Source organism: Streptomyces sp. NBC_00873 (assembly GCF_045207415.1).
GTDB lineage: Bacteria > Actinomycetota > Actinomycetes > Streptomycetales > Streptomycetaceae > Streptomyces.
In genome coordinates this window covers 5097017-5211528 of the sequence record NZ_CP108803.1, presented here as the reverse complement: position 1 = coordinate 5211528, position 114512 = coordinate 5097017, and the positions used below count along the sequence as shown (strand labels likewise).

Below are 114512 nucleotides of genomic sequence, written 5' to 3'. Positions count from 1 at the left end.
AGGAAGCGGATCCGGCGGAGTGGGCCGAGGCGGAGATCGAGTTCGGCAACATGGCGTACACGGTGTTCTCCGACCTCACGCACGAGCACCAGGTCCATCCGAGCGCCGAGGTCCTCGACATAACGCTCTCGGACGTCCACGGCGTCAGTCACCCGCGCAGCACGGCCCTGCTCCGGCGCCTGGTCCCGGGCTTCAAGCAGCGCTTCGACAACGAGATGGCCGAGAACCACATCGCGTAACCACCTCCGAGTCCGTCCGCCGCACGAGAACGGACCGGGACCGGCAGGACAAAGGGCCGTCACCCGCATCACCGGGTGACGGCCCTCCGTACGACCGACTCCTACGCGCCCAGCAGCTTCCGCACCCGGTCCGCGCCGACGGCCAGCAGCAGCGTGGGCAGCCGCGGACCGGTGTCACGGCCGACCAGGAGCTCGTACAGCAGCACGAAGAACGACCGCTGCGCGGCCTTCAGCTCGGGCGTCGGCTTGGCGTCCGGCTCCAGCCCCGCGAGGGCCTTCGGCACCCCGTAGACGAGCGTCGTGAGCCCGTCCAGCGACCAGTGCGTGTCCAGCCCGTCCAGGAGCAGCCGCAGCGACCGGCGCCCCTGGTCGTCCAGCGAGCCGAGCAGTTCCTTGTCCGGCTCGTTGCGGACGATGGTGCGGGCGTCGGCGGGGACCTGGTTGGTGATCCAGTTCTCCGCGCGGTCGAGGCGCGGCCGTGCCTCGTCGAGCGAGCCGATCGGGTTCTCCGGGTCCAGCTCGCTCAGGATGCGCAGCGTCTGCTCGTCGTGGCCGGCGGTGATGTCGACGACGGACGCGAGCGTGCGGTACGGCAGCGGGCGCGGCGTGCTCGGCAGCTCACCGGCGGCCGTGCCGATGGCACGCGCGTACGCGGCGGCGTCGGCGGGCAGCACGGAGCCGTCGGCGACCTTGCGCGCCAGCGAGTCCCACTCGTCGTACAGCCGCTGGATCTCCTGGTCGAAGGCGATCTTGAAGGACTGGTTGGGCTTGCGGCGCGCGTACAGCCAGCGCAGCAGCGGTGCCTCCATGATCTTCAGCGCGTCGGCCGGGGTCGGTACGCCACCCTTGCTGGAGGACATCTTCGCCATGCCGGAGATGCCGACGAAGGCGTACATCGGGCCGATCGGCTGCACACCGTCGAAGACCTCGCGGACGATCTGGCCGCCGACGACGAACGACGAACCGGGCGAGGAGTGGTCCACGCCGCTGGGCTCGAAGATCACTCCTTCGTATGCCCAGCGCATCGGCCAGTCGACCTTCCAGACCAGCTTGCCGCGGTTGAACTCGCTCAGCCGGACGGTCTCGGCGAAGCCGCAGGCGGTGCAGGTGTAGTTCATCTCGGTCGTGTCGTCGTCGTACGACGTGACCGTGGTCAGGTCCTTCTCGCAGTTGCCGCAGTAGGGCTTGTACGGGAAGTAGCCGGCCGAGCCGCCGCTGCCGTCGTCCTCGCTCGCCGCGCCGGAACCCGCCTCGGCCTCCAGCTCGGCCTCGTCGACCTTCTTCTGCTGCTGCGGCTTCTTGCCGCCCTTGGCGCCTGCCGCCGGGTCCTTCTTCGTGCGGTACCGGTCGAGGACCGCGTCGATGTCGGCGCGGTGCCTCATCGCGTGCAGGATCTGCGCGCGGTACGTCCCCGCCGTGTACTGCTCCGTCTGGCTGATGCCGTCGTACTCGACACCCAGCTCGTCCAGCGCAGCCGTCATCGCGGCCTTGAAGTGCTCCGCCCAGTTCGGGTACGCGGACCCGGCCGGTGCGGGCACGGACGTCAGCGGCTTGCCGATGTGCTCGGCCCACGACTCGTCCACGCCGGGGACGCCGGCCGGAACCTTCCGGTACCGGTCGTAGTCGTCCCACGAGATCAGGTGGCGGACCTCGTACCCGCGGCGGCGGATCTCGTCCGCGACCAGGTGCGGGGTCATGACCTCGCGGAGGTTGCCGAGGTGGATCGGGCCCGACGGGGAGAGGCCGGACGCGACGACGACCGGTTTGCCAGGCGCACGACGCTCCGACTCGGCGATGACATCGTCCGCGAAGCGGGAGACCCAGTCGGCCTCGGTGCTGCTCTGACTCTGAGCCACGGTCTGCACGTCCTTCTCTCTTGTAGGACTCGTAGGAACACCCTTGTGGGACTCGTAGGGGCACCGCCCATTCTCCCAGGTCCCACCGGCAGCGCGAAAACGGCTTTACTCGCCGTGGAATACTGGGTGTGATCCCTTGTACCCCTACGGAAACGGCAGCCATCCCATGGCCTCGGTCAATTCCCTCGCTTCCACGCTCCAGCAGCAGCTCGCGGACGCCCTGACGGCAGCACTGCCGGATGCCGGCACCGCGGACCCGCTGCTGCGTCGAAGCGACCGGGCCGACTTCCAGGCCAACGGGATCCTGGCCCTCGCCAAGAAGCTGAAGGGCAACCCGCGCGAGCTGGCGTCCCAGGTGACGGCCGCGATCCCGGCAGGCGACCTGATCAAGGAGATCGAGGTCTCCGGCCCCGGCTTCCTGAACATCACGCTCAGCGACAAGGCCATCATCGAGACCCTCGCCGAGCGCGCCGCGGACGACGAGGGCCGGCTCGGTGTGCCGTACGCGCAGAACGCCGGCACGACGGTCGTCGACTACGCGCAGCCGAACGTGGCGAAGGAGATGCACGTCGGGCACCTCCGCTCCGCGGTGATCGGTGACGCGATGGTGCAGATCCTGGAGTTCACGGGCGAGACCGTGGTCCGGCGGCACCACATCGGCGACTGGGGCACCCAGTTCGGCATGCTCATCCAGTACCTGATCGAGCACCCGGGCGAACTGAACCACGAGGGCGACGGCGGCGCGGCGGACGGCGAAGCCGCCATGTCCTCCCTGAACCGGCTCTACAAGGCCTCGCGGGCGCTCTTCGACTCCGACGAGGAGTTCAAGGCCCGCTCCCGGGACCGGGTCGTCGCGCTCCAGGCCGGTGACGAGGAGACGCTGGCCATGTGGCAGCGGTTCGTCGACGAGTCGAAGATCTACTTCTACTCGGTCTTCAACAAGCTCGACATGGAGATCCGCGACCCCGACATCGTCGGCGAGTCCGGCTACAACGACATGCTCGAGGAGACCTGCCGGATCCTGGAGGAGACGGGCGTCGCCGTCCGCTCCGAAGGTGCGCTGTGCGTCTTCTTCGACGACGTGAAGGGCCCGGACGGCAACCCGGTCCCGCTGATCGTCAAGAAGACGAACGGCGGCTACGGCTACGCGGCGACCGACCTCTCCGCGATCCGTGACCGGGTCCAGAACCTCAAGGCGAACACCCTGCTGTACGTGGTGGACGCGCGGCAGTCCCTGCACTTCAAGATGGTCTTCGAGACGGCCCGCCGCGCCGGCTGGCTGAACGAGGACGTCAAGGCCGTGCAGCTCGCCTTCGGCACGGTGCTCGGCAAGGACGGCAAGCCGTTCAAGACCCGTGAGGGCGAGACGGTCCGGCTGCAGGACCTGCTGGACGAGGCGATCGACCGGGCGTCCACCGTCGTGCGCGAAAAGGCGAAGGACCTCACCGACGAGGAGATCACCGAGCGCGCCACGCAGGTCGGTATCGGCGCGGTGAAGTACGCGGACCTGTCGACGTCGGCCGCCCGCGACTACAAGTTCGACCTGGACCAGATGGTGTCGCTGACCGGCGACACGAGCGTGTACATCCAGTACGCGCACGCCCGGTCCCGCTCCATCAAGCGCAAGGCGGGCGAGCTGAAGTCCCAGCCGCACCCGGAGCTGGAGCTGGCCCCGGCCGAGCGCGCGCTGGGCCTGCACCTGGACCTGTTCGGCGAGGTCGTGGCCGAGGTCGCCGCCGCGTACGAGCCGCACAAGCTGGCCTCGTACCTCTACCAGCTGTCGTCGCTCTTCACGACGTTCTACGACCAGTGCCCGGTGCTGAAGCCCGAGGTTCCGGGCGATGTGGCCGAGAACCGCCTCTTCCTCTCGGACCTCACCGCCCGCACCCTGCACCAGGGCATGGAGCTGCTCGGCATCAGGACCCCTGAGCGCCTCTGACCCCCGAGCTCCTCCGAGCCCCGTCCGCACGCGCAGGCACCGGCCCAGTGGCCGTGACCGTTACTCCTTGGTCACCCACTGGGCCGTGTCGTGCCGGTACAGGTACTGCGGCCGCGTCTTGATGCTGCTGGTACGAAACGGCTTCCCGCCGTCGTCGATGCGCAGCGTCCCCTCACGGCCGCCGCTGCTCCACTCCAGCTCCAGGTACCAGCTGACGTCGTGCCCGTCGACGTGTGCATTGAGGTCGAACACCTCCACATCGGTGGAGGACACCCGGAACGGGAAGTCCTTCGGCGGCACCCGCTTGTCCCCCTGCCGCCCCGCAACCGGGGTGAGGGTCGGCCGACTGTCGTCGAGGTCGATATCGAAGGACTGCGGTGTGATACCGCTCCCGCAGCCTTCCCCCATCGAGTACGCCGACCACGCCAGCGGTTCCTTGCGGGACAGCGTCCGCACATGCAACCCCTGGAGCACGACGGCCTGATCGGACTTTCCCTGCACGGTGAGTTCGAGCAGCAGGCTGCCGCCGTCCACCCCGCCGAGCGCCCTGGCCCAGCCACGGGTGTCCTGCGGCGCGGGCGGCGGGGGCACCTCGTTCGGTTTCTGGTCCAGCACGTAGTACTGGCCGCAGGGCGCATCCCAGTTGTAAGAGCTGATGGTGGCGTTCAGGGGTACGCCCCCGCCCGTCTGCGCACCCGGCCCTGCTCCCGCTCCCGCGCTGTGCCCGGTGGACGCGGAGGCGGAGGCGGCACCTGACCCCAGGGACGGGGCGGTCGCTGCACCGGACTTGCCGGGCTTGGCAGGCTTGTCCGACGGATCCGGCGTGCCGGGCGACGCGGGCGCGCTCTCGTCGTCGGGCAGTGCGGGTACGCCGTCCACGGCGGGAGCATCGCTGAGGCCGCCGCGGTCCGTGCCCGAGAGATTGCTGACGATGATCGTGGTGGGCACGGTGAGCGCGACGACGGCGACGGCCGCGAGCAGGACGCGCGCCCGCGGGAAGGACCAGAACCGCCGAGGCCGGCTCGCCCCGGCCGTCACGACCTCGGGCGCGAGCGCGTCGCCATCCTTGTCCTCGCCTCCGTCCCGGTCCTCGGGCGAAGCCACAGCCTCAGCCACAGCTCCCGGCTCGGGAACGGACTCGGAATCAGAAACGGGAGCAGGAGCCGGAACCGGAACGGAATCGGGAACGGCAACAGGGCGCCGTCTCGCCGCATCGGCCACGATCCACCGCCGGTGCAGCTCCACCAGCTCGTCGGGGCTCGCCCCGCACAGCCGCCCCAGCCGCTCCACCGGCGCGTACTCATTGGGCACGGCGTCACCGTTGCAGTACCGGTGGAGCGTCGACGTGCTGACGTGCAGTCTTCCGGCGAGAACCCCGTAGCTGTGCCCCGAACGGTTCTTCAGTTCCTTCAGCAGAGCCGCGAATTCCTCGGCCTCCGGCGTCGCCACTGCGGCGTTCCCCCTCCTGGTTCGTCCCGGAACACCGTTCCAGGGACGCGGAATCTGCCCAGGTCACAGTACGCGCAAGCATTCCAGCTTCCCCAATGGGCCATTCGGCGTTGCGGCCGGAATCCGCCGTCCCGCAGTCTGTGACCACACCGCAGAGACCACCGGGACGACGCAGTGCGAACCCATTTCCGCATCGAGCTGATCGATGCCGCGGCAATCGGCGTAGTGATCGTGTCGACCACGATCGTCATGGTCCTGATCTGCCATCACTGACTGAACGACCTCACCAACACATACGGGGAGTACCACCACCATGCGCAACAACCGCGTCCGCACCACCGCCCTCGCCGCGACCGCCCTCCTGGCCGCCCTTTCGCTCACCGCCTGCAGCGACAACGGCAGCGGTGACAACGGCAAGGCGGGAGCGGCGGCTCCGGCAGGGAGCACCGCCGACCAGCAGTCCCCGGCGGCCACCGCGCCGGACTCGGGCAAGGACGCCAAGGACACCGACAGCACGTCCAACGCCCCTGCAGAGAACACGGCGGCCCACTCCAAGGGCTCCACCTCCGGCGCGGGCGGCCAGAAGAGCAACACCGGCGCCACCGGCAACAAGGGCACCGGCAACAGCTCCCCCGTCACCTGCACCGGCGAGAACACCAAGGTCACCGTCAGCAAGGTGAGCCGCCCCATCAACCACCTGCTGCTCACCGCGACCAACACGGGCAACCGCCCCTGCTACGCGTACCACGCGCCGGCGCTCCGCTTCGACGACGCCCAGGCCGCCTTCCCGGTCCTCCGCGACAGCATCCCGCAGGCCGTGGTCACCCTTGAGCCGGGTCAGTCCGCCTACGCCTCCATCGGGCTGTTTGGTGAGTCCGACGGCAAGGACCTGAACAAGAGCACGCACCTGACGGTGTACTTCACCTCGAAGAGCAACTCGGGCTCCACGGGCTCCCCGGCAGAACTGACGCTCCCGGCCGACACGTACTGGGGCAGCAACGGCTTCGTCACCTACTGGCAGAGCGACATGGCCGACGCCCTCACCTACTGATTCCTCTCGCGCAGCAAGCGCCAACCCGCCTTCCCCCAAGGGCAGTAGATCGTAGGATCCCGGATCGAGGCCTGAAGGGGGAGGCGTGCGTACGAACAGAGGTGTCGGACCGACGCCAACGGCGATCCGGGCAGCAGCGGCCACCGCGGCTGCCGCGTCGCTGGCGCTGCCCCCGGATCAGTCCCGGTAGTCCGGCGCCACCCGGTCCAACAGGCGCAGCATCGCCGCCCAGGCCAGGTCGCACGCCCCGTCGTCCTGGAAGTCCGCGTCCGCCTCGCCCGCGAGCTGACGAGCGGTGTACTCGCAGGTCTCGGGGGAGGGGACGATCAGCGGTCCGCCGCCCGCCTGGGCGGTGACCTGGATCTCGCACGCCTTCTCCAGGTAGTACATGCGCAGGAATGCCTGGGTGGCGCTCTCTCCCACCGTCAGCAGACCGTGGTTGCGCAGGACCAGCGCCGGGTGGCTGCCGATGTCGTCGACCAGGCGCCTCTGCTCGTCGAGGTTGAGGGCGACGCCCTCGTAGTCGTGGTAGCCGACGCGGTTGTAGAACTCCATCGACATCTGGTTGAGCGGCAGCAGCCCGTCGCGCTGCGCGGCCACGGCGCAGCCGGCCTTGGTGTGGGTGTGCAGCACGCAGTGGGCGTCCTCGCGAGCGGCGTGGATCGCGCTGTGGATGACGAAGCCCGCGGGGTTTACCGGATACGGGGTGGGCTCGACCGGGTTGCCCGCCAGATCGATCTTGACCAGGTTGGAGGCGGTGATCTCCTCGAAGAGGAGACCGTAGGGGTTGATGAGGAAGTGGTGATCGGGCCCCGGAAGCCGCAGCGAGATGTGCGTGAAGATCAGGTCGGTCATCCGGAAGTGCGCCACGAGCCGGTATACGGCGGCGAGTTCGCGCCGCAGCCGCGTCTCCTCGTCGACGGATGCGTCGACGGATGCGTCGACGGTCTGCACGTCGGTCATGAGGGGGCTCCTTCGAGGGTCGGGTCGACCACGGGGGTGAGGGGTCGCCCGGTGCGGTGCCAGGCAATGACGTTCTCGGCGGGTGCGCACACGTACGCCCGCTGCGACGCGTCGGACAGATAGGCGCTGTGCGGGGACAGCTGGATGCGCGGGTGGCTGCGCAGCGGGTCGTCGAGCGGCGGGGGTTCGACCGGGAACACGTCCAGCGCCGCCGCCCCGAGCCGTCCGCTGTCCAGGGCGGCCAGCAGGGCCGCTGTGTCGACGAGTTCGCCGCGGGCGACGTTAACGAGAAAGGCCCCGGGCCGCATCCGGGCGAGCAGCGCCGCGTCGACCATGCCGCGGGTCTGCGGAGTCAGCGGTGTGTGCAGGGAGAGCACGTCGGAGGCGGCGACCAGTTCGTCCAGGCCGAGCCGTTCGACGCCGTCGGGCCACCCGGCTGCGTCGGCGTGCGGGTCGTACGCGGCGACCCGGCCGAAGACGGGGGCCGCGATCCGGGCCAGGACCCGCGCGATGCGTCCGAATCCCAGCAGTCCGAGCGTCAGCTCCCCCGCCCTGCGCGGCAGCGCGGCAAATTCGGTGTTCCAGCCGCCGCCGCGCACGGTGGCGTCGGCCTGGGGCAGCGCGCGCACCAGGCTGAGCGCGCTGGCGAGCGCGTGCACGGCGACGTCCTCGGTCGCGGCGTGCGGAAGGTTGCTCACCCACAGCCCGCGTCGCCGTGCCTGCGCCGTGTCGATCATGTCGTACCCGGCGGACATGGTGGCCAGCATCCCGACACCGGGGAGGCGGTCGAGCAGCGCGGCGTCCACGGGCGCGTAGCCGACGATCAGCGCGACGGCGTCACGCGCGGCGGCGGCGATCGCGTCCGGGTCGCGGCTGCCGACGACGCGCGTGTCGAATCCCGCGTCGGTCAGCAGTCGTGCGCCCGGACCGACATCGAGTTCCTCGGGGTCCGTGAACACCACCAGGGGCCGACTCATCCCATCCTCCTCAAGTTCCTCAGAGCGTCACGCAAAGATGATTCGTTCGCCACGCTCGCGCAGAACCTACGTTTCATCCGACAGAATTGTCCAGCGGTGGTGATGCGATCGTCAGCGATGCACGTCGGCCGGGTCCGGCCCTCGCACCCCGGTGGTCGAGAATGGACCCCGCCCCGGGCGCACCCGCCCCGGGCTCTCGAGCCGAGGGGAATCGCTCAGGTGGATCTGGACCACACCGATCTGGCCGTCGTCCGCGAACTGCAGACGGACGGCCGCCTGACGTACGAGACGCTGGCGCAGCGCGTCGGCCTCTCCCGGCCCGCCACCCGCGCCCGGGTGCAGCGGCTGCTCGCGGGTGGTGGTGTGCGGGTGGTGGCCGTCGTACATCCCGCCGTACGGGAGCTGACCGCGTCGGCCCACCTGTCGATCGGCGTGAGCGGCCCGGCCGAGCCGGTGGCCCGCGCGATCGCCGCCATGCCGCAGGCACCGTTCGTCACGCTCACCGCGGGCAGCCGCGCCATCATGGCGGAGCTGCGCACCAAGGGACTGGCCGAGCTGGACCGGGCCGTGGAGTCCATCCGCTCCCTGAAGGGTGTGGACGTGGTGGATCCACTGATCTCCCTGGAACATCTCAAGGATCCGTATCTGCTGGCAGGCCGGCCCGAGGTGCCGGAACTGGACGAGACGGACCGGCTGATCCTGGACGAGCTGGAGCGCGACGGGCGGCTGCCCTTCGCGGAACTCGCCGAGCGCGTGGGCCTCTCACCCGGCGCCGCCCGCGCCCGCACGCTGCGCCTCCTCGACGGCGGCGTCGCCAAAGTGCTCGCACTGGTGCGCCCGGAGCTGCTGGGGCTGGGCTTCCTGTGCGGGTTCGCCGTACGGCTGGACGGCGAGCGGGACCCGGTCGCCCGACACCTGGCGGCCTGGGACCGGGTCTCGTTCCTCTCCGCCTGCGTGGGGCGCGCGGAGCTCGTCGGAACGATCAGCGCGGAGTCGCTCGCGGCGGTGCGCGACACGCTGGAGGACATGCGGGCCTGTACGGGCGTACGGGCGGTGGAGAGCTGGATCCATCTGGAACTGATCAAGGAGCGCTACGACCTCACCACCCACCCGTCCTGACGAGAAGCCCCTCCCCCTACGGCCGCGCCGGACGATACGGAAGCCACATCCGCCATCACATTCCGAAAAGTTTGTGCGTGAAGGGTCTAGGCAAGGCATCGTTCGCTGCATATCGTCCATGCGAACGAATCAGCCGTTGCGGAATCCCCGCACGTACGGCTCCTCCTGGACGTCCCCCGGTCGAAAGCAGGCCCCCTCATGCACCACCCCCTCGACGACGCCGACCGCACGCTCCTGGTGACCGGCGCGGCCGTCGCCGCGCCCGGCACCTCCGTACGCGCCGAGGCGCTGGCCGTCCGCGGCGGCCGGGTCGTCCACGTCGGCACCGCCGAAGACGCCCGCACCGCGCTCGGCGGCCGCGCCGACGACGTCCTCGACCTCGACGGTGGTCTCGTCCACCCCGGATTCGTCGACGCCCACTGCCACCCGGTGATGTACGGGCAGGCACTCGCCTGGGTCGACTGCCGCCCCGAACGCGTACCCGACATCGAGACGCTCGTCGCCGTTCTCACCGACGCGGCCCGCGAACTGCCCGCCGGGGTCCCGGTGCGCGGCTTCGGCTACGAGCACCGCCGGCTCGCCGAACGCCGCCACCCCACCTGCCACGACCTGGACCGCGTCGCCACCGACCGCGAGGTCTACGTGATGAACGCCTCCGGCCACGGCGGCGTCGTCAACTCCCACACCCTGCGCACCTGCGGTGTCACCGCGGGCACCCCCGACCCCGAGGGCGGCAGCATCGGCCGCTTCACCTCCGGCGAGCCCGACGGCCAACTCTGGGACGCCGCCTGCGACCTGCTCACCGGCCCCGGCGGCGTGAAGATCGGCAACCACGGCCCGAACTTTCACCTCTCCGAGCCCGACGCCATCATGGCCGACCACCTCCAGCGCGCCCAGGATGTCTTCCTCGCCGCCGGAGTCACCACCGTCGGCGACGCCCAGGCGTCCCGCCGCGAGATGGAGACGTACCTGCGCGCCCGCGCCGACGGCTCCCTGCGCATGCGCGTCTCCGCCTACCTCACCTCCGCCCTGCTCGACACCGCGCTCGACCTGGGCGTGGTGAACGGCTTCGGCGACGACCTGTTCCGCGTCCAGGGCGTCAAGTTCTACGCCGACGGGACACTCGGCGGCTGGACCGCGTACTTCCCCGAGGGCTACGCCGCCGACTGCTGCCACCACGGGCAGCTGTACCACTCGGCGGAGGAGTACGCCGAGATCGTCGCCCGCGCCCACCGCGCCGGACTCCAGACCGCCACGCACGCCCAGTCCCCGTACGCCATCGGCATGGTCCTCGACGCCATCGAGAAGGCACAGGCCGGCCGGGAGCGCCCCAACATGCGCCACCGGATCGAGCACTCCGGCCTGCCCACCGACGAACAGATCGCCCGCATGGGCCGGTTGGGCGTCATCCCGGTCATGCAACCCCAGCACCACCTGCGCACCGGCGACGGCACCCTGACCGCCGTCGGCGACCTCGGCCACCGCTACAACCCGGCCCGCACCTGCCTCGCCGCCGGCGTCCCCGTCGTCTTCAGCTCGGACGCCCCCGTCGCCCCGCCCGCCCCGCTGGAGGCCGTCTCCGCCGCCGCGACCCGGCGAACCGTCCTCGGCACCGTCCTCGGCGACGCCTCGCTGCGGATGCCCGTGGCGGACGGGCTGCACGCGCACACCGCCTCGGCCGCCCACGCCCTGCACCGCGAGCATGCCGTCGGCGCCCTGGCCCCCGGCATGCTCGCCGACTTCGTCGTCCTGGCCGGCGACCCGCTCACCACCGACCCGGCCGAACTCGCCTCCATCGGCGTACGCGAGACCTGGATCGGCGGCACCCGCGCCTGGTCCGCCCCCAGCCGCTGACCCACCCCCACCCCCTCCCGCTCCCCTCTCTCCGCTCGCCCCACCCCTTCCCCGCCGCCCCTCCCGCCCCCGGAGGCCCCATGTCCCCGCAGCCCAGCACCGGAAAGAGCCCGTACAGAGCCGCCGTCGCGGCACTGGCCGGAACCTCCATCGAGTGGTACGACTTCTACGCGTTCGCCACCGCAGCGGCGATCGTCTTCAACGACGTGTTCTTCCCGCCGGACATGTCGCCCTACCTCAGGACCCTGTCCGCCTTCGCGACCTTCGCCATCGGCTTCCTGCTCCGCCCGCTCGGCGGCATCGTCTTCGGACACATCGGTGACCGCGTCGGACGCAAGAAGACCCTGGTCATCACGCTGGTGATGATGGGCGTCGCGTCCTTCGCCATCGGTCTGCTGCCCACGTACGCCCAGGTCGGCGCGCTCGCCCCGATCCTGCTGATCGTGCTGCGCCTGGTCCAGGGCATCGCGATCGGCGGGGAGTGGGGCGGCGCGGTACTGATCGCCGTGGAGAACGCCCCGCGCGGCAAGGCCGCCTTCTTCGGATCGTTCGCCCAACTCGGATCGTCCGTCGGCGCATTGCTCTCCACGGGCGCCTTCAGCCTGATGAACCTCTTCGGCGACGACGCGTTCATGAGCTGGGGCTGGCGCGTGCCCTTCCTGGCCTCCGCCGTGCTGGTGATCGTGGGCCTGATCGTCCGGGTCAAGCTGGAGGAGTCCCCGGTCATGGAGGAGGTGCGCAAGGAACAGGAGGCAAAGGAGGACGGGGCGGCCAAGCTCCCCGTCGTGGAGGTCTTCCAGAAGGCCTGGCGGACGGTCCTCATCGGCGTCTTCGCGCTGGCCACCGCGACCGGCGGCTACTACGTCGTCACCAGCTTCCTGCTCTCGTACGGCACCGGGGACCTCCACCTGTCGGAGTCCATGCTGCTGAACGGCCTCACCCTGGCCGCTTTCCTGGAACTCCTCGTCACGCCCTGGCTGTCCTGGCTCGCCGACCGGGTCGGACCGCACAAGGTCGTCATCGCCGGCCTCGCGGGCGTCATCGTCCTCTCCGTACCGCAGTTCATGGTGCTGGGCACCGGCAGCGTCTTCCTCATCTGGCTGATGATGCTGGCCATGCGCCTGGTGATGTCCGCGCTGTACGGGCCCATCGCCTCGATCCTCGTCGAGGGCTTCGCCCCGCACGTCCGCTACACCGGCATCTCCCTCTCCTACCAGATCTGCAACATGATCTTCGGCGGCCTCGCACCGCTGGCCGCGGTCTCCCTCGCGGCGGCCGCGGGCGGCCACTACTGGCCGCCCGCCGTCATGCTGATGGTGATCTCCGCGATCGGCATCGTCTGCACGGCACGCCTGCGCCAGCTCGGCACACCGTCGGCCGGCGAGCGGACGCCGGACCCGGCCCGGCAGGCGGTACAGGCCGCCTCGTAGGGGCCTGCGGCACGCCATGTCCTCAATCGCCGGACGGGCTTGAATTTCAAGCGCGTCCGGCGATTGAGGACACAACGGCAACCGGACGGACCCGGTCGAGCCCATGCGGCCACAGCACTAGCATCGGCCCCATGGCGATGTTCGTGCACCTGACACCCACAGCGAACGCGACCCGCATCCGCCGCTCCGGGATACGGGCCATCAGCCGAGGCCGTGACGGATCACGGGGCCTGTTCTGCTTCCCCGTTCTCACGTCGTACACCCTCACCCACCAGTGGCTGCGCGAACTCGCCCGGCACGGCGGCCCCCGCGGCCTCGTCGCCGTACACATACGCCTGCCGGACGACGAACCCGTCACGGTCGGCCGCTACAACGACCGCCCCGGGCAGGGCCCCACGGCAACCACAGCGAGCGAAGCCGTACACCGCATCGCCGCCCTGGACGACCCACGCGGCTGGGAGGTGTTCGTCCCCCGAGCGGTCACCAAGCGCGAAGTGCACCGGCTCCGCGCCGTCAAGCAGGTCACGGGCTGGCGCTACTTCCCCGACTCCAACGGCACGACACCCTGCACCTGCTTCGGTTGCCGAGTGCGTGGCGAGTACGGCTCACAACGCCTGCGCGAACGCCGACCGCACCCCCTGGACGGCCCCGCCCCCGCCACGCCGATCCTCCTGCGGCAGATTGTCGCAGCGGGCACCCCCGGTGACCCCACAAAGCTCTGCGAGACGCTGCACTGGTTCGGTCTGCGCCGACGAGGCCCGGTCGATCAACTGACACACCTCGCCGACCACCCGGACCCGCGGGTCCGCGTGGCGCTGGTCGAGGCCGTCGCCGGTTGGTCGACACCAGGCGTCAAGGAACTCCTCCAGCGCCTGTCGCAGGACCCGGACGCCGACGTCCGAGAGGCCGTCGAGTTCACCGAGCCGGAGTAGCGGCCCTAACCGAACTCGCACCACACAACCTTTCCGGGCTCCCGCTCCCCCACTCCCCACAGGTCCGCAAGCGCCTCCACGATCAGCAGCCCCCGCCCCGACTCCCCGTCCGGCTCCCGCACCCCCGGCTCACCGTCCCCGCTGTCGTGGACCTCGACTCGCAACCGCCCCTGCTCCCCGAGCCACAGCCGCACTCGGTACCCGCGCCCCGGCGGCACGCCGTGCAGCACGGCGTTGGTGGCCAGCTCGCTCACACAGAGCAGTACGTCATCGGTCCGCGCCTCGCCGAACCCCCAGTCGGCCAACGCAGCGCGTACGAACTCCCTGGCCGCACGGACCGACCGACGCTCACGCCGGTAGAACCGCTCGCGCAGCAACGGGAGTTCCATCGTCTCATTCATGAAGCGAGCGTCACACTCGGTGACTATGCTGATGCAGTACGTGAACCCGTACAGATTCTTTGTACGGGTCGTGCGCGCGTGAAGTACGGACGAGGGTGGGAGTCGAACCGCATGCACCCCAGGAAGCGACAGCGCAGGAACGCGTCGGCCATGAAACTCGTAGGCAAACTGGTCGGCGTGTTCCGCACAGCGGCCGACCTGACCCAGGCTCAACTGGCGGACCGGGTACGCCTCCAGGTGGAGACGATCGCCTCCATCGAACAGGGCAGACGCGCCCTGCTTCCCGATCTGGCACGGCAGTTGGACGAGCTGCTGGAGACGAAGGGGGCGCTGGAGACCGCGGTGGAGAACATGCCGGAGGTCGACCTGATCCCGGCGTGGGTCGAGCAGTACCTGGATCTGGAACGGGAGGCCCTCGCGCTGTCTTGGTACGACAACCAGGTCGTACCCGGGCTTCTCCAAACGGAGGCGTACGCCCAAGCAGTATTCCGTAACCGAGTCCCAGTCTTCAGCAAGGACAAGATCGCGATCCAGACCACTGCCCGTCTGGAGCGCCAGGAAGTTCTGCAGCGCCCGCAGCCCCCGACGATCAGCTTCGTCATCTGGGAACCGGTCCTGATGCTTCAACTCCTCGATGACGAAGGGCATGCAGAGCAACTGCGCCACCTGCGATCGTGCGCCGCACTCCCTGGCATCTGCCTACAGGTTCTCCCACTGGACCGCCGAACCCATGCCGGACTCAACGGCCCCTTCACCGTGCTGGAAACACCGGACTATCAACATGTCGCCTACTCCGAGACCCAACGAGGCAGCCTGCTTGTCTCCGACCCCGATGAGGTCAGCATCCTCGCCCAGAAATATGCGATGCTGCGAGCTCAGGCCTTCAGCCCCGAAGACACCGTGGGCCTGTTGGACCGGCTGCTGGGAGAGCAATGAGCACTGCACTTAAGTGGTTCAAGTCCAGCTACAGCGGCGACGAGGGCGGGCAATGCCTCGAAGTCGCCTACGACTGGCGCAAGTCGAGCTACAGCGGCAGCGACGGTGGGCAGTGCGTCGAGGTCGCCACCCACCCCACCGCCGTCCACGTCCGCGACTCCAAGAACCCCGACGGCCCCATCTTCACCATCGCCCCCGCCGCCTGGTCGGCCTTCACCGGCTTCGCCGCCGGCCGGCGACTCGTCTGAGCCCACGGGAGGGATACCACCGCCATGGCTTTCATCTACCACACCACGCTGACGCCCACCAAGCTGGAACTCCTCGCCGACTGGCTGCCCGCGCAGCCCTGGTACCGCGGCAAGGGACAACCCGAGCTGGTGAAGGCCGGCGGATTCCGACTGGACGACCCGAAGGGCGAGGTGGGGATCGAGTTCATGGCGGTCACCGACACGTCGGGGGACCAGCCGGTCACGTACCAGGTGCCGTTCAGCTATCGCGGCGCACCGATCGCGGGCGCCGACGCAGCGCTCATCGGCACCACCGAGCACGGGGTGCTGGGGCAGCGGTGGGTGTACGACGGAACGCGTGACCCGGTCCTCGTCGCCCAGCTGTTCGCGCTGATCGTCGGCGAGGCAGAGCCGCAGATGCAGAGTACGAGCGACACCCCCGACCCTTCCGTCAGCGGTTGGTTCGCGGAGTCCGGCGTCACGACGGCGATCGCCTCCACGACTGTGAGCGACGACCCGGACGGTACGGACCTCCTCGTGGAGACAGCATCCGACGGACGCCGCCTGACCATCCACATCAACCGCGTTCTCCAGCCCGGTCAGGACACCGAGGGGCAGATACTCGGCCACGTCACCGCGGACGCGCCGATGCCCGACGGCACCACGGCGCGCACCGCGTTCGCCGTCGTTCACGCACACCCGTAGTCCAAGGCCCGCGCCACCGGCCGCGCCCCACCGCTGTCAGTGGCCGCGTCTAGAGTCGCGGTCATGGCGACGCTCCCGAACCCGCTCCCGTCCCTGGCCACCTCCGGGCTCCAACTCCCGCCCGGCACACTGGTCGACGCGACGATCGACGGGCCGTGGCACGAGCCGCTGCTCTGGTACGCCGACGAGCCCGCGTCCCCCGGGACATGGGCCCGGCTGCGTGCGGCGGGGCGGACGGTCGGGCTGCTTCCCGTACTGATCGACGGCGGGAGACGCGACCAGTGGCCCGAGACCTGGGATCTCATCCCGGACGGTGCGTCGTACCCCGGTGATCACGACGCCGAGGAGGTGCTCGGCGAGTACTGGGCGGACTGCGCACCCGACGAGCTCGACGCCGCCGCCAACGAGTGGCCGGGGCTGGCGCCCTCCCCGGCCGCCGACGGGCCCGGCGACCCGGACGACCTGGCGGCCGAGATCGCGGACGAGTGCACCGGCCCGGACAGCTGGTTCCCCGGTACGCGGGCGGCGCTCGTCCCGGCCCGGCGCAGTGCGGACATCCCGGCGGCGATCGGCTGGTCGGGCCCGGTCAACTACGAGGACGACGTGGCCCGGCTCTGCGCAGTCCTCCGCTCCTGGGAGGACCGCTTCGGCATACGGGTCGTAGTGATCGGCTTCGACACCCTGACCGTGTCCGTGGGACGACCGCCCACCACCCTGGCGGAGGCGCGGGCGCTCGCCGCCGAGCACTTCGCGTTCTGCCCGGACAACATAAATCAGAACCCGCCGTACGACCTGGACGTCTACGCCGAGAAGATGCTGCTGAACCAGGAGACCTGGTCCTTCTGGTGGGACTAGCTTGAGATTTAAACCTCGCTGCTCGAACGCGACCGCAGGTCGGCTTCGCGGACTCGGCATGCGCACCGTCTATCCCGGTTCACCCTGATTCCCGACCGCGCAGCAGGGCCTGCTTGTGCGGCAGGAAGGACTGGTCGGAGGTGTTCGAATCCGGAGGTTAAATCTCAAGCTAGCCGGCTGGGCAGCTGTCCGGCGGATCACTGAGGTCTTCTCGGCAACGTGACGGGGTGTGGGTGCCCGCTCGTGGCCTAGTTCTGCGGTGCCAGGGTGCGTAGGACGTCGAACTCGTTGCCCTCGGGGTCTGCCATGACCACCCAGTTTCGGTCTGAGCCCTGGCCCACATCCGTCTTGGTGGCGCCGAGGCCGAGCAATCGGGTCACCTCGTCCTCGGTGCTGCCGTCGATCGGGCTGACATCGAGGTGAAGCCGGTTCTTCACGGTCTTGCCCTCGGGCACCTGGATGAACAGCAGGGTGGGCGACATCTGGCGGGCCCGAACATCCTCAACCGTCGGCACCCAGGAGCCGATCTCGACCTTGCCCTCGCTCCGGTCGATCACCTTGAAGTCCAGGACCTCGCACCAGAAGGCCGCGAGCCTCTCCGGATCGTGGCAGTCAACAGCCAACTCGGTGAACCTACTTGTCATGACTCTCCCAGATAGTGCGGACGGGACTCAGAGTCTCGGCCTGTGCCGCCCGTCCGACAGATCCGGGATCTTCCTGACTAGGGACGTGATTTTTTCCTGGCACCTTGTCCGCGCTTGTCCACTGCGCCTCCGGGAAGGACCGCACCGGTGTAACCGTCGCCATCCTTCAGACTCTTCTGAACGCCTCCGAAGCGGAGATCACGGAGGACTTCCTCCGTTCGAACACCGTCCTGGGCCTCACTGAGGCTTCGTCTGCGGCACGAACCGGACACGGCACCCGCCCCGTCACCGCGACTCACCTGCTCCACGCCGTGATCTGGATCCGCAGCCACTACGGGTCCGTGCCCGGCTACCTCCTGGCGCACGGCGCCGAGGATGCCGAGTTGCAGGCGTTGCACACCGCCTTGACCTGACGTGATCCGGCGAGACAGCCACTGGTCGGGGGCTCAATGGCGGAGCCGCAAGCGGAATGCCGCCGTAGTGACGGTATCGTGAAGGCGGAGCCCCGCCCGTCCCGCAGTAGCCGCTGCCGATGCGATGCGTGCCGTCGGGACACGCGGCGCAAGGCTGACCACCGTACGATGCGTCACGCCCCGCAGCCCGGCAGATGAGTACGACAACTCATGTGCCGTAATTCGAGAGCCCGATTGAATCGCACGCATGCCCGACAACGTCATGGACAGCCGCCCCCGGCGCACCTGGATCGCGTCACTGATCTCCACGATCGTGACGCTCCCACTCGCGTTTTTCGCCCTGGTCTTCGGCGGGCTCTCGCCGATGGCCTGCGACTCCTGCTCGGAACCCAATTCCAACCGGTTCGACGCAAGCTTCGGTTCCGCCTGGACGGTGCTCTGCTGCGGCCTGGTGCTGGCGCTGGGTGTGCTGGTCGCGAGCTGGATGTTCAGCAGGCGCAGGCCACCGGCCGGTCTCGCCCTCGCCGTACTCGCACCCGGCACGGTGTTCGTCGCATGGGTAACGTTCATGGCGCTGGTTGACTGGCCTTGAGCCTACAGAGGCGTGCCGCTGCCGCTCGGACAGCGGCGGCGTCAGGGGACCTTGAGTAGGTCGCGGAGTTCGCCCACGTAGGCACGGACATCACGTTCGATGGCGGGCTCGGTGACGGCATCCGGGGTGACGGCTGAGCCGTGGGCGGCCTGGCGGCAGGGGCGGCAGAGCCCGTCGGGAAGCGCGTCGGGGCGGCCGGGGGTGCCGCACTGGGTGCACTCGACCATGACGCGGTGGGCGGGGACGACGGGGGCTTCCGGGGAGGCGGGCAAGGCGGGTGGGATCTTGTCGTTGAGCCGGCGGCGCAGGAAACCGACGGGCGAGTCGACCTGGGCGGGAAGTCCTGCAGTGAGGGCCTGGGTGAGGTAGTCCGTGCTCACGCCGCGTGCAAGCCATTCGGTGGCGCGCCCCTCCAGTGCCTCGCAGTCGGCGGCGGAGAGGGCCACCCTGTGGTCCAGGCGCCCGAGTTGCGCCAAGGCCAGGTACGCGGGCGAGGGACGTCCCGAGTCCGGCTGTGGGAGTGCGGCAGGTTCGACGGGCGCGGGACCCGCTTCGGGCTGGGGCGCTGCGACCGGCACGGGGGCCGGAAGCGACTCGTCGGCAGCGGCCCCAGGTGCCGGAACCGGGGACTCCGTGGGGGCCCAGCGCGACGGGAATGTGGTCGTCAGCGGTTCACCCTCACCCTCAGCCCCGGCCCCGGCCCGGTTGTCCTCGGCGGCGAGGTAGTCGGCCCACCATTCGTTGTCGCGCGCGGTGCGGGACCAGAACGTGCGGAAGACCCACCGAACCTGGTCGCCCTCGCCCACCAGGCGACGCACACGACGCAGGTGACCGGCCACCGACAGGGCGGTCAGGGCACTGCTGACGGCTTGCTGCCCGTAGAGCGGCAACTGCTTGGCCAGGGCCTTCACATTCATCGCCGCGCCGTCAGGCAGGTGGTCGACGAACCCGGCGACATACCGCTCCCGCTCGGGCAACAGCGCGAAGTCGTCGGCGCGACGAAGATGTTGGTCCGGCGCGGACCGCTTGCCGTAACCGGGCTTGGCCATCGGGTACGAAGCCGAGGATGCGGGCGCGCACAGGGCAGGGCTAAAGTTCTGGGTAGCCACGAGATCGCTCTTTCCGATCTTGGGGTGAGACCCCGGCCCGGTGCTACAACACCGCGTCGGGGTCGTTTCGTTGTGCGCACCGTAAGCAGCCAGGACGCCGCGCCGCAAGCTGTCACGATTAGTCATACTTGCTGGCCGTGACGGGTCAGGGAAGCCGGGAGGTTGCCCCAACCACCCATTTCTACCTACCGGTTGAAGAAGGCGCTCGAATCCCGGGGACCGAATCCCGGGGACCGAATCCCGACGCCCGGGCCCCGAAGCTCAACGCTCAGCCGCCGCCCCAACTCGTCCCCCGCACGAGTGAATCAACGGGCCCGAAGCTCGACCCCCGAGCCCCGGGACCCGAGGTCCGGGCCCGACGTGCCCGAGCGGAACGTCGGCATGCCGCCGGCCCCGAGCCCAAACCATCCCCACCGGACCACCCCACCCCCCATCACCTCGTCGAGGAGTTCCGCGCCCCCAGGATCTCCGCTACTGGATCCTGAAACTGTCGACGATCATGTAGTCGCCCGTCTTCATCACGCCCTTGAGGGTGTGCGCACCGGGAGCGAGCCCGGCCGCGCTGAAGACGGTCTTCTGGTGCACGCGAGTGGCGTTGTAGTTGTCGATCGTGCCGACGGACCGGCCGTCGAGGAAGAGCTCGACCTCGCCCTCGTCGGTGTTGACCTGGGTGATGAGGTCGATCGCGGTGCCGTTGAAGGCGAGCTCGAAGGAGTCGCCCGGGGCCTGCGTGGCATGCACGTCGTCGGCCCATCCACCGGCCCCGCCCCGGGACCTGTTCTTCCAGTCCCATCCGGTGCCCGTGTACACAACCCCTGAGGTGTTGTTGATCTGCTCGCCGCCGACGGGCTTGCGCAGGGTCACGTCGACCGATGCCTGGTTGCGCCAGACCTTCAGTGGAACGTCGGTGTCGGGAGCCGCCTGGTTGTACACGAGCCAGAAGCTGTTGCGGTCGGTGACCGGCCGGCCGTCGATCTCCCGGATGACGTCATTGGCGCGCAGCCCCTGCCGGTACGCCTCCGAGGTGCTCGGCACGGAAGCGAGGTGTAGACCGTTGGTGTCGGTCAGTCCCGTGGCGGACTTGATCGTGTCGGAGTAGATCCGGGTGACCGGCACACCCAGCAGCGGTTCCGGAAGGGCGTCGAGGGTGTCGGTGTCAGGAGTCTCCGTGGGCCAGGTGAGCGGCGGCGGGGTGGGGGATCCGGCCTTGCCGAAGCCGTCCATCGCGATGTTACGGAAGCCGAGCGCCAGCGCGGGCGAATCGGACCCGACGGTGTAGTCGAGCTTCTTCGGGTCGTCGAAGGGGGAGGCACCCGTGAACTTCGGGTCGGCGATCACCGACCGGGTGTCCAGTCCCTGGGCGCGCCAGGCGTCGCCGAGCCCCTGGACGGTCTTCCCGTTGTTCCAGAACAGGTTGTCGTTGATGACGGGCTTGCTCCTGGCCATGTCGACCTGGATCAGGCTGTAGGGGGTGTCGGTGACGAAGACGTTCTTCTCGACGACATCGCCACTGTCCGCGAACCAGACATGGAAGTGCGCGCCGCCGTTGACGAACACGTTGTTGCGTACGGTCCGGTGGAAGCCTTCGCGCAGCTTGACCCCGCCGTTGAGCAGCAGATTGTCCTCGATGAGGTAGTTGGAGCTGCCGTCGTCGAGGTCGATGTCCCAGTGCGAGGAGTGCCGGATCCGGTTGTGGCGGATGACGGTGGTCTCCATGGCGTCCAGTCCTGCGTACGACTTCTTCGTCGCGTCGTCGGCGGTCAGCGGCCAGAAGCGGTCGCGGCCCCAGGAGTTGAACGGCCCGTGGTCGGACGTCTCCTTCACGCAGTTGAAGATGTCGTTGTTCTCGATGAGGTGCCCGCCCCACGTGCCGTCGTTGATGTCGACGCATGCACGGGGACCGTCGTGGATGGTGTTGCCGTCGACGGTGACGCGGCGGCTCATCGATATCTGCACGCCGGAGGTCTGCTTCTCGAACTGACCGTTGTCGTGCATGTAGTTGTCGCGGATGCTGATGTCGCGGGGGTAGTTCTCGGTCTTCGGTCCCGGCTGGGTGTCGCTGATGGTCCTGCGCATGCTGTCCCAGGTGGACGGCTCGCGGACCGCGTCAGGACTGCCGATGACAGCGACATCGGAGGCTCCGGAGTGGCTGAACTCATTGCCCGAGACGGCGTCACGGCTGTTGTACCCGTCGACGAGGACCGCGTTGCCGCCCACCTGGTCGAAGTGCGAGTCGCTCACCACGACGTTCTCGGTGTTCTTCAGATGGACCGCAGCCGCTCGCACGAATGCCCAGTCGCCGAGCTGGAGCTTCTCGTACGGCTGGTTGAACAGCGTGCGATGGGTCTGGGTGAAGGTGAAGCCGGAGAAGGTCAGATGGTGGACGGCATCGCCCGGACCGTTGCCCTCCACTCGGATCAACTCGTTCTGCTCTGCCGTCTCGACACGCGCCTTCGCGGGATCGACGCCCTCGGGGGGATAGAAGTAGAGCTTCCCGGCAGGCTTGTCGTAGAACCACTCGCCGGGCGCGTCGAGCTCCTCGAAGACGTTCTCGACCATGCGGTACGTATCGTGCAGACCGCTGCCCCGGTTGTTGTCACCGACCCAGGCAAGCTCCGGCGTGCCGTCCGCCTTCACGCCCGTGACCTTGAAGGAGTTCCCGCCCCACATGCCGTCGTGCAGACCACGCACGAGAGCCGTCGTCGGATTCTTCCAACGGGCCACGCGTTGCGCGGAGATGGCGTCGGATGCGTACCCACCGAGGATCGCCGTGTCCGGGTCGCGGTTCGGGTACCTGGCAAGCGTCTGCCGCTCCCCGTCGAGGAAGAGCCCGTCGAAGTCGAGGCCGGCTCCGATGTCGGCGACCTCGACGGCGCCCGAGTAGGAGCGCCACTGGGGTGCGAGAGAGCGGCCGCCGCTGATGACGACGCGCTCGCCGGGCGCCGCGACATAGCGGACCGGGGCTTTCGCGGTACCCGAGTCGGCAACGCCGAATCTCAGCGTGGACTGCACCCGGTACGTACCGCCGTGCACCACGACATCGACCGGTCTCCCCTGACGCACCGCCGTACGAAGCGATGCGCGGACGGCCTTCTGAACCCGCTCCAGCGTCTGGAACGGCTTGTCCGCCGACCCCTTGGCCTTGTCACTGCCGGTGGGTGAGACATGAAAGACGATCGGCGCCCCGCTCCGGGCGGCGGCCGGGGCGACGGGCAGTACAACCAGCCCGACGCCCATCGCAGCGACGGCCACGACGGAAGTCAGCACTGAGGCCGGGGTTCGGCGGCCGGGACACAGGCCTGGGGCGGTGCGCATGGGCACTCCTCATCGACGGTCACGTCGGGTCGGCTCTCCTTGGAAGTCAGGCATCCAATGTCTGCGCCCAACTTCTGCGAGTTGTACAGGGATTACCGCACCGAAGCTATAAATACATCGGATGACCGTCAAGAGGTTGGGACGCCCCGGATCGCGACAGAGCCTCCGGAAGAGCTCCGCCCGAACACACGAAGGCCCGGCCCACGGGGATTCCGTGGGCCGGGCCGCTTCGAGAACGCGTCCGCTCAACCTGGACGACCCCAAGGGGCTCGGCCACGGCCCGGTGGTCCTCCGCGTCCAGGTAGGCGTTCCACCATTCGTTGTCGCGCGCGGTACGGGACCAGAACGTGCGGAAGACCCGGCGGACCTGTGGCCTTCGCCGAGGAGCTGTGGCCTTCGCCTGGCAGGTGATTGACTACGCCGCATGGACCTCGCGCGAGCGTTCCCTGTGTGGACGGACGTGTTGACGAGCTGTTCCGGTCGGGATGCCGGCCGGTATTCCCTCGCCCGACGGGATGGCCTGTCATGAATGTCGGTGGCATGCCGTCGGAACCCGGCCCCGTCTCGATGACTTGGGATGCGCCCCCTTTCGACCCCGAACTGAGTGTGGCGCTGGCGGCTTTGGCGGACGAGACGAGGGAGCCGTTCACCCTGGAGAACCTTGCGGCCCGGCAGGATCGGGATGCTGCGGCCCGGCCCAGGCCGACGGTCCGGGATCTCCAGGCCGACGGCCGCTTCGAGGTAGATGAGCTGCGTGTGCCGGGAGCGTCGGGCGGGCAGGACGTCACGCTCGTGAGCGCACGGCCCGCCGGGATCGCCGGGCCGCTGCCGCTGCTGTACTACATGCACGGCGGCGGAATGATCATGGGCAATGCGTGGTCCGTACTTCCGCAGCTGCTTCGCGAATGGGCTCTCACGCTGGAGTTGGCCATCATCTCCGTCGAGTACCGGTTGGCACCGCAGGCGCAGTTCCCCGGACCGGTGGAGGACTGTTACGCCGGATTCGTCTGGGTGGCTGTGCACGCGGCCGGACTGGGCATCGACACGGACCGCATCATTGTCGGAGGAAAGAGTGCCGGCGGCGGACTCGCCGCGGCGCTCGCCCTGCTCGCCCGTGACCGAGGCGGGCCCACACCGATCGGGCAACTGCTCCTGTGCCCGATGCTCGACGACCGCAACAACACCTTCTCCAGCCACCAGATGGCCGGCATCGACACCTGGGACCGAACCTCCAACGCAACCGCGTGGCAGGCGCTGCTGGGCGACCAGTACGGCGCTGCGGACCTGTCGCCCTACGCAGCTCCCGCCCGTGCTACGGATCTGTCCAAGCTACCCCCGGCCTACATCGAGGTCGGGTCGGCCGAGACCTTCAGGGACGAGGATGTGGCCTATGCCAATGCGATCTGGCAGGCCGGTGGCCAAGCCGAACTGCACGTATGGCCCGGAGCCTTCCACGGCTTCGACACCTTCGCACCACGGGCAGCTCTCAGCCAGGACGCCCGCAGCGCCCGTTCCCGCTGGCTTCGGCGCATCCTCACACAGTCCGATGCGAGCAGCGGACCTGCCTGCTGAGCACGTACGGCGGCCGGGCGATCGAAGTCCACCGCTCTCCTTACCGGGCAATACGTGACCCCGTACTCCTGGCAAGTACCCCGGTGCTGTCACATGCGACCGCGATAACGGGGCGCCACAGAGACGCCCCGGCGGCAGGCCCTACGCGCGCCCCAGCCGCTGCGCGACCTCCGTCGCCCAGTACGTCAGGATCATCTGCGCACCGGCCCGCCGGATCCCGGTCAGGCTCTCCAGGATCGCCGCGTCGCGGTCGATCCAGCCCTTCTCGGCGGCGGCCTCGATCATCGCGTACTCGCCGCTGATCTGGTACGCGGCGACCGGCACGTCCACCGAGTCGGCGACCTTCGCCAGGATGTCCAGGTACGGTCCGGCCGGCTTGACCATGACCATGTCGGCGCCCTCTTCGAGGTCGAGCGCCAGCTCGCGCAGGGACTCACGGGTGTTCGCCGGGTCCTGCTGATACGTCTTGCGGTCGCCCTCGAGGGAGGAGCCGACCGCCTCGCGGAACGGCCCGTAGAACGCCGACGAGTACTTCGCCGTGTAGGCGAGGATCGATACGTCCTCGTGGCCCGTCTGGTCGAGCGCGTCACGGATGACACCGACCTGGCCGTCCATCATGCCGCTGGGGCCGACCACATGCGCGCCCGCGTCGGCCTGGACCTGGGCCATCTCGGCGTACCGCTCCAGCGTCGCGTCGTTGTCGACGCGGCCGTCGGCGGTCAGGACACCGCAGTGGCCGTGGTCGGTGTACTCGTCCAGGCACAGGTCCGACATGACGACGAGGTCGTCACCGACCTCCTCGCGCACCGCGCGCAGACCGACCTGGAGGATGCCGTCCGGATCGGTACCCGCCGTCCCCCGGGCGTCCTTCTTCTCGTCCGCGGGGACACCGAAGAGCATGATCCCGGAGACCCCGGCCGAGACCGCGTCGACCGCGGCCTTCCGGAGGGTGTCCAGGGTGTGCTGCTGGACACCGGGCATGGCCGAGATGGCGACGGGCGCCGTGATGCCCTCACGTACGAACGCGGGCAGGATCAGGTCCGCCGGGTCGAGCCGTGTCTCGGCGACCATCCGTCGCATCGCCGGGGTCGTCCGCAGCCGCCGGGGGCGGGAGCCGGGGAAGTTTCCGTACACAGTCATCCTTCGACGATAGACCCGTACACACCACCGTCTTACCGACACCCGTGCCGGAAAAACGGACCGGAGAACGGGCAGGGGCCCGGCTGCCGAAGCAACCGGACCCCTGAACACCCCCGACCCGGCCGGTCAGGTCGTCGTACGACGCCTGCGCGCACCCGGACGCCGCTCGCTCGGCCGCGTCACCGGGTCACCGGCCTCCTTCGCCGCCTCCCGGCGCTGCGCGCCGAACTCGGCCAGCGCCTCGGCCAGCTTGTGCACCGACGGCTCCGGGGAGAGCACGTCGACCCGCAGGCCGTGCTCCTCCGCGGTCTTCGCCGTGGCGGGGCCGATGCACGCGATGACGGTCACGTTGTGCGGCTTGCCCGCGATACCGACCAGGTTCCGGACGGTCGACGACGAGGTGAAGAGCACCGCGTCGAACCCGCCGCCCTTGATCGCCTCACGGGTGTCGGACGGCGGCGGCGAGGCGCGGACCGTGCGGTACGCGGTGACGTCGTCGACCTCCCAGCCCAGGTCGATGAGGCCGGCGACGAGCGTCTCCGTGGCGATGTCGGCGCGCGGCAGGAAGACGCGGTCGATCGGGTCGAAGACCGGGTCGTACGGCGGCCAGTCCTCCAGCAGACCGGCGGCGGACTGCTCACCGGACGGCACCAGGTCCGGCTTCACACCGAAATCGATCAGTGCGTCGGCGGTCTGTTCGCCGACCGCGGCAACCTTGATCCCGGCGAAGGCACGGGCGTCGAGCCCGTACTCCTCGAACTTCTCACGGACCGCCTTGACCGCGTTGACGCTGGTGAAGGCGATCCACTCGTAGCGGCCCGTGACGAGGCCCTTGACCGCGCGCTCCATCTGCTGGGGCGTACGCGGCGGCTCGACGGCGATCGTCGGGACCTCGTACGGCACGGCGCCGTACGAACGCAGCTGGTCGGAGAGCGACGCCGCCTGCTCCTTCGTCCGCGGCACGAGCACCTTCCAGCCGAAGAGCGGCTTGGACTCGAACCACGAGAGCTGGTTGCGCTGGGCAGCGGAGCTGCACTCACCGACCACGGCTATGACCGGCTGGTGCCCGTCCGGCGACGGCAGCACCTTCGCCTGCTTCAGGACCTGGGCGATCGTCCCGAGGGTCGCCGTCCAGGTGCGCTGGCGCGTCGTCGTGCCGGCGACCGTCACGGTCAGCGGGGTGTCGGGCTTGCGGCCCGCAGAGACCAGCTCGCCCGCGGCGGCCGCGACCGAGTCCAGCGTCGTCGAGACGACCGCCGTGGCATCGCTGGCGCCGACCTCGGTCCAGCAGCGGTCCGAGGCGGTCCGGGCATCGACGAACCGGACGTCGGCGCCCTGCGTATCACGCAGCGGCACACCGGCGTACGCGGGCACGCCCACGGCGTTCGCGACACCCGGCACGACCTCGAAGGGAATGCCGGCGGCGGCACAGGCGAGCATCTCCGCGCCTGTGTTCCCGTCCAGGCCCGGGTCCCCTGAGACGGCACGGACGACCCGCCTGCCGCCCTTCGCGGCCTCCATGACAAGATTGGCCGCGTCCCTGAGAACGGGCACCCCGGCGGCTGTTGACGTCACGTCAACAACCGCCAGCTCAGGTGTGCTTACGCCTGCCCGCGCATGGCCGCGGACGACGCCGAGAACGTCCGGCTCGGCGACAAGGACGTCCGCGCTCGCGAGCGCCTCGACAGCGCGCAGAGTCAGCAGTCCCGGATCGCCGGGACCGGCGCCGAGGAAGGTGACGTGCCCTGCGGACAGGACCGGAAAGTCGGATGCGGCGGGGCCGGTGGGGCTCAAAGTGCTCGCTCCCCCATAAGACCGGCCGCACCCTTGGCGAGCATCTCGGTCGCGAGCTCGCGACCGAGGGCCGCCGCGTCGTCGGGCGACGTGGGGACGGGACCGGTGGTGGACATCTGTACCAGCGAGGAACCGTCGGTGGAACCGACGACACCGCGCAGGCGCAGTTCGTTGACAACCTGTCCGTCGACCAGGAAGTCGGCCAGCGCACCCACAGGTGCGGAGCAGCCGGCCTCCAGGGCGGCGAGCAGGGCGCGCTCGGCGGTCACGGCGGCCCGGGTGTACGGGTCGTCGAGCTCGGCGAGTGCTGCGGCGAGGTCCGCGCTGGTTGCAGCGCATTCGATCGCCAGTGCTCCCTGGCCGGGAGCGGGCAGAACGGTGTCGACCGACAGGAAGTCGGTCACCTCACCGGTCCGGCCGAGGCGGCTGAGCCCGGCTGCGGCGAGAACCACCGCGTCCAGTTCACCGCTTCGTACAAATCCGATACGCGTATCGACGTTGCCGCGGACCGGCACGGTCTCGATGTCGAGGCCGTGACTCCGGGCGTACGCGTTGAGCTGCGCCATGCGGCGCGGCGAACCGGTGCCGATGCGGGCACCGGACGGCAGCTGCTCGAAGGTCAGCCCGTCCCTCGCCACCAGCACGTCGCGCGGGTCCTCGCGCACCGGCACGGCGGCGAGGACGAGGCCCTCGGGCTGTGCGGTCGGCAGGTCCTTCAGCGAGTGCACGGCGAAGTCCACCTCGCCGCGCAGCAGCGCCTCGCGCAGCGCCGCGACGAACACACCGGTGCCGCCGATCTGCGCGAGGTGCTCGCGGGAGACATCTCCGTACGTGGTGATCTCGACGAGCTCGACGGCGCGCCCGGTCACCTCGCTGACCGCGTCGGCGACGAGGCCGGACTGCGCCATGGCAAGTTTGCTGCGCCGGGTGCCCAGCCGGAGCGGCGCGCCGGTCTGCTCGCGCTGGGATGAGTTGTCGGTCATGACCGCCCTCTATTCGGGTCGTTCAGGTCTGCCCGGGAGACGGCGGCGACCGTCTGCGGGTCGAGGTCGAAGAGTTCCCGCAGCGCATCGGCGTACCCGGCGCCGCCGGGCTCGCTGGCGAGCTGCTTGACCCGCACGGTGGGCGCGTGCAGGAGCTTGTCGACGACGCGGCGCACGGTCTGCGTGATCTCGGCGCGCTGCTTCTCGTCCAGGTCGGGGAGGCGTCCGTCGAGCCGTGCGATCTCGCCGGCCACCACATCGGCGGCCATCGTGCGCAGGGCGACGACGGTCGGTGTGATGTGGGCGGCGCGCTGGGCTGCACCGAACGCGGCGACCTCGTCGGCGACGATGGTGCGCACCTGGTCCACATCGGCGGCCATCGGGGCGTCCGCGGATGCCTCGGCGAGTGACTCGATGTCGACGAGGCGCACACCGTCGAGGCGCGTCGAGGCGCCGTCGATGTCGCGCGGCATCGCGAGGTCGAGCAGGGCGAGCCTGACCGGTCCGGCGGACTGGGACTGCGCGGGCACGGTGACCCGGCGGACGGCCCGTACCTGCGCGGTCGTGGTGGCGGAGCCGTTCTCCACCCATGCGGCGTGCTGGTCCAGGTCGGCGGCGGGCGCGGCGGGCGCCGGGGGCGCGGTGACGGCCGCGTCGAAGGGCAGCCCGAGCGCTCCGGCGACGGCTTCGGCGGTCAGCACGAGACCGGTCGCACCGGTGCAGGAGACGACGACATCGGCACGTGTCAGTTCGTCGGACACCGCGGCCATCTCCACGGCGCGGGCAGTCACTCCCGTTCCGCCAGGCTGATGGAGGATCTCGACGAGCCGGTCGGCGCGGGCCCGGGTCCGGTTGGCGACGACGATCTCGGCGACACCGGTACGGGCCAGCGTGGCGGCAGCCAGCGAGGACATCGAACCGGCGCCGATCACCAGGGCGCGCTTGCCCTTCGCCCAGACGGCGACATCGGCGCCGTCGGCGAGCTGCTGCAGACCGAAGGTGACGAGCGACTGCCCGGCCCGGTCGATCCCGGTCTCGCTGTGGGCACGCTTACCGACCCGCAGGGCCTGCTGGAACAGGTCGTTCAGCAGCCGGCCGGCGGTGTGAAGCTCCTGCCCCAGTGCCAGCGCGTCCTTGATCTGGCCGAGGATCTGGCCCTCGCCGACGACCATCGAGTCCAGCCCGCACGCCACCGAGAAGAGGTGGTGGACGGCCCGGTCCTCGTAGTGCACATAGAGATACGGAGTGAGCTCGTCCAGCCCGACCCCGCTGTGCTGGGCGAGGAGCGTGGACAGCTCGGCGACACCGGCGTGGAACTTGTCCACGTCGGCGTACAGCTCGATGCGGTTGCAGGTGGCCAGGACGGCGGCCTCGGCCGCGGGCTCCGCGGCAAGGACGTCCTGCAGCAGTTTGGCCTGCGTCCCGGCAGCCAGCGAGGCCCGCTCCAGTACGGAGACGGGGGCGCTGCGGTGGCTCAGCCCGACGACAAGAAGACTCATGCCGGCATCACGGCGGGAACGTCCCCGTCGGGTCCCTTCCGGCTGCTGTCCGTGGCGGCACGCACGGGCGGCGCGGCCGGGTCGACGCTGTTCCCGCCGGGGACTTCCTCGCCCGCCTTCCGCTGCTCGTGGAAGGCAAGGATCTGGAGCTCGATCGAGAGGTCGACCTTGCGGACGTCGACGCCGTCGGGCACGGAGAGCACCGTCGGTGCGAAGTTCAGGATGGAGGTCACGCCCGCGGCGACGAGCCGGTCGCAGACCTGCTGTGCGGCACCGGCGGGGGTCGAGATGACACCGATCGACACGCCGTTGTCCCTGACGATCTTCTCCAGCTCGTCGGCGTGCTGGACGGGGATCCCGGCGACGGGCGTACCGGCCATCGCCGGGTCGGCATCGATCAGCGCGGCGACCCGGAAGCCACGGGAGGCGAAGCCGCCGTAGTTGGCGAGCGCGGCGCCGAGGTTACCGATACCGACGATGACGACCGGCCAGTCCTGGGTGAGCCCGAGTTCGCGGGAGATCTGGTAGACGAGATACTCGACGTCGTAGCCGACCCCGCGCGTCCCGTACGAACCGAGGTAGCTGAAGTCCTTGCGCAGCTTGGCGGAGTTGACCCCCGCCGCCGCGGCGAGTTCCTCGGACGAGACCGTGGGGACCGAGCGCTCGGAGAGCGCGGTCAGTGCGCGGAGATACAGCGGAAGCCGGGCGACGGTGGCCTCGGGAATTCCTCGGCTACGGGTCGCCGGTCGGTGAGTTCGGCCAGTTGCCACGGTGCTCCTGCGGGATGAGCGGGGCTGCAGGCGGCCGCATGTTCCAAGACCGCCCCGTCGAATGCAGGCTATGTCTTTGTGAACGTGTGCACAAAGATGGTGTCCGTTTTGTCCGGTCAAAGTGACCGGGGTCACGCACATCCGTCGCGCGATCCCGGAACCATGGATCGCATCAGCCCGTTGCAGGCCCGAAGGGGGCAAGGCGGTACACACTCCTCACGACTACACCCCCGAGACCACTCAAAACGCCCATGATGGTAACCGGGTTTCACTCAGGAAAGCAGCGCGCTGCGCAGCCTCGCCGGGTCCACCCGCCAGAACGTGTGCTGTTCGTTATCAATGAGGACGACCGGAATCTGCTCCCAGTACTCCCGGTGCAGCTCCTCGTCCTGGGTGATGTCCTTCTCCTCCCAGGACGCGCCGGTCTCCTCGCAGACCTCCCTCACCACCAGCCGCGCGTCGTCACAGAGGTGACAGCCAGGCTTCCCGACCAGGGTCACGACACGGTCCGCGGGCTTCTTCTTCGTACGACGCAGCAAGGCACTCATGCCTATATTCTGCGCGCCCGCCTGCCGTTTCCGGAGCCCGTCCGGCGCTGATCCGTTACGCCCGGAATCGCCCGCTTAACAATTCGGTCCCCGAGAGTTCACGCCACCACATCCCCGCACGTCGGGAAAGGCCGAACGGACTGGCTATGCTCACGATATGGCCGCTCTTGGATGGCTCACACCCCGTAGGCATTCCGCGACAGCACGGAGCGTGCTGGCAGGCGAGGCAGCAGCCGAGGCAGCGCGGAAGTCGTCACTCCGCGCCGAACAGCCCGCCGGACGATCCACCGGCACGGCCCCCGCCACGACCGAGGAGCCGGAACCGGCCTTCCCGGTCGTCGGCGACGAACGGGCCGCCGCCTTCTTCGACCTGGACAACACCGTCATGCAGGGCGCGGCGATCTTCCACTTCGGCCGCGGCCTGTACAAACGCAAGTTCTTCCAGCGCCGCGAGCTGACCCGGTTCGCCTGGCAGCAGGCCTGGTTCAGACTGGCCGGCGTCGAGGACCCGGAACACATGCAGGACGCCCGCGACAGCGCCCTGTCCATCGTCAAGGGCCACCGCGTCTCCGAGCTGATGTCCATCGGCGAGGAGATCTACGACGAGTACATGGCCGACCGCATCTGGCCCGGCACCCGCGCCCTCGCCCAGGCCCACCTCGACGCCGGGCAGAAGGTCTGGCTGGTCACCGCCGCCCCGGTGGAGACGGCCACGATCATCGCCCGCCGCCTCGGCCTGACCGGCGCGCTCGGCACGGTCGCCGAGTCCGTCGACGGCGTCTACACCGGCCGCCTGGTCGGCGAACCGCTGCACGGGCCGGCGAAGGCCGAGGCGGTCCGCGCCCTGGCCGCCGCCGAGGGCCTCGACCTGGCGCGTTGCGCCGCGTACAGCGACTCGCACAACGACATCCCGATGCTGTCCCTGGTCGGACACCCGTACGCGATCAACCCGGACACCAAGCTCCGCAAGCACGCCCGGGCCCTGGACTGGCGGCTGCGCGACTACCGCACGGGCCGCAAGGCGGCCAAGGTCGGCATCCCGGCCGCCGCCGGTGTCGGCGCCCTCGCGGGCGGCACCGCGGCCGCGGTCGCCCTGCACCGCCGCCGCCGCTGACCCGCGGACGCACCGACACACCGACACACCGACCACGTGGCCCGGCCTCCGCCCCGGGGGGCCGGGCCACGCCCGGCCCCAGCCGCCAATCGGGGCCCCTTACCCACCGACCGCTCCCGCCAGTCGGATTGCGCGCACCCGACCACAACCCGTCGCGGCCGCAGCCAGATCACGAAGTAATCCGATCAATAACCGGTCACGATGTGCTACTTGATGCGTCTCATAGTCGCTACAGAAGCGACGGAATCGGTGATTTGAGCAACTGGGTGTAGCGCTGCCTGTACGAAGCGTTATTCTCCTCAGACGCATTCCGGAACCCCCACTCACTACGACGAGTGACGGTTTCGCACTGCACGTGATGGAAGCTCTGCCTCTGGGAGTCCCGTGTACCCACACGTCGGGGTTGACGCCTCGGGCCTGGCTACGCTGCGCGCAACGGTCGCCGACCGCTTGCGCGGCTTCGTCCCCACCGCGTACGCCGTACCCGCCTTTGCCACCCCTGCACCTGTCGGCCCTTGCTACGCCCTGGCCGAACGCGGTGCGGCGGTCGGAAGACGCAGCAACCGCGGCGCAACGACCACGTCCACCGTTCGTCGGCCGACCGCCGACAGCGACAGCGCGCGCATGATGGATCTCGTCGAGCGCGCACAGGCCGGTGAGGCTGACGCCTTCGGCCGTCTCTACGACCAGTACAGCGACACCGTCTACCGTTACATCTACTACCGGGTGGGCGGCAAAGCCACGGCGGAGGATCTCACCAGCGAGACCTTCCTGCGCGCCCTGCGCCGCATCTCGACCTTCACCTGGCAGGGCCGCGACTTCGGCGCCTGGCTGGTCACGATCGCCCGCAACCTGGTCGCCGACCACTTCAAGTCCAGTCGGTTCCGGCTGGAAGTGACCACCGGCGAAATGCTCGACGCCAACGAGGTCGAGCGCAGCCCCGAGGACTCCGTCCTGGAGTCCCTCTCCAACGCCGCACTGCTGCAAGCCGTGCGCCGACTCAACCCCCAGCAGCAGGAATGCGTGACGCTGCGCTTCCTGCAGGGCCTCTCGGTCGCCGAGACGGCCCGCGTGATGGGCAAGAACGAGGGCGCGATCAAGACCTTGCAGTACCGCGCCGTCCGCACCCTCGCCCGACTGCTGCCGGACGATGCCCGCTGAGAATCACCCTCGGCGACGCCCCGATCACGCACTGGTCCGATCATCTTTCGTGCGTAACCCATGTGCCGCGCCACTCGTTGTGCCGGTTGCAGGCCCCCTGTCGTCACTCCATGTCCGCCTACACTCACTCATTCGTGTGGAAGCGCTCAAGGTGTGCAACCTTCCGGACCCCCAGGGGAGTCGACCGTCATGACGAGAGGAGGTGCCGCCAGTGATCGCAAACGTTTCGGCACACCGGCGGGCGAACGCCTTCGCCCAGGCCCTGGAGGAGCAGAAGCTCCAGGGTGCGGCGGCCGTACAGCCCGAGGAACCGGCCGAACCGGCCGACCACGGAACGCTGTTGGCCCTGGCGAACGGCCTCGGTGAGCTGCCGAGACCGGAGTTGGATCCCGAGGTCAAAGTGGTGCAGCGAGCGCAGCTCGTGGCCGCCATGGAGGCCATGTTTGCCGAGGGCGGCGCATCCACGGGCCCTACGGTGCCCGAACAACGGAGCAAGGGGGCCCACCGGGCCTCCCCACTCCGAAAATTGCGCCCCCGCTCCCGCTGGACAAAGGGGCTCGCCGCCGGCGGGCTCACCGTCGGCGTCGCCGCGGGAGCCTTCGGCGGAGTAGCCGCTGCCAGTTCCGACGCCCTTCCGGGTGATTCGCTGTACGGGCTGAAGCGCGGCATGGAGGACATCCACCTCGGTATGGCCAACGGCGATACCGACCGCGGCGAGGTCTACCTCGACCAGGCATCGACGCGGCTGAGCGAGGCCCGCAGACTCATGGAACGCGACCGCGCGGGCGATCTGGACCACGAATCACTGGGCGAGATCAGGCGCACGCTGAACGGCATGACGCACGATGCCACCGAGGGCCACCGCCTGCTCCACGCCGCGTACCAGCGCGACGGAACACTCGGCCCGATCCAGACCCTGGACTCCTTCTCCCGCAACCACCGCGGGAGCTGGAGCAGCCTGCGCGACCGGCTGCCGGTCCAGCTGACGGACGTCGGGGACGAGGTCAGCTCGGTCTTCGAGGCCATAGACGAAGAGGTCGCACCGCTGCAGTCTCTGCTGCCCCGCACCCCGGACCGGAGCACCGACTCGCAACAGTCCGGCTCGTCGCAGCAGTCCGACGACCCGTCCCTGACGGACAGCCCGGCGCCCTCGTCCCCCGGAGCCTCACAGGGCCGGCGGGGCGACACCGGCACCCCGGACCCGTCCGGTTCGGCCTCCACCCCGGCCGACGGCCTGATCGCGGGCGGCACGGACGGCCTCCTGGACCCCCCGTCACCGGGCGCCACCCCGTCCACAACGGGCAGGGGATCCACCCCACCCACCCCGGACGTCACACTGCCCCCGCTGCTCCCCGGGCTGCTCCCAGGCCTGGGAATCAACAACGAGAGCGAAGACGACTAGGTCCTGTCCGGTCGATCTTCGTGGATCAGCCTGCGGCGTCCGGTGCGGTGCATCGCAAGGCGGAGGATCGTCCTCATACTGGGCGTATTCGGGCGTTCCGACAACGCAGCGAGGTGCCGTAGCTGTCGTCGTGCGCCCGCCAGGGATTGCGGGACGGCCCTCAGGGGGAGCCCCCTGGCCCCAACCGTCCTCAATCGCCGGTACATCAAGCCCGTCCGGCGATTGAGGACAAGCCGACTGTCGAACGCCCCGGGCACACACAGCACGCACCGTCAGAAGAACACCGACCGCCGCTGAACCAACAACTTGTACAGCGTGTGCTGAATCTGCTCCCGCACCTGATCCGTCAAGTTGAACATCAGCATCGGATCCTCCGCCGCCTCCACCGGATATCCGTCCGTAGAAATCGGCTCGCCGAACTGAATCGTCCACTTCGTCGGCAGCGGAACCACACCCAACGGTCCCAGCCAGGGAAACGTGGGTGTGATCGGGAAGTACGGAGTCCCCAGCACTCGCGCCAGCGTCTTCGCGTTGCCGATCATCGGGTAGATCTCCTCCGCCCCCACGATCGAGCACGGCACGATCGGCACCCCGGCCCGCAGCGCCGTCGACACGAAGCCGCCCCGCCCGAACCGCTGCAGCTTGTACCGATCCCCGAACGGCTTGCCGATGCCCTTGAAGCCCTCCGGCATCACCCCGACGACCTCGCCCTGCCTCAGCAGCCGCTCCGCGTCCTCCGCGCAAGCCAGCGTGTGCCCGGCCTTCCTGGCCAATTCGTTCACCACCGGCATCATGAACACCAGGTCCGCGGCGAGCAGCCGTAGATGCCGGTCGGCCGGGTGGGTGTCGTGCACGGCGACCTGAAGCATCAGCCCGTCCAGCGGCAACGTCCCCGAGTGGTTGGCCACGATCAGTGCCCCGCCGTCCGACGGGATGTTCTCGATGCCCTTCACCTCGACCCGGAAGTACTTCTCGTACATCGGTCTCAGCACCGACATCAGAACCTGATCGGTGAGCTCCTTGTCGTACCCGAACTCGTCGACCTCGTACTCACCGGTGACCCGCCGCCGCAGAAAGGCGAGCCCACCCGCGATCCGCCGGTCCCAGCTGCCGCGCCGAGCCCCTTCCTGAGCCTGCGCACCCGCCACCCCCTGCACCGCCTCCTGGGCCTGCACGGCGTCCTGCTGCCCCGGCAGGGCGCTGAGGGCTGCGGTGCCCACCGCGGGCCCCGCGGCTGCCCGCCGGCGGGCGGACCGCTGCGCGCCACCCGACCGTGAACGGTCGTCATCGAACGGAATGACCTTGGCATCCGCCATCGTCGGTGCGCTCCTCTACCTGGCGCCGGGGGTCGGTTGTGTGTCGCCTGCCCCGGTGGTCACCGGAACCTCGCCGGTCCCACCGGCGAACGGCAGCGCCGCCAGCCGGTCGACGGCCCTGCCCACCGTCTCGGGCGGCAGCAGTCCGGGACCCAGGCCGCGCGCGAACGCGGCGAACGTCTCCGCGGTGGTGAATCCCGGGTGGAAGCCCAGCGTCTCGCGCATCTGGACGGTGGAGACCACCCTGCCATGCGTGAGCAGCCGGATCTGCTCCGGCGAGAAGTCCGTCATGCCGACCGTACGGAGCGCCTGGCCCACCCAGGTGACAGCGGGCAGCGGCACCGGCATCGTCGGCCGCCCGAGCCGCCGCGCGCACTGCGAGAGCAGCAGCACCCCGTCGCCGGCGATATTGAACGTGCCACTGTTCAGCGTCCCGCGCCGCGGCTCGTGCGAGGCGATCCTCAGTACGTCGATGACATCGTCCTCGTGCACGAACTGGAGCCGTGGGTCGTACCCGAACACCGTCGGCAGCACGGGCAGTGCCAGGTAGTCGGCGAGCGGCGAGTCCGCGTCCGGCCCCAGGATGTTCGCGAACCGCAGCACGCACACGGCCACGTCAGGCCGGCGGCGCGCAAAGCCCCGTACGTATCCCTCGACCTCCACCGCGTCCTTCGCGAAGCCCCCGCTCGGCAGGGACTTGGGCGGGGTGGTCTCGGTGAAGACGGCCGGATCTCGCGGCGCGGAGCCGTACACACTCGTACTGGACTTGATCACCAGCCGCCGGACCGTCGGCGACTTCTGGCAGACACCGAGCAACTGCATGGTGCCGATGACGTTGGTCTCTTTGACGGTGGTCCGGCCGCCCGCGCCGAGCGCCTTGCCGCTGACGTCCAGATGCACGACCGTGTCGATGGCGTGCGCGGCAAGGACTCTGGCGATCGCGGGCTGGCGAATGTCCACACGTACGAAGTCGGCGTCACCCAACTGGTGTGCCGGCGCGACCGCGTCGACGGCGATCACCCGGTCCACGTCCGGATCACGCTGGATGCGCCGCACGAATCGGCCGCCCAGTTGCCGGGCCGCTCCCGTGACGAGCACGACCTTCCCCAAGATCAGCGCCTTCCGTCGAAGAGGTTTCCCCTGGCCGTCACCGTAGCGGGTGGATGTTGCCCTGTGATGACTGCGCGGCGGCCTTCTGCCGAGTCTTTGGCCCAAATGTGCGTCACACGGCCCACACACGCCCGCAGAGGCCCCTCCCGCAAACGCACCGCAGCCCTCCCGCCGTATCGGCGGGAGGGCTGCGGATTCACGAACAGCGTTCGCTTACTTCTTGTTGCGACGCTGAACGCGCGTGCGCTTGAGCAGCTTGCGGTGCTTCTTCTTGGCCATCCGCTTGCGCCGCTTCTTGATAACAGAGCCCACGACTACCCTCGCTCACTTCTCTTCACTGGTGCGGGGCGTCTGGGCCCACACGACCTACGTCGGCCTAGCCTACCCGCCACCGGGTGAGGGACGTAATCCGAGGTGACCGTCAGGCGGACTCCACCCCCACAAAGGACTCGCGGAGATACTCGTGAACCGCTTGCTCCGGGACCCGGAAGGACCTGCCCACCCGGATCGCCGGCAGATGACCACTGTGCACCAAGCGGTACACGGTCATCTTCGACACGCGCATGACCGAGGCGACTTCCGCCACGGTCAGAAACTTGACCTCGTTGAGAGGCCTCTCGCTGCCAGCACCAGCCATGACCCACCTGTACCTTCCGCACGAGACGCGCACCGGCTTCCCCTCCGGTGACTCTTCGTCGCTGTGCGCTCACTCCCCAGATTAGGGGCGGGTGATGCGAGTGGGGAAGAGGAGGGACCATCGGCCGCCTACTGTGACAGACACGCCTGATTGAGTACATAGCGAGTAAGCGGCCGGTAATAAGCGGACCGCACGGCGTCGTCGAGCGGAACGGCGACCGAGACCCGCCCCTCGGCCTCCCCGACGAACAGCGCGGGATCGTCCGTATCCGCCAGACCGATTGCCTCAATGCCCAACTGACCTGCGCCGCAGACCCAGCCATGGTCCCCGACGACCAGCTCCGGAAGCCGCCCGTGGACCACCACCGCCGCCTCCAGCGCGACCCGGACCGGCAGCGGCGAGTGGGTATGTGCGCCCGGCTCACTGCCATGGGACCGCATGCCCGGTTCACGCACCATGGCGACTCCCCGTACGTAGTCGAGCTTGTACGTGCGTACGCCGAACCGGGTCGTTATGTCGACACATCTCCCCTGCGCTGGGGTGAGTACGGCGCACCCCGCCGACGACATGGCGTCTGCCAGCGCGACGTAGAACCCGAGCAGCCGGTGCGGATGACCGGTCCCGAACAGCACCGGCGCCCGCCGGACCGCCGCGCTCGACAACCGCTGGGCAAACGCATCCAGACCGGCCAACGTCCGCTCCGGATCGATCACATCAGGACCCGCAACGTGAGCGGGATCGTTCGAAACCCCGCACTTGTCGGCCATCAGCCGAAGCAGATCGGGCGCCTCCCACCCCCATGCGGGGTCGAGCCCGAGCATCACCCGCGGATCCCTGGCCGCGAACAGCCGATAGCTCCGCAGACTCACCTCCCGCGAGGTGGCCACGGGCCCGGCCAGCCGGGCCGCCAGCAGATGCGCGCGCAGCGCTCCGGTGCTCAACACCCTGCCGATGCTGCCTCAATCACCCGGACGGAGGGCCAAAAGAGAGGTCGGGCCCCACAGTTGGCGTAACCCCGTCCCCACCGCCGCGGAGAAACAGCCGAACCGGACCGCTTCCACCCGCCTCAGGCCAGCAGCCCCCGCAACGGGAACGCCGCCCGCCTGGTCGCCCGCACCGCCTGATCCAGCCGGTCCGCCGGGTCGTACCCTGCCTCCCACGGCTGCCACGAAGGCGTACGTCCGTCGGTCATCCGGCCCGGCCCCAGCTGCCGGGTCCGGGCATAGACCTCGTCCCGCCACGAGGCAGGAATCACCGCCTCGGGGTCCACCGGCGCATGCGCGGCGATCCCCACCAGATGCGTCCAGGACCTCGGCACCACATCGACGACCGCATACCCGCCCCCGCCGAGCGCCACCCACCGCGCGCCCTCCGTATGCGCGTGGGCGAGCTCATGGCACGACTCCATGACCGCCCGCTGCGCGTCCAGCGACACCGCCAGATGCGCGAGCGGATCCTCGAAGTGCGTATCGGCCCCGTGCTGGGTCACCAGCACCTGCGGCCGGAAGTCCGCGATCAGCTCCGGCACCACCGCATGGAACGCCCGCAGCCACCCCGCGTCCCCCGTACCGGCGGGCAGTGCCACATTCACCGCGGCCCCCTTCCCTGCACCGGAACCGGTCTCCTCCGGCCAGCCGGTCTGCGGGAAGAGCGTCCGTGGATGTTCGTGCAGCGACACGGTCAGAACCCGTGGGTCCTCCCAGAACGCGGCCTGCACCCCATCACCGTGGTGGACGTCCACATCGATGTACGCGACCCGCTCCGCGCCCAGCTCCAGCAGCCGCGCAATGGCGAGCGCCGCGTCGTTGTAGATGCAGAACCCCGCCGCACCGCCCGGCATCGCATGGTGCAGCCCGCCCGCGAAGTTCACCGCATGCGCGGTGTCCCCGCGCCACACCGCCTCGGCGGCGGCCACCGACTGCCCGGCGATCAGCGCCGACACCTCGTGCATCCCCACGAACGCCGGATCGTCCATCGTCCCGAGTCCGTAGTTCTGATCGGCCGCCCTGGGATCCGCGGAGGCCGCGCGCACGGCCGCCACGTAGTCCTCACGGTGCACGAGCCGCAGCGTGGATTCCCCGGCCGGCTCGGCGGCCACCACATCCACCGCGTTGTCGAGACCGAACGCCCGCACCAGCCCCATCGTCAGGACAAGCCTGACGGGGTCCATCGGATGACCGTCCCCGAAGTCGTATCCCGTTACTTCGTCATCCCACATCAACTGTGTGCGGCCGCTCATGCCCGCCACCGTATCGGGCAGGCTCCGAACCGAACGACTTGGCGTACGCGAGCGTCGCGAGCACCAGCACCATCGGGACGAGCATCGCGCCCCGGTAATTCCACGCGTCCCCGAGCGCACCCACCAGAGGCGACCCCACCAGGAACCCCACATAGTTGAAGACATTCAGCCGGGCGATCGCCGTGTCGCTCGCCCCCGGGAACATCCGCCCGGCGGCCGCGAACGTCTGCGGAACGATCACACAGAGCCCGAGCCCCAGCAGGGTGAACCCGAGCATCCCGATCCACGCCCCGGAAGCCACCGCCACCACCGCGAACCCGGCCGCGGCCAGCACACTCCCGAACCGCACGACAGCCACAGCCCCGAACCGCCGCACCCCGAAGTCCCCCACGGCCCGCCCCAGCAGCGTCGTCACCATGTAGACGTTGTACGGAACGGTCGACAGCTGCTCGGAACCCCCCAGCACGTCCTGCAGATACTTCGCACTCCAGTTGGAGACCGTCGAGTCCCCGATGTACGCGAAGCTCATCACCAGACAGAGCGGCATCAGCAGCTTGAACGAGACCGAGCCGCCCTGACGCTCTGCCCCCTGCCTCTCGCCCTCAGCCTTCCCCTCGACGTACCACCGGCTCCCGATGAACGCGGCAGGCAGCAGCACGACGACCGCGGGAAGGTACGACACCAGCAGCGGGAGATCCCAGTGCGCCCCGGCCCACGCCACCGACGCCCCGGCGATCCCGCCCATGCTGTACGCGGCGTGGAACCCGAGCATGATGCTGCGCCCGTACGCCCGCTGAAGGCTGACCCCCATCATGTTCATGGAGGCGTCGAGCGCCCCGACGGACAGTCCGAATACCCCGAGCGCGACGGCCGCCTGCCACAGCTCGCTGCCGGCCCCGACACCGAGCAGCGCCAGCAGCACAACGGGCTGCGCCCACCTCAGTACGACCCGGGGCCGTGCCCGCGCGACCACCTTCTCGGTGACCACGCTGCCCACACCGGCCAGGATCGGTACGGCGGCAAGGAACACGGGCAGCAGCCCGTCGGATATCCCGTACCGGTCCTGAATGGCAGGAATACGCGTCACGAGGAGGGCAAAGGTGACCCCTTGCACGAGGAAGCTCAACGCCAAGGAGGCCCTACCGTGCCGCAGCCGCGCATCCGTCATGGCCGCAGCGTAGGGCCCTGGCCTACCCATGGGTAGATGGATCAGGCGAGCAGTTCCCGCAGTTGGGCCATGTCGGAGAAGTGCCCGGTCACCCCGGCGAGCCGGTCGGCGGGCATCATCGACGTGAACCCGTACACATCCATCCCCGCGGCCCGTGCCGCCTCCACCCCGAGCGGGCTGTCCTCGATGACGACACACCTCTCGGGCGGAACGCCCATCCGCTCAGCTGCGAGGAGGAACAGGTCGGGTGCGGGCTTCCCGTGCCCGACGTCCTCCGCGCTGAAGATCCACTCCTCCTCGAACCACTGGTCGAGCCCGGTCTTGCGCTGCCCGACCCGGATCCGTTCGTGGCTCCCGGAGGAGGCGACGCAGTACGGCACGCCGTCGGCGACGAGCTTCCCCAGCACGTCGCCGATTCCTTCGACCGGTTCCAGCTCCTCCTGGAAAGCGGCGAAGATCCGGGAGTGGAGCGTCTCGTCGAAGTCCGCGGGTAGCTTCTCTCCCGTCCTTTCCTCGACGACGTCGTGCACCCGGTGCACGGCGGACCCCATGTAGTCACGGAGCGATTCCTCGTACGAGGTGGGGTGACCGAGCTCGGTCAGGTAGCCGGAGAGGATGGTGTTGGAGATCGGCTCACTGTCGACGAGCACACCATCGTTGTCGAAGATGACCAGTTCGTAGCGCATGGTTCGAGCCTAGACGCTCAGAACGCAGAAAAGCCCCGTGCCACAAGGGCACGGGGCTTTCCCGGAATAATTGTTCGGCGGCGTCCTACTCTCCCACAGGGTCCCCCCTGCAGTACCATCGGCGCTGAAAGGCTTAGCTTCCGGGTTCGGAATGTAACCGGGCGTTTCCCTAACGCAATGACCACCGAAACACTATGAAATTAACCAACACCGGGCAACAACACGGCCGTTCGTTATTTCAGAACTAACACAGTGGACGCGAGCAACTGAGGACAAGCCCTCGGCCTATTAGTACCAGTCAGCTCCACCCGTTACCAGGCTTCCACATCTGGCCTATCAACCCAGTCGTCTACTGGGAGCCTTAACCCCTCAAAGGGGGTGGGAATACTCATCTCGAAGCAGGCTTCCCGCTTAGATGCTTTCAGCGGTTATCCTTTCCGAACGTAGCCAACCAGCCATGCCCTTGGCAGGACAACTGGCACACCAGAGGTTCGTCCGTCCCGGTCCTCTCGTACTAGGGACAGCCCTTCTCAATATTCCTACGCGCGCAGCGGATAGGGACCGAACTGTCTCACGACGTTCTAAACCCAGCTCGCGTACCGCTTTAATGGGCGAACAGCCCAACCCTTGGGACCGACTCCAGCCCCAGGATGCGACGAGCCGACATCGAGGTGCCAAACCATCCCGTCGATATGGACTCTTGGGGAAGATCAGCCTGTTATCCCCGGGGTACCTTTTATCCGTTGAGCGACAGCGCTTCCACAAGCCACTGCCGGATCACTAGTCCCGACTTTCGTCCCTGCTCGACCCGTCGGTCTCACAGTCAAGCTCCCTTGTGCACTTACACTCAACACCTGATTGCCAACCAGGCTGAGGGAACCTTTGGGCGCCTCCGTTACTCTTTAGGAGGCAACCGCCCCAGTTAAACTACCCATCAGACACTGTCCCTGATCCGGATCACGGACCCAGGTTAGACATCCAGCACGACCAGAGTGGTATTTCAACGGCGACTCCACAACCACTGGCGTGGCTGCTTCAAAGTCTCCCACCTATCCTACACAAGCCGAACCGAACACCAATATCAAACTGTAGTAAAGGTCCCGGGGTCTTTCCGTCCTGCTGCGCGAAACGAGCATCTTTACTCGTAGTGCAATTTCACCGGGCCTATGGTTGAGACAGTCGAGAAGTCGTTACGCCATTCGTGCAGGTCGGAACTTACCCGACAAGGAATTTCGCTACCTTAGGATGGTTATAGTTACCACCGCCGTTTACTGGCGCTTAAGTTCTCAGCTTCGCCGACCCGAAAGTCAGCTAACCGGTCCCCTTAACGTTCCAGCACCGGGCAGGCGTCAGTCCGTATACATCGCCTTACGGCTTCGCACGGACCTGTGTTTTTAGTAAACAGTCGCTTCTCGCTGGTCTCTGCGGCCACCCCCAGCTCATGGAGTAAATCCAATCACCAGTGATGGCCCCCCTTCTCCCGAAGTTACGGGGGCATTTTGCCGAGTTCCTTAACCATAGTTCACCCGAACGCCTCGGTATTCTCTACCTGACCACCTGAGTCGGTTTAGGGTACGGGCCGCCATGAAACTCGCTAGAGGCTTTTCTCGACAGCATAGGATCATCCACTTCGCCACAATCGGCTCGGCATCAGGTCTCAGGCTCATGTGTGACGGATTTGCCTATCACACGCCCTACACCCTTACCCCGGGACTACCACCGCCCGGGCTGGACTACCTTCCTGCGTCACCCCATCGCTTACCTAGTACAAGTCTGGTTCGTCGGCTCCACCACTACCCTCAACTCCGAAGAGATCGGGCCGGCTTCACGGACTTAGCATCGCCTGATTCAGTATTGGGCGTTTCAAAGCGGGTACCGGAATATCAACCGGTTGTCCATCGACTACGCCTGTCGGCCTCGCCTTAGGTCCCGACTTACCCTGGGCAGATCAGCTTGACCCAGGAACCCTTAGTCAATCGGCGCACACGTTTCTCACGTGTGTATCGCTACTCATGCCTGCATTCTCACTCGTGAACCGTCCACAACTCGCTTCCGCGGCTGCTTCACCCGGCACACGACGCTCCCCTACCCATCCCAGCAGGCGTTGGCCCTATACGCTGGAATGACACGACTTCGGCGGTACGCTTGAGCCCCGCTACATTGTCGGCGCGGAATCACTTGACCAGTGAGCTATTACGCACTCTTTCAAGGGTGGCTGCTTCTAAGCCAACCTCCTGGTTGTCTCTGCGACTCCACATCCTTTCCCACTTAGCGTACGCTTAGGGGCCTTAGTCGATGCTCTGGGCTGTTTCCCTCTCGACCATGGAGCTTATCCCCCACAGTCTCACTGCCGTGCTCTCACTTACCGGCATTCGGAGTTTGGCTAAGGTCAGTAACCCGGTAGGGCCCATCGCCTATCCAGTGCTCTACCTCCGGCAAGAAACACACGACGCTGCACCTAAATGCATTTCGGGGAGAACCAGCTATCACGGAGTTTGATTGGCCTTTCACCCCTAACCACAGGTCATCCCCCAGGTTTTCAACCCTGGTGGGTTCGGTCCTCCACGAAGTCTTACCTCCGCTTCAACCTGCCCATGGCTAGATCACTCCGCTTCGGGTCTTGAGCGTGCTACTAAAACGCCCTATTCGGACTCGCTTTCGCTACGGCTTCCCCACACGGGTTAACCTCGCAACACACCGCAAACTCGCAGGCTCATTCTTCAAAAGGCACGCAGTCACGACATGCAAGCAAGCTTGCATGCGACGCTCCCACGGCTTGTAGGCACACGGTTTCAGGTACTATTTCACTCCGCTCCCGCGGTACTTTTCACCATTCCCTCACGGTACTATCCGCTATCGGTCACCAGGGAATATTTAGGCTTAGCGGGTGGTCCCGCCAGATTCACACGGGATTTCTCGGGCCCCGTGCTACTTGGGTGTCTCTTAAACGAGCCGTCAATGTTTCAGCTACGGGGGTCTTACCCTCTACGCCGGACCTTTCGCATGTCCTTCGCCTACATCAACGGTTTCTGACTCGTCTCACGGCCGGCAGACCGTGAAAAAGAGATCCCACAACCCCGCATGCGCAACCCCTGCCGGGTATCACACGCATACGGTTTGGCCTCATCCAGTTTCGCTCGCCACTACTCCCGGAATCACGGTTGTTTTCTCTTCCTGAGGGTACTGAGATGTTTCACTTCCCCTCGTTCCCTCCACACTGCCTATGTGTTCAGCAGCGGGTGACAGCCCATGACGACTGCCGGGTTTCCCCATTCGGACACCCCCGGATCAAAGCTCGGTTGACAGCTCCCCGGGGCCTATCGTGGCCTCCCACGTCCTTCATCGGTTCCTGGTGCCAAGGCATCCACCGTGCGCCCTTAAAAACTTGGCCACAGATGCTCGCGTCCACTGTGCAGTTCTCAAACAACGACCAGCCACCCATCACCCCACCCTTATCAGGTGAGTTCACTGGGGCCGGCAACTGAAGGCGACCATGACGGCCGTACCCTCAGATACCCAACAACGTGCCCGACACAACCGATCCCTTCCCACGTTCCACGCCGAAGCAGTACTAGTGAAAAACAACCTGTCGTGCCGAATAGTCAACGTTCCACCCATGAGCTACCACCGTCGAACATTTGCCGACGTAGTGGCCTCTGACCAAGCAAGCTTGGTAAGAAGTGCTCCTTAGAAAGGAGGTGATCCAGCCGCACCTTCCGGTACGGCTACCTTGTTACGACTTCGTCCCAATCGCCAGTCCCACCTTCGACAGCTCCCTCCCACAAGGGGTTGGGCCACCGGCTTCGGGTGTTACCGACTTTCGTGACGTGACGGGCGGTGTGTACAAGGCCCGGGAACGTATTCACCGCAGCAATGCTGATCTGCGATTACTAGCAACTCCGACTTCATGGGGTCGAGTTGCAGACCCCAATCCGAACTGAGACCGGCTTTTTGAGATTCGCTCCGCCTCGCGGCATCGCAGCTCATTGTACCGGCCATTGTAGCACGTGTGCAGCCCAAGACATAAGGGGCATGATGACTTGACGTCGTCCCCACCTTCCTCCGAGTTGACCCCGGCAGTCTCCTGTGAGTCCCCATCACCCCGAAGGGCATGCTGGCAACACAGAACAAGGGTTGCGCTCGTTGCGGGACTTAACCCAACATCTCACGACACGAGCTGACGACAGCCATGCACCACCTGTATACCGACCACAAGGGGGGCACCATCTCTGATGCTTTCCGGTATATGTCAAGCCTTGGTAAGGTTCTTCGCGTTGCGTCGAATTAAGCCACATGCTCCGCTGCTTGTGCGGGCCCCCGTCAATTCCTTTGAGTTTTAGCCTTGCGGCCGTACTCCCCAGGCGGGGAACTTAATGCGTTAGCTGCGGCACCGACGACGTGGAATGTCGCCAACACCTAGTTCCCAACGTTTACGGCGTGGACTACCAGGGTATCTAATCCTGTTCGCTCCCCACGCTTTCGCTCCTCAGCGTCAGTAATGGCCCAGAGATCCGCCTTCGCCACCGGTGTTCCTCCTGATATCTGCGCATTTCACCGCTACACCAGGAATTCCGATCTCCCCTACCACACTCTAGCCTGCCCGTATCGACTGCAGACCCGGGGTTAAGCCCCGGGCTTTCACAACCGACGCAACAAGCCGCCTACGAGCTCTTTACGCCCAATAATTCCGGACAACGCTTGCGCCCTACGTATTACCGCGGCTGCTGGCACGTAGTTAGCCGGCGCTTCTTCTGCAGGTACCGTCACTTTCGCTTCTTCCCTGCTGAAAGAGGTTTACAACCCGAAGGCCGTCATCCCTCACGCGGCGTCGCTGCATCAGGCTTTCGCCCATTGTGCAATATTCCCCACTGCTGCCTCCCGTAGGAGTCTGGGCCGTGTCTCAGTCCCAGTGTGGCCGGTCGCCCTCTCAGGCCGGCTACCCGTCGTCGCCTTGGTAGGCCATCACCCCACCAACAAGCTGATAGGCCGCGGGCTCATCCTTCACCGCCGGAGCTTTTAACCCCGTCCCATGCGGGACAGAGTGTTATCCGGTATTAGACCCCGTTTCCAGGGCTTGTCCCAGAGTGAAGGGCAGATTGCCCACGTGTTACTCACCCGTTCGCCACTAATCCACCCCGAAGGGCTTCATCGTTCGACTTGCATGTGTTAAGCACGCCGCCAGCGTTCGTCCTGAGCCAGGATCAAACTCTCCGTGAATGTTCTCCCGTAATCGGGATGACACACACGAGAGCGGAACGACCGGTCGGAATAGGACCGATCGTTCACAGCGTCCTCGCTGTGTAATTGCCTACCGGAACCGTGAGGCCCGGCAGGACTTTCAAAGGAACCTCGAACCTGCCGAAGCAGGCCGGGGTATCAACATATCTGGCGTTGACTTTTGGCACGCTGTTGAGTTCTCAAGGAACGGACGCTTCCTTTGTACTCACCCTCTCGGGCTTTCCTCCGGGCTTTCCCTTCGGTCTTGCGTTTCCGACTCTATCAGACTCTTTCGTGTCCGATTCCCGGTCGAAGCGGGCCCTCTGTGAAGCAGAAGATTTGTTACTGCGCTTTCCAGTTCTTCGCTTTCGCGTTTCCCTTTCCGGCGAGTCCGACTCTATCAGATCCTTTCGGGCCTGATTCCCAGTCAGCGGGGTTTGCCTTCCCGGCTGTTGGGCCGTTCCGACGAGTGAGACTTTAGCGGAATCCTGGGCCCCGACGCTAATCGGGGTCGCGCTCCTTCGAACGCGGATTCCTCATTTCGCAAATGCGCACAGAAAGCTGGGCGACAGGTGTCGCTTGCTCGCTGTGGTTCCTGCGGAATGGCTGTCCGGGGACCGACCGGAGTCGGCGCTCACGTCGGACAACTCGGAGCACACTACGGATGCGGGCGACCCGTGTCAACCTCCGGCTGCCCCGGAGTGTGGTGGAAGGCCAGGCGGTAGTCCCGGGGGCTGGTGGCCAGATGGGTCGCGAGGTGCTGGCGCATGGTGATCTCGCTGCCGAATCCCGTACGGCGGGCCACCTCGGGGAGCGGGAGGTCGGTCCGCTCCAGAAGCTTCTGGGCTGCAGCGATGCGTTGGGTGATCAGCCGGCGCAGCGGCGTGGTGCCCGTGGTCGCCTGGAAGTGGCGGGCGAAGGAGCGGGGGGACATGCCCGCGCGGGCGGCAAGGTCGGCCACCGTGTGGGGTTCGGCCAGGCGGGTCAGGGCGAAGGCCCGTACTGCGGCAAGGGTGTCGGCGTCCCGGTCCGTGTGCGGGGTGGGGTGCTCGATGAACTGGGCCTGGGTGCCGGTGCGGAACGGGGCCGTGACCATCGAACGGGCGATCGCTGCTGCGGCTTCGGCGCCATGGGCCGTACGGACGAGATGGAGGCAGAGGTCGATGCCGGCCGCGGTGCCGGCTGACGTCCAGACGTTGTCGCGCTGAGCGCGGACGAGCTGGCGCGGGCCACCGCTGTGTCGCTGCACAGCGGTGGTTTCACGAAGGTCGTGACCAGTGCGGAGCTGGTGGCTGCCGCCGGGAAGTGAGGGTCAGCCGTTGCCCGAGGCCAGCTCGCGGCTGCGGTCGCGGGCTGCTTCGAGGGCAGCGATCAGGGCGGCGCGTACGCCGTGGTTCTCCAGCTCCCGGATGGCACTGATGGTGGTGCCGGCCGGGCTGGTGACGGCTTCGCGGAGCTTGACCGGGTGTTCGCCGCTGTCCCGGAGCATCACCGCCGCGCCGATGGCAGCCTGCACGATCAGGTCGTGGGCCTGGGCGCGGGGCAGGCCGAGCAGGATGCCCGCGTCGGTCATCGCCTCGACGAGGAAGTAGAAGTACGCGGGTCCCGATCCGGACAGCGCGGTCGCGGCGTCCTGCTGGGACTCGGGGACACGGAGGGTCTTGCCCACACCGCCGAAGATCGCCTCGGCGGTGGCGAGATGTCCGGTGGTGGCGTGGCTGCCCGCCGAGATGACGGACATGCCCTCGTCGACGAGGACGGGGGTGTTCGGCATGACCCGTACGACCGGAGTCTTCGCGGCGAGGCGGTCCTCGATGAAGGCGGTCGTGATACCGGCGGCGGCGCTGATGACCAGCCGGTCGGCCGTGAGATGGGAGGTGAGTTCGTCGAGGAGACGGCCCATGTCCTGGGGCTTGACCGCGAGGATGAGGACGTCGGCGCGCTTGGCGGCTTCGGCGTTGGTGACGGCCTCGACGCCGTAACGGGTACGGAGTTCCTCGGCACGCTCGGAGCGGCGGGCGGTGACCAGCAGGTCGGCCGGGCGCCAGCCCGCCCGGATCATGCCGCTGAGCAGGGCCTCGCCGATCTTGCCGGTGCCGAGGACTGCGACTGTCTGGGTCATGCGGTTCACCCTCCGGACGGTGCGGTGGTACGCGGTTCTGGTGGTGCGTCGTCGCCGCCATCCTCGCACCGGCACGTCAGGTGGTGCGGCGACGGAGGGTGGCGGCGCCGAGGGCGAGGACGAGGAGGGCGCAGCCCGAGACGATCAGGACGTCACGGACGAAGTTGCCGGTGACCTCGGTGTGGTGGAGGACTTCGTTCATGCCGTCGACCGCGTACGACATGGGCAGGACGTTCGAGATCGCTTCGAGGGCGGGTGCCATCCGGTCGCGCGCGATGAACAGTCCGCAGAGCAGGAGCTGCGGGAAGATCACGGCCGGCATGAACTGGACGGCCTGGAATTCGGACGCGGCGAAGGCGGAGACGAAGAGGCCGAGGGCCGTGCCGAGCACGGCGTCGAGCAGGGCGACGAGGAGCAGCAGCCAGGGGGAGCCGACCACGTCGAGCCCGAGCACCCAGACCGAGAGCGCGGTGGCCAGGAGGGACTGGAGGATTGCGACCGCGCCGAAGGCGAGGGCGTAGCCGGCGATCAGGTCGCCCTTGCCGAGCGGCATGGCGAGGAGGCGTTCCAGGGTGCCTGACGTGCGTTCGCGGAGGGTGGCGATCGAGGTCACCAGGAACATCGTGATCAGCGGGAAGATGCCGAGGAGCGAGGCGCCGATGGCATCGAAGGTCTGCGGGCTGCCGTCGAAGACGTACCGGAGCAACGTGATCAACACGACCGGGATGAGGAGCAGCAGCGCGACGGTGCGGGGGTCATGGGTCAGCTGGCGCAGGACGCGGGCGGCGGTGGCGAGAGTGCGGGCGGGGCTGAGGGCCTGGGGTTCGGGCCGGGCGCGGCCGCCGGTGGGGGCCTGCTGGGTGGCGGGGGTCTGCTGCGGCGTGTTGGTCGTGCTCATCGGGCGTTCTCCTGAGAAGTGGCGGCCTCGTCGACCAGGTGGAGGAAGGCTTCTTCGACGGTGGCAGTCCGGGCGTGGGTGCGCAGTGCCTCGGGGGTGCCGTCGGCGAGGATCTCGCCCTCGCGCATGAGGAGCAGGCGGTGGCAGCGCTCGGCCTCGTCCATGACGTGGGAGGAGACGAGGAGCGTGGTGCCGTGGTCGGTGGCGAGGGTGTGGAAGAGGCTCCACAGGTCGCGGCGGAGTACCGGGTCGAGACCGACGGTCGGTTCGTCGAGGACGAGGAGCTCGGGGGTGCCAAGCAGGGCGGCGGCGAGGGAGACACGGGTCAGCTGGCCGCCGGAGAGGGTGCCGGCGAGAGCGTCCGCGTGGCTGGTCAGGTCGACATCGGTGAGCGCGCGGGCGACGGCGGCGCGGCGGGCGTCCCGGTGTCTGCGGCCCGGCTGAAGGATCGCCGCGAAGTAGTCGAGGTTCTGCCGGACGCTGAGGTCGGTGTAGACCGACGGCGCCTGGGTGACGTACCCGATGCGCGGGCGGAGGGTGGGGTGGCCCGCGGGGTTGCCGAGAACGTCGAGAGTGCCGGTGACCTTGGCCTGGGTGCCGACGACGGCTCGCATCAGGGTGGATTTGCCGCAGCCCGAGGGGCCGAGGAGGCCGGTGATCCTGCCGGGTTCGACGGTGAAGTCGAGGCCGCGCAGGACGGCGCGGTTGCCTCGTACGACCGTGAGGCCGCGGGCCGCGATGGCGGCACCCGAATAATTCATCATGCGATGAATTTTTATCCTCGCCACGCCGTCCCGTCAAGGGATCGGGGCGGTGCGCAGCCTTCGGGGCACGGAGGCGGCCTCGGTGCGGGGCGTGGAGCGGGGCGCAGGCGGTCGGGGATGCCGGCCGAGCTGAGGCTGCTCACCGGGATCGTCGGCGGTCTGGTGACAGGTGTACTGCCGGGCAGCACTCGGCAGGGCAACGGCCCTGCCGCCGGGCTGACCGTGCTCGTGTACGAGGCCGGAGCCCTCGGGTTCTGGTGCTCGCCGTCGGCCTGGTGCGGGTGGGGCTGGGAGCGCTGCGGCTCGGGCAGTGGTTCCGGGCGGTGTCGGTCGCCGCGGTGCACGGGATGCCGGCCGGAATCGGGCCGGTGCTGATAGCCGGGCAGATCTTCGTGGTCGCCGACCTGGCGGCCCCCGGGTCCATGGGACAGAAGCTGGGCGCCCTGCCCGGACTGGTCAGGGGTACGGGGGTGAAGGCGCCGCCGTCGCCGTGGGGGTCGGGACACTCGCCGTCCTCGTGCTGTGGCCGCGGTGGCGACGGGCGGCCCGGGTGGTGCCCGCACCGCTCGCTGCGGTGGGACTCGCGGCGGGGGCGACCGCACTGTTCGATCTTCCGAGGGGAGGGCGGTTGCCGTCGCCGCGCACGATCGGTACGTGCGGGAGCGTGCGGTACAGCTCCGCCGCCATACCGGGGCCCGGTTCGACGGCAGTGACGTGGGCCCCGCACTCGGACAGGAGCCGGGTGGAGATGCCGGTGCCCGCGCCGATGTCGAGGGTGCGGGCGCCGCGCAGGGGGTGGCCTGTGAGCTCTTCGACCGCGGCGAAGAGGACGGGCGGGTAGCCGGGGCGGGCCGCGGCGTACTGGGCGGCGGCACGGTCGAAGGAGAGGGCGCGGGAGGGAGCGGCGGTGGGGGTGGTGGGGTCTCTGTGGGGCATGGGGGTCTTCCTGGCCCGGGTGCGGTTACTTGCGGCTGGGCTTCCTGCCCTTGGGCGACTTGCGGCCTGCCGGGTTTCCGGTCCGGGCCGAGCGGCGCTTCGCGTACTGGGCGACGGCCGCCTCGTACTCCGTGCGCCGCAGCTTCTCGCCCGGCGCCTCCAGGAACGAGCGGAAGAAGTACGCGAGCAGCGAGCCGATGAATCCGATCGTCTTCAGACTGCGCAGGTTGTCCTCGCCGGCCGGCCCGGCGGGGCGGCGGCTGAACCCTTCCCAGGTCTTGCGGAAGGCGATGGCGCTGCAGATGCCGAACATCAGGACGACCAGGATGCCGACGAAGCTGCCGACGTCGGCGATCTCCAGGCCCTGGTAGGCGAAGCGGAGCACGAAGCAGGAGGCGACGGCCGCGGCGAGGGAGCCGAGGGCGACGCCGACGCGGCGGAGCCCGTACCGGCCGTCGTGCTCGACCCAGGTCGTGCCGAAGAAGCGGATGGGCTCGGGCTGCGGGCCGGGGGCGGTGCCGGTGCTCGCGGTGCTGGGCTCGGTGCCGTCGGAGGCTTCGCTTTTCTCGCTCACGAGGTCGATTATCCCGGGTCGGCGGCGGTAGCGGCGACGCTGCCCCTACGGGGGACGGAGCAGCGCCGTCCCGCATCAGCCGCAGTGCTCCCACGGGCTCGTGTACGTGTACGTACCGACGCCCGCCTCGATCATTCCGCCCCACTTCACGCAGCGGCTGCCCGCGGCGAGGCGTACCGGACCGGCGTACGTGGAGTACGTGCCCTGGTCCTTCGCCTGCCCCTTGCCGTCGCCGTCCACGTCGAGCCAGGCGCCGGTCGGCAGCGCATAACCGCTGGTGGAGGAGGAGTGGAGGGTGACCACACAGTTGGACTTGGTGCTCGCGTTGTAGAGCAGATAGACGCGGGCGAGTTCGGTGGTGGAGTTACGGAAGGCGTGCGAGTCGATCTGGGCGTAGCCGGATCCGCAGATACCGGCCGGGGTGGCGGCGGTCGCGGTGGTGGCTTCTGCGGACGCCGCGTGGGCCGGGACGGCGCCGAGGGCCGCCAGTGCGGCGATCGCCGAGGCGATGACCGCCGAGCGGTGGATGCGGACGTCGGTACGGACAGGGATGTGCATGCTCCCCCAATCGTGAGAACGCATGGTGGGCGTGATTCTGGGCATCTGCCCGGACACGTGGAGTCACTACCCGTCCGTCTCGTCGGGCACACGCAGTGGCCCCCGGCGTATGGAGAACGCCGGGGGCCACTGCGTGTACGGGATCCGGTGTCGTATCAGCCGAGCTTCGAGACGTCGCGCACCGCGCCGCGGTCCGCGCTCGTCGCCATCGCCGCGTACGCCCGCAGCGCCGCCGAGACCTTGCGCTCGCGGTTCTTCGGCGCGTACACGCCGTTCAGCGCCTCACGGCGGGTGGCCAGCTCGGCCTCGGGGACGAGGAGCTCGATCGAGCGGTTCGGGATGTCGATCCGGATCCGGTCGCCGTCCTCGACCAGCGCGATCGTGCCGCCCGATGCCGCCTCCGGCGATGCGTGGCCGATCGACAGGCCCGACGTGCCGCCGGAGAAGCGGCCGTCGGTGACGAGCGCACAGCTCTTGCCGAGGCCGCGGCCCTTCAGGAAGGAGGTGGGGTAGAGCATCTCCTGCATGCCGGGGCCGCCGCGCGGACCCTCATAACGGATGACGACGACGTCGCCCTCCTTGATCTCCTTGCGGAGGATCTTGTCGACGGCCTCGTCCTGCGACTCGCAGACGACCGCCGGGCCCTCGAAGGCCCAGATCGACTCGTCGACGCCCGCCGTCTTCACGACGCAGCCGTCCTCGGCGAGATTTCCCTTCAGGACCGCGAGGCCGCCGTCCTTGGAGTACGCGTGCTCCAGGTCGCGGATGCAGCCGCCCGCCGCGTCCAGGTCGAGGGTGTCCCAGCGCTCGGACTGCGAGAAGGCCGTCGCGGAACGCACGCATCCGGGGGCCGCGTGCCACAGCTCGACGGCCTCGGGGGACGGGGAGCCGCCGCGGACGTCCCAGTTCTTCAGCCACTCGCCGAGGGTGGCGGAGTGCACCGAGTGCACGTCCTCGTTGAGCAGGCCGCCGCGGTGCAGCTCACCGAGGATGGCGGGGATGCCGCCGGCCCGGTGGACGTCCTCCATGTAGTACGTGCCACCGGGGGCCACGTTGGGGGCGACCTTCGACAGGCAGGGGACGCGGCGCGAGACGTCGTTGATGTCGTCGAGGTCGTAGTCCAGCTCGGCCTCCTGCGCGGCGGCGAGCAGGTGCAGGATCGTGTTGGTGGAGCCGCCCATGGCGATGTCCAGCGCCATCGCGTTGTCGAACGCGGCGCGGGTGCCGATGGAACGCGGCAGGACCGTCGCGTCGTCCTGCTCGTAGTAGCGCTTGGTGATCTCGACGACCGTGCGGCCGGCCTCCTCGTACAGCGCCTTGCGGGCGGTGTGCGTGGCGAGGACGGAGCCATTGCCCGGGAGGGAGAGGCCGAGGACCTCGGTCAGACAGTTCATCGAGTTGGCGGTGAACATGCCGGAACAGCTGCCGCAGGTGGGGCAGGCGTTCTCCTCGATGCGGAGGATGTCCTCGTCCGAGATGTTCTCGTTGACCGCGTCGCTGATCGCGTTGATCAGGTCGAGTTTGCGGACCGTGCCGTCGACGAGGGTGGCCTTGCCGGCCTCCATCGGGCCGCCGGAGACGAAGACCGTCGGGATGTTGAGGCGCATCGCGGCCATCAGCATGCCGGGGGTGATCTTGTCGCAGTTGGAGATGCAGATCAGCGCGTCCGCGCAGTGCGCCTCGACCATGTACTCGACGGAGTCGGCGATCAGGTCGCGGGAGGGGAGGCTGTAGAGCATCCCGCCGTGGCCCATCGCGATGCCGTCGTCGACGGCGATGGTGTTGAACTCGCGCGGCACGGCACCCGCGGCCTTGATCGCGTCGGAGACGATCCGGCCGACCGGGGCCAGGTGGGTGTGGCCGGGGACGAACTCGGTGAAGGAGTTGGCGACGGCGATGATCGGCTTGCCGATGTCCTCGCTCGCTACGCCCGAGGCCCGCATAAGGGCGCGGGCGCCCGCCATGTTGCGGCCGTGGGTGACAGTGCGGGACCTCAGCTGGGGCATCGTCTCTCGCTCCTTCGACAGAAAAGACTGTCTTCGAGCCTACGCCTCGACTCCAAGATCTGGACACCGTGTCCGGAATGCGGGACGGGGTGCTCAGTGAGTGGGCGGGGTGCGGCTCGGTGGGTGAGGGTCCGTTCCCGCTGCCCGCCCCCTTCCTGGAACCGGGGCTCCACCCGGAACCCCGGCCCTCGAACGCCGGACAGACCGAAAGGTCATCCTGGGGCGTTCAGGTCTCCGTCAAGTAACGCTGGAGCGTCGGTGCGACCATGGCGATGATCTTCTCGGGGTCCGCCGAAGCCAGCGGCTCCGCCTGGATCACGTACCGCAGCATCGCGATCCCGAGCATGTGCGACGCGGCCAGTTCCGCACGGAACGTCGCGTCCGGTACGTCCAGTGCCTCCGCGATACGCTCCAGCAGCCGTCGCAGGAGGAAGCCGCGCAGTACCTTCGCCGCCCCTTCGTGCGTCAGGGCGGAGCGCATGATCGCCAGCAGGGGGGCTCTGGACGCCGGGTTCTCCCACACGCCGATGAAGTAGCGGGCCAGCCGCTCCCCCAGGCCGTCCGTGCCCATGCCCAGGACGGACGGAATCACCAGGGCGGGCTCGAAGGAGACCTCGATCGCCGCCGCGAAGACCTCGTCCTTCGTACCGAAGTAGTGGTGGACGAGTGCGGCGTCGACGCCTGCCGCCCTGGCGATGCCCCGGATCGACGTCTTGTCGTAGCCGCGTTCGGCGAATTCGGTACGGGCCGCTTCCAGGATGCGTTCGCGGGCGCCGGGGCCGGTGTCTGCCGTCGTACGGGCGGGGCGGCCTCGGCGCTTCGGGCGCTCGGGGGGTGTGTGTGCCGCGCCCTCGCCGCCGGTGTTCCCACCCGTCCTGCCGGGGGTCATGAGCGCGGGACCTGCGCCGACGAGGAAGCCAGGTGGAGCCGGGTGAAGGCGAGCGCTTCCGCCAGGTCGGCTTCACGTTCGGCTGCGGACATGGCGCGGCGGGTGTTGACCTCGATGACGACATGGCCGTCGAAGCCCGTGCGCGCCAGGCGCTCCAGCAGTTCCGCGCAGGGCTGGTCACCGCGGCCGGGCACCAGGTGCTCGTCCTTGTTGGAGCCCTTGCCGTCAGCGAGGTGGATGTGGGCGAGCCGGTCGCCCATCCGGTCGACCATGGCCATGCCGTCGGTGCGGGCGGTCGCGGTGTGCGAGAGGTCCACGGTGAAGTGGCGGTAGTCGTTGTTGGTGACGTCCCAGTCGGGGGCGTACGCGAGCATCTCGCGGTCCCGGTACCGCCATGGGTACATGTTCTCGACGGCGAAGCGCACATCCGTCTCGTCCGCCATCCGCCAGATGCCGGTGATGAAGTCGCGCGCGTACTGGCGCTGCCAGCGGAACGGCGGATGGACGACGACGGTCGTCGCTCCGAGCTTCTCCGCGGCCGCGCGGGCCCGCTGGAGCTTCACCCATGGATCGGTGGACCAGACCCGCTGGGTGATCAGCAGACAGGGCGCGTGAACGGCGAGGATCGGCACCTGGTGGTAGTCCGAGAGGCGTCGCAACGCCTCGATGTCCTGGCTGACGGGATCGGTCCAGACCATGATCTCGACACCGTCGTAGCCCAGACGCGCGGCAATCTCGAAGGCCGTCGCCGTCGACTCCGGATAGACGGAAGCCGTCGACAGGGCGACCTTCGCATCCGGGATGCGCACCACTGGTTCTGCCACGCAGACAGCGTACGGGGCAGCTGTGCGCGCCACCGAGGCGCCGGGGCGGAAAGTGAGAAGGCCCATGACTCCGCTCCCGGCGTTCCGCGCTCCCCGTCGCCCTGGTCCTCCGGCGGAACGTGCGGTCAGTTCAGGGCAGCCGCCGCCGTCGGGAGGTGGTCCAGGCGGCGCAGGATCACTCCCTCGCGCAGCGCCCACGGGCAGATCTCCAACTCCTCCACACCGAAGAGATCCATCGCCCCCTCGGCGACCATCGCCCCGGCGAGCAGCTGCGCGGCCCGCCCCTCGGAGACACCGGACAGCCGGCCGCGCTGGTCGGCTGTCATGGCCGCCAGCTTGGGCACCCATTCCTCCAGGGCCTTCCGGGTGAGGGCACGCTGCACGTAGAGACCCTCGGCGGAGCGCGCGGCGCCTGCGATCCTGGCGAGCTGCTTGAACGTCTTGGAGGTCGCCACGACGTGGTCGGGGCGGCCGAAGCGGCTGAACTCGCCGACCGTACGGGCGATGCTGGCCCGCACGTGGCGGCGCAGCACCTTCACCTCCGTCGGGTCCGGCGGGTCGTGCAGCAGCCAGCCGGCGGTGAGGCGCCCGGCCCCGAGCGGCAGCGACACGGCGGCGTCGGGCTCCTCGTCGATGCCGTACGCAATCTCCAGCGAGCCGCCGCCGATGTCGAGGACCAGCAGCTTCCCCGCCGACCAGCCGAACCAGCGGCGGGCCGCGAGGAAGGTGAGCCGGGCCTCATCCTCGCCGCTGAGGACGGCGAGATCGACGCCCGTCTCCTCCCGTACCCGGGTCAGCACCTGGTCGGCGTTGCTCGCTTCCCGCACCGCGGACGTGGCGAACGGCAGCACGTCCTCGCAGCCCTTGTCCTCGGCGGCCTGCAGCGCGCCGGCGATCGTCGACACGAGCCGGTCCACGCCCTGGGGGCCGATCGCTCCGTCCGCATCGAGAAGTTCGGCCAGGCGCAGCTCCGCCTTGTGCGAGTGCGCGGGCAGCGGGCGGGCGCCGGGATGCGCGTCCACCACCAGCAGATGAACCGTGTTCGACCCCACGTCGAGGACTCCGAGTCTCATACGCGGAACGCTACTGCTCCCGCGGACTTACCCTTGGCCCGTGTCAAAGACGAAAAAGGCGAAGCCGGGCAAAATCACGAAGAAGCAGAGAACGAAGCAGGAGATGCAGCAGCCGGAAAAGAACGGGCCTGACCGGTCCGAAGACGAGAAGGGGATCGACTTCGCACGCGCCTGGGTCGAGTTCCCCGATCCCGCGGACGACGAGCAGATCTTCCGCTGCGACCTGACCTGGCTGACATCCAGGTGGAACTGCATCTTCGGCAGTGGCTGCCAGGGCATCCAGGCGGGCCGTGCGGACGACGGATGCTGCACGCTGGGTGCGCACTTCTCCGACGAGGACGACGAGAAGCGGGTGGCGGACCACGTCTCCCGGCTGACCCCGGAGCTGTGGCAGTTCCACGACGTCGGTAAGGAGACGGGCTGGGTCGAGGTCGACGACGACGGCGAACGCCAGACGCGCCGCTGGAAGGGGTCCTGCATCTTCCAGAACCGGCCCGGATTCGCGGCCGGAGCCGGGTGCTCGCTGCACATCCTGGCGCTGCGCGAGGGCAAGGAGCCCCTGGAGACCAAGCCGGACGTGTGCTGGCAGCTGCCGATCCGGCGTACGTACGACTGGATCGACCGCCCCGACGACACGCGCGTGCTCCAGGTCTCGATCGGCGAGTACGACCGCCGGGGCTGGGGTCCGGGCGGTCACGATCTGCACTGGTGGTGCACGTCGGCGACCTCGGCGCACGGGGCCGGGGAGCCGGTTTACGTCTCGTACCGGCCCGAGCTCACCGAGCTGATGGGCAAGGAGGCGTACGAGCGGCTGGTCGAGCTGTGCGAGGAGCGGTTGTCCTCGCTGCTGCCGATGGCGCCGCATCCGGCGGATCCGGTAGGACCCGCGGAGGCCCAGGGGCCCATGGGCCCGCTGGGCTGAGGACCGACGGGCCGAGGTCGGCATTCAGCCCGTCGGCGCCGGGTCGGACGGGCTTGTCCCCGGCTCGGACGGGCTGGACGAGTTCGACGGGTCCGGTGACGGTGGCTGAGTCGGGTCCGTCGGCGAGGGCGTGGGCTCCGTCGGGTCCGGCGACGGGTCCGTCGGGTCCGTCGGCGAGGGCGTGGGTTCCGTCGGGTCCGGCGACGGAGCCGTGGGACCGGGTGAGGACGGCGGCGGGGCGGACGGGCCGCCGGACGACGTTGCTCCGTACCCGCTGATCGCCACCGCCGAGCCCGATGGGGCGAGGCCGATACGGGCACCCCAGGCACCCGCCGGTTCCCTCGCATGGTCGACGAGGACGCGGATCGTGACGCTCTCGCCTGCGGCAAGGGTGCCGGAGGACCTGCTGAGGCGCAGCCAGGGCGCATCCGCCCGCGCCGACCAGGCCACGGGCGCGCCGCCCGAGGCGGTCAGCGTGATCAGCGTCGCGCCACCGGAGGAACGAGCCGTGACCCGGATCCTGCCGGCGCCGTGCTGTCCCGTCCCCGAGCTGATGACCTCGGCAGAGACATCCGGTGCACGACTGCCGTCCTTGAAGCGGGCGCCGGGCTCGGGGCCGGCGTTGCCCGCATTCTCGTAGCGGTCGGACGGGTCGCCGTCGAGACCGCGCCGGTCGTCCGTCCCGGCTGCGGTGACCGACGCTCCGTCGTGCCCCTCGCCGGTCAGCGGCGCCCCCCGGTAGGCGGACCACAGGGCAATCACGGGGGCGGCGACAACCGTCGCCACCACCGTCGTCGTCACGACCCTCGCCCGGAGCCGGTCCCGGCGCGCGGCGTGGTCCTTGGGGTCCACCGGGAAGCCCGCCCGGTCGAAGCGCGGACTGCCGGACCGATTCCTCTGGGCATGGATCATCGCGACGTATGCGGACGGCCGCGGCGCCTCCACGACCGGCAGCGCGGCCGCAGGGGCCAAGGCGCCGCCCGGCCAGGGGCCCTCGGCGCCCGCCCGTTCGGCGGCGCGACGGCAGCGGGGGCAGTCGTCGACGTGCCGGACGAGTTCGCGGCGCAGGACGGCGGAGAGCAGGACCCGGTGGTCGCCGGTGAGGTGGGCGACGGTGGGACAGTTGCCGGTCTCGACGACGGCGAGGGCGGCGCGGGTGCGTTCCACCTCGCAGGCCGCGGCGGCGAGGATCTCGCGGGCGGTCGCGGGTTCGAGGCCGAGGACGGCGGCCACGGCGCTCGGGGCGAGGCGGTGGCGTACGGCCAGTTCGAGCGCTTCGCGTTGTTCGGGGGTGGTGCCGGCCGCTTCGGGCCAGGCGAGCTGCGCAAGTTCGCGGCGGTGCGCTTCGGCGGCAGGGGCGGAATCGGGGGTCGGAGCGGGGGCGTTCGTGAGGCCCGCCTCGCTGGTGGCCGGCGGTGGGGTGACGGCCGGGAACGTACGGTTTTCCGGACGCGCCCCCCTGGGGGACTTCCGGCCCGACTGCTTCCCCGGCTGCTGGCGATGCGCCTGACGACCCCGTTTCTGCTCGGCGAGCCTGCGCAGGCACGTCCACCTGGCCAGCGCGTACAGCCAGGTTTTACGTTCCTCCTCACCCGCGGGGCACCGCCCGTCCTGCCGTTCCGCGATGGCGAGCACACTCCCGAGCGCCTCGACGGCGCCGTCGTGGTCGCAGAGCACGGAGAGGCAGTAGGTGAACAGGCCGTCGAGATGCGGCTCGTAACGGGCGGGCGGTCTCTGCGGCGACGAGTGGGGCGCACTGCGCTGCGTCCGGTGTGCGCCGGTGGTGGATGTAGAGGTCTCCAGCCTGCTGCTCGTCACCCGGCGACCGTAGGCAGGGCAAGGCATGTTCTTGGCGTCTCTTGCCCACTATTAACCCTTACGGGTGAACGTATCGCTCAAAATGGGACAGGAGCCCCTGATTCCGCCGGAGCCTCCTCTCCGTTCCCTGCCCCCGCGACCGCCCGTGCACCCGCGCCGGACGGTGTTGTCAGTCCTCACCTATACGGTGGCGCCATGGCTGCCCGTACGAAATCCGCGAAGGACCGGCCGTCCTATCGCTGCACCGAATGCGGCTGGACCACCGCCAAGTGGCTCGGCCGCTGCCCCGAATGCCAGGCATGGGGCACGGTCGAGGAATTCGGCGGTGCCCCTGCCGTACGGACGACGGCGGCCGGCCGCGTGAGTACGGCCGCTCTCCCCATCGGCCAGGTCGACAGCCGACAGGCCACCGCCCGGTCGACCGGTGTCGACGAGCTGGACCGGGTGCTCGGCGGCGGGCTGGTCCCCGGCGCTGTGGTGCTGGTCGCGGGCGAGCCGGGCGTGGGTAAGTCGACGCTCCTGCTGGACGTGGCAGCCAAGGCAGCCAGTGACGAGCACCGCACCCTCTATGTCACCGCGGAGGAGTCCGCGAGCCAGGTGCGGCTGCGTGCCGACCGGATCCGCGCGATCAACGACCACCTCTACCTCGCGGCCGAGACCGACCTCTCCGCGGTCCTCGGCCATCTGGACGCGGTCAAGCCGTCCCTGCTCATCCTCGACTCCGTACAGACCGTCGCCTCGCCCGAGATCGACGGTGCGCCCGGCGGTATGGCGCAGGTCCGGGAGGTCGCCGGAGCGCTCATCCGCGCCTCCAAGGACCGCGGCATGTCCACGCTGCTGGTCGGCCACGTCACCAAGGACGGCGCGATCGCCGGACCGCGGCTGCTGGAGCACCTCGTCGACGTGGTGCTGTCCTTCGAGGGCGACCGTCACGCGCGCCTCCGGCTGGTCCGCGGCGTGAAGAACCGGTACGGCGCGACGGACGAGGTCGGCTGTTTCGAACTGCACGACGAGGGCATCACCGGCCTCGCCGACCCGTCCGGGCTCTTCCTCACCCGGCGCGACGAACCCGTACCCGGCACCTGTCTCACAGTCACCCTGGAGGGACGTCGCCCGCTCGTCGCCGAAGTGCAGGCGCTGACGGTCGATTCGCAGATCCCGTCGCCCCGGCGCACCACCTCCGGGCTCGAGACGTCCCGGGTCTCGATGATGCTGGCCGTTCTGGAGCAGCGCGGCCGGATCAGCTCGCTCGGAAAGCGGGACATCTACAGCGCGACGGTCGGCGGTGTGAAGCTCTCCGAGCCCGCCGCCGACCTCGCCGTCGCACTGGCGCTGGCCAGTGCGGCAAGCGACACACCACTGCCCAAGAACCTGGTGGCGATCGGCGAAGTGGGCCTCGCGGGCGAGGTCAGACGCGTGACCGGGGTGCAGCGCAGACTGGCCGAGGCACACCGGCTGGGCTTCACCCACGCACTGGTCCCGACCGACCCGGGGAAGGTCCCGGCCGGTATGAAGGTCACGGAAGTCGCCAACATGGGCGAGGCGCTGAGAGTACTCCCGCGCCGGTCTCGTACGGAGGCCCCACGGGAGGACAACGCGCGCCGGTAGACTTTGCCCTGGTCTCGCCCGTCCGTACGAACGGTATGAGGGACGTAAGGGCACCGCAAACCTGTAACCGGAGGAGTGCAGTGGCAGCCAACGACCGGGCAGCATCGCCCGGAAAGTCCGGCCAAGGCACCGGTAACGAGGCGCTGATGCGCGCCTCGCTGAGCGCCGTCGCGCCCGGAATGGCCTTGCGGGACGGCCTGGAGCGCATTCTCCGTGGCAACACCGGCGGGCTGATCGTGCTGGGCATGGACAAGACCGTCGAGTCCATGTGCACCGGCGGCTTCGTGCTGGATGTCGAATTCACCGCGACGCGACTGCGCGAGCTGGCCAAGCTCGACGGAGCGCTGATCCTCGACAAGGACATGAGCAAGATCCTCCGGGCCGGCGTGCAGCTGGTCCCGGACGCCTCCATTCCCACCGAGGAGACCGGTACCCGCCACCGCACGGCGGATCGGGTCTCCAAGCAGTGCAACTTCCCTGTCGTCTCGGTCTCGCAGTCGATGCGTCTGATCGCGCTGTACGTGGACGGGGAGCGCCGGGTCCTGGAGGAGTCCGCCGCGATCCTGTCGCGCGCCAATCAGGCCCTCGCCACCCTGGAGCGGTACAAACTCCGGCTCGACGAGGTGGCGGGCACACTCTCCGCGCTGGAGATCGAGGACCTGGTGACGGTCCGCGATGTGACGGCCGTCGCACAGCGGCTGGAGATGGTGCGCCGGATCGCGACCGAGATCGCCGAGTACGTGGTGGAGCTGGGTACCGACGGCCGGCTTCTCTCGCTCCAGCTCGACGAGTTGATCGCGGGCGTCGAGCCGGAGCGCGAGCTGGTCGTGCGCGACTATGTGCCGGAGCCGACCGCGAAGCGGTCCCGTACGGTCGCTGAGGCGCTGACCGAGCTGGACGCGCTCTCTCACACCGAGTTGCTCGAACTGCCCGTCGTGGCACGGGCCCTGGGGTACAGCGGCTCGCCCGAGACCCTGGACTCGGCGGTCTCGCCGCGCGGCTTCCGGCTGCTGGCGAAGGTGCCGCGACTGCCCGGGGCGATCATCGACCGGCTCGTGGAGCACTTCGGAGGACTGCAGAAGCTGCTCGCGGCGAGCGTGGACGATCTCCAGACGGTGGACGGGGTCGGCGAGGCGCGGGCGCGGAGCGTGCGCGAGGGGCTCTCGCGGCTGGCCGAGTCGTCGATTCTTGAGCGGTACGTGTAGGGGGCGGGTCTCACGTCGGCTCGGGGCCCGGTCGGCTGACCGGGCCCCGACGTGCGTGTGGGAGCGTGTTCACGTCCTGCTCAGCACGTCGGCACTTCGCGGGCCGGTCATTGGCGGGCCGGTACTGCGCGAGCGGTTCTTTCCCGTCGGCCGTTCGCGTCGGCTCCTCGCGGACTCGTCCTTCTCGAACTGGCCCTTCGCGCGCCGGTACTTCGCAAGTGGGCCTCTCGCGTCAGTCCTTCGCGAGGACGAACGATGCGCGCTGCAGGGGCTCGCCGGAGGCCTTCGCCTCGACGAGGTACGTACCCGGCCCCGCGGATCCTGCGGACGGCGTCGCGCACTGCGGAGCACTCTTCTGCCGGTCCCACTCCACGGTGTGAACGATGGTCGCGCCCGCCGGGACCTCCAGCAGCACACTGCCCCCGTTGCGCGGGCAGTCCTTGGAGGACCACACCTCGGCGTCGTCGCCACCGGCTTCGGTGACGGTGAGCACCGCGCTCTTCGGTCCGAAGTCGGCCTTGCAGGCGGTGGACGAGGTGTTCTTGGCGATCAACTGAAACTTCGGCTTCTCGCCGGGGCCGTACGTGAGCCCGGCGCGCAGGGTCAACTGCAGCGCGGAAGCGGTGCAGTCGGGGATCGAGGAGCCGGCCGGGACCTGCCGGCCCTCGGTTCCGCCGCCGGATGCGCTGCCGGAATCCGATCCGGTGCCGGGGTCGCCGTTGCTGTCGTCGCCTGTCCCGCCCGTGGTGTTCTCGGAGCCCGCGTCGGTACCGCCGCTGCCGCCGCCGCTGCCGTCGGTGGTGCCCGACTCGTCGCGCCCGCCCGGCTGTTGACTGATGGCCGGCCCGGTACTGGCAGGTCCAGGACCGATGGAGTGTGCGGGACCGGACCCGTTGGGCCGGGAATCGTCCTTGTTCCCCTTGCTCCCACCGGAGGTGACGGCCCATACGATCAGCAGCGCGAGCAGCGCAATCAGCGTCGCCGCTGCGGCCCTCCGTCGCCAGTAGATGGTGGAGGGAAGCGGCCCGATCGGATTGCGCAGAGATCCCACGGCGCAAACTGTACGAGAGATCCGCGCCAACTCCCGCCCCACCCGCCGCTCCGACCCCCAAGTTTTGCGGATCATCATCATGGGGTGGCTGGATTTCGACCCCTACATTCGTCAGGTGCGGCCCCTGACGATCGCGCAATGTGACAATCGTGCACCGTTGCCTACGGTCAGTCACATGAAGAGTTCGACCACTGAGGCTGCGTACAGGGACATCACCGACTTCGCGCACGGCGCGCCACCGTGGGTGCAGCATCTCGCCGAAATATGGACGGAACTCGGGCTGCTGATCTTCGGCGTCCTGTTCGTCGTGGGCTGGTAGCGGGCGCGCAGGGAGCATGCGGAAGCCCGGCCCGCTCGGTGCTTGCGCCCCTCGCGACGGCGGTCGGCTATCGGCCTCCCCCCGCGGTAGGGAGTGGATCGGCGAGCGGCGTCGTGCGGCTTCGATGACAAGGCGGAGGACAGAGTCGACGCGGAGCGTCGGTGGCCGACGACGACGCCGCAAGCGGAGTCGCAGGGCGTCGGGAGCCCACTCCGTGCCGCGGGGGAGGCCGCATGTCGTCAGTGAGGTGCTCAAGACGGTCATGGACGAGGAACGCCCGTGTCGTGCGGTCGTCGGCGCGGCAGCCTCCTTGGCGCCCTGCCCGTCGACGGGCGTCTGGTCGTTCCCGAGCAATCACGCGGCCCTAGCCGGCATCGCCGCCGTCGCACTGGCGTGCGCCCGGCCGCGCACGGCCTGGTTCGCAGTGCCGATGGCGCTGCTGATGGCGCTCTCCCGGGTCTTTGTCGGGGTGCACTATCCGCACGATGTCGCGGTGGGCTGCTGGTCAGCGGGTCCGTGGCGGCGCTGGTGACCGTCCGGCTGTCCCGTCCGAAGCACTCGCTCGCCCGGACGGTGCGGGACAGCCGGGCGTCCCTCGCGGTCTGGCTATCCGGCCCGGGGCGGACGGCCCGGCCCGGGGCCACAGCACAGGTCGATGATCGGGCCGGGGCCTGGGCGAAAGCACGGGCGGCAGTCCGGGCGAAGACGCTGACCGGGGCTCATCGTGGGGACAGACGGGTGGCGTTATCACCCCAAGGGCCCTCAAGCGGGGCGACACCACCGTGACCATGACCATCGTCTGCCCTTCCGTGTCAGGATCGACATGCGATGACTGCCATGACTGCGACACAGACGCCCCCCACATCCCTCCACACTCCCGTGATCGGGTGGTTCGACCAGCACGCCCGCGATCTGCCCTGGCGCCGCCCCGAGGCGGGTGCCTGGGGTGTGATGGTGAGCGAGTTCATGCTGCAGCAGACCCCCGTCAGCCGGGTCATCCCGGTGTACGAACAGTGGCTGGCCCGCTGGCCGCGCCCCGCCGACCTGGCCGCCGAGCCGCCCGGTGAGGCGGTCCGCGCGTGGGGCCGGCTCGGTTACCCGCGGCGTGCGCTGCGGTTGCACGGCGCCGCGCAGGCAATAACGGAACGGCACGGCGGCGACGTACCGAGCGAGCACGGTCAGCTGCTCGCACTGCCCGGGATCGGTGAGTACACAGCGGCGGCCGTGGCCTCGTTCGCGTACGGGCAGCGGCATCCCGTGCTCGATACGAACGTCCGCCGGGTGTTCGCCCGGGCCGCGACCGGCATTCAGTACCCGCCGAACGCGACCACCGCCGCCGAGCGGAAACTCGCCCGCGCGCTCCTCCCCGACGAGGACGAACGCGCGGCCCGCTGGGCGGCAGCCACGATGGAACTCGGCGCGCTCGTCTGCACAGCCAAGAACGAGGACTGCACGCAATGCCCGATCGCGACGCAGTGCGCCTGGCGGCTGGCCGGGAAGCCCGCGCACGAGGGGCCTCCGCGCCGCGGTCAGACCTACGCCGGTACGGACCGGCAGGTGCGCGGACGGTTGCTCGCCGTTCTGCGTGAGGCGGTGACCCCGGTGTCGCAGGCGGCACTCGACACCGTGTGGGACGAGCCGGTGCAACGGGCACGGGCACTGGACGGCCTGGTCGCCGACGGCCTGGTCGAGCCGCTCCCGGGAGGCCAGTACCGACTTCCGCAGAGTTAGTGCCGTGACCGGCGGTGTTTGCCCCATGAGGAGCGTCGTCCGGTGCGCGCGACCGCAAGGCGGCCGGAAGTCCTTGAGTGACGTCTCCCCTGCTCGAACGAAGTTGAGAGCTTGGGGAGGGAGCTACCAGGACTTTTGGCCGGCCCGGCGAGCGGGCGCGACGGGGCAAAGCCTGCCGGGAGGGGCACTGGGGGTGTCCGGCGGATCAGGGCCGCGACGCCTGGCACGGCCCTGATCCGCCGGACACCCCCTGGGAACAGGGCAGGAAGGTCCTCCCCCTCCGCTGTTACACAACCGATGGACAGCCGTGCGTCGGCGTATGGCTGCTCCGCACAGTGCCGTGACAACCGCTCCGTAACGTCTCCGACCGTCAGCCCACGCAGGAGTGGCCGACAGAGGTCAAACGGGGATCGACGGGGACGGAGGCGGTTGGAATGGCGCAGGGCGAGGTGCTCGAATTCGAAGAGTACGTACGCACCCGGCAGGACGCACTGCTGCGCAGTGCGCGCCGCCTGGTCCCCGACCCGGTGGACGCGCAGGACCTGCTGCAGACCGCCCTGGCCCGTACCTTCGGCCGCTGGGACGGCATCGCCGACAAGTCCCTGGCCGATGCCTACCTGCGCCGCGTCATGATCAACACCCGTACGGAATGGTGGCGGGCCCGCAAGCTGGAGGAGGTGCCCACCGAGCAGCTGCCCGATGCCAGCATCGAGGACGGCACCGAGCAGCGCGCCGACCGTGCTCTCCTGATGGACGTCCTGGGTGTGCTGGCTCCCAAGCAGCGCAGCGTCGTCGTGCTGCGACACTGGGAGCAGATGAGCACGGAGGAGACGGCCGCGGCGCTCGGCATGTCGGCCGGTACGGTGAAGAGCACGCTGCACCGTGCGCTGGCTCGGCTGCGCCAGGAACTGGAGAGCCGCGAGGCCATGAGCAGGGAAGCCAGGATCCGTGAGGCCCAGGGCCACACGGCGGGCGACCGGGCTCCGGCCAGCGGTGCCGCGCAGCGTGCGCGGGCAGGGGCGCAGCTCCGCGGACAGGCGGACCGGCGTCATGACGAACGGGGGCGGGAGCGGTGCGCGGCCTGACAGGCAGCGGTGAACGCGGGGTCGGCAGAAGCGGTAGCACCGGCGGGGACACGGCGACCGGCGGAAGCGGGGCGGCCCGCAGCGGTGGTCGCCGGCTGACCCGGTGGGCGGCGAACAGTACGACACTGGTCGGGCTCGCCGTTCTGGCGCTGCTCACGGTCAGCTGTTCCACTGGTGGTACGGGCACCCGTGACGAGGGCCCGGCAGGCTCCCAGCGGGCCGCCCAGGTCACGCCGTCGGCCACCGCGCCGTCGGCGAAGCCCATCCCGCGGGTCGATCCCGTCCAGCTGGTCAAGCGGGACCCCCGGGTGAGCGAGCGGGTCAGGACGGACCTGAAGCCCTGCACGGGCAAGGAGTACCCGGTCGACTCCTCGTACGGCAGGCTGACGGGCGGCTCCGCGCCGGACGTCGTGGTGAACGTGATGACCTGCGGGGACGCGGTGGGTGTCGGCACCTACGTGTACCGCCGGCAGAGCAACGGCACGTACGAGAACATCTTCACCACCGAGCAGCCTGCGGTCTACGGCACCATCGACCGGGGCGATCTGGTCGTGACGACGCAGGTGTACGAGAAGAAGGACGCGGTCGCGTACCCGTCGGGCGAGGAAGTGGTCACGTACCGCTGGGCCGACGACCGGTTCGCCGAGCACGACCGGGTGTACAACGACTTCAACAGAGCCGTCGGCAACGGAGAAGGGGATTTCCCGGGGCCCACGGAACCGACGAAAAGCTGAGAGCAGTCGATGGCCGAGACCCACGTCCTGTTCGTCGAGGACGACGATGTCATCCGCGAGGCCACCCAGCTGGCGCTGGAGCGTGATGGTTTCGCGGTCACCGCGATGCCCGACGGCCTCTCCGGTCTGGAGGCGTTCCGTGCCGACCGGCCGGACATCGCCCTGCTCGACGTGATGGTGCCGGGCCTGGACGGGGTCAGTCTGTGCCGTCGTATTCGCGACGAGTCGACCGTGCCCGTGATCATGCTGTCCGCCCGCGCCGATTCGATCGATGTGGTGCTCGGCCTGGAGGCCGGCGCCGACGACTACGTCACCAAGCCGTTCGACGGCGCTGTTCTGGTCGCCAGGATCCGAGCCGTGCTGCGCCGCTTCGGCCATGCGTCGGGCGGACAGCAGGGCGGCGCGGAGGCGGGGTCGAAGCCTGTCGGCGGGGTGCTGGTCTTCGGTGACCTGGAGGTCGACACCGAGGGCATGGAGGTACGCAAGGGCGGCGCGCCCGTGGCGCTGACCCCGACCGAGATGCGACTGCTGCTGGAGTTCTCTTCCGCGCCCGGCACGGTGTTCTCGCGCGACAGACTGCTCGAACGGGTCTGGGACTACGGCTGGGGAGGAGACACCCGGGTCGTGGATGTCCATGTGCAGCGGCTGCGTACCAAGATCGGGCAGGACCGGATCGACACGGTCCGCGGTTTCGGCTACAAACTCAAGCCATGAAGCGGCCGGCACTGCGGACGGGGGTCCGCTGGAAGATCAGTATCGCGATCGCCGTAGTGGGCGCGCTCGTCGCCGTGGCGCTGAGCCTCGTCGTCCACAACGCCGCCCGCGTCTCGATGCTGGAGAACGCCCGTGAGGTCCAGCTGGAGCGGCTGACGTACGCGCAGCTGCTGTATGAGGCGACGAAGACGAAAAAGGCCGATCCCAAGTTCGGCGCCAAGCTCAATGACCCGACGATGCCGCAGAGCCTGCGGGCGGAGATCCGTAAGCACCGGCGCGCCACGCATGTCGACGAGTACGGGAACGGGGTGCCCGATGTGTGGGCCGCCGTGCCGCTGGCCAATGGCGACGTGCTGTCCCTGCACACCCGCTTCGCGGACCGTTCCGCCACGATCATGGGCGATCTCGACCGGGCGTTGATCATCGGCTCCGTCTCGGTGGTCTTCGGTGGCTGCGCGCTGGGCGTGCTGATCGGCGGGCAGCTGTCACGCAGGCTGCGCAAGGCGGCGGCCGCGGCCGGCAAGGTCGCGCAGGGCCATACGGAGGTACGGGTCCGGGAGGCCATCGGCGGCGTCATCCGGGACGAGACCGACGAGCTGGCCCGCGCGGTGGATGCCCTGACGGACGCGCTGAACGAACGGATCGAGGCGGAGCGCCGGGTCACCGCGGACATCGCGCACGAGCTGCGCACCCCCGTGACCGGGCTGCTGACCGCCGCCGAGCTGCTGCCGCCGGGCCGCCCCACCGAGCTCGTACGGGACAGGGCGCAGGCGATGCGCACGCTCGTCGAGGACGTGCTGGAGGTGGCCAGGCTGGACAGTGCGTCGGAGCGTGCCGAGCTGCAGGAGATCGCATTCGGTGAGTTCGTCAGCCGCCGGATCGCGCTGCTGGACCCCGATGTGCGGGTCCAGGTGGTGCACGAGTCGTGGGTCAACACCGATCCGCGCCGACTGGAGCGCATCCTCGGCAATCTGCTGGGGAACGCCGCGAAGCACGGCTCCACTCCGGTGGAGGTCACGGTCGAGGGACGGGTGGTGCGCATCCGCGATCACGGGCCCGGTTTCCCGGAGGCGCTGCTGCGCGAGGGCCCGAGCCGGTTCCGTACCGGCAGCAGCGACCGCTCCGGGCGCGGGCACGGCCTGGGGCTGACGATCGCGGCCGGTCAGGCCCGGGTGCTCGGCGCCCGGCTGACGTTCCGCAACGCGGCACCGCAGGGCGCGGCGGAGGGGACCGGCGGGGCGATCGCCGTGCTGTGGCTGCCGGAGCACGCCCCGACAAACACTGGCAGCTTCCCGATCCTGCACCTCGCCGAACAGCGCAGGCCCGGGAGCTCGCGGGCGGTCACGCCGTCGGACGGCACACCGTTCCGCAGCTGATCCGGCCGGGCAGCGACGAAGGGGCCCTGGGACGCGCGGACCGCGCGTCCCAGGGCCCCTGGTCACTGTCGGGTCAGACGTTCTCACTCTGCTTGACGTCGGCCACCGGCTCCGGTGCCTCCACCCCGCTCTCGGCGGCGGGCTCGGGCTTGGCCTCCGGGCCCGCCCCCCGCAGCGGTACCTCCTTGACGAACACCGCCGCCACCAGCGCGATCACACCGACCGATGCGCCGACCAGGAAGGCGATGTGCGTGCCGGACGACACCGCGAACTGGTACGCCTCACGCACCGCGTCCGGCAGCTTCGCCAGGCTCGCCGCGTCCAGCTGCGCGGACTTCGAGGTGGCTGCTCCGCCGCCGTGGGCCACCATCTCGTCCTGCACCCGTCCGGTGAACAGCGCACCCATGATCGCGACGCCGAAGGAACTGCCGAGCGTACGGAAGAGGGTGGTCGCGGAGGAGGCGACGCCCATGTCCTTCAGCTCGACGCTGTTCTGCGCGACGAGCATCGTGATCTGCATCAGGAAGCCCATGCCCGCGCCGAGGACCGCCATGTAGACGCCGGAGGTGAAGCGGGTGGTGCCGGTGTCCATCTGCGAGAGCAGGAACAGGCCGGCCACCATCAGGATGGAGCCGATGATGGGGAAGATCTTGTACTTGCCGATGCTGGTGGTGACCCGTCCGGCGATCAGCGAGACGACCATCATCGACAGCAGCATCGGCAGGAGCAGCAGGCCGGAGTTGGTCGCGGACGCACCCTGGACGGACTGCTGGAACAGCGGCAGGAAGAGCACAGCTCCGAACATCACGAAACCGGACATGAAGCCGACGACCGACATCAGTGTGAAGTTGCGGTTGCGGAAGATGTGCAGCGGAATGATCGGTTCTGCGGCCTTCGTCTCGACGAAGAGGAAGCCGACGAGCGAGACGACACCGATCGCGATGAGCTCCATGATCACGGCGGAGTCCCAGGCGTACTCCGAACCGCCCCAGGTGGTGACCAGCACGATCGCGGTGATGCCGAGGGTCAGCAGCCCGGCGCCGAGGTAGTCGACCTTCGCCTTGGTGCGCTTCTTGTTCGGCAGGTGCAGTACGGAGGTGACCATGGCGAGGGCGACGGCGCCCAGCGGCAGGTTGATGTAGAAGCTCCAGCGCCAGCCGAGGTGGTCGGTGATGGTGCCGCCGACCAGCGGCCCGCCGATCATGGCGATCGCCATCACACCGGCCATCATTCCCTGGTACTTGCCGCGCTCGCGGGGCGGCACCAGGTCGCCGATGATGGCCATGACACCGACCATCAGGCCGCCCGCGCCGAGCCCCTGGATCGCGCGGAAGCCGATCAGCTGACCCATGTCCTGGGCCATGCCGCTCAGTACGGAGCCGATCAGGAAGAGCACGATGGACGTGAGGAAGATGCCCTTGCGTCCGTACATGTCGCCGAGCTTGCCCCAGATCGGGGTCGAGGCCGCGGTGGCCAGGGTGTACGCGGTGACGACCCAGGACAGATGCTCCAGGCCGCCGAGATCACCGACGATGGTCGGCATGGCGGTGCCGACGATCAGGTTGTCGAGCATGGCCAGCAGCATGGTGATCATCAGGGCGAGCATCACCACCCGGACGCTGCGCTGCTGCGGTTCGGGTGCGGCGGGCGGCTCGTCGGCAGCCTTCTCGGCTGCCCTGCCGCCCGGCTTCCCGTCCGCCGCCTTCTTCAGGTCCGACATGGTTCCCAACTCCCCTGATCCCCTGTTAGCCGGGCCCTTACTTGCCGCCCGGCTAGCTGACTACACTGGGGAAAATAGACCCGTAACTAGCCGGGCGTCAAGTAAGTTTTTGGGGAGCGCACCATGGGCAGCACGCCGCAGCCACGCCGGGGCAATACGCGCCAGCGCATTCAGGACGTCGCCCTGGAGCTCTTCGCCGAGCAGGGCTACGAGAAGACCTCGCTGCGCGAGATCTCCGAGAAGCTGGACGTCACCAAGGCGGCGCTGTACTACCACTTCAAGACCAAGGAAGACATCCTCATCAGCATCTTCGAGGATCTCAACCGGCCCGTCGAGGAGCTGATCGCCTGGGGCAAGGAACAGCCGCGCACCCTGGAGACGAAGAAGGAGCTCCTGGTCCGCTACAGCGACGCACTGGCCGCGGCGGCGCCGCTCTTCCGGTTCATGCAGGAGAACCAGGCGACCGTACGGGATCTCAGCATCGGGGAGACCATCAAGGGCCGCGTCGTGACCCTCGTCGATCTGATCAAGGAACCCGACGCGCCGCTGACCGACCAGGTGCGCTGCTTCACCGCACTCTTCGCACTGCACGCGGGCATGTTCGCCCTCAAGGACTTCGACGGCGACCCCGAGGACAAGCGCAAAGCCGTCCTCGAAGTCGCCTTCGATCTCATCACCCAAGCCCACGGCCCGGGCCCCGTGAGCTAGTGCCGTGACCGGCAGTGTTTGCCCCATGGGGAGCGTCGTCCGGTGCGTGTGATCGCAAGGCGGCCGGAAGTCCTTGAGTGGGGTCTCCCCTGCTCGAACGAGGTTGAGAGCTTGGGGAAGGAGCTACCGGGGCTTTTGGCCAGTGCGGCGAGCGGGCGTTTCGGGCGGTGCGACGGGGCAAAGATTGCCGGGAGGGGGCACTGGCGGGATCCGGGCCGTGGTGCGGTCATCAGGTCGGATCAGACCGTGACGCCCTTCTGGTGCAGGAACGAGACCGGGTTGATCGCCGAACCGTAGTTGGCGGTGTGCCGGATCTCGAAGTGCAGGTGCGGGCCGCTCGAGTTACCGGTGTTGCCGGAGAGAGCGATCTTCTCGCCCGTGCTCACGGTCTGGCCTATGCGCACGTCGATCCGCGACAGGTGCGCGTACTGCGAGTACGCGCCGTTACCGTGCTTGATCACGATGGCGTTGCCGTACGCGGGACCGTCGCCGCCGCCGTTCGGGCCGGCCTTCACGACGGTGCCGGAGTGGGCGGCCTCGACCTTGGTCCCGATCGGCACGGCGAAGTCCTGGCCGGAGTGCTTGTGAGCCCAGCGGCTGCCGTCGGTGCCGAAGCAGGCGCTCAGCGTGTAGTGGCGGACCGGCGTCATCCAGGAAGCGGCCTTGCCGGCGGCTTCCTTGGCGGAGCTGCGCGCGGCCTGCTCCGCCGCAGCGGCCTTCTTGACCGCCGCCTTGGCCTGCGCGGCCGCCTGCGCGGCGACCGAGTCGGCCGCGGTGGCGCTGATCAGGCTTGCGGTGCCGGGGGCGCTCGCCGGGGCGGCCGCGAACGCAGCGCCCGCGCCGAGAACCATCGACGTCCCCAGGCCGGCTGCCACCACGGCGCCACGGACACGGGACATGGACGGGCGGCGGGAGTGCTGGAACGTAACGCGCTTCGACATAAGCGGGGGTCCTCCGGATGTGAGCAGACCCGGCTTGTCCGCCGGGCTGGCCATCCCTTGGTAACCCGCCACCCCGCCTGTACTCAAACACCCCATCTACGAAGAAAAGCCGTATTCGAGCCCCAGGGAACTCGTTGCCATGGGTCCCGGATCCTCGACACACAGCTCGGCCGAATCTCCTCGACCGAACAGGTTTAACCCCAGCTCCAAACGGCCTGAAACGGACATGTTGCAGCGTTTCAGACCTCCCCTTCCGTCGCACCGAAGGTCCCGTTCCACTGCGGGGCGAAGGCCCCTTCCGCGATCCCGGTCCCGTCTCCTATGCCTCATAGGAGGGCCGAAAGGGGGTGTGCGCCTTGTCACGACCGACGGGACCGAAGACCGCCCGATTCGGGATATTCGGCATGCAACCTGACGACGCTGTCACGGCAGACGCTCAGCTCCCGGCGGGACAGCGATGACCAGCGACCGCACTGACCCGGGTGCCATGGACGGCATCGGGCTCGCAGACGCCGTCGAGTCCATCCGTAACCAGCTCATCGACGCCGCGAGCCGCGCCACCGGCCGCCCCGTGGCCTTCGAGTTCGGCGACATCCAGATGGAGTTCACCCTCGAACTCCGCAAGTCAAGGGCGGCGGCGAGGTGAAGGCCTGGGTGGTGGAGGCGGGCGCCGACGCGTCCCGGGCGACGGGCCGCACCCACCTGGCCTCCCTCACCCGGAAACCGCGCGACGCCACGATCGGCGGCGAGGGGCTCATCGTGCGCACCTGACGGCACAGCGAAGGGGCTGCCCCGGAACCGTATGAAACGGTCCGGGGCAGCCCCTTCGAATGCTCGGACGCTCAGCGCGCCCTTACACGTCCTTCGTCAGGTTCGGGCCGGCGCCGCCTGCCGCCTGCTCGATCGGCGGGACGTCGGGCAGCGCCGACTTCTCCTCGCCGCGGAAGGTGAACTTCTTCTCCTCACCCTCGCCCTCGGTGCCGACGACCACGATGTGACCGGGGCGCAGCTCACCGAAGAGGATCTTCTCGGAGAGGATGTCCTCGATCTCGCGCTGGATCGTCCGGCGCAGCGGCCGGGCGCCCATCACGGGGTCGTAGCCCTTCTTCGCCAGGAGCGACTTGGCTTCCGAGCTGAGCTCGATGCCCATGTCGCGGTCCTTCAGGCGCTCGTCCACCTTGGCGATCATGAGGTCGACGATCTGGATGATGTCTTCCTCGGTGAGCTGGTGGAAGACGACCGTGTCGTCGACACGGTTGAGGAACTCCGGACGGAAGTGCTGCTTGAGCTCTTCGTTGACCTTGTTCTTCATCCGCTCGTAGCCGGTCTTGACGTCGCCCTGGGCGGCGAAGCCCAGGTTGAAGCCCTTGGAGATGTCCCGGGTCCCGAGGTTGGTCGTCATGATGATGACCGTGTTCTTGAAGTCCACGACCCGGCCCTGGGAGTCGGTCAGGCGACCGTCCTCCAGAATCTGGAGCAGGGAATTGAAGATATCGGGGTGGGCCTTCTCGACCTCGTCGAAGAGGACGACGGAGAACGGCTTGCGGCGCACCTTCTCGGTGAGCTGGCCGCCCTCTTCGTAACCCACGTAACCGGGGGGAGAACCGAAGAGGCGGGAAACCGTGTGCTTCTCGCTGAACTCCGACATGTCGAGGGAGATCAGCGCGTCCTCGTCGCCGAAGAGGAATTCGGCGAGCGTCTTGGAGAGCTCGGTCTTACCGACACCGGACGGGCCGGCGAAGATGAACGAGCCACCGGGGCGCTTCGGGTCCTTCAGACCGGCTCGCGTACGGCGGATCGCCTGCGAGAGGGCCTTGATGGCGTCCTTCTGGCCGATGACGCGCTTGTGGAGCTCGTCCTCCATGCGCAGCAGTCGGGAGGACTCCTCCTCCGTCAGCTTGAAGACCGGGATGCCGGTGGCGGTGGCCAGGACTTCGGCGATGAGCTCGCCGTCGACCTCGGCGACGACGTCCATGTCGCCGGCCTTCCACTCCTTCTCCCGCTTGGCCTTCGCCGCCAGCAGCTGCTTCTCCTTGTCGCGGAGGGAAGCTGCCTTCTCGAAGTCCTGGGAGTCGATGGCCGACTCCTTGTCGCGGCGGACACCCGCGATCTTCTCGTCGAACTCGCGGAGGTCCGGCGGCGCGGTCATCCGGCGGATACGCATCCGGGAACCGGCCTCGTCGATCAGGTCGATCGCCTTGTCCGGCAGGAAGCGGTCCGAGATGTAGCGGTCGGCCAGCGTCGCGGCCTGGACCAGCGCCTCGTCCGTGATGGAGACACGGTGGTGGGCCTCGTAGCGGTCGCGCAGACCCTTGAGGATCTCGATGGTGTGCGGCAGCGACGGCTCCGCGACCTGGATGGGCTGGAAGCGGCGCTCAAGAGCGGCGTCCTTCTCCAGGTGCTTGCGGTACTCGTCGAGCGTCGTCGCACCGATCGTCTGGAGCTCACCTCGCGCCAGCATGGGCTTGAGGATGCTCGCGGCGTCGATCGCGCCCTCGGCGGCGCCCGCACCCACGAGGGTGTGGAGCTCGTCGATGAACAGGATGATGTCGCCGCGGGTGCGGATCTCCTTGAGGACCTTCTTCAGGCGCTCCTCGAAGTCACCGCGGTAGCGGGAACCGGCGACCAGCGCGCCGAGGTCGAGGGTGTAGAGGTGCTTGTCCTTGAGGGTCTCGGGCACCTCGCCCTTGACGATGGCCTGCGCCAGGCCCTCGACAACCGCCGTCTTGCCGACGCCGGGCTCGCCGATGAGGACCGGGTTGTTCTTGGTACGGCGGGAGAGCACCTGCATGACCCGCTCGATCTCCTTCTCGCGCCCGATGACCGGGTCGAGCTTGGATTCGCGAGCGGCCTGGGTGAGGTTCCGGCCGAACTGGTCGAGCACCAGGGACGTGGAGGGCGTGCCCTCCGCGGGGCCGCCTGCGGAGGCCGCCTCCTTGCCTCCCGAGTACCCGGAGAGCAGCTGGATGACCTGCTGCCGCACCCGGTTCAGGTCGGCACCCAGCTTCACGAGGACCTGGGCGGCGACGCCCTCGCCCTCGCGGATCAGGCCGAGCAGGATGTGCTCGGTGCCGATGTAGTTGTGGCCAAGCTGAAGAGCCTCGCGGAGCGACAGCTCCAGGACCTTCTTGGCTCGGGGGGTGAAGGGGATGTGCCCGGACGGGGCCTGCTGGCCCTGACCGATGATCTCCTCCACCTGCTGGCGGACCGCCTCGAGCGAAATCCCGAGGCTCTCCAGGGCCTTAGCGGCGACACCCTCACCCTCGTGGATAAGGCCCAGGAGGATGTGCTCGGTGCCGATGTAGTTGTGGTTGAGCATCCGGGCTTCTTCCTGAGCCAGGACGACAACCCGCCGCGCGCGGTCGGTGAACCTCTCGAACATCGTTAATCGCTCCTCAGAGCGGTCAGGCAGTAAGGGGTCGGTCCCCTCCCTGTCCTTCCGCAGCTTAGTCCCGCAAGCGGGGACCGCTCATTCCAACTGCCGACACCCGTACTTGGCCTCCTGCCCCGAACGCCGACAACTGCTCCAACCCGATGGTGCGAGACGATGTTCCCGCAGGCCAGGCAGATACCCCTATCGCCAGTACGCCGATGGCGAACGTGAGACGTGCCGAGCCGCGTGTCGCCCCTCCCCACTAGGGATGTTCCTACCCGCAATTACAGACAGTCCATGCGGCGCGCGCCGGTTCCCTCCGCTACGGGCGAACATCCTTGCGCCCGGAAATGCGCTCGCACGCCCCCATCATGGACACGTTCTGCACACGGTCGCAGACTCTGCGTAACTCTTGGGGTGGCCCGGCAGTTCTTCGGGCATGGCCCTCACTGTCCCGCCCCCACGCGCAGCGCTCGCCGACGAGCGCGATGGTGACTGTGCGTGGTGGTACGAACACGAAGTCGGCTGGCCGACGGAAGGGGCCGCTCCGGTGCAGTTGCCGACCGGGCTGCGGTTCGACGTCCTGGAACTGCCTGCGGCCGCGGGGTACGCGGCGCTGCGGCGATTGGGCCGCACAGGACCCGTGGCGCTGACGGGGCGGACCATGGGGCTGCTGGTGGCCGCAGGGAGCGCCGACGAGCTGCCGGGGCTGCTCGACTGGCTGGAGTGGGGCGGGGTCTCCCTCGCGCTGACCGCCGTCGGTACGGGCGGGCGGATCATCGCACCGACGCCGCCCGGCTGGGCTCCTGGCTCGCCGGGGGCCGCCGCATGGCTGCGGCCCCCCGAGCTGCGGCACGAGGGGAAGCCGGAGCTCCCGGCCCTCGCCGGCCTCGGGAGCAGGGGTGGGGATGCTCCCGATCTCGTACGGCTCGTGGACGCGGTGGCAACGGAATGCCACCGGGCCCGGTTGATGCATGCCCGGACGGGGCGGACGACAACGGTGCAACCGACAGCGGAGCTGTCGGCAAAGGGACTGTCGACGGATCGGTCGGCAGTTCAGCCGTTGGCCTTCTCGTAAGCCTCGCGGATCTCTGCCGGAACACGACCACGGTCATTCACATTGTGACCGTTCTCGCGCGCCCACTTACGGATCTCAGCGGTGTCCTTGTTGCCACCGGTAACGGCGCGACCCTTGCCACGACCCGCCGCGGCACGGCCGCCGGTACGCCGGCCGCCCTTGGTGTACGGCTCAAGAAGACCACGGAGCTTGTCCGCGTTGATCGTGGTGAGGTCGATCTCGTACGTCTTGCCGTCCAGAGCGAACGTCACTGTCTCGTCCGCCTCGCCACCGTCGAGGTCATCGACAAGAAGGACCTGAACCTTCTGTGCCACGGGATTTCCTTTCATCGAAAATGCAGTACGCGGAAAGGAAACCGCTTTTCCCCGGAAAACACAAACCCCTGGGAGAGGTTCAGGAGCGCAAGAACACGGGAAACGTGCGCGATTCGGACATAGGGTTCCGGCGTCTCCCGACGGTCACAGGTGCAGAAGCATCCGGCTGTTACCCAAGGTGTTCGGCTTCACTCGTTCGAGACCGAGGAACTCTGCTACGCCCTCGTCATAGGAACGCAGCAGCTCGCTGTAGACATCTGTGTCAACCGGCGTCTCTCCGATCTCCATGAAGCCGTGCTTGGCGAAGAAGTCGACTTCGAAGGTGAGACAGAAAACCCGGCGCACACCCAGCCAGCGGGCGGTCTGCAACAGCTTGTCCAGGACTTGATGCCCCACGCCGGCGCCCTTGATGCTGTGATCGACCGCGAGAGTACGGACTTCGGCAAGGTCTTCCCACATCACATGGAGTGCGCCGCAGCCGATGATGCGGGCGTCCTCGTCGCGTTCCGCGATCCAGAACTCCTGGATGTCCTCGTAAAGCGTCACTGTCGCTTTGTCGAGCAGGATGCCTTCGCGTACGTACCCGTCGAGGAGACGGCGGACCGAGGGCACGTCGCTCGTCCGGGCACGCCGGACGGTGATGGCTGCGTTCATAACCGACGGTTCGGTACGGAAATCGGTATGCGGAAGCTCTGAGGACATGCCCCGACGCTATCGCCCGGACTCCGTGTCCGAGTCATCGGCCGGGCGATCGCCTGTCTCCGGCAGCTCCGGCGATACGATCCGCATCGCGTCACTGAGTGCTTCCCGCTGCTCGGCGGACATCATGCCGAAGAAGGCGACAAGAGCGGCGGCGGGGTTGTCGCTGTGGGACCAGGCTTCGTTCATCAGTGCGGCCGAGTAGGCGGCGCGGGTGGAGACCGCCGTATATCGATATGCGCGGCCTTCGACTTCCCTGCGCACCCAGCCCTTCTGATGGAGATTGTCCATTACCGTCATGACGGTCGTGTACGCGATGGACCGTTCCTTCTGAAGGTCCTCAAGGACTTCCCGCACGGTGACCGGACGGTTCCATTGCCAGACCCGTGTCATCACGGCGTCTTCCAGCTCTCCCAATTGGCGAGGCACAGCGTCACCTTAGCGCTAGATGTCCGGAATGACCGGTTATTTGCGCAACAAAAGGGCGTGCGACTCCTGGTGAGCCGCACGCCCTTCATTCGGTGCGGGACGCGGTACGCAAGGTGCGGTACGCGCCGTACCGGTCAGACGCCTTCGGTCCGCGGTGTCTGCTGCGCCGCCTCGGCGCGGCTGAGCGCCGAGTCCACGGCCGCGTCCTCCTTGGCCTTGTTCGGGCCGCCCTGGCTCTTGACGATCGTCACGACGAGGCCGATGAAGAAGGCGGCCATCACCACAGGGGGCACGAGCGCGGATACGTAGTCCATGGGATCCAGAGTAGCGATCCCGGTACGGACTTCCGCGCGACCCCTCCGTTGTCCGGCGTGGCTATCCCGCGGCGCGTTGTTGCGGGGGCGGGACGGGCCGGCGGCGGGGCGGGAAGACTTCCGAGGGCTTCGGGGCGGGGCGTTCGGACGGCGGCACGGGACGGGCCGGGGCCGCCGGGGCCTTCGGCTTTTCGGGTTCCGTGGTCGCGGCCCGGCCGCCGGGCAGTGCGAGCAGACGGCTGCGTGGGGCGGGTGCTGTCGTGGGGACGGCGCGTCCGGCGAGACGGGCCCGCACCGACCGCTCGGCGAGCACGTGGCAGCGCTCCAGGAGCGCTGCGGCAACCGGTCTGCCCCGTTGGGTGCGCAGGGCGGCCAGATCCTCCGGGCGGGGGTCGTATCCGGCGGCCAGGGCGTCCTGGAGCAGCTCCAGATAGCTGGTGACCGAGCCTGGCAGGGCGTCGCGGTAGCGGACGAGGTCGGTGAGGAGGAACGCACGCAGCCGTCCTGCCTCCTCGACCGCCTCGTCCAGGGAACTCGCGAGCCGCAGGCAGTCCTGGACGTCCTCGTCGGGCAGGGGCGCGGGGCGGAGGGCGTTGGCGAGGGCGCGTCGGAGCACACGCAGCTCGTCCGCGCTGAACGCCATACCGCCGCGTGATCCGTAAGGCGTGGGCATATCGCGACAATACGTGCTAAATGGACAAAATCCGTTTAACTGGGCGCTGGCGGCGCGGCGGCAGCCCTCGCGCCGCCGCGCCGTTTCCGCAGGTACCCGGCGCGTGCCCTACATCCGGGCGATGTTGCGCTCGTACACCAGTCGCAGCCCGATGAGCGTGAGCCAGGGCTCGTGCTCGTCGATGACGGAGGACTCCCCCAACACCATCGGAGCAAGGCCGCCGGTCGCGATGACGGTGACGTCGTCCGGGTCGGCCGCCAGCTCCTTCTTCATGCGCTCGACGACGCCGTCGACCTGGCCCGCGAAGCCGTACACGATCCCCGCCTGCATGGCCTCGACCGTGTTCTTGCCGATCACGCTGCGCGGCCGGGCCAGCTCGATCTTGCGGAGCTGGGCGCCCTTCACGCCGAGCGCCTCGACCGAGATCTCGATGCCGGGGGCGATGACCCCGCCCGCGTACTCGCCCCGGGCAGAGACCGCGTCGAAGGTGGTCGCCGTGCCGAAGTCGACGACGATCGCCGGGCCGCCGTAGAGATCGACGGCCGCGACCGCGTTGATGATGCGGTCCGCGCCGACCTCCTTCGGGTTGTCCATCAGGATCGGGACGCCCGTCTTGATGCCCGGCTCGACGAGCACGGCGGGCACGTCGCCGTAGTAGCGGCGGGTGACCTCGCGCAGCTCGTGCAGGACGGCCGGGACCGTGGAGCAGATCGCGATGCCCTCGATGCCGTCGCCCAGCTCCTCGCCGAGCAGCGGGTGCATGCCCATCAGGCCGTTGAGCAGCACCGCGAGCTCGTCCGCGGTGCGGCGGGCGTCGGTGGAGATCCGCCAGTGCTCGACGATCTCCTCACCGTCGAACAGGCCCAGGACGGTGTGGGTGTTGCCGACGTCGATGGTGAGCAGCATCAGACGCCGGCCCCGTCGGTGTCGCGGAAGTCCAGGCCGATGTCGAGGATCGGCGAGGAGTGGGTGAGCGCGCCCACGGCCAGGTAGTCGACGCCTGCGGCGGCGTAGGCACCGGCAGTGTCGAGGGTGAGCCGGCCGGAGGACTCCAGGACCGCGCGGCCGCCGACGAGCGCGACGGCCTCCTCGGTCCGGGACGGGGTGAAGTTGTCCAGCAGGATCAGGTCGGCTCCCGCCTCCAGGACCTCGCGGACCTGGTCCAGGGTGTCGACCTCGACCTCGATCGGTACGTCCGGGAACTCGTCCCGCACCCGCTTGAACGCCTCGGCGACGCCACCGGCCGCGATGACGTGGTTGTCCTTGACCAGCGCTGCGTCGGAGAGCGACATCCGGTGGTTGACGCCGCCGCCGCAGCGCACCGCGTACTTCTCCAGGGCGCGCAGGCCCGGGGTGGTCTTGCGGGTGTCGCGGACCTTCGTCTTCGTGCCTTCGAGCACATCGGCCCAGGCGCGGGTCGCGGTCGCGATGCCGGAGAGCCTGCAGAGCAGGTTGAGCGCGCTGCGCTCGCCGGTGAGCAGGTCACGGGTGCGGGTGGTGACGGTCAGCAGCTTCTGGCCGGGGGCGACGCGGTCGCCGTCCTCGACATGGCGCTCGACCTCGAACTCGGCCGTGCAGACGATGGAGAGGACGGCCTCGGCGACGCGCAGACCTGCGACGACACCGGCCTCGCGGGCGGTGAAGTCACCGGTGGCCATGGCCTCCTCGGAGACCGTGGCGACGGTCGTGACGTCCACACCGCCGTCGAGGTCCTCCTCGATGGCGACGTGCGCGACGTCCTCGACCTGGACCGGGTCGAGGCCCGCGTCGGCGAGCAGCTGGGCGAGGTCGGGGTCGAGACCGCACTCCAGGGGGTCCAGCTCATAGCCTTCCTCCCCGCCGCAGCCGCAGGCGTCCCCGCAGCCGCCCGCGGCCGGTGCGGGCGCGCCGATCTGGATCAGCGGTACGTCCACGGGTGTGGGGCGCGGATTCTCTTCGGGCGTGCTCACGGTTACGGCTCCTCGGGAGTGGGGTGGTTCGTGGGTGCTGTTGCGCAGTCTGGTGCCCCCGTCGCGCGTACGGGCGGGAATGCCTCGGAATCCGTACGGGCCAGGACCAGCTGCCGGTCGGGGGTGAGCCGGACGACGAGGTGGCGGCGCCAGGTCTCGTCGTCGCGCTCGGGCCGGTCCTCGCGCCAGTGGCAGCCGCGGGTCTCCTCGCGCTCCCGGGCGGCAGCGACCAGGACGCGCGAGACGAGCAGGAGGTTGGTGGCCTCCCATGCCTCGACGCCGGGCACCGCGACCTTGGGCTCGGCCGCGTCGGCGTCGACGGCGGCGCTGCGGTGCAGGGCCTCCAGCTCGTCGGCGGCGGTGGCGAGGCTGGCTGCGGAACGGAGGACTCCGGCGCCCTGGGTCATGATCCGCTGGATCTGCGGCCGCGCCTCGGAGGCAAGGAGCGGGGAGGGGGCGGGGAGTCCGGCGGCCGGCATTTCGGAGGCCGGTGCCTGCGCGGTGCGCGGACCGTTCGCGACGATGTCCGCAGCGATGCGCTCGGCGAAGACCAGCCCCTCCAGGAGCGAGTTGGACGCCAGCCGGTTCGCGCCGTGCACGCCCGTGCAGGCGACCTCTCCGCACGCGTACAGGCCCGGGACCGTCGTCCGGCCGCGCAGGTCGGTGCGGATGCCGCCGGAGGCGTAGTGCGCGGCGGGCGCCACCGGGACGGGTTCGGTGATCGGGTCGATGCCGTGGGCGCGGCAGGCCGCCAGGATCGTGGGGAACCGCTGCTCCCACATCTCGGCGCCGAAGTGGCGGGCGTCGAGATACATGTGCTCCGTGCCGTGCAGCTGCATCTGGCGGGTGATGGCCTTGGCGACGATGTCGCGGGGCGCCAGCTCCGCCAGTTCGTGCTGCCCGACCATGAACCGCGTACCGGACGCGTCGACGAGATGGGCGCCCTCGCCCCGTACCGCTTCCGATACGAGGGGCTGCTGGCCCTCGGAGTCCGCGCCGAGGAAGAGGACCGTCGGGTGGAACTGGACGAACTCGAGGTCGGAGACCTCCGCACCGGCCCGCAGCGCGAGCGCGACACCGTCGCCGGTGGAGACCGGCGGGTTGGTGGTGGCGAAGAAGACCTGGCCCATGCCGCCGGTGGCAAGGACCACCGCGGGGGCGTGGACCGCGCCGACGCCGTCGTGCTGGCCCTCGCCCATGACGTGCAGGGTGACGCCCGCGGTACGCCCTTCGGCGTCCGTCAGCAGGTCCAGCACCAGGGCGTTCTCCACGGTGTGGAGGGCCGCGGAGCGGACCGCCTCGACCAGGGCGCGGGAAATCTCGGCGCCCGTCGCGTCCCCGCCCGCGTGGGCGATACGGCGGCGGTGGTGGCCGCCCTCGCGGGTGAGCGCGATGTCGCCGGTGTCGGTGGTGTCGAAGTGCGCGCCGGTCTCGATCAGGCGGAGTACGGAATCGGGGCCCTCGGTGACCAGGGTCCGCACCGCGGACTCGTCGCACAGGCCCGCGCCCGCGACCAGGGTGTCGGCCAGGTGCTGTTCGGGGGTGTCGCCCTCGCCGAGCGCCGCGGCGATGCCGCCCTGCGCCCAGCGGGTGGAGCCGTCGTCGAGGCGGGCCTTGGTGACGACGACGGTGGCGAGGCCCGCTGCCGCGCAGCGCAGTGCGGTGGTGAGGCCGGCGACGCCGGAGCCGACCACCACGACATCCGCGTCGATGGCCCAGCCGGGGGCGGGGGCGGTCAGCCGTATTCCGGTCACGTGTCGGCTCCGAAGGTCAGCGGGATGTTGTCGATGAGTCGGGTGGCACCCACCCGCGCGGCAACGGCGAGGATCGCGTCACCGGTGGTCCGGTCATCGGGGACCTCGGTGAAGTCGGCCGGGTCCACGAGCGCCAGATAGTCCAGTGCGAGCGGGGGCTGCGCGGCGGCCGCGTCGTCGAGGATCGTGCGCGCGGCCGCACGTACCGCCGCGGGTCCGTCGTCGGGCCGGGCCCAGGCCACCGCCTGGGTGTCGGCGGCCGCGCGGACCTCGCCGAGGCGGGTGAGCGCCGCGGCCCGGCCCGTCGTCGCCGTCGTGGTCTGGGCGCGGGCGTGCAGCGCCTGCTGGGCGGCCAGCCGGTCCCGGGCGGCGAACAGGGCCCGGGAGAGAGCGAGGGCGGTGCGGCGCTCCTCGGCGTCGAGGAAACGGTTGCGGCTGGAGAGCGCGAGGCCGTCGGGCTCGCGGACCGTCTCCACGCCGACGATCTCCACCGGGAAGTTCAGATCGCGCACCATGCGGCGGATCAGCGCCAGCTGCTGGGCGTCCTTCTGTCCGAAGAACGCGGCATCGGGGCGGGTGAGGTGCAGCATCTTGGCGACAACGGTCAGCACCCCGTTGAAGTGTCCCGGGCGGGACGCGCCTTCCAGACGCTCGCCCATCGGGCCCGCGTCTATCCTGACCCGCGGTTCGCCGCCGGGGTAGACGTCGTCGACGGACGGGGCGAAGACGGCGTCGGCGCCGGCCGCGCCCGCGACGGCGAGATCGGCGTCGAGGGTACGGGGGTAGCGGTCGAGGTCCGCCGCCTCACCGAACTGCAGCGGGTTGACGAAGACGGTGACGACGACCTGCCCGTCCGGGCCCGCGGCGGTGCGTGCGGCACGGATCAGGGTGGCGTGGCCCTCGTGCAGGGCGCCCATCGTCATGACGACGGCCCGCGGTCCCGTGCGTGCACCGAACGCGGCGAGTTCGGCCGCCGTACGCAGCAGCGTGGCGGCTCCGGTCGTGTTCATCGGATCCCTCCCGGTCCGGTGCTGCCCGCGCCGCCCGCACCGTCGGACAGGACGCCGAGCAGGTCCTCCGCCAGCTCCGGCTTGAGCAGGCCGTGCGCGAGCGCCCGGTCGGCGGTGGCACGGGCCATCGCGAGGTAACCGGCCACGGTCTGCGGGGCGTGCCTGCGCAGCTCGCCGATGTGCGCGGCGACCGTGCCTGCGTCGCCGCGGGCCACCGGGCCGGTCAGCGCGTTGTCACCGGAGCGCAGCGCGTTGTCGAGTGCGGCGCCGAGGAGTGGGCCGAGCATCCGGTCGGGGGCCGCGACCCCTGCCGTGCGCAGCAGCTCCATCGACTGGGCGACCAGGGTGACCAGGTGGTTCGCGCCGAGGGCGAGCGCCGCGTGGTAGAGCGGACGGGACTCCTCCGCGATCCATTCGGGTTCGCCCCCCATCTCGATGACGAGCGCCTCGGCGGCGAGCCGCAGCTCCTCGGGGGCGGTGACTCCGAAGGAGCATCCGGCCAGCCGCTGTACGTCGACAGCGGTGCCGGTGAACGTCATCGCCGGGTGCAGGGCGAGCGGCAGGGCGCCGGCCCGCAGTGCGGGTTCCAGGACCCGGGTCCCGTAGCGCCCCGACGTGTGGACGATCAGCTGTCCCGGGCGGACCGCGCCCGTCTCGGCGAGGCCCTCGACCAGGCCGGGCAGGGCGTCGTCGGGGACGGTCAGCAGCACCAGCTCGGCGCGGGCGAGCACCTCTGCGGGCTGCACGAGGGGGACGTCGGGCAGAAGCGTGGCGGCGCGGCGCACGGACGCGTCGGAGACACCCGAGACGGCGACCGGGCGGTGTCCGGCGAGCTGCAGGGATGCGGCGAGGGCGGGGCCGACGCGGCCCGCGCCCACGACGCCGACGGTGAGTCGGGCGGGGCGGTCCCTCGCGTCGAGGGGCTCCCTGGGTGTTGTTGCATTCACGCGGCGATGGCCTTCCGTTCCAGTCCGCGGGGGGTACCGGACGATTTCTCTGCATGCTACGCCAGCGTTTCGTCCGGGCTCCCGGCCGTCCACAGGCTGTGGACGGACACGTGGATCGCCAGGCGGGGCAGGGGCCGCGAAAAGGTATGGGCGGGGGTGGCGTTCTGCGTGATGATCGTCCCATGGCAGACACGGATGAGCAGGTGCAGGTGCAGGTACGGGACGAGGTACGGGGTGGCTCCCCTGACGACGAACAGGCGGAGCGCCTTCGCCGGATCGGCGCCTGGCGGCGGGCCGAGCGGGTCCTGGCGCGGCCGCACGTCGACCGCACCCTCGGGGAGCAGCTGGCCGACCTCGCCGCGCACGCCGCGTCCGTCGCCGACCCGGACCAGCCCGCGGACATCTACGGGGACGGCGTCGTCGCCCAGCTGGAGACGCGGATCGCCGGGCTGCTGGGCATGGAGGCTGCGGCATTCTTCCCGACCGGGACGATGGCGCAGCAGGTCGCCCTGCGCTGCTGGGCGGGGCGCACCGGCAATCCGACCGTGGCGTTGCACCCGCTCGCCCACCCCGAGGTGCACGAGCGCGGCGCGCTGGGGGTGGTGAGCGGGCTGCGTACCGTCCACCCGACGTCTGCGCCGCGGCTGCCCACCGCGGAGGAGATCCGCGACTTCGCCGAACCGTTCGGCACGCTGATGCTGGAGCTGCCGCTGCGCGACGCCGGTTTCGTCCTGCCGGAGTGGGAGGAGCTGGAGGCCGTGGTGGCGGCCGCGCGCGAACGTGATGCAGTGGTGCACATGGACGGCGCGAGGCTGTGGGAGTGCGCCCCCCGGTTCGGGCGCGGGCTGCCGGAGATCGCGGCGCTGGCGGACAGCGTGTACGTGTCGTTCTACAAAAGCCTCGGCGGGCTGTCGGGGGCGGCGCTCGCCGGTCCCGAGTCCCTGATCGAGGAGGCGCGCACCTGGCGCCACCGGTACGGCGGGCAGCTCTTCCAGCAGTTCCCGGCGGCGCTGGCCGCGCTGATCGGCCTGGAACGGGAGCTGCCGAAACTGGCTTCGTACGTGGCGCAGGCGAAGGTGGTGGCCGGGGCGCTGACCGAGGGGTTCGCAGAGTCCGCAGTGCCGTGGTTCCGGGTGCATCCGGAGCCGCCTCACACGCATCAGTTCCAGGTGTGGCTGCCGTACCCGGCGGATGTCCTGACGAAGGCGGGAGTGCGGCAGGCGGAGGAGACGGGCGTGGCGCTCTTCCGCAGGTGGCACCCGGCCGCCGCGGGGCCGCCCGGGACGTCGTACACGGAGGTCACGGTGGCGGAGGCGGGGCTGGAGTGGACGAAACGGGATGTGCGGGATGCGGTGGGGGAGTTCGTGCGGCGGCTGGCCTAGTGCCGTGACCGGCAATGTCTGCCCCATGAGGAGCGTCGTCCAGCGCGTGCGATCGCAAGGCGGCCGGAAGTCCTTGGGTGGGGTCTCCCCTGCTCGAACGAAGTCGAGAGCTTGGGGGAGGAGCTACCAGGGCTTTTGGCCAACGTTTGCGAGCGGGCGTGCTGGGCGGCGCGACGGGGCAAAGCTTGCCGGGAGGGGCACTGGATGAGAGGCGGGTGCCGGGGCGTCCGGGGCCGTTCCGTCCTCAGACCCCGGACGGGCCGGAAGTGCCGGGACCGACGGGCCGGGCGGGGCTGCCGGACCGGCCGACGGTGCCCGGCAGGCGGCGGGTGAGGCGTTCTCGGAGGGCCGTTCTCCAGCGGCGGTTCGCCGGGCGGCCTTCGATCACCGCTTCGAAGCGGCGGGCGTCGCGGGCCTCCCGCACAGCCTCCCAGTCGTGCCGGCCAGGCAGTGGCGGCGGCGCTTCCCCGTGCTGAGCTGCGCGGTAGCTGTCGATCATGTGTTGCTGCATCGCGTCCATGACCTCAGCCTGGGCCGCTCCGGCGGGTCCGGCCCGTCGATTGACGACCACCGTCAAATGGCGCGTGACGCTCTCTCCGCACCCCGCACTATGGAGGGGTGAGCGTGAACATCGACATCGCGGGACTGCCGTCCGAACACATCGTCTTCGAGACCTCGCCCCTCGCCGAGCTGGGGCTCGCGCTGCATGCGCTCTCCGAGCCGGGGCACCACCCCGGCCTGCACGGCTGGGCGACGGCGACCGGCAGTGCGCTGGAGCCGGACCTGGCCGACCGGCTGCACGAGGCCGAGTTCCTGTGGCGGAACACGTTCTCGGACGTCTTCATGGCGTTCGCCGGGGTCCGCGGCGGTGACGGCAGGACGGGGGCGACGCTCGCCGAGGACCTCGACATCCTCGACCGGCTGGACGACGAGCGGTTCGTCGCCTCCGCCCTGGAGTTCACCTGCGCCAGCCTGTACGGGATCGGCGCCCCCTCCCCGCTCAGCGACCCGGGCATGCGCGCCCGCGCCCTGGACATGGCGGCGGCGCGCGGTCCGCGGCAGGTGGAGTTCACCCAGCAGTTGCTGGCCGACCCCGCCCCCGTACGCCGCTGGGTCCGGCGTCTCTTCGAGGACTGCGACGAGGCGTTCTTCGCGGACACCTGGCGCCGGGTCCAGGTCCAGCTGGTCGCCGACGCCCGGCACAAGACGGATCTGCTGCGCCGCAAGGGCACCGACGAGGCGCTGGGCGCGGTGTCCGCAGCGCTCTCGCTCGACGAGTGCGGCAGCCGGATCAGCGTCGACAAGATGACCGAGGGCTCGACCACCGCGACCGACCCGTCCATCGGCGCCGGGCTGACCCTCATCCCGTCCAGCTTCGGCTGGCCGCATCTGATGGTGCTGCACGCACCCGGCTGGCGGCCGGTGATCCACTACCCGGTGCACCGCCCGGAGCTGCCGTCCCCGGCCTCGGTCGAGATCCTGCAGCTGAGGATGGAGGCGCTGGCCCACCCCATGCGGATGCGCCTGTGCCGCAACCTCGCCCGTTCCCCGTACACCACCGGTGAACTCGCCGACTCGCACAGCATCACGGCGCCCGAGGTCTCCCGGCATCTTTCGGTACTGAAGAAGGCCGGCCTGGTCACCACGCGACGCCGCGGCCGCTACGTACTGCACCAGCTGGACCTGACCGTGGTGGCCCGGCTCGGCAGCGACTTCCTGGAAGGTGTGCTGCGGTGAGCGGCACCGGGCGCCGTGGGCCCGGTCCAGCCGCCTGTGCCTGAGCCCGGACGGGTCCCGCGGAGAGATCGCGACAGCCTCTCAGCCCGCCCCGCCGCCGGCCCGCACCAGCCCCGTCTCGTACGCGAGGACGACGACCTGCACCCGGTCGCGCAGGTTCAGCTTGGTGAGGATGCGGCCGACGTGCGTCTTCACCGTCGCCTCGGACAGCACCAGGCGTGCCGCGATCTCGCCGTTCGACAGGCCCTGCGCCACCAGCAGCATCACCTCGCGTTCGCGTTCGGTGAGCTTGCCGACGTCCTTGTGCTGCGGTTCGTTGCCGCTGCTCGGCAGCAGAGGCGAGAAGCGGTCGAGCAGTCGCCGCGTGGTGGACGGGGCGACGACCGCGTCTCCGCTGTGCACCGAACGGATCGCGGCGAGCAGCTCGCCCGGCGGCACGTCCTTGAGCATGAAGCCGCTCGCCCCCGCCTTCAGTCCGGAGAACGCGTACTCGTCGAGGTCGAACGTGGTCAGGATGAGCACCTTGGGCGCATCGGGCCCGCCACAGATGCGCCGGGTCGCCTCGACGCCGTCCAGCCTCGGCATGCGGACGTCCATCAGCACCACATCCACTGCGGTGGAACGAAGGTTCTCGATCGCCTCCGCGCCGTCGCCGGCCTCGGCGACGACCTCCATGTCCGGCTGGGCTGCGAGCACCATCCGGAAACCGGTGCGCAGCAGCACCTGGTCGTCGACGAGCATCACGCGGATCGCCATGAGGGTCCTTGTCTCCTGTCCTGTCCAGCAAGGGTCAGTGGGCTAGTGGGCGGGCTTGAGCGGCAGCAGCGCGCTGATCCGGAAACCGCCGCCGGGGCGCGGCCCGGCGTCGAGCGTGCCGCCGACCATGCCGACCCGCTCCCGCATGCCGATCATCCCGTGACCCGCGCCGTCGGCGCCGCCGTCCTCGTACAGTTCGTGCGCGGCCCCCCGGCCGTCGTCCTCGACCAGCAGCCCGAGCCCGTCGTCGAAGTAGACCAGCCGCACACTCGCACCGGCGTCCGGGCCACCGTGCTTGCGGGTGTTGGTCAGGGCCTCCTGCACGATGCGGTACGCGGTCAGCTCGACCCCGCTGGGGAGCGGGCGCGGGGTGCCCTCGATCTTGAAGTCCACTGCCAGGCCGGTCTGCCTGACCTGCTCGATCAGGTCCTCGATCTGCTCGACGTCGGGCTGCGGGACGTACTCCCCGCTCTCCCGGGCGTCGCCGGTCCGCAGCACGCCGAGCAGTCGGCGCATCTCGGCGAGGGCCTGCCTGCCGGTGCTGGAGATCGTCTCCAGGGCCTGCCGGGCCTGGTCGGGCGCCGCGTCCATCACGTACGCCGCACCGTCGGCCTGCACCACCATGACGGAGACGTTGTGTGCGACGACATCGTGCAGTTCGCGGGCGATACGGGCCCGCTCGGCGGCCACCGCGACCTTCGACTGCGCCTCGCGCTCCCGCTCCAGCCGGGCTGCGCGCTCCTCCAGCTGGTCGAAGTACGCCCGCCGGGTCCGCATCGAGTCGCCGAGCACCCAGGCGAGCACGAACGGCACCGTCATGACGACGACGACGAAGATCTCCTGTGCCCAGCCGCCGCGCATCTCGTTCGGCCAGCGCAGCTGTGAGAGACCGGCCGCGCAGAGACTGCAGACCAGCGCGAGCCGGGACGCCCAACGCTCACCGACCGTGGCCACGGTGAAGGTGATCACCAGCATGGCGAAGTTCGCGACGCTCGGTCTGACACCGAACGCCAGTTGCGCGACGCCCATCGCGACGGCGAGCAGCAGCATCTTCTCCGGTGCCCTGCGGCGCAGTGCGACGACCAGGCAGAGGCCGATGATGATCGGCACGGCGGGGAGCCGCTGCGATCCGCGGCTCGGGTCGGCCACCACGGACAGGCCGGAGAGACCGAGGAGGACGACAGCCCAGAAGGTGTCGACGCCCGTCGGGTGTCTGCGGATGAAGTCGTAGAGGCGCTGCACGTGACCCAGCGTAGGGAAGGCCGATAGGTGACTGGGTCAGCCGAAGGGCCGATCCGGTTCCTGGGACCGTACTCCCCAGGGTGGAGACTTGGCTCCGTGACGGATGAGTGGCGTGGGTGGCAGGAGGCGGCGCAGACCGCTTTGTACGGGGACGGGGGGTTCTACCGGAGCCCCGAGGGGCCGGCCGGGCATTTCCGTACCTCCGTGCATGCCTCGCCGCTGTTCGCCGCCGCCGTGGCCAGGCTGCTGGCCGGGACGGCGCGGGAGCTGGGTACGGACCGGGTCGATCTGGTCGACCTCGGGGCCGGGCGGGGCGAGCTGCTGACAGGGGTGCTGGCGGCGCTGCCGGGCATTGCCCCGGCGGGGCTCGCGGTACGGGCGTACGCGGTGGAGATCGCCGCCCGGCCGCCGGACCTTGACCCCCGGATCGAGTGGTGCGCCGAGCCGCCGCAGGGGGCGCGGGGGCTGCTGTTCGCCAACGAGTGGCTGGACAACGTGCCGACGCCGGTCGCGGAGACCGACGCGGACGGCGTCGACCGGTATGTGCTTGTCCGGACGGCAGACGGCACGGAACGGCTGGGCGCACCGGTGACCGGAGCAGACGCCGAGTGGCTGCGCCGCTGGTGGCCGTCGGCCGGTCCCGGCAGCCGCGCGGAGATCGGGCGGCCGCGCGACGAGGCGTGGGCGCGGGCGGTCGCCGCCTTGTCCGAAGGACTCGCGGTGGCGGTCGACTACGCCCACGTACGGGAGGCGCGGCCGCCGTTCGGCACGCTGACCGGTTTCCGGGCCGGGCGCGAGGTGCTGCCGGTGCCGGACGGCAGCTGCGACCTGACCTCGCATGTGGCGCTGGACGCGTGCGCGGCGGCGGGTGCGGGGGGCGGGATGGAGCCGGAGGTGGTGGATCAGCGGGAGGCGCTGCGGGGGCTGGGGGTCAGCGGGGAGCGGCCGTCGCTCGCACTCGCCTCGACCGACCCGGCGGCGTATGTGCGGGCGCTGGCGTCGGCGGGCGAGGCGGCCGAGCTGACCGCACGGGGCGGACTGGGCGATTTCGGATGGCTGATGCAACGGGTGGGGGCGAGCCTGTCGAGCCCCTCCGGCGTTTGACGAGCGGGCTCCGCGGCAGCGCCCTGGAGGCAACGCGGCCCGGGGTGCGGGGCGGACGGGCCGGAAAGCCCCGGGGCCCGGAACGCGCTGTGCCGCGCGCAGGGAATACTGGCCGTATGACGGAAACGACGGTCGGCATCGGTGGCGCGGCGGAGAGCACCGACATGGTGCTCAACATCGGGCCGCAGCACCCCTCGACACATGGCGTGCTCCGTCTGCGGATCGTTCTCAACGGCGAGCGGATCCAGCACGCCGAACCGGTCATCGGCTATATGCACCGCGGTGCGGAGAAGCTCTTCGAGGCGCGCGACTACCGGCAGATCGTGATGCTCGCCAACCGTCACGACTGGCTGTCGGCCTTCTCCAACGAGCTGGGCGTCGTGATGGCTGTCGAGCGGATGCTCGGCATGGAGGTCCCGGAGCGCGCGGTCTGGACGCGGACGCTGCTCGCCGAGCTGAACCGGGTGCTGAACCACCTGATGTTCCTCGGCTCGTACCCGCTCGAACTGGGCGGCATCACCCCGGTGTTCTACGCCTTCCGGGAACGCGAGGAGCTCCAGGCCGTGATGGAGGAGGTCTCCGGCGGCCGGATGCACTACATGTTCAACCGGGTCGGCGGTCTCAAGGAGGACCTCCCGGCGGGCTGGCTCGGCCGCGCCCGGGACGCCGTCGCGTCGGTCCGCTCACGGATGGACGTGTACGACCGGCTGGTGCTCGGCAACGAGATCTTCCGGGGCCGTACCCGCGGTGTCGGTGTGCTGTCCGCCGAGACCGTGCACGCGTACGGGGTGTCCGGGCCGATCGCCCGCGCCTCCGGGGTCGACTTCGATCTGCGGCGCGACGAGCCGTATCTGGCGTACGGGGAGCTGCAGGACACCCTCAAGGTCGTCACCCGCACCGAGGGCGACTGCCTGGCCCGGTTCGAGTGCCTGCTGGAGCAGACCCACAACGCGCTGGACCTGGCGGACGCCTGCCTGGACCGGATGGCCGGGCTGGCACCCGGTCCGATCAACCAGCGGCTGCCCAAGGTGCTGAAGGCCCCCGAGGGCCACACCTACGCCTGGACCGAGAACCCGCTCGGGATCAACGGGTACTACCTGGTGTCCAAGGGCGAGAAGACCCCGTACCGGCTGAAGCTCCGCTCCGCCTCGTACAACAACATCCAGGCGCTCACCGAGCTGCTGCCGGGCACGCTGGTCGCCGACATGGTCGCGATCCTGGGCTCGCTGTTCTTCGTCGTCGGCGACATCGACAAGTAGCTCCGCCGACGACCGGCGGCAGAACAGGGCCTACGAGATCGCGCTGCGCAGCTCCACGACGTCCAGTTGCTCCGTCTCGTCGTGCGCGGTCAGGTCGATGACCTTGCCGACGGCCCGGTTCTGCGCCGTCCCCGTGCGGTGCGCTGCCAGCGCCTCCTCGCCGACCACGTCCGCGAGGTCCTCGTTCTGCACGGACTCGATCGCGGCGCGCGCCTTCTGCGTACCGAAGAAGTCGAAGCTGCCCTGCGACACCGGATGACGGCGGGACGCGGCGTGCGGAACGACCGCGCTGGCGCGCGGCGCGGGGAGCGCGGTGGACGGGCGGGCCGGAGGCAGGGCGGCCGACGGACGGCGGTGCTGCTCGGCATCGGCCGCCGCGTGCTTCCCCTTGCGCTCCTCCGCCTCCTGGGCGCGCTCCGCGAGATCGCGTTTCCTGGCCTGCTCGGCGGTGCGGCGGGCCTCCTGGAGCGCGGCGTTGCGGGTGAGGTCCTGCAGGGCCTGGGCGGCGCGCGCATACGCGGCCGGTGTCGGCGTGGAGCGGGCGGTGGGCAGCTCCCGGGGCGAGGCGGCCGCTTCGAGCGCGAGCTGCCTGCGTCCCTCCAGCGCACTGGCCCGCTCGGTCTCGGCGTTGGCGTAACGCCGCAGCAGTGCGGCGTGCTCACCGCGCAGACCGGCGAGCTCCACACGCTTGCGGCGCAGCTTCGTCTCCAGCCGGACGCGCAGGGCACGCGACTCCTCCAGGTCGGCCTCGAGCTCCGCGATGCGCTCCTCGGTCTTCCATTCGTCGCTTGCGCGGGCACGCATCAGCTCCGCGACGCGACGGCCGGCCTGCCGGTCCCAGGAGCGCATCAGATACGCACCGGTGACGGCGGCGGCCGCAGCGGCGGCGACCAGTCCGCGCAGGACCAGGGGCTCGGCGAGGAGCCAGGCGCCCGCAGCACAGACGACCGACGCTCCGGCGACGACCGAAGGCGGAAGGATTCTGTGCAGAGGTGGCGAATGGCGATGACGTCCACGTGGCATGGCCTGAAATTTACCGTGCGTGCGGGTCGCTTGGGAGGCCGCCCGGCAATCTGTTCCCCGGCGGTTACCTGACGGGTTACCCGGCGGCCCCCGAAGTGGTCCCTTCCTACTTCTTGATCAGACCTTTCGACTGCAGATAGTCCTTGGCCACATCGGCCGGCTTGGCACGCTCGGCGTCGACCTTGCGGTTCAGTTCCGCGAGGTCCTCGGTGGTGAGCGTCTTGGTGAGCGTGCCGAGCGCATCGGCAATGTCCTGCGCTCCGGCGTCCTTGGCATTGAGAACCGGAACGACGTTGTCCGCATTCTGGAGCTTCTTGTCGTCCTCCAGGAACACCAGGTTGAAGCTGTCCAGCACCGCGTCCGTGGTGGTCGTGAGGACCAGCTGGTCCTTGCCGTCCTTGACGGCCTGCTTGGACTGCGGGGTGCCGACTCCCGTCGGGTCGATACCGGTGACATCAATGCCGTACGTCTTCTTCAGACCTGGTGCGCAGAAGGGCCGCACCTCGCACTCGTCACCCGCCGCGATCTTCACCTTCAGCTTGGACGCACCCAGATCCGAAAGGGTCTTGAGCTTGTTCTTGTCGGCGAACTCCTTGGTCACCGCGAACGCGTTCTGGTCGACCGCTTCGCCGTACGGGAGCACCTTCAGTCCGCGCGGGGTGGCGAGCTTCTCCAGCGCGGCGGCGGTGGCCGCCGCGTCACCGGAGGCGACCGGATTCTTCTCGGCCGTCTTCGCGCCGTTCGCCTTGGCGTTGAGGAATTCGGCGATCGTCGCGGCGTATTCCGGTACGACGTCGATCTCGCCCTTCTCCAGGGACGGCTCGTACAGTTCCCGGTTCTTCACCGTGGTGACCGAGGTGCTGTATCCGGCGTCGCCGAGGATCTGTGCGTACAGCTCGGCGAGCACCTTGGACTCGGTGAAGGCCGCGGCGCCGACGACGAGCGAGCCCTTCTTCCCCGAGCCACCGGAGGCGGCGGAGCCGCCCTTGTCCTTCTCCAGGCTGTCGCCGCCGCAGGCGGCGAGCGAGCCGGCCAGTGCGACCATGCCGATGACCGCGCCCGCTATGCGCGAGGTCTTGCTCATGATGTTCTCCGTCCACAGCAACAGGGCTGATTACGAGTCGTATCGGGTAAATCGGATGGGTCAGGCGGTCCGGCGGCGGCGGAGCGGCGACAGAGCCCGGTCCAGCCCCACCAGCACGGCCTCCACCGCCAGGGCGAGCACGGCGACGAGCAGCGCGCCGGCAACCACCTGCGGTGTGTTGTACGTGTTGAAGCCGGCGGTGATGATGCGGCCGAGCCCGCCCTGACCGACCATGGCGGCGATCGTCGCCGTGGCGATCACCTGGACCGCCGCCGAGCGCAGACCGGTCATGATCAGCGGGTAGGCGAGCGGGAGCTCGACCCGTACGAAGAGCTGGCCGCCCGACATCCCCATGCCACGCGCCGCCTCGGCCACCGACCGGTCCACCTCCGTCATCCCGACATAGGCGTTGGTCAGCAGCGGCGGCACGGCGAACAGGACCAGCGCGATGATCGTCGGCACATAACCGGCGTTGCGCAGCGGCGACACCATGAACAGGGCCAGCACCGCGAAGACCGGGATCGCCCGCCCCACATTGGAGAGGTTCACGGCCAGTGCGCCGCCCTTCCCGATGTGCCCCAGATACAGAGCGACCGGCAGCGCGATCGCGCAGGCCAGCGCGAGTGACACCCCGCTGACGTACAGATGCTCGCCGAGCCGGTGCCCCGCCCCGCTCTCCCCCGACCAGTTGGCGCCGGTGGTCAGCCAGGTCCAGGCCTCGCCGAGTACTCCCATGGGTCAGACCGCCTTCACCTTGGCGACCGCACCCACGGCGTCGCGCGTCGTGCGTATGCGGGTCCAGGGCGTCAGCAGCCGTTGCACCCCCAGCAGCAGCAGGTCCGCGACCACCGCGAGCAGCACGCAGAGCACCGAAGCGGTGAGCACCTGCGCCTTGAAGAAGCTCGGCAGGGCGTCCTCGATGAGGTTGCCGAGGCCGCCTCTGCCGACGATCGAGCCGACCGTGGTCAGCGCGATGGTGGAGACGGTGGCGATCCGGACCCCGGCCATCACCGCGGGCAGGGCGAGCGGGAGTTCGACCTCCCACAGGAGCCGGCCCGGCCCGTATCCCATGCCCTTCGCGGCGTCCTTCGCCTCCTGCGGCACGGCTTCGAGCCCGGCCAGGATGTTCCGTACGAGAATGGTCAGCGAATACAGCACAAGACCGGTGACGACCAGCGCGGCCGAGAGCCCGAACAGCGGCAGCAGCAGCGAGAACATCGCCAGCGACGGCACGGTGTAGAGCACCGTCGTCAGTCCGAGCACGGGTCCCGCGATACGCCGGCTGCGGCGCGCGAGCAGCGCCAGCGGAAATGCCACCAGGAGTCCGATCACCACCGAGACAGCGGTGAGCCAGATGTGCTGAACGGTCGCATCGGTCAACTCCTGGCTACGGGAACGGAGATACTCACCGCAGATCCAGTCGTTCGTCACCAGGCAGTTCTGTCCGGCCATCCGTCCCCCACCTCCCGTTCGCCGGTCCGTACTGATGTCTGGCGACCCTATCCCCGACTACTGACAATCGCCGAGGCCGTTGTGTTCCAGCAACATGTCCTTCACAGAACACGCGCCACAATGGGGAACCATGATCCGTTTCGAGCACGTCACCAAGCGGTACGCCGACGGCACGACCGCAGTCGACGACCTTTCCTTCGAAGTGGCCGAGGGTGAACTGGTCACGCTCGTAGGGCCGTCCGGCTGCGGCAAGACCACCACCATGAAAATGGTGAACCGGCTGATCGAACCGACCGAGGGCCGGATATTCCTCGACGGTGACGACATATCCGCCATCGACCCCGTGCGGCTCCGCCGCCGTATCGGCTATGTGATCCAGCAGGTCGGGCTGTTTCCGCACAGGACGGTGCTGGAGAACACCGCGACGGTTCCTCATCTCCTGGGCTGGCAGCGGGGAAAGGGCCGCAAGCGCGCCGCCGAACTCCTCGACCTCGTCGGACTCGATCCTTCCGTTTATGGTGACCGATATCCGGACCAGCTCTCCGGTGGCCAGCGCCAGCGCGTGGGAGTGGCAAGGGCGCTGGCCGCGGATCCGCCGGTACTGCTGATGGACGAGCCTTTCGGTGCGGTCGACCCGGTGGTCCGTGAACGGCTGCAGAACGAATTCCTCAATCTCCAGGCCCAGGTCCGGAAAACCGTGTTGTTCGTCACGCACGACATCGAGGAAGCCGTCCGGCTCGGCGACCGCATCGCCGTCTACGGGCAGGGCTCCATCGAGCAGTTCGACTCCCCCGCGACCGTGCTCGGTGCCCCCGCCACCCCGTACGTCGCGGACTTCGTCGGCGCCGACCGCGGCCTCAAGCGGCTCTCCGTGACCCCCATCGAGGAGAGCGATCTCGACCAGCCGCCCGTCGTCCATCTGGACGACCCGCTCTCCCGGGCGACCGAGCGGCTGCGTGCCGAGGGTGCGCGCTGGGCCGTCGTCCTGGACGCCGACGACCATCTGCACGGCTGGATCCCGGCCGGCACCGCCCTCACCGAGGCCAAGGGCACGGTCCGCGAACACGCCCGCCGCATGGAGGCGTGGCTCCCCGTCGGCGCCCCGCTCAAGCAGGCATTCGCCACGATGCTGCAGCACGACGCGGGCTGGATCGCGGTCATCGACAAGGAGAGCACCGGCCGGTTCCTCGGGGTGCTCACTCCCGGCCGCCTCCATGAGGCGCTGCGCCGCTCGATCGACGCGGACGCCCAGGACCTGCCGCGCGCCGACGTGAATGTGGAGACGGTGGCCCGGGCAGGCTCGCTCTGAACCGGGGGCGCGCGCCCGGCATCTCCACGAGCCTGCCGCACCCGGTCAGTTCTCGCTCAGCCGGCTGCTCATCCACTCCAGCGCCGAAGGGATCTCCCTCCGCCAGGTGTTGAAGTTGTGCCCGCCGCTGTCCAGCACGATCGAGGAGACCTGGGCGGGCGCCTTCACCTTCGCCATGAACCTCCGCGTACTGCGGTAGTCCCCCTCGCCCCGCCGTGACGTCGTCACCAGGAACGACGAGTCGGGCTGGGGCAGATGGTCCAGGCTCCACAGCAGGTTCGCGCGCGCTCGCTCCGCCCTGTTCCCGTGGAAGAGATCACCGGTCGTCGGGTCCTCGGCCGCCTTGTAGTACGCGGACAGACCGGCGCTCGCCGCGAACCTGTCCGGGTGGTGCAGACCGATCTTCAGCGCGCAGTACCCACCGGTCGAGTCGCCGATGATGCCCCAGTTCCGCGCCCGCTTCCCGATCCGGTACGAGTCCGAGATCGCCTGGGGCAGATCCTTCGCGAAGAACGTCTCGGTCTGCGGCCCGCCCGCTATGTCCACGCACTCGGTGTCCCGAGGCGGCGCGACCGTGGGCCTCAGCATCACCAGGATCATCGGCTGTGCCCGTCCGGCTTTCACCCGGTCGAGTGCGGTGCGTGGGTACGCAAGGCCCTTCAGAAGGTTCTCCGCGGTGCCCGGATAGCCCGTGAGGACGACGACCGCGGGGAACTTCCGGTTGGCGTACTCCGGCTGGAAGTACTCCGGCGGCAGATACACGTACGCCGAACTCTCGATCTTCGACCGCCGCCCCGCGATGACGACCTTGTCGATCCGGCCGCCCGTCGTGGGGCGCGAACCACCGGGGACATTCGGCTGCTGTATCCCGACCCGGACGATGTTCTTCGACGCCAGGGTCCCGGCCGCCCTGTCCGTGACCACGCCCAGGTCCTGCTGCCCGCCGAGGAGATCGGCCCAGGAACCGTAGAACTGGAAGGAGTTGTTGGCCATCAGGCCGGCCGAGGTGAAGACCATCACCTGGGTCGCCAGCAGGAGGCCGACCCGGCCGAACACCGCGGACGTACTGCGGCGGGCCAGTCTCGGCCAGATCAAGACCGTGGCAGCGAACAGAATGACGGCCAGCGCAATGGCCAGGGTCAGAACCGTCTTGCTGGTGAGCCCCATAGTCGGGTGAGCTTTCTTGTCAGGAATTTTCCGGGATGTGGGTGAACCCACCGCCCGGAAGCCTCGTCCTAGAGGTCGCACATCGTCCGAAACGCTTCGGCCGACGGACTCAAAAATCTCTCGCGGAGCCACGGGAAGCGATGTCTATCACGCTAGATGGGGATAAATCGGGATCGGTTCCGAAAGCTGTACGCAAGTTCGTACGCGGACCGCGCCCCGAATCCGTACCGGCGCTCGTCGGCGCCTCCTGCACCCTCGTCGGTCTGATCGATGTCGCCGCAGGGGTGTTCCCGCGCTTCCGGCACAGCCGGATACACACGCTCGCCGAAGTCCTTCCAGGAGCCCTCGGCCCCTTCGCCGCCGCGCTGTCGCTGAGCGCAGGCGTCCTGCTGCTGCTCCTCGCCCACGGCCTCAAGCGGCACAAACGGCGGGCCTGGCGCGCCGCCGTGGTCCTGCTGCCGGCAGGCGCGGCAGCGCAGTTCGTCCACCGGCACTCCATCCTCGGCGCCCTCGTCTCCCTCACGCTCTGCTGTCTGCTGGTCCGGCACCGGAGCGAATTCGCCGCGCTCCCCGACCCGCGCAGCCGGTGGAAGGCGCTGGCCAACTTCGTCCTCCTCGGAGCGGGTTCGCTCGGCCTGGGGCTGATCATCGTCTCCGTTCACCCCGGCCGCGTCGTCGGCAACCCCTCCATCGCCGACCGTCTCCAGCACGTCCTGTACGGGCTGGTCGGCTTCGAGGGCCCCGTCGAGTACGCCGGAGTGACCTCCTGGACCGTGGCCTACTCGCTCGGCGCACTCGGTCTGCTGACCGCCGTCACCACCATCTACCTCGCGTTCCGCCCCGAACATCCGGCCGCCCGGCTCACCGAGGAGGACGAGGTCCGGCTGCGGGCCCTCCTCGACAAGCACGGCGGCCGCGACTCGCTCGGCCACTTCGCGCTCCGTCGCGACAAGGGCGTCGTCTTCTCCCCCAGCGGCAAGGCCGCCGTCTGCTACCGCGTGGTGTCCGGGGTGATGCTGGCCAGCGGCGACCCGATCGGCGACGTGGAGGCCTGGCCGGGCGCCATCGAACGCTTCATGGACGAGGCCAAGGCGCACTCCTGGACCCCCGCGGTGATGGGCTGCAGTGAGACGGGCGGCGAGGTCTGGACCCGCGAGACCGGGCTCGACGCGCTGGAGCTCGGCGACGAGGCGGTGGTGGATGTCGCGGATTTCTCGCTCGCCGGGCGCGCGATGCGCAACGTGCGCCAGATGGTGAAGCGCATTGAGCGGAACGGTTACGAGACCCGCGTCCGGCGGGTCCGCGACATAGGCGAGGCCGAGCTCGACCGCATCCGGCGGGCCGCCGCCGACTGGCGCGGCACCGATACCGAGCGCGGCTTCTCCATGGCGCTCGGCCGGATCGGCGACCCGACCGACAGCGACTGCATCATCGCCACCGCCCACAAGGCCGACGAGCACACCGCCGACTCCCCGTACGGCGATCTGAAGGCCGTGCTCCACTTCGTCCCGTGGGGCACGGACGGCATGTCCCTGGATCTCATGCGCCGCGACCGCGCCGCCGACCCCGGGATGAACGAGCTGCTGATCGTCGCCTCCCTGCACGACGCGCCCCGGCTCGGCATCGAGCGTGTCTCGCTGAACTTCGCGATGTTCCGCTCGGCGCTCGCCCGCGGCGAGAAACTGGGCGCGGGCCCGGTGCTGCGGGGCTGGCGCGGGCTTCTGATCTTCCTGTCGCACTGGTTCCAGATCGAGTCGCTCTACAAGTTCAACGCCAAGTTCCGGCCCCGCTGGGAGCCCCGCTTCGTCGTCTACCGCACCAGCCGCGACCTGCCCCGGATCTCGTTCGCCGCGATGCAGGCCGAGGGCTTCGTCAACGTCGGGCTGCCCCGTCCGTTCGCCCGCCGATTCCCGGCCTCCCGGCCCCGGCCCTGCGCCCACGCACCGGGTCCCGAATCGGAGCACGGTGCCAGCGCGGCGTAACACCGCTCCGTACGGGCCTACGCTGGTCGCATGAGTACGTTGCGTGGACGAGGCACGGTCCAGGGCCTGCCGGAGTGGGACCGATGTGCGGTCATGGGTGTCGTCAATGTGACCCCCGACTCCTTCTCCGACGGAGGCCGCTGGTTCGACACCACGGCTGCGATCAAGCACGGCCTCGACCTGGTCGCCGCAGGCGCCGATCTGGTCGATGTCGGCGGCGAGTCGACCCGTCCCGGCGCCAGCCGGGTGGACGAGGCCGAGGAGCTGCGGCGCGTGATCCCGGTCGTCCGGGGGCTGGCCCAGGAAGGCATCACGGTCTCCGTGGACACCATGCGGGCCCGGGTCGCCGAACAGTCCGTCGCCGCAGGCGCGGCGCTGGTCAACGATGTGAGCGGCGGGCTCGCCGACCCGGACATGATCCCGGTCGTCGCCGCCGCCGGAGCGCCGTTCGTGGTCATGCACTGGCGGGGCTTCAGCGAGTCGATGAACAGCCGTGCGGTGTACGAGGACGTCGTCGCCGAGGTCGTCGCGGAGCTGCGGACGCGGATGGACGCGGTGGTCGCGGGCGGTGTCGCCCCCGAACGGATCGTGGTCGATCCCGGCCTGGGCTTCGCCAAGGACGCCGACCACGATCTCTCCCTCGTCGCCCACCTCGACGAGCTGCGCGCGCTGGGCCGCCCCCTGCTGGTCGCCGCCTCCCGCAAGCGGTTCCTCGGCCATGTGCTGGCCGGTGAGGGCGCCGCACCGCCGCCCGCCCGGGAACGCGACGCGGCCACTGCCGCGATCTCCGCCCTCTCCGCCCAGGCGGGCGCCTGGGCGGTCCGGGTCCACGAGGTCCGGGCGACCGCCGACGCCGTCCGGGTCGCCCGCGCCGTCGAGGGAGCCGCGTGAGCGACGACCAGGAACAGGTGGCGGCCGACATCGCGGCGGTCGAACAGGCCAACACCGCCTTCTACGAGGCGATGGAACGCGGCGACCTGGACGAGCTCTCCGGGCTCTGGCTGCCCGGCGAGAACCTCACGGTCTCCTGCGTCCACCCCGGCTGGCCGGTGCTCAGCGGACGCAGCGAGGTACTGCGCAGTTACGCCCTGATCATGGCGAACACCGAGTACATCCAGTTCTTCCTGACCGATGTCGGGGTCTCGATGACCGGGGACACGGCCCTGGTCACCTGCACCGAGAACATCCTCAGCGGCGGTCCCGCGGAGGACGGCGGCGAGCTCGGGCCGCTGGTCGGCCAACTCGTCGTCGCCACCAATGTGTTCCGCCGCACCGAGAACGGCTGGAAGCTCTGGTCCCATCACGGGTCCCCGGTGCTGACCGAGGACGAGGACGAGGACGCGGACGAGGACGAGTCGCCCTCCTGACCCCCCTGCGGGGGCGCGGTCCGGTGCGGATGCGCCCCCCGAGGGGATTGGACTCCGGGCTGCGGGGTAGGGGACGCGCTTACCAGCCCCGCGCGGTCCGTCCATAGCCCCCGCGGGCGAGCACTGTCCGCGCTCGCAGGTAGATTCGAAACAGGGCACCTTGCCGTCCGCACGCGGCCCCGTGTCTCTACGACCAACGACAGCAGGAGTGATTCGCGTGGATCGTGTCGCGCTGCGCGGCCTCAAGGCCCGTGGGAACCATGGCGTCTTTCCCCGGGAACGGGAAGAGGGCCAGACCTTCATCGTCGACCTGGTTCTCGGCCTCGACACCCGCCCCGCGGCAGCCGCGGACGACCTGACCAAGACTGTGCACTACGGCGTGGTCGCCGAGGAGGTCGTCGACATCGTGCAGGGAGAGCCGGTCGATCTGATCGAGACGCTCGCGGAGCGCATCGCCCAGAAGTGCCTGGGACACGAAGGCGTCGAGGAGGTCGAGGTCGTCGTGCACAAGCCGGATGCGCCGATCACCGTCCCGTTCGACGACGTGACCATCACCATCACCCGGAGCCGAGCATGACAGCATTTTCTACCGAGGGGCAGAGCGACCCGACCGTACAGCCGGTGCCCGCCTCCGTGGTCGAGCAGGTCGACGCGGCGGACATCACCCTCTCCAACCCCAAACCGGCCGTGATCTCGCTCGGCTCCAACCTGGGCAACCGCCTGGAGACCCTGCAGGGCGCCATCGACGCCCTGGAGGACACCCCCGGCCTCCGGGTCAAGGCGGTGTCCCCGGTGTACGAGACGGAGCCGTGGGGTGTCGCCCCCGGCTCCCAGCCGTCGTACTTCAACGCGGTGATCGTCGTGAAGACGACGCTGCCCCCGTCCTCCCTCCTGGAGCGCGGCCAGGCCATCGAGGAGGCCTTCGACCGCGTCCGCGAGGAGCGCTGGGGCCCGCGCACCATCGACGTGGACATCGTGGCGTACGCGGATGTGGTCTCCGACGACCCGGCGCTGACTCTTCCCCACCCCCGGGCCCACGAGCGGGCCTTCGTGCTCGCCCCGTGGTACGACGTCGCCCCCGAGGCGCAGCTGCCCGGCCACGGCCCGGTGGCGGAGCTGCTCGGCACGATCGGCCGCGACGGCGTACGCCCCCGGGCCGATCTGGAACTCCGTCTGCCCGAGTAGTCGTTAGGCTCAGGGCAGGTCAGCACAGGACACAGAACAGACAGCCGGACAGGCGGGCGGACGGCCCGGTCGGTCGGCGGCGAAGGGCGGCTTTCTCGGTGAAGCAACTACGGCTCGGGGTACTGGCCGGACTCTTCGCCGCGGCCGGCGTGCTGTCCTGGGGCGGTGCCCGCCTCTGGGACTCCCTCGCGACCCTGCCGAGCGTGCCGATCGCCGCGCCCATCGTGCTCGCGGTGATCGCCGTCATCCTGCTCGCGACGGCGCTCTCCATCCGCTCCCGGCTGCGCGCGCAGCGGGAGCGCCGCCCGGGCGCGAAGGGTGTCGAGCCGCTGATGGCCGCCCGCGCCGTGGTCTTCGGCCAGGCCAGCGCCCTCGTCGTGTCGCTGGTCGCCGGCCTGTACGGCGGCACCGGGGTCTTCCTGCTCGGCTCGCTCGACATCCCGGCCCGCCGCGACCAGGCGATCTACGCCGGTTTCGCGGTGCTGGCCGGGATCGGGGTGGTCGCCGCCGCCTTGTTCCTTGAGCGCGTCTGCAAGCTCCCGGAGGACAAGGACGACGACAAGAGCGCCGCCTCGGCCTGAGAGGATGCCGGGATACCTCTGATCGGGCGGTCGTGCCCTGGCACGACCGCCTCCCGATCGAAGGTAGCCCGACAGCCCCTGCCGCTCCGCCCCCGCCCGGCCACCGGCACCGCCTCCGGCCCTCAGCGGGCCATGATCAGGCTCATCGCCTCGGCGCGCGTCGCGGGGTCACGGAGCTGGCCGCGTACCGCCGAGGTCAGCGTCTTCGCCCCGGGCTTGCGGATGCCGCGCATCGACATGCACATGTGCTCGCACTCGACGACGACGATGGCTCCGCGCGGCTCCAGGATCCTCATCAGTGAGTCGGCGATCTGCGTGGTCAGCCGCTCCTGGACCTGCGGGCGCCGGGCGTAGACGTCGACCAGCCGGGCCAGCTTCGACAGGCCGGTGATCTTGCCGGTGGTCGCCGGGATGTACCCGACATGCGCGACCCCACGGAACGGCACCAGGTGGTGCTCGCAGGTCGAGAACACCTCGATGTCCTTGACCAGCACCATCTCGTCGTGGCCGAGGTCGAACGTGGTCGTCAGGACATCCTCGGGCTGCTGGTTCAGACCCGCGAATATCTCCTTGTACGCCCGCGCCACCCGTCCCGGCGTCTCACGCAGCCCCTCCCGGTCCGGGTCCTCCCCGACGGCGAGGAGAAGCTCGCGCACCGCTGCCTCGGCCCGCTTCTCGTCGAACTCACCGATCGAACCCTGGCCGTCCAGCGTCACCGGGTCGGTCATCTGTGCCTCGTTCCTTCAGCCGTCACCTGCGCGGACATCGCGCAGACATACAAAATGCCGCGCCCCTCAGGCTAAAACCTGGGGGGCGCGGCATCCATTCCGGGTCGGTGGACCCCCGTGACAGGGGCCACACCGGGGTCCGCACTAGCTCTCGGGACGGTCCTCAGGGATCGCCTCGGTGGCCGCGGCGGTGTCCGCCGGGGTCGACCCGTTGGCCGTGGTGACCCCGTTGGTGAGGGCGAGCTCCTTCGGCGAGAGCACCGGCGGCCGCGTCGATGGCGTACGCCGTGCGGAGCCGGTCCACGCCGGGCGGGCCGGACGCTTCACGATTCCGGAGAAGATCTCGGCGATCTGCTCCTTGCCGAGGGTCTCCTTCTCCAGCAGCTGGAGAACCAGGTTGTCGAGAACGTCGCGGTTCTCGACGAGGATCTCCCACGCCTCGTTGTGGGCGGTCTCGATGAGCTTCTTGACCTCTTCGTCGACGAGCGCCGCGACCTCTTCCGAGTAGTCGCGCTGGTGGCCCATCTCCCGGCCCAGGAAGGGTTCGGTGTTGTCGCCGCCGAACTTGATCGCGCCGAGCCGCTCCGTCATGCCGTACTGCGTGACCATCGCGCGGGCCGTGGCACTGGCCTTCTCGATGTCGTTCGCAGCGCCGGTGGTCGGGTCGTGGAAGACCAGCTCCTCGGCCGCGCGCCCGCCCAGCATGTAGGCCAGCTGGTCGAGCATCTCGTTGCGCGTCGTGGAGTACTTGTCCTCCTCCGGCAGCACCATCGTGTAACCGAGGGCACGGCCGCGGGAGAGGATCGTGATCTTGTGCACCGGGTCCGAATTGGGGGAAGCCGCCGCGACCAGGGCGTGTCCGCCCTCGTGGTACGCGGTGATCTTCTTCTCCTTGTCGGACATGATCCGGGTCCGCTTCTGCGGGCCCGCCACGACGCGGTCGATCGCCTCGTCCAGCATCTCGTTGTCGACCAGCTTCTTGTTGCTGCGCGCCGTGAGGAGCGCCGCTTCGTTCAGCACGTTCGACAGGTCGGCACCGGTGAAACCGGGCGTACGACGGGCCACGGCGCCGAGATCGACGTCCGGGGCGACCGGCTTGCCCTTCTGGTGCACCTTGAGGATTTCGAGACGGCCCTGCATGTCCGGCCGGTCGACCGCGATCTGCCGGTCGAAGCGGCCCGGGCGCAGCAGCGCCGGGTCGAGGATGTCCGGCCGGTTCGTGGCGGCGATCAGGATGACGCCGCCCTTCACGTCGAAGCCGTCCATCTCGACGAGCAGCTGGTTCAGGGTCTGCTCACGCTCGTCGTGACCACCGCCGAGACCCGCACCGCGGTGCCGGCCGACGGCGTCGATCTCGTCGACGAAGACGATCGCCGGGGCGTTCGCCTTGGCCTGCTCGAACAGGTCACGGACCCGGGAGGCACCGACACCGACGAACATCTCGACGAAGTCGGAACCGGAGATCGAGTAGAACGGGACGCCCGCCTCGCCCGCGACGGCGCGTGCGAGCAGCGTCTTGCCCGTACCGGGAGGCCCGTACAGCAGGACGCCCTTGGGGATCTTCGCGCCGACGGCCTGGAACTTCGCCGGCTCCTGGAGGAACTCCTTGATCTCGTGGAGTTCCTCGACGGCCTCGTCGGACCCCGCCACATCGGCGAAGGTCGTCTTCGGGGTGTCCTTGGTGATCAGCTTGGCCTTGGACTTGCCGAACTGCATGACCTTGGAGCCGCCGCCCTGCATCTGATTCATCAGGAACAGGAAGACGACCACGATCAGGACGAAGGGCAGCAGCGAGAGAAGGATCGAGAGGAACGGGGACTGCTTCGACGGCGAGACGGTGTAACCCTTCTCGATGTCACCGCTCTCGAACTTCTTCTGCAGCGTGTCGGCGAGCTGGACACCCTGGTCACCGATGTAGCTCGCCTGGAACTTGCTGCCGGACTCGCCCGAAAGTTTCTGGCCGTCCTTCAGCTCAATCTTGAGGATTTGTTCGTCGCCGGTGGTCAGCTTGGCCTGCTCCACCTGGTTCTTGCTGATCGCCTGGATCACCTTGCCGGTGTCCACCGTCTTGTAGCCGCCCGACGAGCCGACGACCTGCATCAACACGACCACGGCGAGGACGGCCAGCACGATCCACATGACCGGCCCACGGAAGTATCGCTTCACGTCCATCCATACGGAGCGAAGTCGCCCCGTCCCTCCTGCCCGTAGGTAAATGCTGCTGTGAGAAAAGACTGTTCTTCGGACGGTACCCCAGCATTGTCGCCTACGACCGCCTGGGCCGTCTGTCAAACCGGCCTTCAAAGGCTCCAACGGCGGGAACCCGTCATGGGTTCCCGGGGGTGCACCCGGGTCGGGTGCGGACCGGAGGAGGGCTGCGGCGTGTTCAGCCGCCGTAGACGTGCGGGGCGAGCGTGCCGACGAAGGGCAGGTTGCGGTACTTCTCCGCGTAGTCCAGCCCGTAGCCGACGACGAACTCGTTGGGGATGTCGAACCCGACCCACTTGCAGTCGAGCGCGACCTTCGCCGCATCCGGCTTGCGCAGCAGGGTGCAGATCTCCAGGCTGGCGGGTTCACGCGAGCCCAGGTTCGACATCAGCCAGGACAGGGTCAGGCCCGAGTCGATGATGTCCTCGACGATCAGGACGTGCTTGCCCTTGATGTCGGTGTCCAGGTCCTTGAGGATCCGGACGACACCGGAGGACTGGGTGCCCGCTCCGTACGAGGAGACGGCCATCCAGTCCATCGTGACGGGGGTGGACAGCGCGCGCGCCAGGTCCGCCATCACCATCACGGCGCCCTTGAGGACGCCGACGATGAGCAGGTCCTTGCCCGCGTACTCCGCGTCGATCTTCGCGGCCAGCTCGACGAGCTTCGCGTCGATCTCTTCCTTGGTGAGGAGCACCGACTGAAGGTCGGTGCCCATGTCCTTCTCGTTCACCCACGTCTCTTTCTTCGCCTGCCCCGGTCCGGGGTGTGCCCCGGCCGTGCGCGGCCGCTCGCCTGCATGTCAGCCGCTTGTGCTTCAGCTCTGCCGAATCACCAGTCTGCCACCCTGGCGCCGGGCTTCGACGCGGCCGGGCAGGTTGATGGCCTGCTGGCCGCGCCAGCCGGTGATCAGACGGTCGACTTCCTCGATGTGGCGGGCGAAGAGGGAACCGGCCGGAGCGCCTGCTTCCATGGCCGCCCGGCGCAGCACCCGACGGCGCACGGCGGGGGGCAGCGCGTACAGCTTGGCGCAGTCCAGCTGCCCGGCGTCGTCCCGTACGGCGGTGTCGGCCTCGGCGGCCCAGGTGTCCAGGGCGTCGGCGTCGTCGCGGGAGAGCTGCGCGGTACGGGCCAGGGCCTCGACGACGCCTTTGCCGAGGGCCTTCTCCAGGGCGGGCAGGCCCTCGTGGCGCAGCCGGGAGCGGGTGTAGGCGGGGTCGACGTTGTGCGGGTCGTCCCAGACGGGCAGGGACTGGACCAGGCACGCCTTGCGGGCGGTCTGCCGGTCGAGCTGCAGGAAGGGGCGGCGGTAGCGGCCGGCCGGGCCGGAGGCGGCGGCCATGCCGGAGAGCGAGCGGATGCCGGAGCCGCGGGCGAGGCCGAGCAGGACGGTCTCCGCCTGGTCGTCACGGGTGTGGCCGAGCAGGACGGCGGCGGCGCCGTGGCGCTCGGCCGCGGCGTCCAGGGCTGCGTAGCGGGCGTCGCGGGCGGCCGCCTCGGGTCCGCCGTCGCGGCCGACGTGCACGGCGACGGCCTCCACCGGGTCGAGGTCCATGGCGGCGAGGCGGGCGACGACCTCGGCGGCGCGGACGTCGGACCCGTCCTGGAGGTTGTGGTCGACGGTGATGCCGCCGGCCCGGACGGCGAGTTTGCGGGCCTCGAAGGCGAGGGCGGAGGCGAGCGCCATGGAGTCGGCGCCGCCGGAGCAGGCCACCAGCACCAGCGGGGCGTCGGGGCGTTCGGGGAGCGCGGGGCGCCGCCTGCCCGGGCCGGCTTCGGCGAGCTCGGGGCGCGGGGTGCGTTCGGTGCGTTCGGTGCGTTCGGTGCGTTCGTTCAGTACGTCGTGGAGTACGCGGCGGACCGCCAGGCGTATCGCCGCGACCGCAGGATGGGGACCCATGTCCGGTGCCCTTCGTGAAGTTTCGGGGGTGCCTCGGAGCGTCGGGACGGGAAGAGTGCCGTCACCCAGAGTGCGTCGATGGTGACAGAGCCAAGCCGTTCATCGAGCATTGCACGCCTTCCCATGCCCCTACGGTCCCTCGGATGGGTGATTACCGGGGCGTACTTCTTCCGGCTTCCCCCGTCGGCCGCCTCATGATCACGACTCTGCCTTACGGTGCACCCTCGCGATCCAGTCCACCGGTTTGGCGATCTCGGCCTTGGTGGGGAGCGTGTTCGGGGAGGTCCAGACCCGGTTGAAGCCGTCCATACCGACCTCGTCGACGACGGCGCGCACGAACCGCTCGCCGTCCCGGTACTGGCGCAGTTTGGCATCGAGGCCGAGGAGCTTGCGCAACGCCTGGTCGAGGCGGCTGGCGCCGCGCGCCCGGCGCTGCTGGAACTTCTCCCGGATCTCTCCGACGGAGGAAACGACCTCGGGGCCGACACCGTCCATCACGTAGTCGGCGTGTCCTTCGAGCAGGGACATCACGGCGGTGAGCCGGCCGAGGATCTCGCGCTGGGCGGGCGTCTGGACGATCTCGACGAGGCTGCGGCCGCCGTCCTCGCCCTCCTCGCCCTCGGGCGTGCTGCCGGCGAGCGACTGGGCGGCCTCGCGGAGCCGTTCCAGCACGGTCATCGGGTCGACGTCGGTCTCGTCGAGGAACGACTGGATTTCGCCCTGCAGATGGTCGCGGAGCCAGGGGACACCGGTGAACTGGGTGCGGTGGGTCTCCTCGTGCAGCGCGACCCAGAGCCGGAAGTCGTGCGGGTCGACGTCGAGTTCGCGCTCGACGTGGACGACGTTCGGGGCGACGAGCAGCAGTCTGCCGCCGCCACTGAGGGAGGCCGGGAGCTCACGGCTCGCGGGGGCGAACGCCTCGTACTGTCCGAGGACCCGGGAGGCCAGGAACGACAGCAGCATGCCCAGCTCGACGCCGGTCACCTTGGAGCCGACCGCGCCGAGCACGGCTCCGCCGGGGCTGCCGGAGCGCCGGTTCTCCATTTTTGCCAGGAGCGGGCGGAGCAGTTCGCGGAAGCCCGCGACGTTCGCCCTGATCCAGCCGGCCCGGTCGACGACCAGGACCGGGGTGTCCTCCGGTTCGGCCCCCTCCGGGATCATCCGGGTGAAGGAACGGACGTGCTCCTCCGACGCCTTGGCATGCCTGCGGAGCTCCGCGACGACCTCGCGGGCCTCCTCGCGGCTGATGTCGGGTCCCGGCCGCACGAGCCGGGTCGCGGTCGCGACCGCGAGATTCCAGTCGACCATCTCGGCACCACCGATGCTCGTCATGCGTCAACCGTACGTGCTCGGGCCCGTCCGCGGTGTGCTGTTGACCGGCTCATCGGGTACGGACGGCGAGGCTCGTGGCGAGGGCGTCGAGGGCGGACTGGGCCTCGGACGGTGCCGTCGTGCCGGACGCCAGGAAGGCGAAGGCGAGCAGCCGGCCCCGTGCGTCCACGACCGTCCCGGCGAGGGTGTTCACCCCGGTGAGGGTGCCGGTCTTGGCGCGGATCAGTCCGGTGCCGCGCGAGGTCGAGGTGTACCGCTTGCTGAGCGTGCCGGTGAAACCGGCCACCGGAAGGCCGGTCAGGACCGGGCGCAGCTCGGGGCGGCCGGGTTCGGCGGCGCGGGCGAGGAGGCCCGCCAGCAGCCCGGCGGTGACCTTGTCCTTGCGGTTCAGTCCGCTGCCGTCGGCGAAGTTCGCGCCGGCCATCGGCAGGTGCAGCTCCTTCAGCCGGGCGGTGACGGCCCGTCGGCCGCCGTCGAAGTCGGCCGGTTCGCCGGCGGCCAGGGCGGTCTGCCGGGCCAGCGCCTCGGCGATGTCGTTGTCGCTGTTGGTCAGTGCCCGTTCGACCAGGGCGGACAGCGGGGCCGAGAGATGCTTGGCGACCGGCCGGGACGCGGCAGCGGCGCGGCCCCGCGCGGGGGCGGACCCGGTGCCGATACCGGCGTCGTTCAGGAGTCCGGCGAAGGTGCGGGCGGCGGCGCCGGCCGGGTCGCCGCTGCGCGGGGCGGGCCCGCTGTCCGTCCGGTCGAGCCGCCCCTCGTCCAGCATCAGGGCGCTGACCGGGGCGATGTTCTCGTTGGGGCCGATCGGGTGCAGGGCGGGGCCGGAGTACCGGGAGGTGTCGTACCGGAGCCGGACGGAGTCGACGCCGCGGTCGCGCAGGGCTCGTACGGTGCCGGCGGCCAGTTCGCGCAGCGCCGCCTTGTCGAGGGTGGGGTCGCCGCCGCCCACGAGGGTGAGGGTGCGGGAGTCCTCGGATGCCTGGACGGTCGTGGCGATGCGATGGTCCGGGCCGAGGGCGGAGAGTGCGGCGACGGCAGTGGCGATCTTGACGGTGGAGGCGGGAGTCATCGCGGTGTCGGCACCCTTCCCGTACAGCCGCTTGCCGGTGGCCGTGTCGATGACGACGGCGGTACGGACGGTGCCGAGCGCGGAGGAGTCCAGCAGCTTGTCGAGGGTGGTGCGGAGCGCGGCCGCCGCTCCGTCCGGGGCGGCCTTGTCGACCCGGGCGCCGAGGGCCGCGAGGACGGCCGGGGCGCTGGGGGCGGGGGCCGGCGCGGCGGGCGCGGCGGGTTCGTGATGTGCGCCACCTGTGCGGTCCCGGGCGGCTGCCCACTGCTGCTCGGCCTTACGCTGACCCGAGTCCCAGGGACCGGCGGCGAGGACGGCGCCGGCTGCGAGCGCCAGGCCGAGGACGGCGGAGCCTGCCGTGAACTGCCAGTTGCTCCATCCGTTCACCTTGTTCAGGCAGCCCGCCACGGTCGGCCTGCGCAACGCGTTCAACGGGTTGATCGACGGTCTTTTCACCGGCTCGGCCACCGTTGACCAGCCCCTTTCGCGAGCACACATCTCCGTGGGGGACACTTAATCACCAGTCGTATGTGTTGATCATGGAGGAGCCACCCGTGGAGTTCGACGTCACCATCGAGATCCCGAAGGGTTCGCGGAACAAGTACGAGGTGGACCACGAGACCGGTCGGATCCGCCTGGACCGTCGACTCTTCACCTCGACCAGCTACCCGGCGGACTACGGCTTCGTCGAGAACACCCTCGGCGAGGACGGCGACCCGCTGGACGCGCTGGTCATCCTGGACGAGCCGACCTTCCCCGGCTGCCTCATCAAGTGCCGCGCCATCGGCATGTTCCGCATGACGGACGAGGCCGGCGGCGACGACAAGCTGCTGTGCGTCCCGGCCTCCGACCCGCGGGTGGAGCACCTGCGCGACATCCACCACGTGTCGGAGTTCGACCGCCTGGAGATCCAGCACTTCTTCGAGGTCTACAAGGACCTGGAGCCCGGCAAGTCCGTCGAGGGTGCCGACTGGGTCGGCCGCGCCGAGGCCGAGGCCGAGATCGAGGCCTCCTACAAGCGCCTCGAGGCGCAGGGCGGCAAGCACTGACACTGCGGTGTCCGTGACCGCCGCACAGGCGTGATCCCGGTTCCGCTTACGGTTCCCGCTGCGGTTCCGTAAAGAGTTCGGCGCAAGGAACGGGCGGCACACCCCTCACCGGTGTGCCGCCCGTTTGGCATGTGCGCCCATGTCCGTGCCCATACTGGGGCAGGAGCGCAACCCAAGACGCGCAGCCAAGAACGAGCGAGGTCCAGTGGTGGCGGAACCGGGCGGTCCCGAGGATCAGAAGCCCCAGTCCGACGAGGCGCGCAGCGCCTTTGTCCCGCCGGCCGGGGTCGGGCGCCCAGCAGCGCCGCCCGAGGACGACCACCCCACCTCGGAGTTCGCCCTCCCGGCCGGTCTGACGACCGAACCGCAGGGGTCCGGATCCGGCCCGGGATCGGGTTCCGCTTCCGGCTCCGGACCGGGTTCCGGCTCGGGCTCGGGTTCGGACACGATCGGTTCGGCCTTCGCCCCGCCGAGCACCTACAGCGCCAGCCAGTCGCCGCCCGCCTTCACTCCCGCGCACGGCATCCCGATGATCCGGCTGACCAAGGAAGCTCCTTGGCAGGACCGGATGCGCACGATGCTGCGGATGCCGGTCGCCGAGCGGCCGGCGCCCGAGTCGGCGCAGAAGCCCGACGACACGGGACCCGCGGTGCCGCGCGTGCTCGACCTGACGCTGCGTATCGGGGAGTTGCTGCTCGCGGGCGGTGAGGGCGCGGAGGACGTCGAGGCCGCGATGTTCGCGGTGACCCGCTCGTACGGTCTCGACCGGTGCGAGCCGACGGTCACCTTCACCCTGCTGTCGATCTCGCACCAGCCGTCGCTGGTCGACGACCCGGTGACGGCGAGCCGTACCGTACGCCGCCGCGGCACCGACTACACCCGGCTGGCGGCCGTCTTCCGGCTCATCGACGACATCACTCACGAGGACGTCGAGGTCTCCCTGGAGGAGGCGTACCGGCGGCTCGCCGAGATCCGCCGCAACCGGCATCCGTACCCCGGCTGGGTGCTGACACTGGCCGGTGGCGGGCTGGCGGGTGCGGCATCGGTGCTGGTCGGCGGCAACGCACTGGTCTTCGTGGTGGCGGCGATCGGCGCGATGCTCGGCGACCGGTTCGCCT

102 protein-coding genes, 3 rRNA genes and 5 pseudogenes (2 of these 110 running past the window's edge) are annotated in these 114512 nt (G+C 69.4%); 44 read left to right on the top strand and 66 right to left on the bottom strand.

The annotated features are described in order from the left end of the window. Window positions 1-239, top strand: partial view of a DUF2637 domain-containing protein gene (locus OH809_RS24025; protein WP_406420457.1) — the 3' portion only. It extends 1117 nt beyond the left edge of the window; 239 of the gene's 1356 nt are visible here — the last part of the coding sequence; the start codon falls outside the window, past its left edge; the stop codon is at window positions 237-239. Between the two features lie 101 nt (window positions 240-340). Here the strand turns inward: OH809_RS24025 and lysS are convergent, their stop codons facing one another. After that, window positions 341-2104: a lysine--tRNA ligase gene (gene lysS / locus OH809_RS24020; protein WP_406420458.1), complete on the bottom strand. Its 1764-nt coding sequence runs from the start codon at window positions 2102-2104 to the stop codon at window positions 341-343. Window positions 2105-2261: 157 nt separating this feature from the next. Between lysS and argS the strand changes: the two genes are divergently transcribed. Next, window positions 2262-4034 (top strand): arginine--tRNA ligase, encoded by a 1773-nt coding sequence (argS, locus tag OH809_RS24015; RefSeq protein ID WP_406420459.1) that lies wholly within the window; start codon window positions 2262-2264, stop codon window positions 4032-4034. 60 nt (window positions 4035-4094) lie between these two features. Here argS and OH809_RS24010 read toward each other — a convergent pair whose 3' ends face one another. Then, the gene (locus tag OH809_RS24010) at window positions 4095-5483 is read right to left on the bottom strand and encodes a helix-turn-helix domain-containing protein (protein ID WP_406420460.1); all 1389 of its coding nucleotides are present in this window, start codon (window positions 5481-5483) and stop codon (window positions 4095-4097) included. A gap of 313 nt (window positions 5484-5796) precedes the next feature. On the opposite strand from OH809_RS24010, the gene OH809_RS24005 reads away from it, so the two are divergent. Further along, window positions 5797-6534 (top strand): DUF4232 domain-containing protein, encoded by a 738-nt coding sequence (locus OH809_RS24005; protein WP_406420461.1) that lies wholly within the window; start codon window positions 5797-5799, stop codon window positions 6532-6534. Window positions 6535-6711: 177 nt separating this feature from the next. Here the strand turns inward: OH809_RS24005 and OH809_RS24000 are convergent, their stop codons facing one another. Together OH809_RS24000 and OH809_RS23995 are read right to left on the bottom strand one after the other, a co-directional pair. Then, the gene (locus OH809_RS24000; protein WP_406420462.1) at window positions 6712-7497 is read right to left on the bottom strand and encodes a class II aldolase/adducin family protein; all 786 of its coding nucleotides are present in this window, start codon (window positions 7495-7497) and stop codon (window positions 6712-6714) included. Next, window positions 7494-8474: a C-terminal binding protein gene (locus tag OH809_RS23995; protein ID WP_406420463.1), complete on the bottom strand. Its 981-nt coding sequence runs from the start codon at window positions 8472-8474 to the stop codon at window positions 7494-7496. Before OH809_RS23995 ends, OH809_RS24000 begins: the two co-directional genes overlap by 4 nt. 219 nt (window positions 8475-8693) lie before the next feature. On the opposite strand from OH809_RS23995, the gene OH809_RS23990 reads away from it, so the two are divergent. From OH809_RS23990 to OH809_RS23975, 4 genes are all read left to right on the top strand, one after another. Next, the gene (locus tag OH809_RS23990; protein WP_406420464.1) at window positions 8694-9593 is read left to right on the top strand and encodes an Lrp/AsnC family transcriptional regulator; all 900 of its coding nucleotides are present in this window, start codon (window positions 8694-8696) and stop codon (window positions 9591-9593) included. A gap of 198 nt (window positions 9594-9791) precedes the next feature. Continuing rightward, on the top strand, window positions 9792-11447 hold the full coding sequence (locus tag OH809_RS23985; RefSeq protein WP_406420465.1) for an amidohydrolase: 1656 nt from the start codon (window positions 9792-9794) through the stop codon (window positions 11445-11447). An 80-nt stretch (window positions 11448-11527) separates the two neighbouring features. Then, window positions 11528-12877 carry an MFS transporter gene (locus tag OH809_RS23980; RefSeq protein WP_406420466.1) on the top strand — a complete coding sequence of 450 codons (1350 nt, stop codon included), beginning with the start codon at window positions 11528-11530 and terminating at the stop codon, window positions 12875-12877. Between the two features lie 131 nt (window positions 12878-13008). Continuing rightward, entirely contained in the window at window positions 13009-13809 is an 801-nt protein-coding gene (locus tag OH809_RS23975) for a HEAT repeat domain-containing protein (RefSeq protein WP_406420467.1), read from the top strand. A gap of 5 nt (window positions 13810-13814) precedes the next feature. On the opposite strand, the gene OH809_RS23970 is transcribed toward OH809_RS23975, so the two are convergent. Beyond that, window positions 13815-14210, bottom strand: coding sequence for an ATP-binding protein (locus tag OH809_RS23970; RefSeq protein WP_406420468.1), 396 nt, complete (start codon window positions 14208-14210; stop codon window positions 13815-13817). A 150-nt stretch (window positions 14211-14360) separates the two neighbouring features. Between OH809_RS23970 and OH809_RS23965 the strand changes: the two genes are divergently transcribed. From OH809_RS23965 to OH809_RS23950, 4 genes are all read left to right on the top strand, one after another. After that, on the top strand, window positions 14361-15146 hold the full coding sequence (locus OH809_RS23965; RefSeq protein WP_406420469.1) for a Scr1 family TA system antitoxin-like transcriptional regulator: 786 nt from the start codon (window positions 14361-14363) through the stop codon (window positions 15144-15146). Continuing rightward, entirely contained in the window at window positions 15143-15394 is a 252-nt protein-coding gene (locus OH809_RS23960) for a DUF397 domain-containing protein (protein ID WP_406420470.1), read from the top strand. Before OH809_RS23965 ends, OH809_RS23960 begins: the two co-directional genes overlap by 4 nt. 24 nt (window positions 15395-15418) lie before the next feature. Continuing rightward, a complete protein-coding gene (locus tag OH809_RS23955) occupies window positions 15419-16078 on the top strand; it encodes a maltokinase N-terminal cap-like domain-containing protein (protein ID WP_406515510.1) in 660 nt (219 codons plus the stop codon). 63 nt (window positions 16079-16141) lie between these two features. Continuing rightward, window positions 16142-16933, top strand: coding sequence for a DUF4253 domain-containing protein (locus tag OH809_RS23950; RefSeq protein ID WP_406420472.1), 792 nt, complete (start codon window positions 16142-16144; stop codon window positions 16931-16933). A 248-nt stretch (window positions 16934-17181) separates the two neighbouring features. Here OH809_RS23950 and OH809_RS23945 read toward each other — a convergent pair whose 3' ends face one another. Beyond that, the gene (locus tag OH809_RS23945) at window positions 17182-17577 is read right to left on the bottom strand and encodes a VOC family protein (protein WP_406420473.1); all 396 of its coding nucleotides are present in this window, start codon (window positions 17575-17577) and stop codon (window positions 17182-17184) included. Window positions 17578-17681: 104 nt separating this feature from the next. Here OH809_RS23945 and OH809_RS23940 point away from each other — a divergent pair, with 104 nt between their 5' ends. Both OH809_RS23940 and OH809_RS23935 read left to right on the top strand, forming a co-directional pair. After that, window positions 17682-17990: a tyrosine-protein phosphatase gene (locus tag OH809_RS23940; protein WP_406420474.1), complete on the top strand. Its 309-nt coding sequence runs from the start codon at window positions 17682-17684 to the stop codon at window positions 17988-17990. Window positions 17991-18237: 247 nt separating this feature from the next. Beyond that, window positions 18238-18582: a hypothetical protein gene (locus OH809_RS23935; protein WP_406420475.1), complete on the top strand. Its 345-nt coding sequence runs from the start codon at window positions 18238-18240 to the stop codon at window positions 18580-18582. A gap of 41 nt (window positions 18583-18623) precedes the next feature. Here OH809_RS23935 and OH809_RS23930 read toward each other — a convergent pair whose 3' ends face one another. The 3 genes and pseudogenes from OH809_RS23930 to OH809_RS23920 all read right to left on the bottom strand — a co-directional run. Beyond that, a complete protein-coding gene (locus tag OH809_RS23930) occupies window positions 18624-19691 on the bottom strand; it encodes a MarR family transcriptional regulator (RefSeq protein WP_406420476.1) in 1068 nt (355 codons plus the stop codon). Window positions 19692-20162: 471 nt separating this feature from the next. Next, entirely contained in the window at window positions 20163-22958 is a 2796-nt protein-coding gene (locus OH809_RS23925; protein WP_406420477.1) for a right-handed parallel beta-helix repeat-containing protein, read from the bottom strand. Window positions 22959-23271: 313 nt separating this feature from the next. Beyond that, a pseudogene (locus OH809_RS23920) lies at window positions 23272-23376 on the bottom strand (MarR family transcriptional regulator); the annotation flags it as partial. A gap of 170 nt (window positions 23377-23546) precedes the next feature. On the opposite strand from OH809_RS23920, the gene OH809_RS23915 reads away from it, so the two are divergent. Beyond that, complete coding sequence (locus OH809_RS23915) at window positions 23547-24578, top strand: alpha/beta hydrolase (protein ID WP_406515509.1); 1032 nt, start codon at window positions 23547-23549, stop codon at window positions 24576-24578. A gap of 141 nt (window positions 24579-24719) precedes the next feature. On the opposite strand, the gene hemB is transcribed toward OH809_RS23915, so the two are convergent. From hemB to OH809_RS23885, 6 genes are all read right to left on the bottom strand, one after another. Further along, window positions 24720-25718 carry a porphobilinogen synthase gene (gene hemB, locus OH809_RS23910; RefSeq protein WP_406420479.1) on the bottom strand — a complete coding sequence of 333 codons (999 nt, stop codon included), beginning with the start codon at window positions 25716-25718 and terminating at the stop codon, window positions 24720-24722. 126 nt (window positions 25719-25844) lie between these two features. Next, window positions 25845-27512: a uroporphyrinogen-III synthase gene (locus OH809_RS23905; RefSeq protein ID WP_406420480.1), complete on the bottom strand. Its 1668-nt coding sequence runs from the start codon at window positions 27510-27512 to the stop codon at window positions 25845-25847. Then, complete coding sequence (gene hemC / locus OH809_RS23900; RefSeq protein WP_406420481.1) at window positions 27509-28495, bottom strand: hydroxymethylbilane synthase; 987 nt, start codon at window positions 28493-28495, stop codon at window positions 27509-27511. The genes OH809_RS23905 and hemC overlap by 4 nt, the downstream gene beginning before the upstream one ends. Then, entirely contained in the window at window positions 28492-29994 is a 1503-nt protein-coding gene (locus OH809_RS23895; protein WP_406420482.1) for a glutamyl-tRNA reductase, read from the bottom strand. Before OH809_RS23895 ends, hemC begins: the two co-directional genes overlap by 4 nt. Then, window positions 29991-30764, bottom strand: coding sequence for a redox-sensing transcriptional repressor Rex (locus tag OH809_RS23890; protein WP_406420483.1), 774 nt, complete (start codon window positions 30762-30764; stop codon window positions 29991-29993). The genes OH809_RS23895 and OH809_RS23890 overlap by 4 nt, the downstream gene beginning before the upstream one ends. A 272-nt stretch (window positions 30765-31036) precedes the next feature. After that, entirely contained in the window at window positions 31037-31312 is a 276-nt protein-coding gene (locus OH809_RS23885; RefSeq protein ID WP_326604418.1) for a glutaredoxin family protein, read from the bottom strand. 157 nt (window positions 31313-31469) lie between these two features. On the opposite strand from OH809_RS23885, the gene OH809_RS23880 reads away from it, so the two are divergent. From OH809_RS23880 to OH809_RS23870, 3 genes are all read left to right on the top strand, one after another. Continuing rightward, window positions 31470-32426 (top strand): HAD family hydrolase, encoded by a 957-nt coding sequence (locus tag OH809_RS23880; RefSeq protein ID WP_406420484.1) that lies wholly within the window; start codon window positions 31470-31472, stop codon window positions 32424-32426. A 384-nt stretch (window positions 32427-32810) separates the two neighbouring features. After that, entirely contained in the window at window positions 32811-33587 is a 777-nt protein-coding gene (locus OH809_RS23875; RefSeq protein ID WP_030928170.1) for an ECF subfamily RNA polymerase sigma factor, BldN family, read from the top strand. 211 nt (window positions 33588-33798) lie between these two features. Then, the gene (locus OH809_RS23870; RefSeq protein ID WP_406420485.1) at window positions 33799-34989 is read left to right on the top strand and encodes a DUF5667 domain-containing protein; all 1191 of its coding nucleotides are present in this window, start codon (window positions 33799-33801) and stop codon (window positions 34987-34989) included. A 272-nt stretch (window positions 34990-35261) separates the two neighbouring features. On the opposite strand, the gene OH809_RS23865 is transcribed toward OH809_RS23870, so the two are convergent. The 15 genes and pseudogenes from OH809_RS23865 to OH809_RS23795 form a co-directional block, all read right to left on the bottom strand. Beyond that, the gene (locus OH809_RS23865; protein WP_406420486.1) at window positions 35262-36305 is read right to left on the bottom strand and encodes a lysophospholipid acyltransferase family protein; all 1044 of its coding nucleotides are present in this window, start codon (window positions 36303-36305) and stop codon (window positions 35262-35264) included. Between the two features lie 15 nt (window positions 36306-36320). Beyond that, complete coding sequence (locus tag OH809_RS23860; RefSeq protein ID WP_406420487.1) at window positions 36321-37415, bottom strand: NAD-dependent epimerase/dehydratase family protein; 1095 nt, start codon at window positions 37413-37415, stop codon at window positions 36321-36323. Between the two features lie 213 nt (window positions 37416-37628). Further along, entirely contained in the window at window positions 37629-37727 is a 99-nt protein-coding gene (locus OH809_RS23855) for a 30S ribosomal protein bS22 (protein WP_003948845.1), read from the bottom strand. Window positions 37728-37836: 109 nt separating this feature from the next. Continuing rightward, a complete protein-coding gene (locus OH809_RS23850; RefSeq protein ID WP_266984444.1) occupies window positions 37837-38052 on the bottom strand; it encodes a helix-turn-helix domain-containing protein in 216 nt (71 codons plus the stop codon). A gap of 128 nt (window positions 38053-38180) precedes the next feature. Beyond that, window positions 38181-38996 (bottom strand): phosphatase, encoded by an 816-nt coding sequence (locus tag OH809_RS23845; protein ID WP_406420488.1) that lies wholly within the window; start codon window positions 38994-38996, stop codon window positions 38181-38183. A gap of 122 nt (window positions 38997-39118) precedes the next feature. Beyond that, on the bottom strand, window positions 39119-40291 hold the full coding sequence (locus OH809_RS23840; RefSeq protein ID WP_406420489.1) for an acetoin utilization protein AcuC: 1173 nt from the start codon (window positions 40289-40291) through the stop codon (window positions 39119-39121). After that, window positions 40260-41459: an MFS transporter gene (locus OH809_RS23835; RefSeq protein ID WP_406515508.1), complete on the bottom strand. Its 1200-nt coding sequence runs from the start codon at window positions 41457-41459 to the stop codon at window positions 40260-40262. Before OH809_RS23835 ends, OH809_RS23840 begins: the two co-directional genes overlap by 32 nt. Window positions 41460-41500: 41 nt before the next feature. Then, complete coding sequence (locus OH809_RS23830; protein ID WP_406515507.1) at window positions 41501-42145, bottom strand: HAD family hydrolase; 645 nt, start codon at window positions 42143-42145, stop codon at window positions 41501-41503. Window positions 42146-42217: 72 nt separating this feature from the next. Further along, window positions 42218-42334 (bottom strand): 5S ribosomal RNA (rrf, locus tag OH809_RS23825). A 79-nt stretch (window positions 42335-42413) separates the two neighbouring features. Next, a 23S ribosomal RNA gene (locus OH809_RS23820) occupies window positions 42414-45536 on the bottom strand. Window positions 45537-45836: 300 nt separating this feature from the next. After that, a 16S ribosomal RNA gene (locus OH809_RS23815) occupies window positions 45837-47362 on the bottom strand. The 16S, 23S and 5S rRNA genes sit together here, the layout of an rRNA operon. A gap of 658 nt (window positions 47363-48020) precedes the next feature. Beyond that, window positions 48021-48563, bottom strand: a pseudogene (locus OH809_RS23810) (GlxA family transcriptional regulator); the annotation flags it as partial. Between the two features lie 111 nt (window positions 48564-48674). Then, on the bottom strand, window positions 48675-49484 hold the full coding sequence (proC, locus tag OH809_RS23805) for a pyrroline-5-carboxylate reductase (protein WP_406420492.1): 810 nt from the start codon (window positions 49482-49484) through the stop codon (window positions 48675-48677). 76 nt (window positions 49485-49560) lie between these two features. After that, on the bottom strand, window positions 49561-50382 hold the full coding sequence (locus OH809_RS23800; protein WP_406515506.1) for an ABC transporter permease: 822 nt from the start codon (window positions 50380-50382) through the stop codon (window positions 49561-49563). Beyond that, entirely contained in the window at window positions 50379-51146 is a 768-nt protein-coding gene (locus OH809_RS23795) for an ABC transporter ATP-binding protein (RefSeq protein WP_406515505.1), read from the bottom strand. Before OH809_RS23795 ends, OH809_RS23800 begins: the two co-directional genes overlap by 4 nt. 117 nt (window positions 51147-51263) lie before the next feature. Here OH809_RS23795 and OH809_RS23790 point away from each other — a divergent pair. Beyond that, window positions 51264-51762 (top strand): annotated as a pseudogene (locus OH809_RS23790) (SulP family inorganic anion transporter); the annotation flags it as partial. Here OH809_RS23790 and OH809_RS23785 read toward each other — a convergent pair. From OH809_RS23785 to OH809_RS23755, 7 genes and pseudogenes are all read right to left on the bottom strand, one after another. Continuing rightward, window positions 51762-52082, bottom strand: a pseudogene (locus OH809_RS23785) (class I SAM-dependent methyltransferase); the annotation flags it as partial. The pseudogenes OH809_RS23790 and OH809_RS23785 sit on opposite strands and share 1 nt — an antisense overlap. Before the next feature lie 25 nt (window positions 52083-52107). Further along, the gene (locus OH809_RS23780; RefSeq protein WP_406420495.1) at window positions 52108-52656 is read right to left on the bottom strand and encodes a hypothetical protein; all 549 of its coding nucleotides are present in this window, start codon (window positions 52654-52656) and stop codon (window positions 52108-52110) included. A 75-nt stretch (window positions 52657-52731) separates the two neighbouring features. Continuing rightward, on the bottom strand, window positions 52732-53214 hold the full coding sequence (locus OH809_RS23775) for a hypothetical protein (protein ID WP_406420496.1): 483 nt from the start codon (window positions 53212-53214) through the stop codon (window positions 52732-52734). A 155-nt stretch (window positions 53215-53369) separates the two neighbouring features. Next, window positions 53370-55220 (bottom strand): dihydroxy-acid dehydratase, encoded by a 1851-nt coding sequence (gene ilvD, locus OH809_RS23770; RefSeq protein ID WP_406420497.1) that lies wholly within the window; start codon window positions 55218-55220, stop codon window positions 53370-53372. Between the two features lie 226 nt (window positions 55221-55446). Beyond that, entirely contained in the window at window positions 55447-56109 is a 663-nt protein-coding gene (locus OH809_RS23765; RefSeq protein ID WP_406420498.1) for a TetR family transcriptional regulator, read from the bottom strand. After that, a complete protein-coding gene (locus OH809_RS23760) occupies window positions 56106-56933 on the bottom strand; it encodes a sugar phosphate isomerase/epimerase family protein (RefSeq protein ID WP_406420499.1) in 828 nt (275 codons plus the stop codon). The genes OH809_RS23765 and OH809_RS23760 overlap by 4 nt, the downstream gene beginning before the upstream one ends. 125 nt (window positions 56934-57058) lie before the next feature. Then, entirely contained in the window at window positions 57059-58006 is a 948-nt protein-coding gene (locus OH809_RS23755) for a Ppx/GppA family phosphatase (protein WP_406515504.1), read from the bottom strand. Window positions 58007-58046: 40 nt separating this feature from the next. On the opposite strand from OH809_RS23755, the gene OH809_RS23750 reads away from it, so the two are divergent. Then, window positions 58047-58928 carry a hypothetical protein gene (locus tag OH809_RS23750; protein WP_406420501.1) on the top strand — a complete coding sequence of 294 codons (882 nt, stop codon included), beginning with the start codon at window positions 58047-58049 and terminating at the stop codon, window positions 58926-58928. A gap of 24 nt (window positions 58929-58952) precedes the next feature. Here the strand turns inward: OH809_RS23750 and OH809_RS23745 are convergent, their stop codons facing one another. Further along, window positions 58953-60746 carry a BACON domain-containing protein gene (locus OH809_RS23745; RefSeq protein ID WP_406420502.1) on the bottom strand — a complete coding sequence of 598 codons (1794 nt, stop codon included), beginning with the start codon at window positions 60744-60746 and terminating at the stop codon, window positions 58953-58955. Window positions 60747-60941: 195 nt separating this feature from the next. Here OH809_RS23745 and radA point away from each other — a divergent pair, with 195 nt between their 5' ends. Both radA and disA read left to right on the top strand, forming a co-directional pair. Continuing rightward, window positions 60942-62354 (top strand): DNA repair protein RadA, encoded by a 1413-nt coding sequence (gene radA / locus OH809_RS23740; RefSeq protein WP_406420503.1) that lies wholly within the window; start codon window positions 60942-60944, stop codon window positions 62352-62354. An 80-nt stretch (window positions 62355-62434) separates the two neighbouring features. Then, window positions 62435-63559: a DNA integrity scanning diadenylate cyclase DisA gene (gene disA, locus OH809_RS23735; protein ID WP_327245732.1), complete on the top strand. Its 1125-nt coding sequence runs from the start codon at window positions 62435-62437 to the stop codon at window positions 63557-63559. Between the two features lie 232 nt (window positions 63560-63791). On the opposite strand, the gene OH809_RS23730 is transcribed toward disA, so the two are convergent. Next, window positions 63792-64610 carry a hypothetical protein gene (locus tag OH809_RS23730; RefSeq protein WP_406420504.1) on the bottom strand — a complete coding sequence of 273 codons (819 nt, stop codon included), beginning with the start codon at window positions 64608-64610 and terminating at the stop codon, window positions 63792-63794. Between the two features lie 175 nt (window positions 64611-64785). On the opposite strand from OH809_RS23730, the gene OH809_RS23725 reads away from it, so the two are divergent. The 7 genes from OH809_RS23725 (at window position 64786) to cseC (ending at window position 70569) form a co-directional block, all read left to right on the top strand. Then, window positions 64786-64929: a hypothetical protein gene (locus OH809_RS23725; protein ID WP_406420505.1), complete on the top strand. Its 144-nt coding sequence runs from the start codon at window positions 64786-64788 to the stop codon at window positions 64927-64929. Between the two features lie 214 nt (window positions 64930-65143). Next, window positions 65144-65461, top strand: a complete 318-nt coding sequence (locus OH809_RS23720; protein ID WP_406420506.1) for a phosphatase PAP2 family protein — start codon at window positions 65144-65146, stop codon at window positions 65459-65461. 296 nt (window positions 65462-65757) lie between these two features. Then, window positions 65758-66660: an A/G-specific adenine glycosylase gene (locus OH809_RS23715; protein WP_406420507.1), complete on the top strand. Its 903-nt coding sequence runs from the start codon at window positions 65758-65760 to the stop codon at window positions 66658-66660. Window positions 66661-67094: 434 nt separating this feature from the next. Continuing rightward, on the top strand, window positions 67095-67745 hold the full coding sequence (locus tag OH809_RS23710) for a SigE family RNA polymerase sigma factor (protein ID WP_406420508.1): 651 nt from the start codon (window positions 67095-67097) through the stop codon (window positions 67743-67745). Further along, entirely contained in the window at window positions 67733-68479 is a 747-nt protein-coding gene (locus OH809_RS23705; protein WP_406420509.1) for a hypothetical protein, read from the top strand. Before OH809_RS23710 ends, OH809_RS23705 begins: the two co-directional genes overlap by 13 nt. 9 nt (window positions 68480-68488) lie before the next feature. After that, window positions 68489-69193, top strand: a complete 705-nt coding sequence (cseB, locus tag OH809_RS23700) for a two-component system response regulator CseB (protein ID WP_406420510.1) — start codon at window positions 68489-68491, stop codon at window positions 69191-69193. Beyond that, window positions 69190-70569 carry a two-component system sensor histidine kinase CseC gene (cseC, locus tag OH809_RS23695; protein WP_406420511.1) on the top strand — a complete coding sequence of 460 codons (1380 nt, stop codon included), beginning with the start codon at window positions 69190-69192 and terminating at the stop codon, window positions 70567-70569. The genes cseB and cseC overlap by 4 nt, the downstream gene beginning before the upstream one ends. 73 nt (window positions 70570-70642) lie before the next feature. Here the strand turns inward: cseC and OH809_RS23690 are convergent, their stop codons facing one another. Next, complete coding sequence (locus tag OH809_RS23690) at window positions 70643-72289, bottom strand: MDR family MFS transporter (RefSeq protein ID WP_406420512.1); 1647 nt, start codon at window positions 72287-72289, stop codon at window positions 70643-70645. Between the two features lie 123 nt (window positions 72290-72412). Here OH809_RS23690 and OH809_RS23685 point away from each other — a divergent pair, with 123 nt between their 5' ends. Beyond that, window positions 72413-72997, top strand: a complete 585-nt coding sequence (locus OH809_RS23685; RefSeq protein ID WP_406420513.1) for a TetR/AcrR family transcriptional regulator — start codon at window positions 72413-72415, stop codon at window positions 72995-72997. A 239-nt stretch (window positions 72998-73236) separates the two neighbouring features. Here OH809_RS23685 and OH809_RS23680 read toward each other — a convergent pair whose 3' ends face one another. Beyond that, on the bottom strand, window positions 73237-73938 hold the full coding sequence (locus OH809_RS23680; RefSeq protein WP_406515503.1) for a M23 family metallopeptidase: 702 nt from the start codon (window positions 73936-73938) through the stop codon (window positions 73237-73239). A 457-nt stretch (window positions 73939-74395) separates the two neighbouring features. On the opposite strand from OH809_RS23680, the pseudogene OH809_RS23675 reads away from it, so the two are divergent. Continuing rightward, window positions 74396-74709, top strand: a pseudogene (locus tag OH809_RS23675) (trypco2 family protein). An 82-nt stretch (window positions 74710-74791) separates the two neighbouring features. Here OH809_RS23675 and OH809_RS23670 read toward each other — a convergent pair. Continuing rightward, entirely contained in the window at window positions 74792-77320 is a 2529-nt protein-coding gene (locus tag OH809_RS23670; RefSeq protein ID WP_406420515.1) for an ATP-dependent Clp protease ATP-binding subunit, read from the bottom strand. Between the two features lie 430 nt (window positions 77321-77750). Between OH809_RS23670 and OH809_RS23665 the strand changes: the two genes are divergently transcribed. Further along, a complete protein-coding gene (locus OH809_RS23665) occupies window positions 77751-78389 on the top strand; it encodes an SCO3374 family protein (protein ID WP_406515502.1) in 639 nt (212 codons plus the stop codon). On the opposite strand, the gene OH809_RS23660 is transcribed toward OH809_RS23665, so the two are convergent. From OH809_RS23660 to OH809_RS23615, 10 genes are all read right to left on the bottom strand, one after another. Next, window positions 78368-78703 carry an Lsr2 family protein gene (locus OH809_RS23660; protein WP_366689405.1) on the bottom strand — a complete coding sequence of 112 codons (336 nt, stop codon included), beginning with the start codon at window positions 78701-78703 and terminating at the stop codon, window positions 78368-78370. The two genes, OH809_RS23665 and OH809_RS23660, sit on opposite strands and share 22 nt — an antisense overlap. Window positions 78704-78847: 144 nt before the next feature. Next, entirely contained in the window at window positions 78848-79357 is a 510-nt protein-coding gene (locus OH809_RS23655; protein ID WP_406420517.1) for an amino-acid N-acetyltransferase, read from the bottom strand. 57 nt (window positions 79358-79414) lie between these two features. Continuing rightward, entirely contained in the window at window positions 79415-79831 is a 417-nt protein-coding gene (locus OH809_RS23650) for a BlaI/MecI/CopY family transcriptional regulator (RefSeq protein ID WP_406420518.1), read from the bottom strand. 134 nt (window positions 79832-79965) lie between these two features. After that, a complete protein-coding gene (locus tag OH809_RS23645; RefSeq protein ID WP_327245717.1) occupies window positions 79966-80145 on the bottom strand; it encodes a hypothetical protein in 180 nt (59 codons plus the stop codon). Between the two features lie 61 nt (window positions 80146-80206). Continuing rightward, window positions 80207-80788 carry a hypothetical protein gene (locus tag OH809_RS23640; protein ID WP_406425023.1) on the bottom strand — a complete coding sequence of 194 codons (582 nt, stop codon included), beginning with the start codon at window positions 80786-80788 and terminating at the stop codon, window positions 80207-80209. Window positions 80789-80926: 138 nt separating this feature from the next. Continuing rightward, window positions 80927-81724: a type III pantothenate kinase gene (locus OH809_RS23635; RefSeq protein WP_266984380.1), complete on the bottom strand. Its 798-nt coding sequence runs from the start codon at window positions 81722-81724 to the stop codon at window positions 80927-80929. Beyond that, window positions 81724-82767: a carboxylating nicotinate-nucleotide diphosphorylase gene (nadC, locus tag OH809_RS23630; RefSeq protein WP_327245715.1), complete on the bottom strand. Its 1044-nt coding sequence runs from the start codon at window positions 82765-82767 to the stop codon at window positions 81724-81726. The genes OH809_RS23635 and nadC overlap by 1 nt, the downstream gene beginning before the upstream one ends. A gap of 2 nt (window positions 82768-82769) precedes the next feature. Further along, window positions 82770-84521, bottom strand: coding sequence for an L-aspartate oxidase (locus OH809_RS23625; protein WP_406420519.1), 1752 nt, complete (start codon window positions 84519-84521; stop codon window positions 82770-82772). Next, a complete protein-coding gene (panC, locus tag OH809_RS23620) occupies window positions 84518-85531 on the bottom strand; it encodes a pantoate--beta-alanine ligase (RefSeq protein ID WP_406420520.1) in 1014 nt (337 codons plus the stop codon). The genes OH809_RS23625 and panC overlap by 4 nt, the downstream gene beginning before the upstream one ends. Continuing rightward, a complete protein-coding gene (locus OH809_RS23615; RefSeq protein WP_406515501.1) occupies window positions 85528-86478 on the bottom strand; it encodes a Rossmann-like and DUF2520 domain-containing protein in 951 nt (316 codons plus the stop codon). The genes panC and OH809_RS23615 overlap by 4 nt, the downstream gene beginning before the upstream one ends. Before the next feature lie 182 nt (window positions 86479-86660). On the opposite strand from OH809_RS23615, the gene OH809_RS23610 reads away from it, so the two are divergent. After that, on the top strand, window positions 86661-87860 hold the full coding sequence (locus OH809_RS23610) for a threonine aldolase family protein (RefSeq protein WP_406515500.1): 1200 nt from the start codon (window positions 86661-86663) through the stop codon (window positions 87858-87860). 244 nt (window positions 87861-88104) lie between these two features. On the opposite strand, the gene OH809_RS23605 is transcribed toward OH809_RS23610, so the two are convergent. After that, window positions 88105-88380, bottom strand: coding sequence for a hypothetical protein (locus OH809_RS23605; RefSeq protein WP_406420523.1), 276 nt, complete (start codon window positions 88378-88380; stop codon window positions 88105-88107). A 104-nt stretch (window positions 88381-88484) separates the two neighbouring features. On the opposite strand from OH809_RS23605, the gene OH809_RS23600 reads away from it, so the two are divergent. Beyond that, complete coding sequence (locus OH809_RS23600; protein WP_406420524.1) at window positions 88485-89597, top strand: DUF5937 family protein; 1113 nt, start codon at window positions 88485-88487, stop codon at window positions 89595-89597. A gap of 81 nt (window positions 89598-89678) precedes the next feature. Here OH809_RS23600 and OH809_RS23595 read toward each other — a convergent pair whose 3' ends face one another. Together OH809_RS23595 and OH809_RS23590 are read right to left on the bottom strand one after the other, a co-directional pair. Beyond that, on the bottom strand, window positions 89679-90353 hold the full coding sequence (locus OH809_RS23595) for a response regulator (protein WP_406420525.1): 675 nt from the start codon (window positions 90351-90353) through the stop codon (window positions 89679-89681). Between the two features lie 42 nt (window positions 90354-90395). Then, window positions 90396-91595, bottom strand: a complete 1200-nt coding sequence (locus OH809_RS23590; RefSeq protein WP_406420526.1) for a sensor histidine kinase — start codon at window positions 91593-91595, stop codon at window positions 90396-90398. A gap of 96 nt (window positions 91596-91691) precedes the next feature. On the opposite strand from OH809_RS23590, the gene OH809_RS23585 reads away from it, so the two are divergent. Together OH809_RS23585 and OH809_RS23580 are read left to right on the top strand one after the other, a co-directional pair. After that, complete coding sequence (locus OH809_RS23585) at window positions 91692-92699, top strand: SAM-dependent methyltransferase (protein ID WP_406420527.1); 1008 nt, start codon at window positions 91692-91694, stop codon at window positions 92697-92699. A 116-nt stretch (window positions 92700-92815) separates the two neighbouring features. Continuing rightward, window positions 92816-93958 carry an NADH-quinone oxidoreductase subunit D gene (locus OH809_RS23580; RefSeq protein ID WP_266984362.1) on the top strand — a complete coding sequence of 381 codons (1143 nt, stop codon included), beginning with the start codon at window positions 92816-92818 and terminating at the stop codon, window positions 93956-93958. Window positions 93959-93988: 30 nt separating this feature from the next. Here the strand turns inward: OH809_RS23580 and OH809_RS23575 are convergent, their stop codons facing one another. The 4 genes from OH809_RS23575 to OH809_RS23560 all read right to left on the bottom strand — a co-directional run bounded on the left by OH809_RS23575 (window position 93989) and on the right by OH809_RS23560 (window position 97517). After that, complete coding sequence (locus OH809_RS23575) at window positions 93989-94981, bottom strand: hypothetical protein (protein WP_406420528.1); 993 nt, start codon at window positions 94979-94981, stop codon at window positions 93989-93991. A 106-nt stretch (window positions 94982-95087) separates the two neighbouring features. Then, a complete protein-coding gene (locus tag OH809_RS23570; protein WP_406420529.1) occupies window positions 95088-96065 on the bottom strand; it encodes an ABC transporter substrate-binding protein in 978 nt (325 codons plus the stop codon). Window positions 96066-96125: 60 nt separating this feature from the next. Beyond that, a complete protein-coding gene (locus OH809_RS23565; protein WP_406420530.1) occupies window positions 96126-96800 on the bottom strand; it encodes an ABC transporter permease in 675 nt (224 codons plus the stop codon). 3 nt (window positions 96801-96803) lie between these two features. Continuing rightward, window positions 96804-97517, bottom strand: coding sequence for an ABC transporter permease (locus OH809_RS23560; RefSeq protein ID WP_406420531.1), 714 nt, complete (start codon window positions 97515-97517; stop codon window positions 96804-96806). A 130-nt stretch (window positions 97518-97647) separates the two neighbouring features. On the opposite strand from OH809_RS23560, the gene OH809_RS23555 reads away from it, so the two are divergent. Further along, complete coding sequence (locus OH809_RS23555) at window positions 97648-98826, top strand: betaine/proline/choline family ABC transporter ATP-binding protein (RefSeq protein WP_406420532.1); 1179 nt, start codon at window positions 97648-97650, stop codon at window positions 98824-98826. A gap of 45 nt (window positions 98827-98871) precedes the next feature. On the opposite strand, the gene OH809_RS23550 is transcribed toward OH809_RS23555, so the two are convergent. Further along, window positions 98872-99993 (bottom strand): alpha/beta hydrolase, encoded by a 1122-nt coding sequence (locus tag OH809_RS23550; RefSeq protein WP_406420533.1) that lies wholly within the window; start codon window positions 99991-99993, stop codon window positions 98872-98874. A gap of 140 nt (window positions 99994-100133) precedes the next feature. On the opposite strand from OH809_RS23550, the gene OH809_RS23545 reads away from it, so the two are divergent. The 6 genes from OH809_RS23545 to OH809_RS23520 all read left to right on the top strand — a co-directional run bounded on the left by OH809_RS23545 (window position 100134) and on the right by OH809_RS23520 (window position 105108). Next, window positions 100134-101975 carry a phosphatidylglycerol lysyltransferase domain-containing protein gene (locus tag OH809_RS23545; RefSeq protein WP_406420534.1) on the top strand — a complete coding sequence of 614 codons (1842 nt, stop codon included), beginning with the start codon at window positions 100134-100136 and terminating at the stop codon, window positions 101973-101975. 93 nt (window positions 101976-102068) lie between these two features. Continuing rightward, window positions 102069-102866 (top strand): dihydropteroate synthase, encoded by a 798-nt coding sequence (gene folP / locus OH809_RS23540; protein WP_406425025.1) that lies wholly within the window; start codon window positions 102069-102071, stop codon window positions 102864-102866. Beyond that, window positions 102863-103342 (top strand): nuclear transport factor 2 family protein, encoded by a 480-nt coding sequence (locus OH809_RS23535; protein ID WP_406515499.1) that lies wholly within the window; start codon window positions 102863-102865, stop codon window positions 103340-103342. The genes folP and OH809_RS23535 overlap by 4 nt, the downstream gene beginning before the upstream one ends. Window positions 103343-103559: 217 nt before the next feature. Next, entirely contained in the window at window positions 103560-103919 is a 360-nt protein-coding gene (gene folB / locus OH809_RS23530) for a dihydroneopterin aldolase (RefSeq protein WP_266984344.1), read from the top strand. Beyond that, complete coding sequence (folK, locus tag OH809_RS23525) at window positions 103916-104527, top strand: 2-amino-4-hydroxy-6-hydroxymethyldihydropteridine diphosphokinase (RefSeq protein WP_406420536.1); 612 nt, start codon at window positions 103916-103918, stop codon at window positions 104525-104527. Before folB ends, folK begins: the two co-directional genes overlap by 4 nt. Window positions 104528-104625: 98 nt before the next feature. Further along, the gene (locus OH809_RS23520; RefSeq protein ID WP_366689382.1) at window positions 104626-105108 is read left to right on the top strand and encodes a DUF3180 domain-containing protein; all 483 of its coding nucleotides are present in this window, start codon (window positions 104626-104628) and stop codon (window positions 105106-105108) included. Between the two features lie 122 nt (window positions 105109-105230). On the opposite strand, the gene folE is transcribed toward OH809_RS23520, so the two are convergent. The 6 genes from folE to dacB all read right to left on the bottom strand — a co-directional run bounded on the left by folE (window position 105231) and on the right by dacB (window position 112813). After that, on the bottom strand, window positions 105231-105836 hold the full coding sequence (gene folE / locus OH809_RS23515; protein WP_406420537.1) for a GTP cyclohydrolase I FolE: 606 nt from the start codon (window positions 105834-105836) through the stop codon (window positions 105231-105233). Between the two features lie 144 nt (window positions 105837-105980). Next, window positions 105981-108008, bottom strand: coding sequence for an ATP-dependent zinc metalloprotease FtsH (gene ftsH, locus OH809_RS23510; RefSeq protein WP_406420538.1), 2028 nt, complete (start codon window positions 108006-108008; stop codon window positions 105981-105983). Window positions 108009-108222: 214 nt separating this feature from the next. Further along, window positions 108223-108762: a hypoxanthine phosphoribosyltransferase gene (hpt, locus tag OH809_RS23505; RefSeq protein WP_072487175.1), complete on the bottom strand. Its 540-nt coding sequence runs from the start codon at window positions 108760-108762 to the stop codon at window positions 108223-108225. Between the two features lie 99 nt (window positions 108763-108861). Beyond that, window positions 108862-109944, bottom strand: a complete 1083-nt coding sequence (gene tilS / locus OH809_RS23500; RefSeq protein ID WP_406420539.1) for a tRNA lysidine(34) synthetase TilS — start codon at window positions 109942-109944, stop codon at window positions 108862-108864. 198 nt (window positions 109945-110142) lie between these two features. Next, complete coding sequence (locus OH809_RS23495; protein WP_406420540.1) at window positions 110143-111276, bottom strand: zinc-dependent metalloprotease; 1134 nt, start codon at window positions 111274-111276, stop codon at window positions 110143-110145. 49 nt (window positions 111277-111325) lie between these two features. Then, window positions 111326-112813, bottom strand: coding sequence for a D-alanyl-D-alanine carboxypeptidase/D-alanyl-D-alanine-endopeptidase (gene dacB, locus OH809_RS23490; RefSeq protein WP_406420541.1), 1488 nt, complete (start codon window positions 112811-112813; stop codon window positions 111326-111328). Between the two features lie 86 nt (window positions 112814-112899). Here dacB and OH809_RS23485 point away from each other — a divergent pair, with 86 nt between their 5' ends. Both OH809_RS23485 and OH809_RS23480 read left to right on the top strand, forming a co-directional pair. Next, complete coding sequence (locus OH809_RS23485; protein ID WP_037691000.1) at window positions 112900-113394, top strand: inorganic diphosphatase; 495 nt, start codon at window positions 112900-112902, stop codon at window positions 113392-113394. A 205-nt stretch (window positions 113395-113599) separates the two neighbouring features. Then, a protein-coding gene (locus OH809_RS23480) for a threonine/serine exporter ThrE family protein (protein ID WP_406425028.1) crosses the window boundary here: on the top strand, window positions 113600-114512 show its 5' portion. Its footprint extends 815 nt past the window's final position; 913 of the gene's 1728 nt are visible here — the first part of the coding sequence; its start codon is at window positions 113600-113602; its stop codon lies off the right edge, out of view.

Coding starts and splice junctions, on each gene's coding strand:
- argS (WP_406420459.1), top strand. CDS start 2,262: ATGGCCTCGGTCAATTCCCTCGCTTCCACGCTCCAGCAGCAGCTCGCG.
- OH809_RS24005 (WP_406420461.1), top strand. CDS start 5,797: ATGCGCAACAACCGCGTCCGCACCACCGCCCTCGCCGCGACCGCCCTC.
- OH809_RS24000 (WP_406420462.1), bottom strand. CDS start 7,497: ATGACCGACGTGCAGACCGTCGACGCATCCGTCGACGCATCCGTCGAC.
- OH809_RS23995 (WP_406420463.1), bottom strand. CDS start 8,474: ATGAGTCGGCCCCTGGTGGTGTTCACGGACCCCGAGGAACTCGATGTC.
- OH809_RS23985 (WP_406420465.1), top strand. CDS start 9,792: ATGCACCACCCCCTCGACGACGCCGACCGCACGCTCCTGGTGACCGGC.
- OH809_RS23980 (WP_406420466.1), top strand. CDS start 11,528: ATGTCCCCGCAGCCCAGCACCGGAAAGAGCCCGTACAGAGCCGCCGTC.
- OH809_RS23975 (WP_406420467.1), top strand. CDS start 13,009: ATGGCGATGTTCGTGCACCTGACACCCACAGCGAACGCGACCCGCATC.
- OH809_RS23970 (WP_406420468.1), bottom strand. CDS start 14,210: ATGAATGAGACGATGGAACTCCCGTTGCTGCGCGAGCGGTTCTACCGG.
- OH809_RS23965 (WP_406420469.1), top strand. CDS start 14,361: ATGAAACTCGTAGGCAAACTGGTCGGCGTGTTCCGCACAGCGGCCGAC.
- OH809_RS23960 (WP_406420470.1), top strand. CDS start 15,143: ATGAGCACTGCACTTAAGTGGTTCAAGTCCAGCTACAGCGGCGACGAG.
- OH809_RS23955 (WP_406515510.1), top strand. CDS start 15,419: ATGGCTTTCATCTACCACACCACGCTGACGCCCACCAAGCTGGAACTC.
- OH809_RS23950 (WP_406420472.1), top strand. CDS start 16,142: ATGGCGACGCTCCCGAACCCGCTCCCGTCCCTGGCCACCTCCGGGCTC.
- OH809_RS23945 (WP_406420473.1), bottom strand. CDS start 17,577: ATGACAAGTAGGTTCACCGAGTTGGCTGTTGACTGCCACGATCCGGAG.
- OH809_RS23935 (WP_406420475.1), top strand. CDS start 18,238: ATGCCCGACAACGTCATGGACAGCCGCCCCCGGCGCACCTGGATCGCG.
- OH809_RS23915 (WP_406515509.1), top strand. CDS start 23,547: ATGCCGTCGGAACCCGGCCCCGTCTCGATGACTTGGGATGCGCCCCCT.
- hemB (WP_406420479.1), bottom strand. CDS start 25,718: ATGACTGTGTACGGAAACTTCCCCGGCTCCCGCCCCCGGCGGCTGCGG.
- hemC (WP_406420481.1), bottom strand. CDS start 28,495: ATGACCGACAACTCATCCCAGCGCGAGCAGACCGGCGCGCCGCTCCGG.
- OH809_RS23895 (WP_406420482.1), bottom strand. CDS start 29,994: ATGAGTCTTCTTGTCGTCGGGCTGAGCCACCGCAGCGCCCCCGTCTCC.
- OH809_RS23885 (WP_326604418.1), bottom strand. CDS start 31,312: ATGAGTGCCTTGCTGCGTCGTACGAAGAAGAAGCCCGCGGACCGTGTC.
- OH809_RS23880 (WP_406420484.1), top strand. CDS start 31,470: ATGGCCGCTCTTGGATGGCTCACACCCCGTAGGCATTCCGCGACAGCA.
- OH809_RS23865 (WP_406420486.1), bottom strand. CDS start 36,305: ATGGCGGATGCCAAGGTCATTCCGTTCGATGACGACCGTTCACGGTCG.
- OH809_RS23850 (WP_266984444.1), bottom strand. CDS start 38,052: ATGGCTGGTGCTGGCAGCGAGAGGCCTCTCAACGAGGTCAAGTTTCTG.
- OH809_RS23840 (WP_406420489.1), bottom strand. CDS start 40,291: ATGAGCGGCCGCACACAGTTGATGTGGGATGACGAAGTAACGGGATAC.
- OH809_RS23835 (WP_406515508.1), bottom strand. CDS start 41,459: ATGACGGATGCGCGGCTGCGGCACGGTAGGGCCTCCTTGGCGTTGAGC.
- OH809_RS23830 (WP_406515507.1), bottom strand. CDS start 42,145: ATGCGCTACGAACTGGTCATCTTCGACAACGATGGTGTGCTCGTCGAC.
- proC (WP_406420492.1), bottom strand. CDS start 49,484: ATGACCCAGACAGTCGCAGTCCTCGGCACCGGCAAGATCGGCGAGGCC.
- OH809_RS23800 (WP_406515506.1), bottom strand. CDS start 50,382: ATGAGCACGACCAACACGCCGCAGCAGACCCCCGCCACCCAGCAGGCC.
- OH809_RS23795 (WP_406515505.1), bottom strand. CDS start 51,146: ATGATGAATTATTCGGGTGCCGCCATCGCGGCCCGCGGCCTCACGGTC.
- OH809_RS23775 (WP_406420496.1), bottom strand. CDS start 53,214: ATGCACATCCCTGTCCGTACCGACGTCCGCATCCACCGCTCGGCGGTC.
- ilvD (WP_406420497.1), bottom strand. CDS start 55,220: ATGCCCCAGCTGAGGTCCCGCACTGTCACCCACGGCCGCAACATGGCG.
- OH809_RS23765 (WP_406420498.1), bottom strand. CDS start 56,109: ATGACCCCCGGCAGGACGGGTGGGAACACCGGCGGCGAGGGCGCGGCA.
- OH809_RS23755 (WP_406515504.1), bottom strand. CDS start 58,006: ATGAGACTCGGAGTCCTCGACGTGGGGTCGAACACGGTTCATCTGCTG.
- radA (WP_406420503.1), top strand. CDS start 60,942: ATGGCTGCCCGTACGAAATCCGCGAAGGACCGGCCGTCCTATCGCTGC.
- OH809_RS23725 (WP_406420505.1), top strand. CDS start 64,786: ATGAAGAGTTCGACCACTGAGGCTGCGTACAGGGACATCACCGACTTC.
- OH809_RS23715 (WP_406420507.1), top strand. CDS start 65,758: ATGACTGCCATGACTGCGACACAGACGCCCCCCACATCCCTCCACACT.
- OH809_RS23710 (WP_406420508.1), top strand. CDS start 67,095: ATGGCGCAGGGCGAGGTGCTCGAATTCGAAGAGTACGTACGCACCCGG.
- cseB (WP_406420510.1), top strand. CDS start 68,489: ATGGCCGAGACCCACGTCCTGTTCGTCGAGGACGACGATGTCATCCGC.
- cseC (WP_406420511.1), top strand. CDS start 69,190: ATGAAGCGGCCGGCACTGCGGACGGGGGTCCGCTGGAAGATCAGTATC.
- OH809_RS23690 (WP_406420512.1), bottom strand. CDS start 72,289: ATGTCGGACCTGAAGAAGGCGGCGGACGGGAAGCCGGGCGGCAGGGCA.
- OH809_RS23685 (WP_406420513.1), top strand. CDS start 72,413: ATGGGCAGCACGCCGCAGCCACGCCGGGGCAATACGCGCCAGCGCATT.
- OH809_RS23680 (WP_406515503.1), bottom strand. CDS start 73,938: ATGTCGAAGCGCGTTACGTTCCAGCACTCCCGCCGCCCGTCCATGTCC.
- OH809_RS23670 (WP_406420515.1), bottom strand. CDS start 77,320: ATGTTCGAGAGGTTCACCGACCGCGCGCGGCGGGTTGTCGTCCTGGCT.
- OH809_RS23665 (WP_406515502.1), top strand. CDS start 77,751: ATGGCCCTCACTGTCCCGCCCCCACGCGCAGCGCTCGCCGACGAGCGC.
- OH809_RS23655 (WP_406420517.1), bottom strand. CDS start 79,357: ATGAACGCAGCCATCACCGTCCGGCGTGCCCGGACGAGCGACGTGCCC.
- OH809_RS23645 (WP_327245717.1), bottom strand. CDS start 80,145: ATGGACTACGTATCCGCGCTCGTGCCCCCTGTGGTGATGGCCGCCTTC.
- OH809_RS23640 (WP_406425023.1), bottom strand. CDS start 80,788: ATGGCGTTCAGCGCGGACGAGCTGCGTGTGCTCCGACGCGCCCTCGCC.
- OH809_RS23635 (WP_266984380.1), bottom strand. CDS start 81,724: ATGCTGCTCACCATCGACGTCGGCAACACCCACACCGTCCTGGGCCTG.
- panC (WP_406420520.1), bottom strand. CDS start 85,531: ATGAACACGACCGGAGCCGCCACGCTGCTGCGTACGGCGGCCGAACTC.
- OH809_RS23610 (WP_406515500.1), top strand. CDS start 86,661: ATGGCAGACACGGATGAGCAGGTGCAGGTGCAGGTACGGGACGAGGTA.
- OH809_RS23605 (WP_406420523.1), bottom strand. CDS start 88,380: ATGGACGCGATGCAGCAACACATGATCGACAGCTACCGCGCAGCTCAG.
- OH809_RS23595 (WP_406420525.1), bottom strand. CDS start 90,353: ATGGCGATCCGCGTGATGCTCGTCGACGACCAGGTGCTGCTGCGCACC.
- OH809_RS23580 (WP_266984362.1), top strand. CDS start 92,816: ATGACGGAAACGACGGTCGGCATCGGTGGCGCGGCGGAGAGCACCGAC.
- OH809_RS23575 (WP_406420528.1), bottom strand. CDS start 94,981: ATGCCACGTGGACGTCATCGCCATTCGCCACCTCTGCACAGAATCCTT.
- OH809_RS23570 (WP_406420529.1), bottom strand. CDS start 96,065: ATGAGCAAGACCTCGCGCATAGCGGGCGCGGTCATCGGCATGGTCGCA.
- OH809_RS23565 (WP_406420530.1), bottom strand. CDS start 96,800: ATGGGAGTACTCGGCGAGGCCTGGACCTGGCTGACCACCGGCGCCAAC.
- OH809_RS23560 (WP_406420531.1), bottom strand. CDS start 97,517: ATGGCCGGACAGAACTGCCTGGTGACGAACGACTGGATCTGCGGTGAG.
- OH809_RS23555 (WP_406420532.1), top strand. CDS start 97,648: ATGATCCGTTTCGAGCACGTCACCAAGCGGTACGCCGACGGCACGACC.
- OH809_RS23550 (WP_406420533.1), bottom strand. CDS start 99,993: ATGGGGCTCACCAGCAAGACGGTTCTGACCCTGGCCATTGCGCTGGCC.
- OH809_RS23545 (WP_406420534.1), top strand. CDS start 100,134: ATGTCTATCACGCTAGATGGGGATAAATCGGGATCGGTTCCGAAAGCT.
- folP (WP_406425025.1), top strand. CDS start 102,069: ATGGGTGTCGTCAATGTGACCCCCGACTCCTTCTCCGACGGAGGCCGC.
- folK (WP_406420536.1), top strand. CDS start 103,916: ATGACAGCATTTTCTACCGAGGGGCAGAGCGACCCGACCGTACAGCCG.
- folE (WP_406420537.1), bottom strand. CDS start 105,836: ATGACCGACCCGGTGACGCTGGACGGCCAGGGTTCGATCGGTGAGTTC.
- ftsH (WP_406420538.1), bottom strand. CDS start 108,008: ATGGACGTGAAGCGATACTTCCGTGGGCCGGTCATGTGGATCGTGCTG.
- hpt (WP_072487175.1), bottom strand. CDS start 108,762: ATGGGCACCGACCTTCAGTCGGTGCTCCTCACCAAGGAAGAGATCGAC.
- tilS (WP_406420539.1), bottom strand. CDS start 109,944: ATGGGTCCCCATCCTGCGGTCGCGGCGATACGCCTGGCGGTCCGCCGC.
- OH809_RS23495 (WP_406420540.1), bottom strand. CDS start 111,276: ATGACGAGCATCGGTGGTGCCGAGATGGTCGACTGGAATCTCGCGGTC.